The organism is Pseudomonas sp. 6D_7.1_Bac1, assembly GCF_025465945.1.
In the GTDB taxonomy this organism is placed as follows: Bacteria; Pseudomonadota; Gammaproteobacteria; order Pseudomonadales; family Pseudomonadaceae; genus Aquipseudomonas.
Map to the genome: position 1 here is coordinate 1 of NZ_JANLNW010000056.1, position 97,429 is coordinate 97,429.

At 59.1% G+C, this 97,429-nt stretch carries 92 protein-coding genes, 4 tRNA genes and 2 pseudogenes; 40 read left to right on the forward strand and 58 right to left on the reverse strand.

The window, feature by feature from the left end:
* Window positions 1–196: 196 nt before the first annotated feature.
* Both NTD87_RS15555 and NTD87_RS15560 read right to left on the reverse strand, forming a co-directional pair.
* The gene (locus tag NTD87_RS15555; RefSeq protein WP_262114890.1) at window positions 197–553 is read right to left on the reverse strand and encodes a BON domain-containing protein; all 357 of its coding nucleotides are present in this window, start codon (window positions 551–553) and stop codon (window positions 197–199) included.
* Between the two features lie 330 nt (window positions 554–883).
* Window positions 884–1,300, reverse strand: a complete 417-nt coding sequence (locus NTD87_RS15560) for a pilin (protein WP_262114891.1) — start codon at window positions 1,298–1,300, stop codon at window positions 884–886.
* A 226-nt stretch (window positions 1,301–1,526) separates the two neighbouring features.
* On the opposite strand from NTD87_RS15560, the gene pilB reads away from it, so the two are divergent.
* From pilB to yacG, 5 genes are read left to right on the forward strand one after another with little or no spacing between them, the layout of a single operon-like run.
* On the forward strand, window positions 1,527–3,227 hold the full coding sequence (gene pilB, locus NTD87_RS15565; protein ID WP_262114892.1) for a type IV-A pilus assembly ATPase PilB: 1,701 nt from the start codon (window positions 1,527–1,529) through the stop codon (window positions 3,225–3,227).
* 3 nt (window positions 3,228–3,230) lie between these two features.
* The gene (locus NTD87_RS15570) at window positions 3,231–4,448 is read left to right on the forward strand and encodes a type II secretion system F family protein (protein ID WP_262114893.1); all 1,218 of its coding nucleotides are present in this window, start codon (window positions 3,231–3,233) and stop codon (window positions 4,446–4,448) included.
* 2 nt (window positions 4,449–4,450) lie between these two features.
* A complete protein-coding gene (locus NTD87_RS15575) occupies window positions 4,451–5,323 on the forward strand; it encodes a prepilin peptidase (RefSeq protein WP_262114894.1) in 873 nt (290 codons plus the stop codon).
* A complete protein-coding gene (gene coaE / locus NTD87_RS15580; RefSeq protein ID WP_262114895.1) occupies window positions 5,320–5,943 on the forward strand; it encodes a dephospho-CoA kinase in 624 nt (207 codons plus the stop codon). The genes NTD87_RS15575 and coaE overlap by 4 nt, the downstream gene beginning before the upstream one ends.
* Window positions 5,940–6,140 (forward strand): DNA gyrase inhibitor YacG, encoded by a 201-nt coding sequence (yacG, locus tag NTD87_RS15585; protein ID WP_071553271.1) that lies wholly within the window; start codon window positions 5,940–5,942, stop codon window positions 6,138–6,140. The genes coaE and yacG overlap by 4 nt, the downstream gene beginning before the upstream one ends.
* A gap of 9 nt (window positions 6,141–6,149) precedes the next feature.
* On the opposite strand, the gene NTD87_RS15590 is transcribed toward yacG, so the two are convergent.
* Together NTD87_RS15590 and NTD87_RS15595 are read right to left on the reverse strand one after the other, a co-directional pair.
* Complete coding sequence (locus NTD87_RS15590; RefSeq protein WP_262114896.1) at window positions 6,150–6,365, reverse strand: hypothetical protein; 216 nt, start codon at window positions 6,363–6,365, stop codon at window positions 6,150–6,152.
* A 63-nt stretch (window positions 6,366–6,428) separates the two neighbouring features.
* Window positions 6,429–7,115 (reverse strand): energy-coupling factor ABC transporter permease, encoded by a 687-nt coding sequence (locus NTD87_RS15595; RefSeq protein ID WP_262114897.1) that lies wholly within the window; start codon window positions 7,113–7,115, stop codon window positions 6,429–6,431.
* A gap of 131 nt (window positions 7,116–7,246) precedes the next feature.
* Between NTD87_RS15595 and NTD87_RS15600 the strand changes: the two genes are divergently transcribed.
* The 3 genes from NTD87_RS15600 to NTD87_RS15610 all read left to right on the forward strand — a co-directional run bounded on the left by NTD87_RS15600 (window position 7,247) and on the right by NTD87_RS15610 (window position 9,775).
* A complete protein-coding gene (locus NTD87_RS15600; protein WP_071553268.1) occupies window positions 7,247–7,873 on the forward strand; it encodes a DUF1780 domain-containing protein in 627 nt (208 codons plus the stop codon).
* Window positions 7,874–7,975: 102 nt separating this feature from the next.
* On the forward strand, window positions 7,976–8,149 hold the full coding sequence (locus NTD87_RS15605; protein WP_262114899.1) for a DUF3094 domain-containing protein: 174 nt from the start codon (window positions 7,976–7,978) through the stop codon (window positions 8,147–8,149).
* A 327-nt stretch (window positions 8,150–8,476) separates the two neighbouring features.
* Entirely contained in the window at window positions 8,477–9,775 is a 1,299-nt protein-coding gene (locus NTD87_RS15610) for an NAD(P)/FAD-dependent oxidoreductase (RefSeq protein WP_262114900.1), read from the forward strand.
* A 58-nt stretch (window positions 9,776–9,833) separates the two neighbouring features.
* Here NTD87_RS15610 and NTD87_RS28085 read toward each other — a convergent pair whose 3' ends face one another.
* The 9 genes and pseudogenes from NTD87_RS28085 to rluD form a co-directional block, all read right to left on the reverse strand.
* Entirely contained in the window at window positions 9,834–10,697 is an 864-nt protein-coding gene (locus NTD87_RS28085; RefSeq protein WP_410017495.1) for a methyl-accepting chemotaxis protein, read from the reverse strand.
* Window positions 10,689–11,459 (reverse strand): annotated as a pseudogene (locus NTD87_RS28090) (MCP four helix bundle domain-containing protein); the annotation flags it as partial. The pseudogene NTD87_RS28090 and the gene NTD87_RS28085, both read right to left, overlap by 9 nt.
* A gap of 162 nt (window positions 11,460–11,621) precedes the next feature.
* Window positions 11,622–11,698, reverse strand: a tRNA-Pro gene (locus NTD87_RS15620).
* 95 nt (window positions 11,699–11,793) lie between these two features.
* A tRNA-Lys gene (locus NTD87_RS15625) sits at window positions 11,794–11,869 on the reverse strand.
* 5 nt (window positions 11,870–11,874) lie between these two features.
* Window positions 11,875–11,951 (reverse strand) — tRNA-Pro (locus tag NTD87_RS15630).
* 9 nt (window positions 11,952–11,960) lie between these two features.
* Window positions 11,961–12,036 (reverse strand) — tRNA-Asn (locus tag NTD87_RS15635).
* A 299-nt stretch (window positions 12,037–12,335) separates the two neighbouring features.
* Complete coding sequence (clpB, locus tag NTD87_RS15640; RefSeq protein WP_262114902.1) at window positions 12,336–14,900, reverse strand: ATP-dependent chaperone ClpB; 2,565 nt, start codon at window positions 14,898–14,900, stop codon at window positions 12,336–12,338.
* A gap of 129 nt (window positions 14,901–15,029) precedes the next feature.
* Window positions 15,030–15,755: a peptidoglycan editing factor PgeF gene (pgeF, locus tag NTD87_RS15645; RefSeq protein ID WP_262114903.1), complete on the reverse strand. Its 726-nt coding sequence runs from the start codon at window positions 15,753–15,755 to the stop codon at window positions 15,030–15,032.
* Window positions 15,752–16,714 (reverse strand): 23S rRNA pseudouridine(1911/1915/1917) synthase RluD, encoded by a 963-nt coding sequence (gene rluD / locus NTD87_RS15650; protein WP_123423611.1) that lies wholly within the window; start codon window positions 16,712–16,714, stop codon window positions 15,752–15,754. The genes pgeF and rluD overlap by 4 nt, the downstream gene beginning before the upstream one ends.
* Window positions 16,715–16,864: 150 nt before the next feature.
* On the opposite strand from rluD, the gene NTD87_RS15655 reads away from it, so the two are divergent.
* The 4 genes from NTD87_RS15655 to NTD87_RS15670 all read left to right on the forward strand — a co-directional run bounded on the left by NTD87_RS15655 (window position 16,865) and on the right by NTD87_RS15670 (window position 21,161).
* Window positions 16,865–17,881: an outer membrane protein assembly factor BamD gene (locus NTD87_RS15655; protein ID WP_262114904.1), complete on the forward strand. Its 1,017-nt coding sequence runs from the start codon at window positions 16,865–16,867 to the stop codon at window positions 17,879–17,881.
* 124 nt (window positions 17,882–18,005) lie between these two features.
* Window positions 18,006–18,239 (forward strand): envelope stress response protein PspG, encoded by a 234-nt coding sequence (locus tag NTD87_RS15660; RefSeq protein WP_262114906.1) that lies wholly within the window; start codon window positions 18,006–18,008, stop codon window positions 18,237–18,239.
* Window positions 18,229–19,818 carry a sensor histidine kinase gene (locus NTD87_RS15665; RefSeq protein ID WP_262114908.1) on the forward strand — a complete coding sequence of 530 codons (1,590 nt, stop codon included), beginning with the start codon at window positions 18,229–18,231 and terminating at the stop codon, window positions 19,816–19,818. The genes NTD87_RS15660 and NTD87_RS15665 overlap by 11 nt, the downstream gene beginning before the upstream one ends.
* A 2-nt stretch (window positions 19,819–19,820) precedes the next feature.
* Window positions 19,821–21,161: a sigma-54-dependent transcriptional regulator gene (locus tag NTD87_RS15670; RefSeq protein ID WP_410017496.1), complete on the forward strand. Its 1,341-nt coding sequence runs from the start codon at window positions 19,821–19,823 to the stop codon at window positions 21,159–21,161.
* Window positions 21,162–21,325: 164 nt separating this feature from the next.
* Here the strand turns inward: NTD87_RS15670 and thiO are convergent, their stop codons facing one another.
* Genes thiO through NTD87_RS15705 form a run of 7 tightly spaced genes read right to left on the reverse strand, consistent with a single transcriptional unit; the run spans window position 21,326 to window position 28,249 of the window.
* Complete coding sequence (gene thiO, locus NTD87_RS15675; RefSeq protein WP_262114910.1) at window positions 21,326–22,426, reverse strand: glycine oxidase ThiO; 1,101 nt, start codon at window positions 22,424–22,426, stop codon at window positions 21,326–21,328.
* 56 nt (window positions 22,427–22,482) lie between these two features.
* Window positions 22,483–22,884, reverse strand: a complete 402-nt coding sequence (locus NTD87_RS15680; protein WP_262114911.1) for a type IV pilin protein — start codon at window positions 22,882–22,884, stop codon at window positions 22,483–22,485.
* 15 nt (window positions 22,885–22,899) lie between these two features.
* Entirely contained in the window at window positions 22,900–26,154 is a 3,255-nt protein-coding gene (locus NTD87_RS15685; protein ID WP_262114912.1) for a pilus assembly protein, read from the reverse strand.
* Window positions 26,141–26,620, reverse strand: a complete 480-nt coding sequence (locus NTD87_RS15690) for a PilX N-terminal domain-containing pilus assembly protein (protein WP_262114914.1) — start codon at window positions 26,618–26,620, stop codon at window positions 26,141–26,143. Before NTD87_RS15690 ends, NTD87_RS15685 begins: the two co-directional genes overlap by 14 nt.
* Window positions 26,621–26,631: 11 nt before the next feature.
* Complete coding sequence (locus tag NTD87_RS15695) at window positions 26,632–27,336, reverse strand: PilW family protein (RefSeq protein ID WP_262114915.1); 705 nt, start codon at window positions 27,334–27,336, stop codon at window positions 26,632–26,634.
* A complete protein-coding gene (gene pilV / locus NTD87_RS15700; RefSeq protein WP_262114916.1) occupies window positions 27,333–27,779 on the reverse strand; it encodes a type IV pilus modification protein PilV in 447 nt (148 codons plus the stop codon). Before pilV ends, NTD87_RS15695 begins: the two co-directional genes overlap by 4 nt.
* Window positions 27,776–28,249 (reverse strand): GspH/FimT family pseudopilin, encoded by a 474-nt coding sequence (locus NTD87_RS15705; RefSeq protein WP_262114917.1) that lies wholly within the window; start codon window positions 28,247–28,249, stop codon window positions 27,776–27,778. The genes pilV and NTD87_RS15705 overlap by 4 nt, the downstream gene beginning before the upstream one ends.
* A gap of 123 nt (window positions 28,250–28,372) precedes the next feature.
* On the opposite strand from NTD87_RS15705, the gene NTD87_RS15710 reads away from it, so the two are divergent.
* The gene (locus NTD87_RS15710) at window positions 28,373–28,921 is read left to right on the forward strand and encodes a GspH/FimT family protein (RefSeq protein ID WP_262114918.1); all 549 of its coding nucleotides are present in this window, start codon (window positions 28,373–28,375) and stop codon (window positions 28,919–28,921) included.
* On the opposite strand, the gene ispH is transcribed toward NTD87_RS15710, so the two are convergent.
* The 6 genes from ispH to murJ all read right to left on the reverse strand — a co-directional run bounded on the left by ispH (window position 28,898) and on the right by murJ (window position 36,369).
* Window positions 28,898–29,845, reverse strand: a complete 948-nt coding sequence (gene ispH, locus NTD87_RS15715; protein ID WP_262114920.1) for a 4-hydroxy-3-methylbut-2-enyl diphosphate reductase — start codon at window positions 29,843–29,845, stop codon at window positions 28,898–28,900. The two genes, NTD87_RS15710 and ispH, sit on opposite strands and share 24 nt — an antisense overlap.
* Window positions 29,846–29,977: 132 nt before the next feature.
* Window positions 29,978–30,415 carry an FKBP-type peptidyl-prolyl cis-trans isomerase gene (fkpB, locus tag NTD87_RS15720; protein WP_262114990.1) on the reverse strand — a complete coding sequence of 146 codons (438 nt, stop codon included), beginning with the start codon at window positions 30,413–30,415 and terminating at the stop codon, window positions 29,978–29,980.
* Between the two features lie 7 nt (window positions 30,416–30,422).
* Entirely contained in the window at window positions 30,423–30,935 is a 513-nt protein-coding gene (gene lspA / locus NTD87_RS15725; protein WP_262114921.1) for a signal peptidase II, read from the reverse strand.
* A complete protein-coding gene (ileS, locus tag NTD87_RS15730; RefSeq protein ID WP_262114923.1) occupies window positions 30,928–33,759 on the reverse strand; it encodes an isoleucine--tRNA ligase in 2,832 nt (943 codons plus the stop codon). The genes lspA and ileS overlap by 8 nt, the downstream gene beginning before the upstream one ends.
* Window positions 33,760–33,772: 13 nt before the next feature.
* Window positions 33,773–34,711 carry a bifunctional riboflavin kinase/FAD synthetase gene (gene ribF, locus NTD87_RS15735; RefSeq protein WP_262114924.1) on the reverse strand — a complete coding sequence of 313 codons (939 nt, stop codon included), beginning with the start codon at window positions 34,709–34,711 and terminating at the stop codon, window positions 33,773–33,775.
* A gap of 119 nt (window positions 34,712–34,830) precedes the next feature.
* Window positions 34,831–36,369, reverse strand: coding sequence for a murein biosynthesis integral membrane protein MurJ (gene murJ / locus NTD87_RS15740; RefSeq protein ID WP_262114925.1), 1,539 nt, complete (start codon window positions 36,367–36,369; stop codon window positions 34,831–34,833).
* Window positions 36,370–36,619: 250 nt separating this feature from the next.
* On the opposite strand from murJ, the gene rpsT reads away from it, so the two are divergent.
* The gene (gene rpsT, locus NTD87_RS15745; RefSeq protein WP_003185593.1) at window positions 36,620–36,898 is read left to right on the forward strand and encodes a 30S ribosomal protein S20; all 279 of its coding nucleotides are present in this window, start codon (window positions 36,620–36,622) and stop codon (window positions 36,896–36,898) included.
* A gap of 183 nt (window positions 36,899–37,081) precedes the next feature.
* Here the strand turns inward: rpsT and NTD87_RS15750 are convergent, their stop codons facing one another.
* The 5 genes from NTD87_RS15750 to rplU form a co-directional block, all read right to left on the reverse strand.
* Complete coding sequence (locus NTD87_RS15750; protein ID WP_262114927.1) at window positions 37,082–37,546, reverse strand: CreA family protein; 465 nt, start codon at window positions 37,544–37,546, stop codon at window positions 37,082–37,084.
* Between the two features lie 11 nt (window positions 37,547–37,557).
* The gene (proB, locus tag NTD87_RS15755; protein WP_262114991.1) at window positions 37,558–38,676 is read right to left on the reverse strand and encodes a glutamate 5-kinase; all 1,119 of its coding nucleotides are present in this window, start codon (window positions 38,674–38,676) and stop codon (window positions 37,558–37,560) included.
* Window positions 38,677–38,799: 123 nt separating this feature from the next.
* Window positions 38,800–40,023 (reverse strand): Obg family GTPase CgtA, encoded by a 1,224-nt coding sequence (gene cgtA / locus NTD87_RS15760; protein ID WP_123423590.1) that lies wholly within the window; start codon window positions 40,021–40,023, stop codon window positions 38,800–38,802.
* 195 nt (window positions 40,024–40,218) lie between these two features.
* A complete protein-coding gene (gene rpmA / locus NTD87_RS15765; RefSeq protein WP_071553243.1) occupies window positions 40,219–40,494 on the reverse strand; it encodes a 50S ribosomal protein L27 in 276 nt (91 codons plus the stop codon).
* Between the two features lie 35 nt (window positions 40,495–40,529).
* A complete protein-coding gene (gene rplU, locus NTD87_RS15770) occupies window positions 40,530–40,844 on the reverse strand; it encodes a 50S ribosomal protein L21 (protein WP_003176051.1) in 315 nt (104 codons plus the stop codon).
* A 240-nt stretch (window positions 40,845–41,084) separates the two neighbouring features.
* Between rplU and NTD87_RS15775 the strand changes: the two genes are divergently transcribed.
* From NTD87_RS15775 to NTD87_RS15785, 3 genes are all read left to right on the forward strand, one after another.
* The gene (locus NTD87_RS15775) at window positions 41,085–42,053 is read left to right on the forward strand and encodes a polyprenyl synthetase family protein (RefSeq protein WP_262114928.1); all 969 of its coding nucleotides are present in this window, start codon (window positions 41,085–41,087) and stop codon (window positions 42,051–42,053) included.
* A 196-nt stretch (window positions 42,054–42,249) separates the two neighbouring features.
* A complete protein-coding gene (locus tag NTD87_RS15780; RefSeq protein ID WP_078050159.1) occupies window positions 42,250–42,591 on the forward strand; it encodes a zinc ribbon domain-containing protein YjdM in 342 nt (113 codons plus the stop codon).
* 207 nt (window positions 42,592–42,798) lie between these two features.
* Window positions 42,799–43,056: a hypothetical protein gene (locus NTD87_RS15785; RefSeq protein ID WP_262114931.1), complete on the forward strand. Its 258-nt coding sequence runs from the start codon at window positions 42,799–42,801 to the stop codon at window positions 43,054–43,056.
* 130 nt (window positions 43,057–43,186) lie between these two features.
* Here the strand turns inward: NTD87_RS15785 and NTD87_RS15790 are convergent, their stop codons facing one another.
* The 3 genes from NTD87_RS15790 to NTD87_RS15800 form a co-directional block, all read right to left on the reverse strand.
* Complete coding sequence (locus tag NTD87_RS15790; protein ID WP_262114932.1) at window positions 43,187–43,804, reverse strand: FKBP-type peptidyl-prolyl cis-trans isomerase; 618 nt, start codon at window positions 43,802–43,804, stop codon at window positions 43,187–43,189.
* Window positions 43,805–43,934: 130 nt separating this feature from the next.
* On the reverse strand, window positions 43,935–44,225 hold the full coding sequence (locus NTD87_RS15795; RefSeq protein ID WP_262114933.1) for a DUF6482 family protein: 291 nt from the start codon (window positions 44,223–44,225) through the stop codon (window positions 43,935–43,937).
* Between the two features lie 247 nt (window positions 44,226–44,472).
* Window positions 44,473–44,961: a TIGR00645 family protein gene (locus tag NTD87_RS15800; protein ID WP_019691610.1), complete on the reverse strand. Its 489-nt coding sequence runs from the start codon at window positions 44,959–44,961 to the stop codon at window positions 44,473–44,475.
* Between the two features lie 162 nt (window positions 44,962–45,123).
* Here NTD87_RS15800 and NTD87_RS15805 point away from each other — a divergent pair, with 162 nt between their 5' ends.
* Window positions 45,124–46,953 carry a hypothetical protein gene (locus tag NTD87_RS15805; protein ID WP_262114935.1) on the forward strand — a complete coding sequence of 610 codons (1,830 nt, stop codon included), beginning with the start codon at window positions 45,124–45,126 and terminating at the stop codon, window positions 46,951–46,953.
* Window positions 46,954–46,957: 4 nt separating this feature from the next.
* On the opposite strand, the gene NTD87_RS15810 is transcribed toward NTD87_RS15805, so the two are convergent.
* Window positions 46,958–47,290 (reverse strand): hypothetical protein, encoded by a 333-nt coding sequence (locus NTD87_RS15810; protein ID WP_262114936.1) that lies wholly within the window; start codon window positions 47,288–47,290, stop codon window positions 46,958–46,960.
* Between NTD87_RS15810 and NTD87_RS15815 the strand changes: the two genes are divergently transcribed.
* Window positions 47,289–47,450: a hypothetical protein gene (locus NTD87_RS15815; RefSeq protein WP_262114937.1), complete on the forward strand. Its 162-nt coding sequence runs from the start codon at window positions 47,289–47,291 to the stop codon at window positions 47,448–47,450. The two genes, NTD87_RS15810 and NTD87_RS15815, sit on opposite strands and share 2 nt — an antisense overlap.
* Window positions 47,451–47,652: 202 nt before the next feature.
* On the opposite strand, the gene NTD87_RS15820 is transcribed toward NTD87_RS15815, so the two are convergent.
* Complete coding sequence (locus NTD87_RS15820; RefSeq protein WP_262114939.1) at window positions 47,653–50,097, reverse strand: Lon protease family protein; 2,445 nt, start codon at window positions 50,095–50,097, stop codon at window positions 47,653–47,655.
* A gap of 278 nt (window positions 50,098–50,375) precedes the next feature.
* On the opposite strand from NTD87_RS15820, the gene NTD87_RS15825 reads away from it, so the two are divergent.
* The 3 genes from NTD87_RS15825 (at window position 50,376) to NTD87_RS15835 (ending at window position 53,420) form a co-directional block, all read left to right on the forward strand.
* Window positions 50,376–50,864 carry a DUF3015 domain-containing protein gene (locus NTD87_RS15825; protein WP_262114940.1) on the forward strand — a complete coding sequence of 163 codons (489 nt, stop codon included), beginning with the start codon at window positions 50,376–50,378 and terminating at the stop codon, window positions 50,862–50,864.
* A gap of 90 nt (window positions 50,865–50,954) precedes the next feature.
* Entirely contained in the window at window positions 50,955–52,808 is a 1,854-nt protein-coding gene (locus NTD87_RS15830) for a DUF4105 domain-containing protein (protein ID WP_262114941.1), read from the forward strand.
* A 108-nt stretch (window positions 52,809–52,916) separates the two neighbouring features.
* On the forward strand, window positions 52,917–53,420 hold the full coding sequence (locus NTD87_RS15835; RefSeq protein ID WP_262114942.1) for a GreA/GreB family elongation factor: 504 nt from the start codon (window positions 52,917–52,919) through the stop codon (window positions 53,418–53,420).
* A gap of 66 nt (window positions 53,421–53,486) precedes the next feature.
* Here NTD87_RS15835 and ettA read toward each other — a convergent pair whose 3' ends face one another.
* Window positions 53,487–55,151 carry an energy-dependent translational throttle protein EttA gene (ettA, locus tag NTD87_RS15840; RefSeq protein WP_262114943.1) on the reverse strand — a complete coding sequence of 555 codons (1,665 nt, stop codon included), beginning with the start codon at window positions 55,149–55,151 and terminating at the stop codon, window positions 53,487–53,489.
* 284 nt (window positions 55,152–55,435) lie between these two features.
* Between ettA and NTD87_RS15845 the strand changes: the two genes are divergently transcribed.
* The 5 genes from NTD87_RS15845 (at window position 55,436) to NTD87_RS15865 (ending at window position 63,841) form a co-directional block, all read left to right on the forward strand.
* The gene (locus NTD87_RS15845) at window positions 55,436–59,284 is read left to right on the forward strand and encodes a bifunctional diguanylate cyclase/phosphodiesterase (RefSeq protein ID WP_262114945.1); all 3,849 of its coding nucleotides are present in this window, start codon (window positions 55,436–55,438) and stop codon (window positions 59,282–59,284) included.
* Window positions 59,285–59,507: 223 nt separating this feature from the next.
* Window positions 59,508–60,761: a serine hydroxymethyltransferase gene (gene glyA / locus NTD87_RS15850; RefSeq protein WP_262114947.1), complete on the forward strand. Its 1,254-nt coding sequence runs from the start codon at window positions 59,508–59,510 to the stop codon at window positions 60,759–60,761.
* 256 nt (window positions 60,762–61,017) lie between these two features.
* Window positions 61,018–62,331 carry a C4-dicarboxylate transporter DctA gene (locus NTD87_RS15855; RefSeq protein WP_262114948.1) on the forward strand — a complete coding sequence of 438 codons (1,314 nt, stop codon included), beginning with the start codon at window positions 61,018–61,020 and terminating at the stop codon, window positions 62,329–62,331.
* A gap of 67 nt (window positions 62,332–62,398) precedes the next feature.
* Window positions 62,399–63,103, forward strand: a complete 705-nt coding sequence (locus NTD87_RS15860; RefSeq protein WP_262114949.1) for a FadR/GntR family transcriptional regulator — start codon at window positions 62,399–62,401, stop codon at window positions 63,101–63,103.
* A gap of 45 nt (window positions 63,104–63,148) precedes the next feature.
* Window positions 63,149–63,841, forward strand: coding sequence for a GntR family transcriptional regulator (locus tag NTD87_RS15865; protein WP_262114950.1), 693 nt, complete (start codon window positions 63,149–63,151; stop codon window positions 63,839–63,841).
* A 167-nt stretch (window positions 63,842–64,008) separates the two neighbouring features.
* Here NTD87_RS15865 and yjiA read toward each other — a convergent pair whose 3' ends face one another.
* The 3 genes from yjiA to NTD87_RS15880 form a co-directional block, all read right to left on the reverse strand.
* Window positions 64,009–64,980, reverse strand: a complete 972-nt coding sequence (yjiA, locus tag NTD87_RS15870) for a GTPase (protein WP_262114952.1) — start codon at window positions 64,978–64,980, stop codon at window positions 64,009–64,011.
* A 154-nt stretch (window positions 64,981–65,134) separates the two neighbouring features.
* Window positions 65,135–65,332: a YbdD/YjiX family protein gene (locus tag NTD87_RS15875; protein ID WP_010448516.1), complete on the reverse strand. Its 198-nt coding sequence runs from the start codon at window positions 65,330–65,332 to the stop codon at window positions 65,135–65,137.
* Between the two features lie 15 nt (window positions 65,333–65,347).
* On the reverse strand, window positions 65,348–67,414 hold the full coding sequence (locus tag NTD87_RS15880) for a carbon starvation CstA family protein (protein ID WP_262114954.1): 2,067 nt from the start codon (window positions 67,412–67,414) through the stop codon (window positions 65,348–65,350).
* Window positions 67,415–67,567: 153 nt separating this feature from the next.
* On the opposite strand from NTD87_RS15880, the gene NTD87_RS15885 reads away from it, so the two are divergent.
* Window positions 67,568–67,936: a PilZ domain-containing protein gene (locus tag NTD87_RS15885; protein ID WP_262114955.1), complete on the forward strand. Its 369-nt coding sequence runs from the start codon at window positions 67,568–67,570 to the stop codon at window positions 67,934–67,936.
* A 3-nt stretch (window positions 67,937–67,939) separates the two neighbouring features.
* Here the strand turns inward: NTD87_RS15885 and radA are convergent, their stop codons facing one another.
* A complete protein-coding gene (gene radA / locus NTD87_RS15890) occupies window positions 67,940–69,307 on the reverse strand; it encodes a DNA repair protein RadA (RefSeq protein ID WP_262114956.1) in 1,368 nt (455 codons plus the stop codon).
* Window positions 69,308–69,778: 471 nt separating this feature from the next.
* Here radA and mscL point away from each other — a divergent pair, with 471 nt between their 5' ends.
* Window positions 69,779–70,192, forward strand: a complete 414-nt coding sequence (gene mscL, locus NTD87_RS15895; protein ID WP_262114958.1) for a large-conductance mechanosensitive channel protein MscL — start codon at window positions 69,779–69,781, stop codon at window positions 70,190–70,192.
* Window positions 70,193–70,238: 46 nt separating this feature from the next.
* Here mscL and NTD87_RS15900 read toward each other — a convergent pair whose 3' ends face one another.
* Window positions 70,239–71,015, reverse strand: a complete 777-nt coding sequence (locus NTD87_RS15900) for a ferredoxin--NADP reductase (RefSeq protein WP_262114960.1) — start codon at window positions 71,013–71,015, stop codon at window positions 70,239–70,241.
* 341 nt (window positions 71,016–71,356) lie between these two features.
* On the opposite strand from NTD87_RS15900, the gene NTD87_RS15905 reads away from it, so the two are divergent.
* On the forward strand, window positions 71,357–72,073 hold the full coding sequence (locus NTD87_RS15905) for an autoinducer binding domain-containing protein (protein WP_262114961.1): 717 nt from the start codon (window positions 71,357–71,359) through the stop codon (window positions 72,071–72,073).
* Between the two features lie 203 nt (window positions 72,074–72,276).
* Window positions 72,277–73,401, forward strand: coding sequence for a methyltransferase (locus NTD87_RS15910; protein ID WP_262114962.1), 1,125 nt, complete (start codon window positions 72,277–72,279; stop codon window positions 73,399–73,401).
* Window positions 73,402–73,485: 84 nt separating this feature from the next.
* Here NTD87_RS15910 and NTD87_RS15915 read toward each other — a convergent pair whose 3' ends face one another.
* From NTD87_RS15915 to NTD87_RS15925, 3 genes are read right to left on the reverse strand one after another with little or no spacing between them, the layout of a single operon-like run.
* A complete protein-coding gene (locus NTD87_RS15915) occupies window positions 73,486–73,653 on the reverse strand; it encodes a DUF2474 domain-containing protein (protein WP_262114963.1) in 168 nt (55 codons plus the stop codon).
* Window positions 73,654–73,710: 57 nt separating this feature from the next.
* A complete protein-coding gene (gene cydB, locus NTD87_RS15920; RefSeq protein ID WP_123423562.1) occupies window positions 73,711–74,718 on the reverse strand; it encodes a cytochrome d ubiquinol oxidase subunit II in 1,008 nt (335 codons plus the stop codon).
* 3 nt (window positions 74,719–74,721) lie between these two features.
* Entirely contained in the window at window positions 74,722–76,161 is a 1,440-nt protein-coding gene (locus NTD87_RS15925) for a cytochrome ubiquinol oxidase subunit I (RefSeq protein WP_262114964.1), read from the reverse strand.
* 397 nt (window positions 76,162–76,558) lie between these two features.
* On the opposite strand from NTD87_RS15925, the gene NTD87_RS15930 reads away from it, so the two are divergent.
* Window positions 76,559–77,842: an MFS transporter gene (locus tag NTD87_RS15930; RefSeq protein WP_262114965.1), complete on the forward strand. Its 1,284-nt coding sequence runs from the start codon at window positions 76,559–76,561 to the stop codon at window positions 77,840–77,842.
* On the opposite strand, the gene NTD87_RS15935 is transcribed toward NTD87_RS15930, so the two are convergent.
* Window positions 77,808–78,359, reverse strand: a complete 552-nt coding sequence (locus NTD87_RS15935) for a DJ-1 family glyoxalase III (protein WP_262114966.1) — start codon at window positions 78,357–78,359, stop codon at window positions 77,808–77,810. The genes NTD87_RS15930 and NTD87_RS15935 overlap by 35 nt on opposite strands.
* A gap of 82 nt (window positions 78,360–78,441) precedes the next feature.
* The gene (locus NTD87_RS15940) at window positions 78,442–78,900 is read right to left on the reverse strand and encodes a YolA family protein (protein WP_262114967.1); all 459 of its coding nucleotides are present in this window, start codon (window positions 78,898–78,900) and stop codon (window positions 78,442–78,444) included.
* 216 nt (window positions 78,901–79,116) lie between these two features.
* Between NTD87_RS15940 and NTD87_RS15945 the strand changes: the two genes are divergently transcribed.
* Both NTD87_RS15945 and trmA read left to right on the forward strand, forming a co-directional pair.
* Window positions 79,117–80,412 (forward strand): NCS2 family permease, encoded by a 1,296-nt coding sequence (locus tag NTD87_RS15945; protein WP_262114968.1) that lies wholly within the window; start codon window positions 79,117–79,119, stop codon window positions 80,410–80,412.
* Entirely contained in the window at window positions 80,409–81,488 is a 1,080-nt protein-coding gene (trmA, locus tag NTD87_RS15950) for a tRNA (uridine(54)-C5)-methyltransferase TrmA (RefSeq protein ID WP_262114969.1), read from the forward strand. Before NTD87_RS15945 ends, trmA begins: the two co-directional genes overlap by 4 nt.
* 54 nt (window positions 81,489–81,542) lie before the next feature.
* Here the strand turns inward: trmA and NTD87_RS15955 are convergent, their stop codons facing one another.
* The 4 genes from NTD87_RS15955 to NTD87_RS15970 all read right to left on the reverse strand — a co-directional run bounded on the left by NTD87_RS15955 (window position 81,543) and on the right by NTD87_RS15970 (window position 83,054).
* Window positions 81,543–81,986, reverse strand: a complete 444-nt coding sequence (locus tag NTD87_RS15955; protein ID WP_262114970.1) for a DUF2442 domain-containing protein — start codon at window positions 81,984–81,986, stop codon at window positions 81,543–81,545.
* Entirely contained in the window at window positions 81,983–82,408 is a 426-nt protein-coding gene (locus NTD87_RS15960; protein ID WP_262114971.1) for a DUF4160 domain-containing protein, read from the reverse strand. The genes NTD87_RS15955 and NTD87_RS15960 overlap by 4 nt, the downstream gene beginning before the upstream one ends.
* 214 nt (window positions 82,409–82,622) lie before the next feature.
* On the reverse strand, window positions 82,623–82,826 hold the full coding sequence (locus NTD87_RS15965; protein WP_262114972.1) for a tautomerase family protein: 204 nt from the start codon (window positions 82,824–82,826) through the stop codon (window positions 82,623–82,625).
* Window positions 82,827–82,868: 42 nt separating this feature from the next.
* Entirely contained in the window at window positions 82,869–83,054 is a 186-nt protein-coding gene (locus tag NTD87_RS15970; protein ID WP_262114973.1) for an SDR family oxidoreductase, read from the reverse strand.
* A gap of 131 nt (window positions 83,055–83,185) precedes the next feature.
* Here NTD87_RS15970 and aroQ point away from each other — a divergent pair, with 131 nt between their 5' ends.
* Both aroQ and NTD87_RS15980 read left to right on the forward strand, forming a co-directional pair.
* Window positions 83,186–83,626, forward strand: a complete 441-nt coding sequence (gene aroQ, locus NTD87_RS15975) for a type II 3-dehydroquinate dehydratase (protein WP_262114974.1) — start codon at window positions 83,186–83,188, stop codon at window positions 83,624–83,626.
* 5 nt (window positions 83,627–83,631) lie between these two features.
* Complete coding sequence (locus tag NTD87_RS15980; protein ID WP_262114975.1) at window positions 83,632–84,486, forward strand: shikimate dehydrogenase; 855 nt, start codon at window positions 83,632–83,634, stop codon at window positions 84,484–84,486.
* A gap of 48 nt (window positions 84,487–84,534) precedes the next feature.
* Here NTD87_RS15980 and NTD87_RS15985 read toward each other — a convergent pair whose 3' ends face one another.
* Together NTD87_RS15985 and quiC are read right to left on the reverse strand one after the other, a co-directional pair.
* Complete coding sequence (locus NTD87_RS15985; protein WP_262114977.1) at window positions 84,535–85,212, reverse strand: TetR/AcrR family transcriptional regulator; 678 nt, start codon at window positions 85,210–85,212, stop codon at window positions 84,535–84,537.
* Window positions 85,213–85,313: 101 nt separating this feature from the next.
* Window positions 85,314–87,215: a 3-dehydroshikimate dehydratase QuiC gene (quiC, locus tag NTD87_RS15990; protein WP_262114978.1), complete on the reverse strand. Its 1,902-nt coding sequence runs from the start codon at window positions 87,213–87,215 to the stop codon at window positions 85,314–85,316.
* A 751-nt stretch (window positions 87,216–87,966) separates the two neighbouring features.
* Between quiC and NTD87_RS15995 the strand changes: the two genes are divergently transcribed.
* Window positions 87,967–89,280, forward strand: coding sequence for an MFS transporter (locus NTD87_RS15995; protein WP_262114980.1), 1,314 nt, complete (start codon window positions 87,967–87,969; stop codon window positions 89,278–89,280).
* A gap of 47 nt (window positions 89,281–89,327) precedes the next feature.
* On the opposite strand, the gene NTD87_RS16000 is transcribed toward NTD87_RS15995, so the two are convergent.
* Window positions 89,328–90,206 (reverse strand): DMT family transporter, encoded by an 879-nt coding sequence (locus NTD87_RS16000; protein WP_262114981.1) that lies wholly within the window; start codon window positions 90,204–90,206, stop codon window positions 89,328–89,330.
* 209 nt (window positions 90,207–90,415) lie between these two features.
* Window positions 90,416–91,192 (reverse strand): annotated as a pseudogene (locus tag NTD87_RS16005) (IclR family transcriptional regulator).
* A gap of 387 nt (window positions 91,193–91,579) precedes the next feature.
* On the opposite strand from NTD87_RS16005, the gene NTD87_RS16010 reads away from it, so the two are divergent.
* Entirely contained in the window at window positions 91,580–92,545 is a 966-nt protein-coding gene (locus NTD87_RS16010; protein WP_262114982.1) for an alpha/beta hydrolase, read from the forward strand.
* A gap of 146 nt (window positions 92,546–92,691) precedes the next feature.
* On the opposite strand, the gene NTD87_RS16015 is transcribed toward NTD87_RS16010, so the two are convergent.
* The 3 genes from NTD87_RS16015 to NTD87_RS16025 all read right to left on the reverse strand — a co-directional run bounded on the left by NTD87_RS16015 (window position 92,692) and on the right by NTD87_RS16025 (window position 94,826).
* A complete protein-coding gene (locus NTD87_RS16015; protein ID WP_262114983.1) occupies window positions 92,692–93,285 on the reverse strand; it encodes an HAD family hydrolase in 594 nt (197 codons plus the stop codon).
* Window positions 93,282–94,151: an acyl-CoA thioesterase II gene (tesB, locus tag NTD87_RS16020; protein WP_262114984.1), complete on the reverse strand. Its 870-nt coding sequence runs from the start codon at window positions 94,149–94,151 to the stop codon at window positions 93,282–93,284. The genes NTD87_RS16015 and tesB overlap by 4 nt, the downstream gene beginning before the upstream one ends.
* A 105-nt stretch (window positions 94,152–94,256) precedes the next feature.
* Window positions 94,257–94,826 (reverse strand): GNAT family N-acetyltransferase, encoded by a 570-nt coding sequence (locus tag NTD87_RS16025; protein ID WP_262114985.1) that lies wholly within the window; start codon window positions 94,824–94,826, stop codon window positions 94,257–94,259.
* Window positions 94,827–94,903: 77 nt separating this feature from the next.
* Here NTD87_RS16025 and NTD87_RS16030 point away from each other — a divergent pair, with 77 nt between their 5' ends.
* Window positions 94,904–95,824 carry a histone deacetylase gene (locus NTD87_RS16030; RefSeq protein ID WP_262114987.1) on the forward strand — a complete coding sequence of 307 codons (921 nt, stop codon included), beginning with the start codon at window positions 94,904–94,906 and terminating at the stop codon, window positions 95,822–95,824.
* 344 nt (window positions 95,825–96,168) lie between these two features.
* Window positions 96,169–97,419 carry a TIGR03862 family flavoprotein gene (locus NTD87_RS16035; protein WP_262114989.1) on the forward strand — a complete coding sequence of 417 codons (1,251 nt, stop codon included), beginning with the start codon at window positions 96,169–96,171 and terminating at the stop codon, window positions 97,417–97,419.
* The last annotated feature ends 10 nt before the right edge of the window (window positions 97,420–97,429 follow it).

A 97,429-nucleotide genomic window follows, 5' to 3' on the forward strand; every position in this document is an offset into this window, starting at 1 on the left:
TAAACTTTTTTTTTTATTGTTCGGCAGGACGGGGGCCCCGGCTCGCTCCCACAGTAGTTCTACTGTGTTCGTTAGATTCCCTTCCTGCAATGACCACATCCGTGCGGTCGGCCGCATGAACTCTAAAGTAGCGGCAGGCGTATGGCTCGGCCCGCCTGCCGCACCTTCTCCCGGTTCAGGCGAGAAGCCTTGAATCTTACTTGGTCATCAGGCCATCAGCCGAAACGGCTTTGACGCCTTTGATTTTCTGGGTGATGGTCACTGCAGTATCCTTTTGAGACTTGGTAAGGGCCACAGTCGACGACAACGAGACTACGCCTTTGTTGGTTTCGACTTTGATGTCGGTGCCAGGAATGCCTTTCTCGGTGACCAGATCGCTTTTCACTTTAGTGGTGATCCAGGTATCGGAAGTCGCTTCCTCGGCCTTGGTCATTTCACCGGCAGCGACCACCATTGGCGACTGAGTGGTTTGAGTGGTCTGCGCAAATGCAGCGTTGGCCATGGTCAGGGTCAGAGCGGTAGCAGTTGCGACAGCGATAGCGAACGTCTTCATGCGAGTCACTCCTGTTCTTCCAGAAAGCCTGCCGTATGCCTTCTCAGCAGGGTTACGAGGGATGTTGCAGAGGCTGTGCCAACTTCAATTATCAAAACAATCATTTATAAATCAACACGTTATAAAAAACACAAATCAGCGCAATCATGCAAAATGCATGACCACGCGATTCGCTACATGCAAGTTGCGGCTTTTTCAGAACCTCCAGGCTCCTGAATCAAGGACACTTCCTCGAGACACAAAATGCGATGCGCAGCCCTTTGCCTGATCGGCCTGCAAAAAAATGCCTCGTCTTGAGCAGACAAGGCATTTTCAAATCGCGCCAAAGGTTTATGTACCGGTCGCCGCGCAGCCTGTCGGTGAGTAAGCTGGTGCCACGGTGGTCCCGCAGGTCCAACCGGTGGTCATGGTGCGGGTCAAGGTAATGGTCTTGGCTACAACCTGTGCCGGGGCATTGATAATCGTGCAAACGATCGTCCCGGCGCCGCTGGCGGCTGTACCGGTCACCGCGAACGTGCAGTTGGTGGACGTCGCGCTGTTCACCACGTTAGCCACCGTTGGATCAGTCCCGGTATTCATCGCATCCTCATAGGCGGTCTTCATCGCCGAAATTTCGGCCACACCTGCCGTCACCTTGGCCCGCGCCTGATACTTGGAATACATCGGCAACGCGAACGTCGCCAGAATGCCGATGATCGCCACCACGATCAGCAGTTCGATAAGGGTAAAACCTTTTTGATTATTCATAGAACAGGCTCCATGCATGAGGCGAAATCTCATGTCCTGAACAAGCCAAAGCACAGCACATGCCAAGCCTTTTCGCCCCTGTTTGCAGGGCGTCAGATCGACGATAGCCCGGCATATACCCCGAGGAACCGCACTATCTGACACTTTTTGTCACCTCAAGAGCGCTGGTGGGGTTCCATCCGTTGACTAGGCTATAAGTCTTGAACTGTCTGTGTCTGGTATTCGAATGAATGACATCGCCCTCAGCGGTCTGGCCAAGCAATTGGTGCTGGCCGAACTGCTCACTGACAAAAGCGCGCAACAGGCGTATCAGCAAGCCCAACGCAACCGCATTTCTCTGGTCAGCTACCTGGTGCAGAACAAACTGGTGAACAGCCGCCAGATCGCGGAAATCGCCTCGGAGCATTTCGGCGTTGCCTTCCTCGACCTCAACTGCCTCGACAAAGACACCCAGCCCAAAGACCTGGTCAGCGAAAAACTGATTCGCCAGCACCACGCCCTGCCGCTCTGGCGGCGCGGCAACAAACTGTTCGTGGGCATTTCCGACCCGAGCAATCACCAGGCAATCAACGATATCCAGTTCAGTACCGGGCTCACCACCGAAGCGATCCTGGTCGAAGACGACAAGCTCAGCGATGCCATCGACACGTTCTTCGACACCCACAACCCGGGCCTGGAAGACATGGCCGACGTCGACCTCGAAGGTCTGGACATCGAAGCCATCGACGAGCAGCACCAGGACACCATCACCGGCCAGGACTCCGACGATGCCCCGGTGGTGCGCTTCGTCAACAAGATGCTGCTGGACGCGATCAAGGGCGGTTCCTCGGACCTGCATTTCGAGCCCTATGAAAAATCCTACCGGGTGCGAGTACGTACCGACGGTATCCTGCGAGAAGTCGCCAAGCCGCCGATTCAACTGGCCAACCGCATCGCCGCACGGCTCAAGGTGATGGCCAGCCTGGACATCTCGGAACGCCGCAAGCCCCAGGACGGGCGGCTCAAGATGCGCCTGTCAAAAAGCAGATCCATTGATTTTCGGGTCAACACCCTGCCAACGTTGTGGGGCGAAAAGGTCGTGATCCGGATTCTCGACCCGTCCAGCGCACAGATGGGCATCGACGCGCTGGGTTACGAGCCCGATCAGAAAGACCTGTACATGGCGGCGCTCAAGCAACCTCAAGGGCTGATTCTGGTCACCGGGCCGACCGGTTCGGGGAAAACCGTGTCGTTGTACACCGGGCTGAATATCCTCAACACCGTCGACATCAATATCTCCACCGCCGAAGACCCGGTGGAGATCAACATGGAAGGCATCAACCAGGTCAGCGTCAATCCCAAGCAGGGCCTGGACTTCGCTCAGGCGTTGCGTGCGTTCCTGCGCCAGGACCCGGACGTGATCATGGTCGGCGAGATCCGCGACCTGGAAACCGCCGAAATTGCGATCAAGGCTGCGCAAACCGGACACCTGGTGCTGTCCACCCTGCACACCAACAGCGCCGCGGAAACCCTGACCCGGCTGCACAACATGGGTATCCCCGGGTTCAACATCGCCACCGCCGTGCACCTGATCATTGCCCAGCGCCTGGCTCGCAAGCTGTGCAGCCACTGCAAGAAAGCCCTGTCGATACCCGACGAAACGCTGATCAAGGAAGGCTTCCCGCGGGAGCGCATCGGTTCCTTCATGACCTACCAACCCGTCGGCTGCGAACATTGCAACGACGGTTACAAAGGGCGGGTCGGCATTTATGAAGTGGTGAAGAACACCCCGCAGCTCCAACGGCTGATCATGGCTGAAGGCAATTCTCTGGAAATCGATGCCCGGATGCGCCAGGACGGCTTCAACGACCTGCGCACCTCAGGCCTGCTCAAAGCCATGCAAGGCGTCACCAGCCTAGAAGAAATCAACCGGGTCACCAAGGATTGAGCAATGGCAGTCAAAGCAATCAAGGTCAGCGTGTACGCCTGGGAAGGCACCGACAAAAAAGGCAGCAAAATAACCGGTGAGCTGAGCGGTCATAACCCGGCGCTGATCAAGGCCCAGCTGCGCAAACAAGGCATCAACCCGGGCAAGGTGCGGAAAAAGTCCGCGTCGCTGTTCAGTGCCGGCAAACGCATCAAGGCGCTGGATATTGCCCTCTTCACCCGGCAAATGGCGACCATGATGAAAGCCGGCGTGCCATTGCTGCAGTCGTTCGACATCATCGGCGAAGGCTTCGACAACCTGAACATGCGCAAGCTGGTGGATGAGGTGAAACAGGAAGTCGCCGCCGGCAACAGCTTCGCCACCGCACTGCGGAAAAAGCCGCAGTACTTTGATGAGCTCTATTGCAACCTGGTCGACGCGGGCGAACAGGCCGGCGCCCTCGACACGCTGTTGGAGCGGGTTGCGACCTACAAGGAAAAAAGCGAAAGCCTCAAGGCCAAGATCAAAAAAGCCATGGCCTATCCGCTGGCCGTGGTCTTTGTCGCCGTCATCGTCACCGGCATTCTGCTGGTCAAAGTGGTCCCGCAGTTTCAGTCGGTGTTTGCCGGATTTGGCGCAGAACTCCCGGCCTTCACTTTGATGGTGATCGGCCTGTCCGAGTTCATGCAGGCGTGGTGGTGGCTGTTGCTGTGCGGCCTGATTGTCGGGTTTCTGGGCTTTCGCCATGCGCTCAAACGCTCACAACGCATTCGCGACGGGCTGGACACTCAACTGCTGAAACTGCCGATCGTCGGGGCGCTGCTCTACAAATCGGCGGTGGCCCGTTTTGCCCGCACACTGTCGACCACCTTCGCCGCTGGCGTCCCCTTGGTCGAAGCCCTGGATTCGGTAGCGGGCGCCACCGGCAATATCGTGTTCAAACGGGCGGTCTTGCGCATCAAGCAAGATGTCTCCACCGGCATGCAGCTGAACTTCTCGATGCGCACCAGCGGGGTTTTTCCCAATATGGCGGTTCAAATGGCTGCCATTGGTGAGGAATCCGGTGCACTGGACGACATGCTCGACAAGGTCGCAACCTACTATGAAGCTGAAGTCGACAATATGGTCGACAACCTCACCAGCCTGATGGAACCCTTCATCATGGTGGTGCTTGGCGTCATTGTCGGCGGGCTGGTGGTTGCCATGTACCTGCCCATTTTCCAACTCGGCACAGCGATCTGATCATGCCCTTGAGTGAGCTTCTGGCCGGTTACCCACTGGCTTTCGTGTCAACCGCGCTGGTGCTTGGGCTGGTGATCGGCAGTTTTCTCAACGTGGTGGTCTGGCGCCTGCCGAAAATGCTTGAACGCGATTGGCGGCAACAAGCTCAGGACGTACTGGGTTTGCCAATCGAGACACCGGGCCCGGCCTTCAACCTGATGCTGCCGCATTCGCAGTGCCCGCACTGCGCTCATCGAATTCGCGCCTGGGAAAACATTCCGCTGCTCAGTTACCTGGCACTGCGTGGTCGCTGCTCAAACTGCAAAGCGCCGATCAGCGCCCGCTATCCCTTGACTGAACTGGCCTGCGGCGCGCTCTCGGCATTCGTCGCCTGGCACTTCGGCTTCGGCTGGCAGGCGGCGTGGGTGCTGGTCTTGAGTTGGGGGTTGCTGGCGATGTGTCTGATCGACGCCGACCACCAATTGCTGCCGGATGTGTTGGTGTTGCCGTTGTTGTGGCTGGGCTTGATCGTCAACAGCTTCGGGCTCTTCGCATCCTTGCATGAGGCAATGTGGGGAGCGGTGGCCGGCTATCTGCTGCTGTGGTCGGTGTATTGGCTGTTCAAACTAGTGACCGGCAAGGACGGCATCGGTCACGGCGACTTCAAGCTCCTGGCACTGCTCGGGGCCTGGGGCGGCTGGCAGATTCTGCCGCTGACGGTCCTGTTTTCATCACTGGTAGGCGCTGTGGGGGGAGTGATTTTGCTACGTGTGAAAGAAGTGAAAACCTCGACGCCGATCCCCTTCGGACCGTATCTGGCAATTGCCGGCTGGATTGCCTTGCTCTGGGGTGGTCAAATAACCGACTTCTATTGGCAGTTTGTCGGTTTCAAATGAATACCCCTGTGGAAAAACCCTGGATTCTCGGCCTGACCGGTGGCATCGGTAGCGGCAAAAGCGCGGCGGCCCAGCACTTCATCGATCTGGGTGTGCACGCGGTGGATGCCGATCATGCCGCGCGCTGGGTGGTTGAGCCCGGTCGCCCGGCGCTGGCGCAGATTGCCGAGCACTTCGGTGCCGGCGTGCTGCAAGCCGACGGTCAACTGGATCGCGCCGCACTGCGCAAACTGATCTTCGAAGTACCCGAAGAGCGTCGCTGGCTCGAAGCGTTGCTGCATCCGCTGATCGCCGAGGAAATCGCTGCGCACCTGGCACGCGCACAATCACCTTATGCGATTCTGGTTTCGCCGCTGTTGATCGAGTCCGGGCAGTACGCCATGACCCAACGAGTGCTGGTGATCGATGCGCCAGAACACTTACAGATCGAACGCACCTTGCAGCGCGACCAGACCAGCGAACAGCAGGTTCAGGCGATCCTCAAGGCTCAGGCCAGCCGTCAGGACCGCATCAGCCATGCCGACGATGTGGTGGTCAACGACCGCGACCTCGCGTGGCTGCACAGCGAAGTCGAACGCCTGCATCATTTTTACCTTACTTTGCGTGGAGGCCAGTCATGAGCCAACCCCCTGTCGTCGAATGCCCAACCTGCGGCGCCCCTGTTGAATGGAGCGCGACCAGCACCTTCCGGCCGTTTTGCTCGGACCGCTGCAAACTGATCGACCTGGGCGCCTGGGCCTCGGAAGAACACAAGATCCCGGTCAGCCCGGATGCCGAAGATGATCTGTTCTCGGAAGACTTCGACCCGCGTCACTGATCCCCACCATCAGGGTCGCATGAACCCGTAGTCCTGGCCGTCGTCGAGGTTCTCGGCCAGAAACTGCAACTCATCGGCCAGATCCTCGACACTGCGCACCGCCTTGCTCTGCTGCACCACCGCACTGAGCAAGGCACGCAGGCTCAACCCCGGCTCAAACCCTGCTTCCTGCGCCGACTCCAGACTGTTGCGCAACTCCTGCCTTGCCCATTCGTAAACGCTCATGCCGCTGCTCCTGAGGATTTTTCAGAGCATGGGATCACCGGCAGTTTGAGCATTTGATGTGGATCAAGGCTTGTCATCGTCCTTCCACGGCGCCGACAAATAACGCGTGCGGTTAAAGGTCTCCAGCCACTCGGGGCAGAACACCACCAGCGCACTGATCACCATGCCGTTGATAAACGCCTCGGGAAAAATGATCAGCCACAGGTAACCGACAAAATCCTCCAGCCATTCCGGCATCGCAAAACGCTCGTCGAACCACAGCAGACCGAGCCCCAGCAGCAAGCACAGCAACGCCGAGAGCCCGGCGGCCAAAAAGCCCGAGCAAAAAATATACACAAAGGGATTACGCGGCTGCGCCCGCTCCACCAGGATCGCACAGCCTTCGGTGACCAGCACCGGCAACAGAATCAGCAATGTGCCATTGACCCCCATCGCCGCCAGATCCTGACGCCCGAGCAGCACCAGCCCCACCTGCGCCACCAGTCCGCCGACAATCGCCAGCGGCCAGTCCAGCAACAAGGTCACCGCCGTCATGCCGATAAAGTGGTAAGACACGCCTGTATCGAAGTCCCGTCGCACCAGCCAGAGGATGAACAGCGCGAACACCGTGCCAAACAGCAAGTGCTGACGCCGACTGTCGGTGAACAATTCGACCCACGACACTCGCGCAACGGCCCAGATCAACACCGGTACGTAGATCAACCAGCCGACCGTCAGGGTTTCGGGTGAGAGCAATTGGGCAGTGATCATGAGGGTAAATCCTTTGACTCCACAGCTGACTCCTTGGCAACAGCCCCATACGCAGCAGTCTACACCGCCCCCAAGTCGAGCCACTCGATGCAAAGCTTCAGCTTGTCGCATTTGGACGCTAAGCTTGGCCTATGGATGACTCAGATTATTTGCGCCTGCTGACCATCGCGGCCGAGCAAGCCAACGCGTTCCTTTCCAATGCCCGCAAATGGGAGCGTGAGCGTTGGGTCTGCCAACGCCTGCTGCAAGGCTTGAACATTCCCTACCGCGTCGACGAGTTCAGCCCTGCAGGGGAGCCGCCGGACGTGCTGTTTCGCGAGGCGAATTTCGAGGTGTTCTTCGTACTCGATGAAGGTCGACGGCTGAACGACGAGTGGCGCGACGAACTGCAACGCCGACGCAGTGCGTTCTCCCTGAGCCAACTGGTGCGTCGCGAAGCCAAACCCAGGCGCATTCCAGCCAACGAGTTCCTGCTGAGACTGGCGCCGACCTTGCGTAAAAAAGCGCACAACTACAAAGAGCGTGGCATGGACCTGGGCGAACTGGACATCATCGCCTTCGCCAGCCTCAAGCGCGAAGTGCTCGACCTCAACAGCCATTTTCCGCCGCCCACCGAATACCTGCGCCAGGGCTGGCGCTCGCTGTCACTGGTGGGCCCGACCTTCGCCCGCGTGCTGTTCGCCCACCCCGAGGCGCCGGACTTTCTGCGCGGCAATCTGGGACGCAGCATCCTCTTCGACGTCGGGATCAGCCTGTGAGCGTCGAGCCCTTCCCTGCCAGCGGCTATGCTCCGTTCACACGGGGATAAATTCCCTGTAGCTTCTACACATTCAGCAACGTCTACCCCTGACGAGGCCTTTATGACCAGCCGCCTGAAACCCGACGACCAACAGCGTGTCGAAGAGTACCTGCAACTGTCCCAACACCGAGTCGAGCGCCGGCCTTTCCGGCCGTGGATGCTCCTCGTGATGGTACTGACAGTGACCATTGGCCTGGGCCTGCTGAGCCGACTAGTGAGATACCTGACGCTATGAGCTGCTCAGGGTCAGTTGACGTTTGGAGACGACCGCGACGGCTGCCCATTTGGTGCAGGGCAAGGCGCGAGGAACGTAGTTTGGTTGTTCCAAATAAGTTCCGAGCAACGCCGCCCTGCGCCAAATGGGCAGCCGTCCCTTCGGGTTGCGCGCCAACGTGCGCGAGGCTGCGTTGCGGGATTTGCCAAGGGAACAACCATTGGCGGCATCCCGCGCCTTGCCTCGCACACGTTGGCATCGCAACGCGGTTCGTCACCAAACGTCAACTGACCCTGACGCTCGCTCGGGTAATTGCACCGATTTCCTTTAGCCTTGCGAGATATCCCCATGACTCATCGTATTGTCATCGTTGGCGGCGGCGCCGGCGGTCTGGAGTTGGCTACCCGTCTGGGTAAGACTCTGGGCAAGCGTGGCACGGCCAGTGTGATGCTGGTCGACGCGAACCTGACGCACATCTGGAAACCGCTGTTGCATGAAGTGGCGGCAGGTTCCCTGAACTCTTCCGAAGACGAACTCAACTATGTCGCCCAGGCAAAATGGAACCACTTCGAGTTCCAGCTGGGGCGCATGAGCGGGCTCGATCGCGCGCAGAAGAAAATCCAGCTCGCCGCCACCTACGACGAAAACGGCCTGGAACTGGTGCCGGCTCGTGAGGTGGCTTACGACTCGCTGGTCATTTCGGTCGGCAGCACCACTAACGATTTCGGCACTCAGGGCGCGGCGCAGCACTGCCTGTTCCTCGACACCCGCAAACAGGCCGAACGCTTCCACCAGCAATTGCTCAACCACTACCTGCGCGCCCACGCCGGGCAATCCGATGCAGTACAACAGATCAGCGTGGCCATCGTCGGCGCTGGTGCCACCGGCGTCGAACTGGCGGCGGAACTGCACAACGCGGCTCACGAACTGGCGGCCTACGGCCTGGACCGGATTCTTCCGGAAAACATGCACATCACCCTGATCGAAGCCGGCCCACGGGTGCTGCCTGCCCTGCCGGAACGGATCGGCGGCCCGGTGCATAAAACCCTGGAAAAACTCGGGGTCACCGTGCTGACCAACGCGGCGGTCAGTGAAGTCACCGCCGATGCGCTGATCACGGCCAGCGGCCAGGAGATCAAGGCCAGCCTGAAAGTCTGGGCGGCCGGGATTCGTGCACCGGGTTTCCTCAAGGACATCGACGGTCTGGAAACCAACCGGATCAACCAGTTGCAAGTATTGCCGACCCTGCAAACCACCCGCGACGAAAACATCTTCGCCTTCGGTGACTGCGCGGCCTGCCCGCAACCCGGCACCGATCGCAACGTGCCGCCGCGCGCACAAGCGGCGCATCAACAAGCCTCGCTGCTGGCCAAATCCTTGAAACTGCGCATCGAAGGCAAGCCGTTGCCTGCGTACAAGTACACCGACTACGGCTCCCTGATCTCACTGTCGCGTTTTTCGGCTGTGGGTAACTTGATGGGCAACCTGACCGGCAGCGTGATGCTCGAAGGTTGGCTGGCGCGGATGTTTTACGTATCGCTGTACCGCATGCACCAGGTCGCACTGTACGGCCCGTTCCGCACGGCGATGCTGATGCTGGGCAGCAAGATTGGGCGTGGGACTGAGCCGCGTTTGAAGCTCCACTAACAAAACCAATAAGGTGGGAGCGAGCTTGCTCGCTCCCACCTTTTTTCATCGCTCAAATTTACACCTGAAAGCGCCGTACCATGCCCTGCAACGCATTGGCCAACTGCGACAGTTCATGGCTGGACGCGCTGGTCTGATCCGCACCCGCCGCAGAACGCACCGACAAATCACGGATGTTCACCAGATTGCGATCCACTTCCCGCGCCACTTGCGCCTGTTCTTCGGCGGCACTGGCGATCACCAGATTGCGCTCGTGAATTTCATGCACTGACGCGGTGATGGTTTGCAGGGCTTCACCTGCCCGCTCGGCCAGTACCCGCGTACTGGCGGCACGGGAGGCACTGGCCTGCATGGACTCGAGCGCCAGGCTCGACCCGTTGCGCATGCCCTGCACCATCTGCTCGATTTCCTGGGTCGACTGCTGCGTTCGATGCGCCAGCGCCCGCACTTCATCGGCCACCACCGCAAAACCCCGACCGCTTTCACCTGCCCGGGCAGCTTCAATCGCGGCATTGAGGGCCAGCAAATTGGTTTGCTCGGCGATGGCACGAATCACATCCAGTACCTTGCCAATGTCCTGTGATTGGTTGGCCAGCGACTGCACCAGTTCACCGGTGTGCTGCACATCACTGGCCAAGGCGCTGATGGCACTGGCGGTTTCGTTGACCCGCTCCTGGCCCAGATGCGCCGACTCACTGGACTGGCGGGTCGCATCGGAAGTCGACACCGCATTGCGCGCAACTTCTTCCACAGCGGTGGTCATTTCGTTGACGGCGGTCGCCGCCTGTTCGATCTCGTTATTCTGCTGTTGCAGGCCCTGAGTGCTGTCGAGGGTCACCGCGTTCAACTCATCCGCCGCCTTGGCCAATTGCGTGGCCGAACCGCTGATGCCTTGCAGGGTTTCGCGCAGGTTCTGCTGCATGGTCGCCAGCGCCTTGAGCAAACGGCTGACTTCGTCGTTGCCATGGGTTTCGATGGGGCGGGTCAGGTCGCCCCGCGCCACGTTTTCGGCTGCATTCAGGGCTTCGGTCAGAGGGCGCACAATGCTTCGGGTCAGTAACATGGCGAGTCCGACGGTGGCCAGAGCGGCCAGACCGATGAACAGGCTGACAATCAGGCGCGAGGCTTGGTAATGCGCTGTGGAGTTCTGGCTTTCAGTGGCGACCTGTTTGGCGAACAGTTCTGCCAGGTCATTGAGCTGCTTGCCGGAACCGTCGACCACGGTTTTCATGTCGACCAGCAGCAGCTTGGTCAGCTCGTCACGCCGACCTTGCTCGGCCAGGACGAAGGACTGGGCGATGCCCGCACGATAGGCCGCGAAGGTTTTTTTGAACTGGTCATACAACCCTTTGCCTTCGGCGGTGGTGACCAGCTTGTCGTAGGCGGCGATCTTGTCGCTCAGTTCCTTGTCGCGGGTGTCCATCTGGCTGCGGTACTGCGCAATGTTCTTAAGATCCGGATCCAGGGCCATGCGCAGGGAAATGGTACGGATGCGCAACATGATCTCGCGAATCTCGTCGCCGCCACGAATGCTTGGCAGCCATTGGTTCTCTACCGCGACCTCACTGTCGCGAATGCTCGACATCTGTCCCAGTGCGAACACGCCGAGCAAGGCGACCAGCACCGCAATAAGAGCAAATCCCAACGCTGCGCGAGGAGCGATATTCAACTGACGAAGCAACATAACGAGCGCCCTTTTTCTTGTCGTGACTTGAGTAAAGGGGCGTTACTGCGGCAGCCCCCCGTCAGCTCGTTATCGGCAAGTTGTACGATGACTTGAAGGCAGCGGGGATTTTTCAACAGACAAAAAAAATCCCCGTATCTTTCGATACGAGGATTTTTAATATGGTCGGGGTAAGGGGATTCGAACTCCTGACATCCTGCTCCCAAAGCAGGCGCGCTACCGGACTGCGCTATACCCCGGTAAAAAAAAGGCACCTTTGAAAGGCGCCTTCTTCGATCAGCGCTTTTGGCCTCTGATCTTAAGATTCGATTCCAGCGCTAACTGGTTTCAAAAATGGTGGGTCGTGTGGGATTCGAACCTACGACCAATTGGTTAAAAGCCAACTGCTCTACCAACTGAGCTAACGACCCAAAAATGGTCGGGGTAAGGGGATTCGAACTCCTGACATCCTGCTCCCAAAGCAGGCGCGCTACCGGACTGCGCTATACCCCGGTTTGAAATTGGCTCCGTGACCAGGACTCGAACCTGGGACCCAATGATTAACAGTCATTTGCTCTACCGACTGAGCTATCACGGAACTACATATTTCAATTACAACATTTGACGCTTTGCTTCACTCTCTTCGACTCGTTCGCATCGCTGCGTTCGTGTGTCTGAGGCGCGCTATTCTACAATCTTAAACACCTCTGTCAACCCCCTAAATTGCTTTCAAGACAATGATTTGCAACTTATTTCAGATTTCGACTTGGGGAGTAGAAACCCTTGGGGCGACTTACTGCGGGGCGCACTTTACAAGCCTTTTCCTTACAGTTCAACACCCTAAGAAAAAAAAGGCCCCGCGATGCGGGGCCTCCTCTATTACCGTGCAGCGAACGCTCAGTGGAAAACGATTTCGTCGTTCGCAACGGTGGCCGTCACGGTGGCGCCTGGCAGGAAGCCGCCGGACAGAATCAGCTGTGCCAGCGGGTTTTCGATCCAGCGCTGGATTGCTCGTTTGAGCGGCCGTGCGCCATAGACCGGGTCGTAACCCACCGCAATCAACTTATCCAGCGCTTCGCTGCTCAGCGTTAGTTTCAGCTCACGCTCGGCCAGACGGCTGCGCAGGCGACCCAACTGGATCTCGGTGATGCCGGCAATCTGATCCCGCGCCAATGGCTCGAAGATCACCACTTCGTCGATCCGGTTGATGAACTCCGGACGGAAGTGCGTCGACACCGCATCCATCACCGCCGCACGTTGTGCCTCACGATCACCGACCAGTTCCTGGATCTGCACCGACCCCAGATTGGAGGTCATGACGATCACCGTATTGCGGAAATCCACGGTGCGTCCGTGACTGTCGGTCAGGCGACCATCTTCCAGCACTTGCAGCAGCACGTTGAACACGTCCGGGTGGGCCTTCTCGACCTCGTCCAGGAGGATCACCGAATACGGCTTGCGACGCACCGCCTCGGTCAGGTAACCGCCCTCCTCGTAACCCACATAGCCTGGTGGTGCCCCGATCAACCGCGCCACGGAATGTTTCTCCATAAACTCGGACATATCGATGCGCACCATCGCCTCTTCAGTATCAAAGAGGAACTCGGCCAAGGCTTTGCACAACTCGGTTTTACCGACACCGGTCGGGCCGAGGAACATGAACGAACCGCTCGGACGATTCGGGTCGGACAACCCGGCACGGGAACGGCGCACTGCGTTGGCCACGGCCACCACAGCCTCGTCCTGACCGATCACGCGTTGATGCAGCAGGCTTTCCATCTTCAGCAGCTTGTCGCGCTCGCCTTCGAGCATTTTCGAGACCGGAATGCCGGTCCATTTCGACACGACTTCGGCAATCTCTTCTTCTGTCACTTTGCTGCGCAACAACTGGTTTTCGCTCTTGCCGTGCTGGTCGACCATTTGCAGGCTGCGTTCCAGGTCCGGGATCACCCCGTACTGCAACTCGGCCATACGGTTAAGGTCGCCTTTACGGCGAGCAGCTTCCAGTTCCTGACGGGACTGTTCGATTTTCTGCTGGATCTGCGCAGAGCCCTGCACTTCAGCTTTTTCAGAGTTCCAGATTTCTTCGAGGTCCGAGTACTCACGCTCGTGACGAACGATTTCTTCCTGCAGTTTTTCAAGACGCTTCTTCGCCGCTTCATCGTCTTCTTTCTTCAGCGCCTGGGATTCAACCTTCAGTTGAATCAAACGCCGCTCAAGACGATCCAGCACTTCCGGCTTGGAGTCGATTTCCATGCGAATGCGGCTGGCCGCTTCGTCGATCAGGTCAATGGCCTTGTCCGGCAACTGACGGTCAGTGATGTAGCGATGGCTCAATTTAGCCGCCGCAATGATCGCGCCGTCGGTGATCGCCACCTTGTGGTGAACTTCGTAGCGCTCTTTCAGGCCACGCAGGATGGCGATGGTGTCTTCTTCGCTCGGCTCGTCCACCAGCACTTTCTGGAAGCGCCGCTCAAGGGCCGCGTCCTTCTCTATATATTGTCGATACTCGTTGAGCGTGGTCGCGCCGACGCAATGCAACTCGCCACGAGCCAGTGCCGGTTTGAGCATGTTGCCGGCGTCCATCGAGCCTTCGCCTTTACCGGCGCCGACCATGGTGTGCAGTTCGTCGATAAACAGGATGATCTGACCTTCCTGCTTCGACAGTTCGTTGAGCAGGGATTTCAGGCGCTCTTCGAACTCGCCACGGTACTTGGCACCGGCAATCAGCGCGCCCATGTCCAGCGACAGCAGACGCTTGCCCTTCAAGCCATCCGGCACTTCACCGTTGATGATGCGCTGGGCCAGGCCTTCGGCGATCGCGGTTTTACCCACGCCAGGCTCACCGATCAGCACCGGGTTGTTTTTGGTACGGCGTTGCAGAACCTGAATGGTCCGGCGAATTTCGTCGTCACGACCGATCACCGGATCGAGCTTGCCGTCTTCGGCGCGCTTGGTCAGGTCGATGGTGTATTTGTCCAACGCCTGACGCGACTCTTCGTGATTGGCGTCATTCACCGCCTCACCACCGCGCAGGTTATTGATCGCGTTTTCCAGGGCTTTCTTGCTGACGCCCTGACCGAGCAACAACTTGCCGAGCTTGCTGTTCTCGTCCATGGCCGCGAGCAGCACCAGCTCGCTGGAGATGAACTGGTCACCCTTCTGCTGGGCCAGGCGATCGGCCTGGTTGAGCAGACGCGCCAGGTCCTGCGACATGTTCACGTCGCCGGTGGGATTCTGGATTTTCGGCAGATGGTCGAGCTCTTTGCTCAACTCTTTGCGCAGGCTGTTGATGTCAAACCCCACTTGCATCAGCAGCGGCTTGATCGAGCCGCCCTGCTGTTCAAGCAGCGCTTGCATCAGGTGCGCAGGTTCAATGCCCGGATGATCGAGGCCAACGGCCAGGGATTGGGCATCGGATAAGGCTAACTGTAACTTGCTGGTTAAACGGTCTATACGCATTAGTCACCTTCCTTTGAGCAGGCCGGAGCGATGGACACACCTAAATAGAGAAACCTGCCAGATACCCCACTAGATGCGGTCGATTCTGGAAGTTTCAAGCGTCTTACAGTTGATGCAGGTCAGCTAAGTCTAGCGTTCCAGCCAAATCAGGGAGGCAAACCGACCGGTGCGAGGACTGCGGCGATAAGAATAGAAGCGTGGATCGGTCACGGTGCAGAAGCCGCCACCGTACACGGCAGTGACGCCGCGTACCGCCAGCCGCAGGCGCGCCAGCAGATAGATGTCGGCCATGAACTTGCCAGCGTTGTGGCTCGGGACAAAGGCCCGATCCGTTTCTGGAAGTTGCTGGACAAAGATTTCGCGAACTTCCGGGCCGACTTCGAACGATTTCGGACCAATGGCCGGGCCGAGCCAGACGAGTACCTCGCCCGGGTCCACCGCCAGGCTGTCGAGGGTGGCCTCAAGCACACCCGCCGCCAAGCCACGCCAACCAGCATGGGCAGCGGCGACGCGAGTACCGGCACGGTCGCAAAACAGCACCGGCAGGCAGTCTGCGGTCATTGCCGCACAAGCGATGCCCGGTGTGGCAGTCCAGCTGGCATCAGCTGTCGCCACCATCGTCGGGTCGGCATGGGCCACGGCAATGCCGTGAACCTGTTGCAACCAGGCCGGTTGAATAGAGAAATGATCGGTGAGGCGACGGCGGTTCTCGGCAACCGCTTCAGGGTTGTCGTCGACATGATCGCCCAGGTTGAGGCTGTCGAACGGCGCCAGGCTGACGCCGCCCGCTCGGGTGGTGACGCAGGCTTTCACCCCGGCAGGCAGAGGCCAGTCAGGAATCAGCCAGTCGATCATCCGATGAACGCCTCACGGTCTTGCTTGAGCAGCGACAGCAACCAGACGAAATCGTCCGGCAGTGGCGATTCCCAGCTCATGCGCTTACCGGTGGTCGGATGATCCAGTTCCAGGAAACGCGCATGCAGCGCCTGACGCGGGAAATGTTTCAGGGATTCGACCATGGTCACACTGGCTGCCGGCGGGATACGGAAACGACCGCCGTAGGCAGGATCTCCGACCAACGGGAAGTTGATGTGGGCCATGTGCACGCGAATCTGGTGCGTACGACCGGTTTCCAGCTTGACCCGCACGTGAGTATGGGAGCGGAAACGCTCGAGCACGCGGTAATGACTGACCGCCTGCTTGCCACCTTCCATCACCGCCATGCGCTGACGCTGCTGGCCGTGACGACCGATGGGCGCGTTGATCTTGCCGCCGGCGGTGACCACACCAATCACGATGCATTCGTAGATCCGGCTGACGCTACGGCTCTGCAACTGTGTGACCAGCTGCGTCTGCGCCTGAATGGTCTTGGCCACCACCATCAGACCGGTGGTGTCCTTGTCCAGACGGTGCACGATACCGGCGCGCGGCACGTTGATGATGTCCGGCACGTGGTGCAACAAGGCGTTGAGCAAGGTGCCGTCGGCGTGACCGGCGGCAGGATGCACCACCAGGCCCGCAGGCTTGTTGATCACCAGGATGTCGTCATCTTCATAGACGATGTCCAGGGCGATGTCCTGAGCGATCCATTCTCCTTGAGCTTCCTGCTCGGCAGTCAGCTCAAGAATGGCGCCGCCGTGGACGATGTCTCGCGGGCGGATAACCGCTCCATCCACAGTCAGGCGGCCGTCTTTGATCCAGGCGGAAAGGCGCGAGCGCGAGTGCTCAGCGAATAATTGTGCGGCGACTTGATCGAGGCGTTGGCCGCCCAATTCGGACGGCACCTCTGCGCGAAGTTCAATTTTATCGGACATGCTCAGACTAGGCGTCGGCACAGCCTTTGGTTTCGGCTGCGCGCTTGTGGTTAAATACGGCGTCTTTTGCCCCGAGGCTTACAACGGGGTACTCATCATAACAGGACGGCCCCGCCCAAGACAGCGGCCGTCATAGGGACGCAAGCCGCCATGCAAGTGAAACACCTGCTGCTGATCGCCATCCTCGCATTGACCGCTGCTTGCTCATCGAAGGAAGTCGTCGACGAAAACCTCAGCGAGGTCGAGCTGTACCAGCAGGCTCAGACCGACCTGAACAACAACAGCTACACCAGCGCCACAGCCAAGCTGAAGGCTCTGGAGTCGCGTTATCCGTTCGGTCGCTACGCTGATCAGGCTCAACTCGAGCTGATTTATGCGAACTACAAGAACGCCGAGCCTGAGGCTGCCAAGTCTGCCGCCGAGCGTTTTATCCGCCTGCACCCGCAGCACCCGAACGTCGATTACGCGTACTACCTCAAGGGCCTGACCTCCTTTGACCAGGACGTCGGTCTGCTGGCGCGCTTCCTGCCGCTGGACATGACCAAGCGTGACCCGGGCGCTGCACGTGACTCCTACAACGAGTTCGCCCAGCTCACCAGTCGCTACCCGAACAGCCGCTACGCGCCAGACGCCAAGCAACGCATGATTTATCTGCGCAACCTGCTGGCGTCCTACGAAATCCACGTGGCCGACTACTACCTGACCCGTCAGGCCTATGTCGCAGCCGCCAACCGTGGTCGTTATGTGGTGGAAAACTTCCAGGAAACCCCTTCGGTCGGTGACGGCCTGGCGGTGATGGTCGAGTCCTACCAGCGCCTGCACCTGGACGAACTGGCCAACAGCAGCCTCGAAACCCTGAAGCTCAACTACCCGAACCACCCGACCCTGGTCGACGGTAAGTTCGTGCCGCGCGTTGCCGAAGCCGACAACCGTTCGTGGCTGAGCAAAGCCACCCTGGGCCTGATCGAGTCCCGTCCACCGCTGCCGCCGGGCGAAACCCGCGCCAACCAGGACGTGATGAAGCAGTTCCAGGATGCCAAGGACGCGATTCCTTCCGACCTCAAGCCTAAGGAAGGCGATGCGGTTCAGGAACAGCAGCACGAAGCGCAAGGCAACAACAGCGACCGCTCTTGGTTCAGCTACATGACCTTCGGTGTGTTCGACTGACACCCGCCAGGTACCCAAAAGGGAGACTTTCGAGTCTCCCTTTTTATTTCCGCGTTTTATTGAGCTGTGCGCGTCCGTAGTCCTTGGCTAAACTGCCGGATTATTCATCGCAAAGCGGCTCATCATGCTTCGATTACTGTTCTGGATTGTCCTGATTGCTGCAGCAGTATGGTTCTGGCGCAAGTTCAAGCGCCCAGCCGATACCTCCCATACGCCCAGCGAACTCGATGCGCCGCCCATGGTTCGCTGCGCCCATTGCGGTGTTCACCTGCCACGCGACCGCGCGCTGAGCCTTCAACAACAGTGGTATTGCAGCCAGGCTCACCTTGAGCAAGGCCCGAGCTCACGTGATCGCTGAGACCTCGAGTCCCGGCGGCAAACAGGCCCAGCGACTGCTGCGCCTCTATCATCTCTACCGTTTAAGCATCGGCATCCTTCTGGTGCTGTTGATCTCCAGCAACATGGACAACCAGTTGCTGGAGTTCGCCAACGACAACTTGCTGCGTACCGGCAGTTGGCTGTATCTGATTCTGAATATCCTGCTCGTGGTGTTTCTGGCCCCTCCCAGACAACCCGCACAAGTTTTCAGCCTCGCGCTGGCCGATATCCTGCTGTTGTCCGTGCTGTTCTATGCCGCAGGTGGCGCGCCCAGCGCCATCGGCAATCTGCTGATTGTGTCGGTGGCGATCAGCAATACTCTGCTGCGCGGACGCCTCGGCCTGTTGCTCGCGGCAGTCGCCGCCATCGGCATTATTTCCCTGAGTTTTTACCTGAGTGACAGCCACCCGACCGGCGTCAATCACTACCTGCAAGCTGGCACTCTCGGCGCTCTATGCTTTGCCGCTGCATTGCTGGTGCAAGGCTTGACCCGACGAGTGGAGGCCAGCGAGAGCCTGGCCGAGCAGCGCGCCAGCGAAGTGGTCAGCCTGGAAACGCTCAATGCGCTGATCCTGCAACGCATGCGTACCGGCATCCTGGTGCTCGACAGCGAGCGGCGGGTTCAACTGGCCAATCACAGCGCCTTAAGCCTTTTTGGTCAGGAACGCCTCGACGGCCAGCTCATCGACGATTACTCGACAGCCCTGGTCGAGCGCCTGCAACTCTGGCTCAACAACCCGACCCTGCGTCCACAAAGCCTGAAAGTCGCCGGTACAGGCCTGGAACTGCAACCGAGTTTCATTGCCCTGGGCCTGAACGAACAACGTCAGACCCTGGTGTTTCTCGAAGACCTCGCCCAGGTTGCGCAACAAGCCCAGCAGCTCAAGCTCGCAGCCCTGGGCCGGCTGACCGCCGGGATCGCCCATGAAATCCGCAATCCATTGGGCGCCATCAGCCATGCGGCGCAGTTGCTGAACGAGTCTGAGGAACTGATGGGGGCGGACCGGCGCTTGACGCAAATTATTCACGACCACTCTCAACGCATGAACCGGGTGATAGAAAACGTCCTGCAACTTTCCCGCCGCCAGCAAACCGTACCGCAACGGCTCGACCTGCAACCATGGCTGGAACAGTTCGTGCGCACCGTGCGCGAAGGTGCGACGGATCGCCAGCACCTTCGTCTGCACGTGGGCACAGGGCCGTTCACCACCGTGATGGACCCTGACCAATTGACTCAGGTGCTCGACAACCTGCTGCGCAATGCCTGGCGTCACAGCGCCCTTGCGCACGAGCAGGCCGAGGTCTGGCTCACGCTTTCTGTCGACCCTGACAGCCAACTGCCCACCCTTGATGTGCTGGACAACGGCCCCGGCGTTTCACCGGAACAGCAAGCGCATCTGTTCGAGCCTTTCTTCACCACCAGTAGCCGGGGCACTGGTCTGGGCCTCTATCTGTCCCGTGAGCTGTGCGAAAGCAACCAGGCCCGCCTAGACTTCAAACCACGCCAAGGCGGCGGCTGCTTTCGCATCACCTTTGCTCACGGACGGAAACAAAGTTGAAGATAAGCCCACAGCAAAAAGTCCTGATCGTCGATGACGAACCGGATATACGCGAACTCCTGGAAATCACCCTCGGCCGAATGAAGCTCGACACGCTGAGTGCACGCAATGTCGGCGATGCCCGGACGTTGCTGGCCAAGGAACGGTTCGACCTGTGCCTGACCGACATGCGCCTGCCCGATGGAACCGGTCTGGAGCTGGTACAGCACATACAACTGACCCACCCACACGTGCCGGTGGCAATGATTACCGCTTATGGCAGCCTCGATACCGCCATCAACGCGCTGAAAGCCGGGGCCTTCGACTTCCTGACCAAACCGGTGGACCTGACCCGGCTGCGGGAACTGGTGGTCAGCGCCCTGCGTTTGCCAGTCGCCGGCGGCGCCAGCAGCACCATCGAGCGCCGTCTGCTCGGCGACTCATTGCCCATGCGCAGCCTGCGCAAACAGATCGACAAACTGGCGCGCAGCCAGGCGCCGGTGTACATCAGCGGCGAGTCCGGCAGCGGCAAGGAACTGGTCGCCCGACTGATTCACGAACAAGGCCCGCGCAGTGGCCAGCCGTTCGTGCCAGTCAACTGTGGGGCGATACCGTCGGAATTGATGGAGAGCGAGTTTTTCGGTCATCGAAAAGGCAGTTTCAGTGGCGCCATCGAAGACAAACCCGGACTGTTCCAAGCGGCTAACGGCGGTACCCTGTTTCTCGATGAGGTGGCTGACCTGCCACTGGCAATGCAGGTCAAACTGCTGCGAGCGATACAGGAGAAGGCGGTACGCAGCATCGGCGGACAGCAGGAAGCCATCATCGATGTGCGAATACTCTGCGCCACCCACAAGGATCTGGACGCCGAAGTGTCCGCCGGGCACTTTCGGCAGGATTTGTACTATCGGCTGAACGTGATTGAACTGCGGGTCCCGCCATTGCGCGAGCGCCGTGACGACATCGAGTTACTGGCCGCTCATGTGCTCAAGCGTCTTGCGGCAGGCAGCGGCTTGCCGGCCGCCCATCTTCAGCCGCAAGCCCTCGATGCGCTGAAGCGTTACCGTTTTCCGGGCAACGTCCGCGAGCTGGAAAATATGCTCGAACGCGCACACACCCTCTGCGAAAACAAGCAGATCGAGGCCAGCGACCTGCGCCTGACAGACGGCAATTGCAGCACCGAAACCGGTTTGCCGGACCTGACGAAAATCGACGATCTTGAACAGTATCTGGAGAACGTCGAACGCAAACTGATTCTCCAGGCCCTGGAAGAAACCCGCTGGAACCGCACAGCGGCGGCTCAGCGGTTGAATCTGTCGTTTCGGTCGATGCGTTACAGGCTGAAAAAACTGGGATTGGACTGAAACCGCTGTGTATCAGCGCGCCTTTCTATTGTGGCGAGGGAGCTTGCTCCCGCTCGGCTGCGCAGCAGCCGCCAAGAATGCAAATCCACAATCTGATTTTTGGGCCGCTTCGCGCCCCAGCGGGAGCAAGCTCCCTCGCCACAGGTTGTGCTTTTGCCTGAAAACTAGATCCGCCCGGCCGGCGCATACGGCGCCGGGTCGATAACCGGCTCATGGCCGAGCATCACATCTGCAAATAGCTGACAGGAGGCCGGCGCCAACACCAGACCATTACGGTAATGCCCGCAATTGAGCCACAACCCGGCAACCCCTGGCACCGCGCCAATGTACGGAATCCCTTCCGGCGAACCCGGCCGCAGCCCCGCCCAATGCCCTACCACTTCGGCCTGCGCCAGTGCTGGAATCAGTTCGACCGCCGAGGCCTTGAGGCTTTCCAGCGCTGACTCGGTCGGCGTCTTGTCAAACCCTTCGTGTTCCAGCGTGCTGCCGATCAGGATGTGCCCGTCGCGGCGCGGAATGGCGTAACGGCCCTTGGCCAGAACCATGCTCGACAGGAAGTCCGAGGCGCACTTGTAGAGGATCATCTGACCTTTGACCGGCTCGACCGGTAAATCCAGGCCCAGGGTCCTCAGTAAATCACCGCTCCAGGCACCGGCCGTCAACACCACCTGATCGCCAAGGATCGGGCCTTTTGAACTCTCCACCCCCACCACCGCCTCGCCATCACGAATAAACGCGCTGACCTCGCACTGCTCGTGAATCATCACGTTGGGCAGCGCCAGCAATGCCGCCTTGAGGGATTTCACCAGTCGCGGGTTGCGCACATTAGCCACATCAGCCATGTAGATCGCCCGTGAAAACCCCGGCCCCAATACCGGCACGGCATCGTGAGCGGTCGAGATATCCACCGGGCTCAGCGGGCGGTTTTCCCGTTTGGCCCAGGCCAGCGCCTCGGCCTCGTCATCCAGATCCAGCCAGTACAGGCCCGTGGTGTGCACCTCGGGATCGATTCCGGTGGCCGCAAACAAACGTTCGGCCAGCTGTGGATAAAAATCCTGGGACCAGTGAGCCAATGCGGTGACCGCCGGGCTGTAGCGCCACGGGTACAGCGGCGAAACAATACCGCCGCCCGCCCAGGAAGATTCCTGGCCAACGTTCGAGCGATCCAGCAGGACCACGCTCTGCACATGCGACGCCAGATTAAACGCGGTCAGCAGGCCGATCACCCCGCCGCCGACAATCACCACTTGCTGTTGCTTGGCCATCATCTGATCCAACAATAAAAGAGACAGTGGGCGCAAACGCGCCCGAGGATAGGTACTCAGCGACCCCAACAATCTTTGGTGGTCAGCCCGGTCGTCGCATTGTTCATGCCTCTGACGCCGGTATTGGTGATTGTGAAATCGCCACACTTGTCACTGGCCATGGTTGACCCGGCCTTACGCACAGCGGTCAGCAGGAAGGTCTGATCGGTCAATGTCGGGGTGATGGTGTAGTAGTCGTTACCGGCGCTCAGGCCTGTAGCGTTGGTGTACACATTGTTCTTCGAATAGAACCGCTCAAGGTTTTGCGCCTGCTCGGACAGCAACCCGGCAATTTCGGTGCGATGGCTTTTCTTCACGTACTCGGTGAGGAGCGGAGCGGATAGGGTCACCACAATCCCGATGATCGCGATCACGATCATGATTTCGATCAGGGTAAAACCTTGGTTGGATCTGCGCATTGCCTCAACTCTCACTTACTGTATTTGTCGCCACATGATTCGACGGCTGCCGCCGCCGGATTTTTCAACCAGGGTGGTGATGCCGCCACTGGAGTCGTTCACTATTTTGCGGGCTGCACCGTTGACGATCGCGTTCAGCGTCGGGATACCGCCGGCAAAAATCACCCCGCTGGAGATGCTGTCAGTGCTATCGACCAGGCCATCGCCATTGGTGTCGAGCACCGCGTAGTTGAGCATCTTACCGCTGAACGCATCGAGTTCGACCAGTTTGCCGGTGCCAAAGCTCGAACAGGGGTCCGTGGTGTCGACGCTGGCCGTGGTAAATACGATCCGCCCGAGCACCAGAGCGGCCTGGTTGATCACCCGTTCGCCCGTCAGGACATTGTTGTACACCAGCGGTAAATACCAGCCATTCTGCGCAGGATAGGTCACAGGGTTCTGCGAGGTGGTGATGAACTGCCCCCCAGCGGTTCCCGTGAAGACTCCGGTCACGGCCTGCGCCTGCAAGCTCGACACGGCGATCTGCCCTGAGCCGCCATCGGCATCCCACACCCCATAGAACGCTTGCAAGTCCTTGCTGACCTTGTCGGCCGTCTCGTTGAATTTGCCCGTCCCGAAAAATACCTCTTTGCCATTGATGGGATGATCCGCCAGTAATGGCTGCGCAGTGATCGGCTGCGTCGCACCACCCGGCGTGGTGAACAACGGCTTGCCGGAAAAGGCCACGCCCCAGCTGCTGGTGCTTGAGCTGCTCAAGTCGAACTTCCACAACCGCCCCTTCAAATCGCCGCCATAGGCCGCCTGCACAATGCTTTGCGAGTCGACCTTGAGCTTGACCGATGACAGGCCATTGGTGGTTTCGGTGCTGTCGATAACGATTTTCCTGATCAGCGAACCGTCGCGAATATCCACCACGTACAACGCGGCAACACCCGAGTTACTGCCGTAGCCGTTGGATATGAACGCCGCCCACCGACCATCGGCCAAGCGTGCCACTTCCGGGCGCGCGTAGGCATAACCCAGATCATTTAAAGCGTTCGCGGTGTTGGCGGTAGCCGGCGCGCTGATTTCCCACAATGCGTTGGTCACGTTCCCCGCTGCCCCATCGAATAGCTGCACGGCGTAAAAGGTCTTGCCGCCCGCCCCTACTCCGCCCAGGGCCAGGGTTTTCCAGGCGCTGTTGAGCTGGGCATCGAACACGCCAACCTGACCATCGTTGAGGAACTTGTGGCTGGTGCCATTGATGTAGCCCGTGTCAGCGATGAGGTGCAGCGACGGCAGCACGCTGGAGGGCATGTAGGCGTAACGCCGCGCGCCGTTGCCGGCATTGATGACATTCACGAAGCCGTCATTGGCATTCACCACCAGGCCGGTGTTCATGTTCGCGGCCTTGCTGGTCAGGAACGTGCTGTAACTGGTGCTGCCAGCCAGGTCAGAAGCGGTTTTGTCGGTGGGCGACGCCAGCGCCAACGGCGAGTTGATGATGTCCCCGAGCAGCACGCTGCGGACTTTCAAGCCGGTTTTGTTGGTGCCCTTGCTCCACTCCACCAGATCGCTGCCGCTGATGCCGGTTGGCAGGTTCTGGCTGAGGCTGGTTTGCTGAGTACTGGAGAAGTTGCCGTAGGCCAGAGTGACCGCCGCATTGGTCGTGGTGTTCCAGGATTGATAGGTCGGCGCCGTTGCACCGGGGATGATAGCCGTGTCGGTGGTCCACAGCACCGAGGCGGTGTTCACCGTACCGCTGGAGGTGAAGCCAAAGGATTTGATGATCCCGCGCCAGTCCTTGGGGTCATAGCTGGTCTGGTAATAACTGGAGCCGCTGGCCACCGTGTTGCTGCTGGTGACGCCGCTGCCACCCGAGCCGGCCTTGGCGGTGATGTCGCTCAAGGCCGCAGACAGCGCGGTGTTGAGGCTCGCGCCGTCGGTTGCCTGATAGTACTTGCCCTGCCCGTAGCTTGCGGCATCTGACAACATCTGATTGGCGATCGTGAACCCCACCGTGTAGGTGTTCATGTTCTGCTTGGGGAAGTCTGCCGAACCCCAGCTTTTGCCCGCCAGATCGGTGCCGGTGGAGCGCATGTCGATGTCGAAAGCGAATTTGGCGATATCGTCCAGGTACAGGGTGTCACCCTCGTTATCGCCGTTCAGGTTGTTGCCGTCATTGTCGATCCCGTCCCAATTGGGCAGTCGGGTGCCACCCAGTGGATCGTTGGTCGGAAAAGTCCGGTCGTAGGTCGGCAGACCATCGGTGATGACCACGCCATAGTTCTTCTGGCAGCGGTACTGGATCGGGCTGGTGTAGATGGCTGGCGTCGAGTTGTAGTACGGCGTCATGCCGCGAAAATAACGGGTGATTTCGTAGTAGGTTTCCGCCAGAGGCGTGTTGGCTATAGCGCTCAGAGCGTTGATAGCAGCGATCAACCCGTTGTAGTTGGCGTCCGCCTGGGCCTGGGTCACGCTACCGCTGATCGGAGACAGATCACTGATAGCGCGGGCGATATAACCGCCACCACCAGCACTGCCATTGCCGTTGCCATTGCCATTGCCATTGCCGTTGCCATTGCCGTTGCCATTGCCGTTGCCATTGCCGTTGCCATTGCCGTTGCCGTTGCCATTGCCATTGCCATTGCCATTGCCATTGCCATTGCCGTTGCCGTTGCCGTTGTCATTACTGGTCGGCGGATTAAAAGTTGCCAGGCCGAAACGCAACCCGCGATTGCTGGTGACCAGTGCCGTGGCAACATTGCGCGCCACGTTGATTCGGTAGTCAGTGGGTATCGAGCCGTCGGTAAAGTCGCGGTTGCTGCCGTTGGCCAGGCTCACCAGATAGGAGATGTAGTTGTCGTAGTAGCGGGTATTGCCGTTGCCCACCGGGTCGGGAAGCTTGAGGCACTGCGGGAACAGGCTGTTGTTGTAGAACGCGTAGTAACCGCTGGAACAACCGGACTGCGGCAGGCTGGACAGCAGGATCGGGTCACCGATGATACTGGAGCCGCCCAAACACAGGCCCAAGAGCGCGTTGCATTGCTGGGCCGGGGTTCGCGACACCGTCGGATCAAAACCGGAGGCGTAGATGATGCTGTTCATGCTCCCTGAATTATCGAGCAGCAGCATCACGTTCGGCGCAACTGCCGCAGCGTTGAGCAGCGGTGCATCCGATGGCGTGAAGGCATAAACCGGAGCGGCCAGATACAGGCCCAGCAACCCACCGCAGACGAGTTGCGACAACCAGTGGCGCCACGTCTTACGACGAACATCAGTATTTGGCATAGATGCTCTCCACCACACTGCGCGAGGTGCCCGCCAACCCGACGGCGGTCACTCGGTAGAGCGTCGCCGAGGTGTTGCTCGGAACATTCACGGCGCTCAGCGTAGTGCCGATGTTCTGTACGCCATAAAAGCCGCTGCCGGCAGCGATCCAGGTGACCCCGGAGGTAGCGTTGAGCCCGGCAGCCGTGACCACTGAAGATTCGGCCGGCGGTGCACACTGGGTGGTGTTGGCGCACGCCGCCAGGGTGTATGTGCTCAGTTGCACGGCGCTTTCGCCGACCCGCAACGCCGCTTCTGCGCCCTGGAAGGATTGATTGCGCAGCATCACGCTGCCGGCCATTTTTTCCTGGAGCGTGGCGTTCTGCATCGAAGAAATGCCAATCAGCGTTAACAGCAGCAGAAACACCAGGCTCATCAGCAGCGCCATGCCGCGCTGGGAGTTGACCTTGAGGGATGAGACGGTCATCGGCATCGCCCCTACATCAACCGGTTGCGCAAAGCGGCAACCACGTTGAAGGTTTGATTGCGCACGCGGTTGTTGGGATCCGTCAGGGTGAGGGTCAGGCGCACACTGCGGATTCGCGTCGGGTCGGTCGGATTGCTGCTGTAACTCGACGCCGCAACATCGGTAGCACTGGCGGCCATGCCGAAGGTCACGCTGAAAGCGCTGACGTTGCTCACCAGCACCGCCGATGAGGTGCCGGTGGTCATCAGGATCTGGCCGTTACTGAGGCTGTAGGCCAGTCGTCGGATCGGGAACCCCATCTGCCCGGCCGTTGGGGCGTGCGCACCGGTGTAGGCCGTTGCGCTGGTTCGGCAATCAGACACTACGGTCCAGGAGGGCACGCCGCCGTTGCCGCCAACATCCGAGGTGACCAGGGTCAGTTTGAGCGCTGTGTTATCCCAACTGATGGGGGTGATCTGGCTGGCGTTGAAGTCGCCGGCCGAGCTCGCATCGGTAATCGTCCCCAGGCAGCCGAACATGCCAACCATGCGGATTTCCTGAATCATTTTGCTCAGGACAAAACGCGCGTCCTCCTGCATCCCGGCAGCCGTGTTCTGGCTGACGTAGGTGCTTTTTGCCGAAATGAAGATTTGCGCCACGCCCAGTACCACGATCAGGCTGATCGCCAGCGCGATCATCAGCTCGATCAGGCCAAATCCTCGGGATGAACGGCTCATGGCGTCGTCACCGGATCGACAGTGGCGCGACTGCTCAGGACAAAGCTGCGAGTCGAATTGGCGGCGGCGGCCCGCGAGTCATCCCAGGTGATGGTGATGGTGTACACCCGCTGGTTCAGGGTAATGCTACTTGTGGCGGTCGGGCCGCCGAAGCTTATGACATTGGTGGTGAAGTCATACAGGTCCTGATCCCGTGCGACATTCAAATTGCCCGAGGTTGGTGCCGTGACGGTGTAGTCGGCCCCTGAATTGGCCCGAATCCGGTCCATCATGTCGTAGGCAATGAAACTCGCCTGACTGGTCATCAGCGAGCTGTCGGTGTATTTCAGCGCATTGAGCTGAATCGCCGCCGCCCCCAGCAGCCCTACCGCCAGAATCAACAACGCAACCAACACTTCGATCAGTGTCATGCCGTCCTGTGCACGCGATCCCGATCCTGTCATCCGCAGCTTCCACCCAAGACAATCCGTCCGTTCAAACACACGCTGAGCGTCCTGCCCTGCGCCCCCAATACGTAATTGATCACCACCGCCGTGGCCGGCGCCGACAACCCGCCCAGGTTGTTGAAGTCGATGCTGGTCACTCCAGAGGGTAGCGTCAGAGTGGCGCCGCTGCTCATTGCCGGAACAACCCGTAATACATTCGCCGGGGTGCCAGTGCTGTCGTACACCGTCAACTCTCCGGTCCAGACGCTGCCGCCAGCCGTTGGCCGGATCCGCGTGGTGATACCACGGTCGATTGCCTCCAACCGGGCGTAATTGAGTCCTCGCTGCAGATCACTGATCTCGGTATCGGCCTTGGCGTTCTGCACTGAACTATTGAACGCCGGCACCGCCAGGGTGAGCAGAATCGCCATGACCGCAAGGGTCACCAGCAACTCGATCAACGTGAAACCTTTTGTACGATGATTCATCGCTGCCCTCCGCTGCCAACGACTACACCTAGCTGTTACACGCTAGAACATTCAACCGGTGGCCGCAGGGTTGTTTTGACAGCCATTGCGCCAACCAACGCCCTCTGCAGGGAAGGAGATGTCATGCATCAGAAGGGTTTCGGTCTGATCGAACTGCTTTTCGGACTGGCAATCGCGGCGGTCGCTCTGCAACTGGTCAGCCCGGTGTTCAGCGAGTACACAGAATCGGTGCGCCGTGAGAACGCGGCGCAAACGCTTGCCAATGGCATGCGCAGCGCCCGCACCGAGGCAATCCTGCGTCATCAGACCATTGTCATCCACGGTCTGAACGACGATTGGGGCCAAGGTTGGCGAATCATTCTGGACCTCAATGGCGAGGGTCATCAGGACAGCAGTAATCCGCTGCTGATCGAGCGCCAGGCAGGCGCACGGGTGCCGATCGTGGGCAATCGACCGGTGAAGAGTTATGTGAGATTCAGCAGCCTCGGCGAGCCGCTGCTGCCCAGCGGTGCGTTTCAGGCCGGGACGTTGCACATCTGCGCGGGCCGCGAGCCGGTCAGCCATCACCAGGTGGTGCTGTCCAGAAGCGGCCGCGTCAGCCTGCGCAGCGATAAGGCCGAGCAGGCCTTGTGCGCGGGAGGTGAGGAATCAGAGCAGGGAGCGAACGCGTAACTCTTTGGGCATGGAGAAGGTGACGTTCTCCTCGCGACCGGCCAGTTCATCGGCACCGGTGGCGCCCCAGGCCTGCAATTGCTCGATCACGCCACACACCAGCACTTCCGGTGCCGAGGCACCGGCGGTGATGCCGATACGCTCGACGCCCTCGAACCAGCTGCGTTGCATGTCTTCGGCGCCGTCGATCAGGTACGCCGGGGTGGACATGCGCTCAGCCAGTTCGCGCAAGCGGTTGGAGTTGGAGCTGTTCGGGCTGCCGACCACCAGCACCACGTCGCATTCGTCAGCCAGTTGCTTGACCGCATCCTGACGGTTTTGCGTGGCGTAGCAGATGTCGTCCTTGCGCGGGCCGCCAATGGCCGGAAAACGACTGCGCAAGGCATCGATCACACGGCTGGTGTCGTCCATCGACAAGGTGGTCTGAGTGACGAAGGCGAGTTTTTCAGGGTTGCGCACGTTCAGCGCGGCGACGTCTTTTTCGTCTTCGACGAGGTAGATCGCACCACCATTGCTGGCGTCGTACTGGCCCATGGTGCCTTCGACTTCCGGGTGACCGGCATGGCCGATCAGAATGCATTCACGACCGTCGCGGCTGTAGCGCGCCACCTCGATGTGCACTTTGGTCACCAACGGGCAGGTCGCATCGAATACCTTCAGGCCACGGCCTGCGGCTTCAGTACGAACCGCCTGGGAAACTCCGTGGGCACTGAAAATCACGATGACGTCGTCCGGCACCTGGTCCAGTTCTTCGACGAAGATCGCCCCGCGTGCGCGCAGGTCCTCAACGACGAATTTGTTGTGGACCACTTCGTGGCGCACATAGATCGGCGGCCCGAAGACTTCCAGGGCGCGGTTGACGATTTCGATCGCCCGGTCCACACCGGCGCAGAAGCCACGGGGGTTGGCGAGTTTGATTTGCATGCTGTGCCTCGTGTCTTGCGCGCAAGAAAATAGTAATGCCTGCCTGTCATTCGAACACCGGGCTCGAAAACAGTAAAAAACTTACTGTGGGAGCGAGCCTGCTCGCTCCCACAGTTGATCCCATTGGGTCAGTTATAGCGCTTTGACGTTGATGATTTCTACGTCAAAGGTCAAGGTCTTGCCGGACAGCGGGTGGTTGAAGTCGATGGTCACCTGAGCGTCATCGAACGCTTTGACCACACCGGGCAGCTCCGTATTCGCCGCATCGTTGAAGATCACCAACAGGCCTTCGGACAGTTCCATATCCTGGAACTGCGAACGCGGGATGATCTGCACGTTTTGCGGGTTGGGCTGGCCGAAAGCGTTTTCTGGCGCGATAGTCAGATTACGTTTGTCGCCGGCCTTGAAGCCGAACAGGGCCGCTTCGAAACCTGGCAGCAGGTTGCCGTCGCCGACCTTGAAGGTCGCCGGGGCTTTGTCGAAGGTGCTGTCGACGGTGTCGCCGTTCTCCAGGCGCAATGCAAAATGCAAGGTGACTTCCGTGTTCTGGCCAATGCGTTGCTCAGCCAATACCTGTTCAGTCATGAACGGCGTCTCCGGTCTTTTTACTTTTGAACATATCCAGCGCGAGCATTACGGCCCCGACGCTGATGGCGCTGTCGGCAAAGTTGAACGCCGGGAAATACCAGCGGTTCTGCCAATGCACCAGAATGAAATCGATCACATGGCCCAGGGCAATGCGGTCGTACAGGTTACCCAGCGCACCCCCCAGAACCAGTGCCAGCGCAATCGCCAGCCAGGTGTCGTTGCGCCCCAGACGCTTGAGCCAGACCACCAGCACTGCACTGACCACGACGGCGATCAGGGCGAACAACCAGCGCTGCCAGCCAGAGCTGTCAGCCAGGAAGCTGAACGCTGCGCCCGTGTTGTAGGCCAGGGTCCAGCTGAAGTAATCGGGGATCACCACGATTTGCTGGTACATGGTCAGCGAGCCTTCGAAGTAGAACTTGCTGGCCTGGTCAATGACCAGAACCAGCACGCTCAACCAGAGCCAGCTCAGCCGTCCGAAACGGCTAGCAGCATTAGGCATAGTGACGAACCTCACCGGCGCCGCTGATGTTGTCGACGCAACGACCGCAGATTTCCGGATGCTCCGGGTTCACGCCGACGTCTTCACGGCAGTGCCAGCAACGGGCGCACTTGGCGAAGCTCGACTTGACCACTTTGAGTTTCAGACCGCTGACTTCGGTTTCTACTGCGTCGGCCGGTGCCTGCACGAACGGTGCAATGCTCGCTGTCGACGTGATCAACACGAAGCGCAGTTCGTTGCTCAGCTTGGCCAGGTCAGCGCTCAGCGCCTCTTCGGCGAACAGCGTCACTTCGGCTTGCAGGTTACCGCCCACGGCCTTGGCCGCACGCTGGATTTCCATTTCCTTGTTCACAGCGACCTTGACCGCCATGATCCGCTCCCAGTAGGCGCGGTCCAGTTCGAAGCCTTCCGGCAACTCGCTGAGGCCTTCGTACCAGGTGTTGAGCATGACCGATTCATTGCGCTCGCCAGGCAGGTACTGCCACAACTCGTCGGCGGTGAAGGCGAGGATCGGCGCGATCCAGCGCACCAGCGCTTCAGAGATGTGGAACAGCGCGGTTTGCGCCGAACGCCGTGCCTTGCTGTTGGTGCCAGTGGTGTACTGACGGTCCTTGATGATGTCGAGGTAGAAACCGCCCAGCTCCTGCACGCAGAAGTTGTGCACCTTGGAGTAGACGTTCCAGAAACGGTATTCGCCGTAGTGCTCTTGCAGCTCGCGTTGCAGCAGCAAGGTACGGTCCACGGCCCAACGGTCCAGCGCGAGCATTTCTTCTGCCGGCAGGATGTCGGTGGCCGGGTTGAAACCGGTCAGGTTGGAAAGCAGGAAGCGCGCGGTGTTACGGATCCGCCGGTAGGCGTCCGCACTGCGTTGCAGGATCTGGTCGGAAACCGCCATTTCACCCGAGTAATCGGTCGAAGCCACCCACAGACGCATGATGTCGGCGCCCAGGGTGTCGTTGACTTTCTGCGGCGCGATCACGTTGCCCAGGGACTTGGACATTTTGCGGCCGGCTTCGTCAACGGTGAAACCGTGGGTCAGCAGCTCGCGGTACGGCGCGTGGTTGTCGATGGCGCAACCGGTCAACAGCGACGAGTGGAACCAGCCGCGGTGTTGGTCGGAACCTTCCAGGTACAGGTCGGCGCGCGGACCATTTTCGTGGCCCATCGGGTGTGAACCGCGCAGGACGTGCCAGTGCGTGGTGCCCGAGTCGAACCAGACGTCTAGGGTGTCGCTGATCTTGTCATACTGCGGCGCTTCGTCACCGAGCAGCTCGGCCGCGTCCATCTTGAACCAGGCTTCGATGCCTTCGGCTTCGACGCGCTGGGCGACCTCTTCCATCAGTTCAACAGTGCGTGGGTGCAGCTCACCGCTTTCCTTATGCAGGAAGAACGGGATCGGCACGCCCCAGTTGCGCTGACGGGAGATGCACCAGTCCGGACGGTTGGCGATCATCGAGTGCAGACGCGCCTGGCCCCAGGCCGGAACGAACTTGGTGTCTTCGATGGCTTTGATTGCGCGCTTGCGCAAGGTGTCGCCAGCCACTGGCTCTTTGTCCATGCCGATGAACCACTGCGCGGTAGCGCGGTAGATCAGCGGGGTCTTGTGACGCCAGCAGTGCATGTAGCTGTGCTCGATGACGGTGGTGTGCAGCAGCGCACCGACTTCCGAGAGTTTCTCGATGATCGCCGGGTTGGACTTGAAAATAAACTGGCCGCCGAAGAACTCCAGGGACGATGCGTACACACCGTTGCTCTGGACCGGATTGAGAATGTCGTCGTTGACCAGACCGTATTGCTTGCAAATCACGAAGTCTTCCACGCCATAGGCTGGCGAACAGTGAACCACGCCGGTACCGGCGCTCAGTTCAACGTATTCAGCCAGGTACACGGGCGACAGACGGTCGTAGAACGGATGACGGAAGTTGATCAGTTCCAGCGCCGCACCGGTGGTGGTGGCGATGACCGAGCCTTGGCGCTCGTAACGCGTCAGGCAGGACTCCACCAGTTCTTCGGCGAGGACCAGTAGTCTGTCGCCGACGTCGACCAGGGCGTAGTTGAACTCCGGGTGAACGTTCAGCGCCTGGTTGGCCGGGATGGTCCACGGGGTGGTGGTCCAGATCACGATCGAAGCCGGTTTGCCCAACGACGGCAGGCCGAAGGCGGCAGCCAGCTTGGCTTCGTCAGCGATCGGGAAGGCGACGTCGATGGTCGAGGATTTTTTGTTCTCGTATTCGACTTCGGCTTCAGCCAGGGCCGAACCGCAGTCGAAGCACCAGTTCACAGGCTTGAGGCCCTTGAACACGAAACCGCCCTTGACGATTTCTGCCAAGGCGCGGATTTCACCGGCCTCGTTCTTGAAATCCATGGTCTTGTACGGGTTGGCGAAGTCGCCCAGCACGCCCAGACGGATGAACTCGGACTTCTGGCCTTCGATCTGCTCGGTGGCGTAGGCACGGCACAGCTCACGGGTCTTATCCGCGGTGAGGTTCTTGCCGTGGGTCACTTCGACTTTGTGCTCGATCGGCAGACCATGGCAGTCCCAGCCCGGAACATAAGGCGCATCGAAACCCGAAAGGGTTTTCGAGCGGATGATCATGTCCTTGAGAATTTTGTTGAGCGCATGACCGATATGAATGGTGCCGTTGGCGTACGGAGGACCGTCGTGCAGAACGAACTTCGGACGATCCTTACCAATCTCACGCAACTTCTGGTACAGGCCAATGCTGTCCCAGCGCTGCAGAATCTGCGGTTCGCGCTGAGGCAGGCCGGCCTTCATTGGGAAGGCGGTGTCCGGAAGGTTTAGCGTGGCTTTATAGTCGGTCATTTAAGGCTCTTCATTAGCGATTGGCGCTAGGTGCGGCATAGGCACGGGCGGCGGCGACATCCGCATTGATCGCCGTCTTAAGCGCCTCCAGAGAGGCGAAACGCTGCTCTTCACGCAGCTTATGGTGGAAAACCACCGTCAAACGCCGGTCATACAAATCGCCGGCAAAATCTAGAATATGAACTTCAAGGTGGGCTTTGCCATCACCTTCGACCGTTGGCCGAACACCAATATTGGCGACGCCCGGCCAGGTCTTGCCGTCGACTTCGACGCTCACCAGGTAAACCCCGGTCAGCGGTACACGACGACGTTTGAGTTGCACGTTGGCCGTTGGCGTACCCAATTGGCGCGCCAGCTTCTGCCCGTGCAGGACTCGTCCGGCAATCCGGAACGGATGACCGAGCAATCGCTCGGCCAAGGCAAAATCAGCCGCGGCCAGGGCATTACGCACCTGGGTGCTGCTGACACGCAAACCGTCCAGTTCCACGGTCTGTGCCGCTTCGACGGTAAAACCCTGAACCGCTCCGGCCTGTTGCAGGAAATCGAAATCCCCTACCCGATCACAGCCAAAACGGAAGTCGTCACCGACTTCCAGATGCTGCACGCCCAGGCCATCGACCAGAATGGTGTCGACGAACTCGGCGGCGCTGAGCTTGCTCAAGCGCTGATTGAAGGCCAGGCACAGAACCCGGTCGACACCCGCGTCGGCCAGCAATTGCAGCTTGTCGCGCAAACGCGCCAGACGGGCCGGAGCCGTGTCCGGGGCGAAAAATTCACGCGGCTGTGGCTCGAAAATCACCACGCAGCTGGGTACACCCAACTCGAGCGCACGCTCACGCAGCCGGGCCAGGATAGCCTGGTGACCACGGTGAACACCGTCAAAGTTGCCAATAGTGGCGACACAGCCCCGATGCTGGGGGCGCAGATTGTGGAGGCCTCGAACCAGCTGCATAACGCGCTTCTTGCTCATAAAGTGGTCGATTATAACCACACCCGGCGGCCGACGACAGGCAACACCGTAACCCAAAGTGATCGAACCGACAAAACCGACGCCCGACCCGTGATTATTGATCAGTTCAGCGCCTTGCGATTGAAGTCCCGCAGACGGAAGCCCATCAACGCCAGCATACCGAAATAGGCCACTACACCGGCACCGACCAAAGCCCCCAGACGCAGGAAGCGCTCCGGCATGTGCCCCTCGCCCCAGGCCGGCATGAAATGCATCAACCCCAGCAGAACCGCGGACATCACCGTCACTGCGACCACCAGCTTGAGCCCGAACATGCCCCAGCCTGGCTGCGGCTGATACATCTTCTGCTTGCGCAACTGATAGAACAACAAACTGGCATTGAGGCACGCGCCCCCGCTGATGGCCAGGGCCAGACCGGCGTGTTTCAACGGGCCGATCAAGGCCAGGTTGAAGAGCTGAGTGACGACCAACGTGAAAATCGCGATTTTTACCGGCGTGCGAATGTTTTGTTGCGCATAGAAACCCGGCGCCAGCACTTTAATCACAATAATCCCAAGAAGACCGACCGAGTAAGCGACCAGAGCTCGCTGGGTCATCGAGGCATCAAACGCGCTGAACTGGCCGTACTGGAACAGCGAAACAGTCAGCGGCTCGGCCAGAATCCCCAGCGCCAGGGAACACGGCAGCACCAGCACGAAGCACAGGCGCAGGCCCCAATCGAGAATTCGTGAGTACTCCTGGCGATCCTTGCTGGCGTAGGTCTTGGCCAGGGTGGGCAGCAAAATCGTCCCCAGCGCCACACCGAGAACACCGGATGGCAGCTCCATCAGACGGTCGGCGTAATACATCCAGGACACGGAACCTGCCACCAGAAATGAGGCGAAAATGGTGTTGATGATCAGCGAAATCTGGCTGACCGAGACTCCGAGGATCGCCGGCAGCATCTGTTTCAGCACACGCCAGACGCCGGTATCGCGCAGATTCAGGCGCGGCAACACCAACATGCCGATTTTTTTCAGGTGCGGCAGTTGATAGAGCAGTTGCGCCAGGCCACCGGCCAGCACCGCCCAGCCCAGGGCCATGACCGGCGGATCGAAGTACGGCGTCAGGAACACCGCGAAGATGATCATGCTGACGTTGAGCAGGGTCGGCACGAAGGCCGGCACCGAAAAACGGTTCCAGGTATTGAGGATCGCCCCGGCCAGCGAGGACAGCGAGATCAGCAATATATAGGGAAAAGTCACCCGCAACAGGCTGGAGGTCAGCTGGAATTTTTCCGGTGTGTTGGTAAAACCCGGGGCCGTGACCCAGATCACCCAAGGCGCCGCGATCATCCCGAGAATCGTCACCAGCGCCAGCACCAGCGTGAGCAAGCCTGAAACATAAGCGATGAACGTTCGTGTCGCCTCTTCGCCTTGCTGGCTTTTGTATTCCGCCAGAATCGGCACAAAGGCCTGGGAAAACGCCCCTTCGGCAAAGATCCGCCGCAGCAGGTTGGGCAGTTTGAAGGCAATAAAGAAGGCGTCTGTGGCCATCCCGGCGCCAAAAATACGTGCGACGAGCGTGTCACGGACGAACCCCAGAACCCGGGAAAGCATCGTGATAGAGCTGACGGCGGCCAACGATTTAAGCAGGTTCATTGAAGAGTTTTTGCCTGTCGATAAACAGCAGGCGAACAAACCGCCCACTTATGCGATACTCCGCGCCGCAACAGCACAGAGCCAAAGCTCGCGAGTTTACAGGTCGCACGCCGGAAAGAAATATCCCGTCGCTCTCACCTACCACTTAGCGGAACGTCTCAACCGCCCTTGACAAGACTTCAACTCATCGGCATGATTCGCGGCCTATTTTGTTTGCTATTTCCTAAAAAGTCTTTCGAGGAGCTCGACGGTGGCCAACACACCTTCCGCCAAAAAACGTGCAAAACAGGCTGAGAAGCGTCGCAGCCACAACGCCAGCCTGCGTTCCATGGTTCGTACCTACATCAAGAATGTAGTTAAAGCCATCGACGCAAAAGACGCTGAAAAAGCGCAAGCTGCTTACGTTCTGGCCGTGCCAGTTATCGACCGCATGGCCGATAAAGGCATCATCCACAAGAACAAAGCTGCTCGCCATAAGAGCCGCCTGAATGGCCACGTCAAGGCTCTGAACGTTGCCGCTGCTGCCTAAGCGACACGCTCATTAAAAAACCGACCCCAGGGTCGGTTTTTTATTGCCTGCGATTTGGTGAATACAGCGCAAAAAAATGTGGGAGCGAGCCTGCTCGCGATGAGGTCGTAACATTCTACATCATTGTTGACTGCTATACCGCCATCGCGAGCAGGCTCGCTCCCACATTGGATCTCCACTAACTTACTGATTGTGCGTCCACGGCAAAATCGGAATCGCGGTCACGGCATTCTGCGGGCTGCCTTCGATCAGGCGGTCGCTGTAGACCAGGTACACCAGGGTATTGCGCTTCTTGTCGAGGAAACGCACCACCTGCATGGTCTTGAACACCAGGGACGTACGCTCCTTGAATACCTCTTCACCATCCTTAAGCTCACCCTTGAAGCTGATCGGCCCGACTTGACGGCAAGCGATAGACGCTTCCGCCCGATCCTCAGCCAACCCAAGACCACCCTTCACGCCACCCGTCTTGGCTCGCGACAGGTAGCAGGTCACCCCATCGACCTTCGGATCATCGAAAGCCTCGACGACGATACGATCATTCGGCCCAACGAATTTGAACACGGTCGATACCTGACCGATTTCTTCCGCCGAAGCCAGCAGCGGCATCGCCAGCAGCAACCCCAACAATCCTTTTGCCATGCGCATTCGCGTTTTCCTTAAACCAGAATCAGGTTATCGCGATGAACCAGTTCCGGTTCCGCCATGTAACCCAACAGACCGACAATCGCTTCAGACGATTGACCGATGATTTTTTGCGCTTCAAGCGCACTGTAGTTGGCCAGGCCACGAGCGATCTCACGACCGTCCGGCGCCACGCACACCACCATTTCGCCACGACGGAAGCTACCCTGAACCAGCTTTACACCCACCGGTAGCAAACTTTTATTGCCCTGAGACAACGCAGCCACCGCGCCCTCGTCCAGCACCAGCGTGCCGCGGGTCTGCAAGTGCCCGGCCAGCCACTGCTTGCGCGCCGCCAGCAGGCCGCGCTCAGGCGACAGCAAGGTGCCGATGCGCTCGCCTGCCTTCAAACGGTCCAGCACACGCTCCAGACGCCCACCCACGATAATCGTGTGAGCCCCGGAACGCGCCGCCAGGCGCGCCGCGCGCAACTTGGTCTGCATGCCGCCACGACCGAGCGCGCCGCCAGTGCCGCCCGCAACTGCGTCCAGTGCCGGATCATCGGCTCGCGCTTCGTAAATCAGCTTGGCATCGGGATTGTTACGCGGATCAGCGTCGAACATGCCGTCACGATCAGTGAGAATCACCAACAGATCAGCCTCGACCAGGTTGGCTACCAGCGCCGCCAGCGTGTCGTTGTCGCCGAAACGGATTTCGTCGGTGACCACCGTGTCGTTCTCGTTGATCACCGGAATGACCTTGAGCTCGACCAGCGCACGCAAGGTGCTGCGGGCGTTCAGGTAACGCTTGCGGTCGGACAAGTCATCGTGAGTCAGGAGAATCTGCGCCGTGTGCCGGCCATGCTCGGCAAAGCTCGACTCCCAGGCCTGCACCAACCCCATCTGACCGATCGCGGCAGCCGCCTGCAACTCATGCATCGCACTGGGTCGTACGGTCCAGCCAAGGCGACTCATGCCTGCCGCCACTGCCCCCGAGGACACCAGCACCAGCTCGACACCCGCCTCATGCAGCGCGACCATCTGCTCAACCCAGACACCCATTGCCGCGCGATCCAGACCCTTGCCGTCAGCCGTCAGCAAAGCGCTGCCGATCTTCACGACCCAACGCTGCGCACCTGTCACCTTGCTCCGCATCATCTTCCAACCTATGCCGGCGAGCGGCGCGACCCAGCGCCACCCATGCGATTATTCGTAGTTGTTTTTTACAGATACTAAAACGCCGCTCAGTGAGCGGCGCTTGTAGTTTACTGCAACGAATCAGTCGCGGACGTAAATGATTTCCGGACCGTCTTCATCATCCACATCTTCTTCGTCCCAGTCATCGTCACCGATGTCGTGGACCGACTTCACGCCGCTACGGCGCAGAGCACGCTGGTCATCCAGGGCCTGCAACTGAGCACGGGCTTCGTCCTCGATGCGCTGATCGAGATCAGCCAGCTCTTCCTTGTAGACAGGGTCGTTAGCCAGACGATCTGCACGATCTTCCAGGTAACGCATGATGTCGCGCGTCAGGCGCTCAGTGCCATCTTTGGCAATGGCCGAGATCACGTAGACCGGACCGGTCCACTCCAGACGATCAACGATTTCCTTGACCCGCTCCTCGTGCTCTTCTTCGAGGATCTGGTCGCACTTGTTCAGCACCAGCCAGCGATCACGCTCAGCCAGGGACGGGCTGAACTTGGTCAGCTCGCTGACGATCACTTCGGCAGCATCTGGAGCACTGGTGTCATCCAGCGGCGCCATGTCGACGAGGTGCAGCAACAGACGAGTACGCGACAAGTGCTTGAGGAAGCGAATCCCCAGGCCAGCACCGTCGGAAGCGCCTTCGATCAGACCCGGAATGTCGGCAATAACAAAGCTTTTCCAGCGATCGACGCTGACCACACCCAGGTTTGGCACCAGCGTGGTGAACGGATAATCGGCAACTTTCGGCTTGGCCGCCGACACCGAACGGATAAAGGTACTTTTACCGGCATTCGGCAAGCCCAGCAGACCGACATCGGCCAACACCTTCATTTCCAGCTTGAGATCACGCTGCTCGCCCGGCTTGCCCGGCGTAGTCTGGCGCGGAGCGCGGTTGGTACTGGATTTGAAACGGGTGTTACCCAGACCGTGCCAGCCGCCATGAGCTACCAGCAGACGCTGACCGGCCTTGGTCAGGTCGCCAATGACTTCTTGCGTGGCCGAGTCAATGACCGTGGTACCGACCGGAACCCGCAGCACCAGCTCTTCACCTTTTTTACCGGTGCAATCAGTGCTGCCACCGTTGGCGCCGCGCTCGGCATCGAAGTGCCGGGTGTAACGGTAGTCGACCAGGGTGTTGAGGTTTTCGTCGGCGATCATGTAGACCGAGCCGCCGTCACCACCGTCACCGCCGTTAGGACCGCCGTTTTCGATGAATTTTTCCCGACGGAAACTCATGCAACCATTGCCGCCGTCGCCAGCCTTTACTCGAATCGATACTTCATCAACAAACTTCATAACAAAACGCCTCTCGCCATACGGACGAGCCGAAAAACACTAAGACATAAGACTCTTGCAAAAATGAGCGCAGCGACCTCAATCAACGACCGCACAATCCAGCGCCGGCAGCCCATACAAACAGTTTTGCAAGAGACTCACCCCACAAACGAAAAAGCCCCGTCGCAAGACAGGGCTTTTCCAGCAACTACGTAATTATGCCGCGACGACTGCAGTCTTCGGGACAATGCTCACGTAACGACGACCGAAGGCGCCTTTTACTTCGAACTTGATCACGCCGTCGATTTTAGCGAACAGAGTGTGATCCTTGCCCATGCCAACGCCGTAGCCAGCGTGGAATTGGGTGCCGCGCTGACGCACGATGATGTTGCCCGGAATGATAACCTGGCCGCCATACATCTTCACGCCAAGGCGTTTGGCTTCTGAGTCGCGACCGTTACGGGTACTACCACCAGCTTTTTTGTGTGCCATGAGTTCAATTCTCCTAGTGAGGAATTAGGCTGAAATTAAGCCTGAATACCGGTGATTTTGATCTCGGTGTACCACTGGCGGTGGCCCATACGCTTCATGTGGTGCTTACGACGACGGAACTTGATGATGCGGACTTTATCGTGACGACCTTGGGAGATCACTTCAGCCACAACGGTAGCGCCAGCAACAACTGGAGCACCGATATTCACGTCATCGCCATTGGCGACCAACAGAACGCGATCAAAAGTTACGGATTCGCCGGTAGCGATTTCCAGTTTCTCGATCTTCAGGTATTCACCTGGGGCGACCTTGTATTGCTTGCCACCAGTAACGATTACTGCGTACGACATGGTATTTCTCCGATAATCCTGCTCACCCAGCTCTTTATAAGAAGAGGTATTGGCTGGCATGGCTGCATGGGATGGAACGACCCAAATGCAATTGCGTAAGGCAGGTGCTGCCCAGGAAGTTCAGGGTGCGCGATTGTACGCAAGGCACGAGCACGTTGCAAGTGGCCTTCCATCGCGCCTTGACACCTGCTGACGTGGGTCCTAGCATGCCGCGCAACCCTTCTGGAGCAACTGTCGCTGATGCAACCCCAAGCTTTCTACCGCGCGGTGGCGGACGACTTTAACGCCGTCGACGGCATCATCAAGAAGCAGCTGACTTCCCGAGTGCCGCTGGTATCGAAAATCGGCGACTACATTACCTCGGCTGGCGGTAAACGCCTGCGTCCTTTATTAGTGTTGCTGTGTGGCAAGGCCCTGGGTCGCGAAGGCGACGACATGCGCCTGCTGGCCGCCACCATCGAGTTCCTGCACACCGCCACGCTGCTGCACGACGATGTGGTCGACATGTCCGGCATGCGCCGTGGCCGTTCGACCGCCAACGCCATGTGGGGCAACGCCCCGAGCGTGCTGGTCGGTGACTTCCTGTACTCGCGCTCGTTCGAGATGATGGTCGAACTGGGCTCGATGCCCGTGATGAAGATTCTCTCGCAAGCCACGCGGATCATTGCTGAAGGCGAAGTCCTGCAACTGTCCAAAGTGCGCGACGCCAGCACCACCGAAGAAACCTACATGGAAGTTATCCGCGGCAAAACCGCGATGCTTTTCGAGGCTTCGACCCACAGTGCCGCAGCCCTGGCCGGCGCTACGCCGGAACAGAGCGAAGCCTTGCGCACTTTTGGTGACCATCTTGGCGTGGCCTTCCAACTGGTCGACGACCTGCTCGACTACCGTGGCGACGCGGAAACCCTGGGCAAGAACGTCGGCGACGACCTGGCCGAAGGCAAACCGACCCTACCGCTGATCTACACCATGCGCGAAGGCACACCGGAGCAAGCGGCACTGGTGCGCCAGGCGATTCAGAAAGGCGGCATCGAAGACCTGGAAAGCATCCGCGCTGCCGTGGAAGCCTCGGGCTCTCTGGACTACACCGCACAGCTGGCCCGCGATTACGTGGCCCGCGCGATCAAATGCCTCGAAATGCTGCCCGCCAGCGAATACCGGGATGCACTGGTCGAACTGAGCGAGTTTGCGGTCGCCCGCACGCACTGAGACTGCCCTTTGTGGGAGCAGCCGGGCGGCGCTCCGTTTGCTCGCGATAGCGGACTGACAGTCAACACTCATGTTGAATGTTAAATCGGCATCGCGAGCAGGCTCGCTCCCACAGGTTTATCGTCGCTGCGCCCCCTCTCGTACAAAACCCTATATAATGTGCGCTTTTTAGCCATCCTGAACTCAAGGAGCCTTAGTGAGCACGCTGCCACCCTGCCCGAAATGCAATTCCGAATACACCTACGAAGACGGCGCCCAGCTGATCTGCCCAGAGTGCGCCCACGAGTGGTCTGCCAATGGTGAAGCCGAAGCTGCGTCCGATGACACCGTGAAAAAGGATTCGGTCGGCAACGTCCTGCAAGATGGCGACACCATCACCGTGATCAAGGACCTCAAGGTCAAGGGCACTTCGCTGGTGGTCAAGGTCGGCACCAAGGTCAAGAACATCCGTTTGTGCGATGGCGACCATGACATCGACTGCAAGATCGACGGTATCGGCCCGATGAAGCTCAAATCCGAGTTCGTCAGAAAAGTCTGATCCTGCTGTATTCCATCCCGCGCCCCGCGTGGGATGGCACCTCACCCTCGCCTTACTCCCCCCAACAATCCCGCCCAGTAGCAAAACGCCAGCCGTTTTGATCTCCAGCAATTCCCACACAGAAAACAGCAGAACCCGGCAATAGGTACTTGCTATTAATTGAATAGGAATTATTCTCATCGAACCATTCAAAAGGAGATGAGCATCATGACTTACTTGATCGATGCATGGCTGGACCGTCCACACCCTTACCTCAGGATCCTGCATCGGGAGACCGGTGAAGTGTGTGCGGTATTGGAAGAAGAAGCCTTGAATGAGCTGCAAGACCAGGGCGACCTTGACTTCAATGGCCTGAACTCCAGCGAGCCGGTGGTGCTCAAGGAGTTGGTGCGCAACCTGTTTCTGTTCTGCTACGCGCGGGCATTGCGCCCGTCGCATGAACTGCACCACAAGATCGAACTATGAGACACCGCAAAAAGCTGTGGGAGCGAGCCTGCTCGCGATGGCATCACCTCGGTTTCACAGGAAAACCGAGTTGACCGCATCGCGAGCAGGCTCGCTCCCACATTAGCCCGACACAACATCGGGCCAGGTATTACAGAACGTCGAGCAGTTCGACGTCGAACACCAGAACGCTGTGCGGCGGAATGCTGCCAACACCTTGTGCGCCGTAAGCCAGTTCGCTCGGCACGTACAGACGCCATTTGCTACCGGCGTTCATCAGCTGCAGGGCTTCGGTCCAGCCAGCGATCACGCCGCCAACCGGGAATTCCGCAGGCTGACCGCGATCGTAGGAGCTGTCGAACACAGTGCCGTCGATCAGGGTGCCGTGGTAGTGAGTGCGCACTTGATCTTCACGGGTTGGCTTGGCGCCTTCACCGGCAGTCAGTACTTCGAATTGCAGACCGGAAGCCAGAGTGGTGATGCCGTCACGCTTGGCGTTTTCAGCCAGGAATGCCAGGCCTTCGCCAGCCGCCGCTTCAGCCTTGGCAGCTGCTTCGGCCTGCATGATTTCGCGGATAACCTTGAAGCTGGCAGACATCGCTTCCTGATCAACACGGCTTTCCTTACCGGCGAATGCGTCGGTCAGACCGGCCAGGATCGCGTCCAGGCTAACGCCCGGTGGCGGGTTGTCGCGCAGTTGGTCGCCCAGCTGACGGCCGATACCGTAGCTGACGCGGGTTTCGTCGGTGGACAGATTTACTTCGGACATGACACTGCTCCGCTGTGTGGACGACTCGGGACATTGCCGTGCATACACAGCGCATCCCGGAGCGCCCGGAACCAAAAGGGCCAGCAGACTAGCACAGATGCTATTGCGGTGATCAGGGGTGTCAGCGCTATCAGGAGATAGGCACCTTCAGACTTTCTTCCGCGCTGATGCCCAGACCGCACATCTCGTCGTGTACCGAGGTGTGAATCAGGTTGAATGTCAGCTTGGGAAAGGCATGAAGGACTTCACGGGCATGCTCCACCGAACGCAGACGCAATGTTTGCCCATGGGCGTCGTCGAGCGGATGCGCGGCACCATGTATCCGTGCCTCCAGCAGATAGATCCCGCCTTCCATCGAGATCAGGTTCAGCTCATCGACCTTCCCGGCGACGGCATAGGCGTTCAATTCGTGCAAATTCATGAGCACACCCCGCGCAATGGCGAGCCAGGACACCTACAGGGATATGCCTCGGCGCGCAAAAGCACAAGCCAGAAACGCCGCCGCCCGTCCGTTTCACAACGGCTGTGGCGAGCGAGCTTGCTCGCGCCGGCCGGTCCGCGCTCGGGCGCAGCAGTCGTAAAACTTGATGGGGCGGTACGGACGTCAGGGGCGCTTCGCACCCCAGCGCGAGCAAGCTCCCTCGCCACAGGGAGCATTCCCAAGCAGATCAGTGCTTGGTCAGCTTGTCCAGGTACCCCATGGCAAACGCCGAGATCACGAAGGTCATGTGAATGATCACGTACCACTTCAGGTGCTCGGGATCGACGTTCCTGGCGTCCATGAAGATGCGCAGCAGGTGGATCGAGGAAATGGCCACGATCGACGCCGCAACTTTCATCTTCAGGGAAGACGAGTCCATCGTGCCCAGCCAGTTGAGCTTTTCCTTGCCTTCATCGATGTCGAGTTCGGACACGAAGTTTTCGTAGCCGGAAATCATCACCATCACCAGCAGGCCGCCCACCAGCGCCATATCGATCAGCGACAGCAGCACCAGAATCAGGTCGGACTCGGCCATCGAAAACACGTTGGGAATAACGTGGAAGACTTCCTGAAAGAACTTCAGTGCCAGGGCCAGCAGGCCCAGGGACAGACCAAAGTAGATCGGCGCCAGCAGCCAGCGCGAGGCGTACATTGCATTTTCGACAAAACGTTCCATTAAATCTCACACAAGGGCTTTAAAACGGCGGCGAGTATATCAGCCGCTCAAAACCCCATAAACCGCAGACAAATCCACAACCTGCGAGTCTGCCAAAGCGTTTTTCTGCTAGTGTCCAAAGCATTCGCATTGTTCACTTGCGTCGTACAGGAAAACTGGAAAATGGATTTGCGATTGCCTTTAACGACTGTCGGCCTTTGCCTTGCTGTACTGATCGGCGGCTGCTCCCCCAGCGATGAGAAGCGCCCGCAGAGCCTCGAAGAGAAGACCGCACAGTTCGAGAAGTCGCTGGACGCGATTCAGGATCCCAAGCTCAAGGATGCCGTGACCAACCTCGGCGGCTCGCTGCTGCTGCTTGAACGTGCACAGCAAAAACTTGCCATCAAGCCGATCGCTACCGAGTACGGCGAAGACGCCATGGCCCTGCTCAAGCACTATCCAACCCCGCAGACCCTGGTCGACACCTACATCAATGGCCTGTTCGTACTGCGCAAGGACTCCAGCTCCGACTACCTGACCGACTTGCAGCCAGTGTTCCCTTTCAACTTCAACATGCCCTCCGAATTCCCCTTCCCTCATGGGCTGGAATGGCAGTCGGTCACGCTGAGCAACAAAAAAGTCATCCCTTTTCAACCCGAGTGGTCGGAAACCGATCCCGGTATTCAGTTGAGCCCTTCAAGCGCCAGCCTGACCAACCCGGACGACCTGACCGTGGCCTACCCTTTTGTCGAGGGCCTGGAAGTCGACAACAAGAACCAGCCGCAACCGGCGACCCTGAAAGGCAAAGTCGAAGTCATCGCACCGCGCAAGGTATTCACCTTCAACCTGACGAAAAAGGACGTGGGCCAAACCCGCACCGACGACAACATCAGCGTCACCGTGAGGGCCCTGGAAAAGAACTACGCCGAAGTTGAAGTCAACAACAGTGCAGCACTGGCGCCAGACGTCAGCGACACCCCGCTCAACCCGCTGATCGTCCAGGCCAGGGACACGACCGGGCAGTTTCTCTCACGCTCGGGCTCGATCAACGAAGACGCAGCACAAATCGCGTTCTATGAAAAACAACTGGCCGAGATGCAGAAGCAGACCGCCTGGAGCGATGAATTCGAAAAACAACTCGACGATGAACAGCAGGCGTTCGAGCACAAGCAGACTCATCATTACACCAAGGTGTACTTCAACGGCCCCATCGACAACCTCGAAGTCAACGTCCTCGATTTCTCGGCGGTTACCGTCACCCGCAAGGAACTGGAACTGCCGGTTCGCCGCTTCGACCGCAATACCACCGATAAAACCATTCAGAGCCTGAGCTTGCCGGTGGTGGTGTATGACGATCAGGCCGCAACCTGGCTCAAAGGCGCCACACTGGATGAGGAACAACTGAAAAAGAACATCCGCGTCAGCCAGTCCGTCGAGGACGCCAGTGCAGCACGCATCGAATTCAATCACCCGAAGAGCTTCAACGACGAACTGCTCGGCTCCTCCTTCAGCCCTGGTGACACCCCAGTGACCTTCTTCACCCAGGACAATAAGGGCAAACGTGGCGAGCCCATCGAATTACCAGCCGAAGCCTTCGAAATTGACCCGCTGCACGCCACTATCACGTACGACCTGACCTTGTTCCCCGAAACACCAGCGTACGCCGTCGGCTCGATGCCGCTGTTTCTGGCCAATATTGCAAAAAACAGCCTCGACACCCAGAAGCTGCCCAAAGGCCTGGAGCTCAAGGGCAATGCCTTGGTCATTGACCAGAAAGTATTCCCCGCCCAGGACTGGCGTTTCTTCGCCAAGGACGCAAGCGGTAACTACTTGAAGGAGATTCTGGCTGTCAGCCATGACGCCAGCGCAGAAGGCCCGGCGGTGTTTGAGGTGCATTATTTCTACGGCCAGCCGACCAGCCTGGAGACCTACCAGCGCACCGACCTCAACACCGTCGAATATGGATTCGAGGTCAAACTCGACAAGGCCGAAAACCAAAACCCTGTCAAATAGCTCACTAATGCTCGTCAAAACTACCCAGGTTGCGGCAGCGTCCACCGTTGATTTCCCGCAGTTGGGCTTGCAGGTGCAAACACCAGATTTGCGGGTCATCGGCCAGCTTGTAGCCGTGCAGGGTCAGGCTTTCAACGATGGTTTCAAGTATCGATTCGGCCACAAAAGGACCATGGAACGGGCCTTGGGCTTTGATGGCGGAAGGTTGCTCGCCAGCCATTCCGGCGGCAAACAACAAGGTCCACATACCGGTGTCCCCCGCGAGCGGGCGAATACTGCATTCGATACGGGTAACCAAGCCTAAGCATTGGCGGGTGAGACAGAGGTTGCGCTGCATGGCGGCGACCCTCGGTAAATCCGGTATTCAGCCTCTACGGGAAGGCTGTTTCGATCCAGTGATGACTGTCGATATCCTTGACCTGAGCATAGAAGAAAAGTCGAGTCAGCAAGTTGACGGCGGGCTAGAAGGCGCCGAATGGTCGTTGTTGGGTTTTTGACGCCACCGGGGCGGCAAATAGCGTTACCACGCGATGGGAGAACCAAAGGCAAAACAAACCTGTGGCGAGGGAGCTTGCTCCCGCTGGGTCGCGAAGCGGCCCTAAAATCGGTAACGCGGTTTCTCAGTCAGAACGCGTGCTCCGGTTTACGACTGCTTCGCAGCCGAGCGGGAGCAAGCTCCCTCGCCACAGTAGGGTGTAATCAGGCCGGCTTGGCTGCGGCCAACGCCAACACCTCGTGGGCCTGCTCCTTCTCGGCCTCTTTCAAGTCATCTTCGCTGATCATTTCCGCGATCACCCGCAAACGCTCCACCACACGCGCGTTGACGCTGCCCTCAGGGAACTGACCCTCTTCGTCCGGCTCGCCGGCAGGCTCACCCACCAACAGGCTCAATGCCTCATCGGCCTGTCGCACTGCATAGACGTGGAACTGCCCGGCACGCACGGCCGCCAGCACCCGCTCATCGAGCATCAGCGTGGCGACGTTGGCCTGAGGAATGATCGCGCCTTGCTCACCGGTCAAACCGCGAGCCTCGCAGAGACGGAAGAAACCTTCGATTTTCTCGTTGACCCCGCCCACTGCCTGCACTTCACCGAACTGGTTGATCGAACCGGTAATGGCGAAGCATTGCTTGAGCGGGGTTTTCGACAAGGCCGAAATCAAGGTGCAGGCCTCGCCCAGCGATGCACTGTCACCATCGACGTAACCGTAGGACTGCTCCAGCGCGATACTCGCCGAGATCGCCAACGGGAATTCCTGGGCGTAACGGCTGCCCAGATACCCGGTGAGGATCATCACTCCTTTGGAGTGGATCGGCTGCCCGAGGTTGACCTCTCGCTCAATGTCGACGATACCGCTGCCGCCTGGGTAGACCGTGGCGGAGATCCGCGCCGGTATACCGAAGGCCGAGTCACCGACTTCCAGCACTGTCAGTCCGTTGCACTTGCCGACCGCCGCGCCAGCGGTATCAATCAGGATAATCCCCGCCAGCATGTCATCGAGAATCCGCGCCGAAACGCGCCCGGTACGAGTGGCCTTGGCCTTGAGCGCACGCTCGATGTGTCCGGCATCGGTCATGTCGTCGCCAGCCAGATCGCGAATGAAATCCGCTTCGCTGACCAACTGGAACAGATCGCCAATGCGCGCCGACAAACGCCCCTGATGCTCGGCCAGTCGCGCACTGTAAGTCGCCAGACGCGCCACCGCATCAGCGGTCAGCGGCGCCATGCCTTCTTCCGAAGTACGGGTTTTGAGCAACTGGGCGAACTGCTCCAGGCTCTCATCGACCATCGGGATGTCTTCATCGAAGTCCACCAACACCCGGAACATCTCCTGAAAGTCCGGATCGAGGTCTTGCAGCGTGTAATACAACTGGCGTGCGCCGATGATGATGACTTTGACCTGCAACGGAATATGTTGCGGTGTCAGGGTCACCGTGGCCAGCCGGCCCAGTTCGCCCAGCGGCGATTCCATTTTCAGTTTGCGTGATTGCAAGGCCCGCTTCAGCGCATCCCAGACAAAGGGCTCGCTGAGCATCTTTTCGGCTTCCAGAATCAGAAAGCCGCCGTTGGCCCGGTGCAGCGCACCCGGACGCAACTGCCGATAAGTGGTGTAGAGCGCGCCCTGATCGGTGCTGTATTCGATACGGCCAAACAGGTTGTCGTAGGTCGGATGCGGCTCGAACACCACGGGCGCACCGCCGCTGAACGGATGACCGACCACCAGGCTCGGGCCGTATTGCTCTTCGAGCAACTTACGGGCGACCGCGTCGGTCTTGCTGTCATCGACCAGTTGCTCGACCACTGTCTTGAGCAGGTAGACCTGCATCGCTTGCAGGTAGCCGCACACCGCGGCGTTTTCTGCATACTTTTCCGACAGCGGCGAAAGCAATGGCTGCAGGGCCAGGGTGATGGTTTCTTCGTTGAGATGACGCAGTTGGTTGCTCGACTCGCGCTTCCACTGCGGCAGGCTGGCCAGCTCTTCGTTCAAGCGCTCTTCGAGCCATGAGATGTCGGTGTGAAAACGCTCACGATCGGCTTCCGGCAACTGGGCGAATTCAGCCTCGTCCAGCGCCTTGCCTTCACCCATCGGAGTAAAGGCGATATTGGTGCTGTCGCGGTAGAGCGCGACTTCTTTCTCCAGCGCCAGACGCTCGATCACGTCCAGGGCACGGTCGTAGCGCTGGTTGAAGGCGCGATCGATGGCACTTTTCTTTTGCTGGTAGGAGGGGTGTTCGAAGACCGCTGGAAAAGTCGCCAGCAGGTTGTCGATCAGACCATTGATGTCGGTGATGAACGCACCGGCCGTCCCCGACGGCAACTCCAGTGCGCGCGGTTCGCGCGGCTCATCGAAATTGTTGACGTAGACCCAGTCCGCCGGGGTCTGCAGGCGTTTGCCTTCGGCTTTCAGGTAGCGTTTGACGAACGAAAACCGGCCAGTGCCGGGTTCACCCATGACAAACACGTTATAACCGGGGCGCGGCATGGCCACACCGAACTGCAACGCTTCAACCGCACGCTCCTGGCCGAGCACACCGCGAAAAGGCTCCAGATCATTGGTGGTAGAGAAGCTGAACTGTTCAGCGGAAAACGGACGGGTCAGCGCTTCAGGCGCTAGACGCAAGCTGGCAGCAACAGGATCAGGCATCGGGCTTCCTTACATCAGGCGGGGCAGTTGAAAGCATTCTGGCGCTGCCATACCTGACTGGCAAGGCGTGCCTTGGGTTAAAGCATAGTCAAGTGCCTGGCCTTGGGCGGGACGGGGCTAAATCAATGGTTTCAGGGAATGTTTGGCAAAAAATCACGGAACCCCTGGATCGTGCCTAAACTCCAGACTGCGCGGCTGGACCAGTCGCCGGCCCACTGGCGTCAGAGTGGCGCCAGAACCCCCTGTCCAATGGTACGCATACAAAAGAGAACACAGCTATGAAACGGATTCTTCTTGGTACTCTCTTCACCGTTGCATCCCTCAACGCCATGGCCCAGGCGCCAGGCGGGCCGGATTGTGGCTGGGGCAACATGCTGTTCAAAGATCAGCGAGGCACCCCGGCGCACATCCTGGCATCCACCACCAATGGCACCTCTGGCAACGCCACCTTCGGCATGACGTCCGGCACCAACGGTTGCGCAACCAACTCCGCGCTGACCTATGGTGGCAAGTCCTGGTTCGCCATGAACGGCATGATGAACGAACTGTCCGAAGACATGGCCAAAGGTCAAGGCGAAGCGCTGACCACCTATGCCGTGGTACTGGGCGTCGCACCAGAAGACCGCGCGCATTTCGCCGCTGTCACCCACGAACACTTCCAGCAGATATTCACCAAGGCTGACGTGACCGCTGAAGACGTGCACACCAATACCCTCGCCGTGCTCAAAGGCGATGCTCGTCTGGCCAAATATGCCACCCCGGCTTAAGCTCGACCCCACCCGCTCTGTTACCGGAGCGGGTTTTGTCTTTTTGACCTAGCCCACTTTGGGTCTTTTTTTTGAATTAAGTAGCCCACCATGCTCAAACGCCTTGCCTGTCTGGCGCTGTTTGTCTGCGCCCCGCTGTCTGCCGCGCCTCGCATCGACAACCAACGTTTGCAGCAACTGGCCAATGACCCGTTCTGGATTTCCCTGGGCCACTACGAAAGCGCAAAACTCGGTGGCTGGCGCAGCTATGTGAGCGACAAGAAGTTCTTCCTGGCCCCCCATGGCGCCGAGCATCCCGACGCGGAGCTGGCGGCCACCGTGGAAGCGCTCTACGCACCGGCCAGCAAAGGCCAGCAGCACGCGCAATGCGTTTACCCGGCACGCACCCGCTGGTTGAAAGCGCAACTGAACCTGAGCGATTTGCCGACGGTCGACTGCAGCGAGTTCAAACAATGGTTCAAGGACGTGTCGCCCCACAGCGCCGTGATGGTCTTTCCGGCGGCTTACCTGAACAGCCCGTCGTCGATGTTCGGCCACACCTTGTTGCGCATCGATCAGGCAGACGTACAAACCGACCACACTGCCCTGCTCAGCTACGCGATCAATTTCGGCGCCTACATCGAAGGGTCGGACAACAGCATTCTGTATGCCTGGAAAGGCCTGATGGGCGGCTATCCGGGGTTGTTCGCGCTGGTGCCCTATCAGGAAAAACTCTCGGAATACCGCAGCCTGGAGAACCGCGATCTGTGGGAATACCGGCTGAACCTGACGCAGGTGGAGACCGAGCGCATGGTCGAGCACATCTGGGAACTCAAGCAGATTCAGTTCGATTACTTCTTCTTCGATGAAAACTGCTCCTACCGCTTGCTGGAGTTGCTGCAAGTGGCGCGGCCAAGCCTCAGGCTCACCGAGCAATTCCCGCTGACCGCGATTCCCACCGACACCGTCAAAGCGGTGAAAGATGCAGGGCTGGTGGAAAAGATCGATTACCGACCGTCCCGCGAGCGTGAGTTGCTGAGCCGCGCCGCACCGCTCAGTGACGATGAGCAGCAATGGGTGCTTCTGGTCAGCGCCGACCAGAAACAATTGCAGGAACCGGCCTTCAAGGCCCTGCCACGTGACCGTCAGGCGCTGATTATTGACGCGGCCTATCGTCTTGAACGCTACCGCGCCAACGGTCAGGAACGCGATCCACAACGCGCACAACGCAGTTTCGAACTGCTGCGGGCGATCAATCAGAACCCGGCACCGGAGCTAGAGATTCCTCAACCCGGCCTGCCGGAAGACGGCCACGAATCGCGCACCTGGCAGGCTGGCATCGGCACCCGCGGTGACAAGGCCTTTGGCGAATATGGCCTGCGCATGGCCTATCACGACCTCAACGACAACGCTGAAAGCTTCCCCCTCGGCGCACAAATCGAAATTCTCCAGATGAAACTGCGCCAGTACGAAGGCAACCACTGGCAACTGCAGCAACTAGACCTGGCGACCATCCGCTCACTGACCCCGCGCAATGAGCTGCTGCAACCTTGGTCATGGCAGGTGACCGGTGGCCTGGAACGGGTGCCGGGCAAGCATGACGACGAAACGTTGGTCAGCCACGTCAATGGTGGTGCCGGCGGCACCTGGCAATTGGGCGACGACGTGCTCGGCTTTGCCCTCGGCACCGTACGTATCGAACACAACAACGACTTCGCCGGCTTTATCGCCCCGGCTGTCGGTTTCAATAGCGGCGTGCTGTGGAAGAACCCACTGGGCAACCTGAGCCTGGAAACCAAAGGTGACTACTTCACCAACGGCGAAGTGCGGCGTAGCCTGAGCCTGAACCAGCAGTGGGAATTGTCGCGCAACCTCGGCCTACGCCTGAGTGCCCAGCGTGAGTTCAGCCATATCGCTTCACCCGAGAACGAAGTGGTGCTCGAGGTGAAGTGGTATCACTATTGAAGCTGCAAGGACACCATAGGCTTATCGCTCGCAACAGGTCGTTTTCGGACAACCGCCGAAACCAAAAGCCTGCGACGATGGCCTGAACCCCATTCAGGGAGAACCGCCATGAGCCGCGCTTTCGTCAATGAAGATAACGCCGCTGCGCAAGCCGACCAGCCGGTAGAACGCCAGGTCAGCACGCAGCCCAACTACGTCACGCCCGAAGGCCTCGCCTTGCTGCAGGCCAAAGTCGCCGAGTTGCAAACCCTGCACGGCGAACAAGCGGCCCGCGAAGAGGCTGATCCACAGTGGCTGGCCGATCTTGAGCGTGATCTGCGTTACTTCACTCAACGCCTGCAAAGCGCTCAAGTGGTGACACCGGCCACTTCAACCAAGAAGGTTCAGATTGGCAGTTGGGTGACCTACGCCGATGAACTGGGCACCGAACGACGTGTGCAACTGGTCGGCGAAGATCAGGCTGCCGCCGCCAAAGGCCTGATCAATTGGAGCTCGCCACTGGGGCGGGCACTGCTCGGCGCACAGCTGAACGACGAAGTGCTCTGGCAGCGACCGGCCGGTAATCAACTGATCGAAATCATCCGCATCGAACCGGGTCAAACCACACCCTGAGCCAGGGAACGATCACGCAAAAAAAAACGGAGCCCGAAGGCTCCGTTCTTTATGCAACCCGCCTGATCAGGCCAGTTTCTTGTGGCGTACCCGGTGTGGCTGGGAAGCCGCATCGCCAAGACGCTGTTTGCGATCGGCTTCGTACTCGGTGTAGTTGCCTTCGAAGAACACCGCTTGCGAGTCGTCTTCGTACGCCAGGATGTGAGTCGCGACGCGGTCAAGGAACCACCGATCGTGGGAGATCACAATGGCGGCGCCCGGGAAGTCCAGCAGGGCTTCTTCCAGGGAACGCAAGGTTTCAACGTCGAGGTCGTTGGACGGTTCGTCGAGCAGCAGGACGTTGCCGCCCTCTTTCAGGGTCAGCGCCAGGTGCAAGCGACCACGCTCACCACCGGACAGGTCCTTGACGAACTTCTGCTGATCGCCGCCCTTGAAGTTGAAACGGCCAACGTAGGTGCGCGACGGGATCTCGTAGTTGCCGATGCGGATCTGGTCGGAACCGTCGGAGATCTGCTGGAACACGGTCTTGCTGCCATCCAGGTCCTCACGGCTCTGGTCAACGCAGGCCAGTTGCACGGTTTCGCCGACTTCGATGCTGCCTGAATCCGGTTGTTCCTTGCCCATCAGCATGCGGAACAGTGTGGATTTACCCGCACCGTTACCGCCGATCACGCCGACGATGGCGCCTTTGGGCATGGAGAACGACAGGTTGTCGATCAGCACGCGATCGCCATAGCCCTTGCTGACGTTCTTGAACTCGATGACCTTGTCACCCAGGCGAGGACCGGCCGGAATGTAGATCTCGTTGGTTTCGCTGCGCTTCTGGAATTCCTGCGATTGCATTTCTTCGAAGCGTTGCAGACGAGCCTTGGATTTCGACTGGCGGGCCTTGGCGCCTTTGCGCACCCACTCCAGTTCTTCCTTCATGGCCTTTTCATGAGCCGACTGCTGCTTGGATTCAGCGGCCAGACGATCGGACTTGGCTTCCAGCCAGCCCGAATAGTTGCCTTCGTACGGAATACCGGCACCGCGGTCAAGTTCCAGAATCCAGCCAGCGACGTTGTCCAGGAAGTAACGGTCGTGCGTGATCGCAACCACGGTCCCCGGGAAGTCGTGGAGGAAATGCTCCAGCCAGGCCACGGAATCGGCGTCCAGGTGGTTGGTCGGTTCGTCGAGCAGCAGCATGTCCGGCGCGGACAGCAGCAGACGGCACAGGGCCACGCGACGTTTTTCACCACCGGACAGGTGTTCGATCCTGGCATCCCAGGCCGGCAGGCGCAGCGCATCGGCGGCGACTTCCAGTTGGCGATCCAGGTTGTGACCGTCGCCCGCTTGCAGAATGGCTTCGAGTTTGGCCTGTTCAGCGGCCAGTTTGTCGAAGTCGGCATCCGGGTCGGCGTATTCGGCGTAGACCTGATCCAGACGCGCCTGGGCGTCCTTGATCACGCTGACCGCTTCCTCGACCACGTCACGCACGGTCTTGGTCGGATCCAGCAGCGGCTCTTGCGGCAGGTAGCCGATGTTCAGGTCCGGCATCGGACGAGCTTCGCCGTCGAACTCGGTGTCGACGCCGGCCATGATTTTCAGCAGAGTGGACTTACCCGAGCCGTTGAGGCCGAGTACGCCGATCTTGGCGCCCGGGAAGAACGACAACGAAATGTTTTTCAGGATTTCCCGCTTCGGCGGAACAACTTTGCCCAGCCGATGCATGGTGAAGACGTATTGAGCCATGGAGAACCTAGGGTCAGTGACTGATGAATTAAGCGCGGGCGAAGCCGGGGCCAGGCCATACGCGCCGCCAGCGATTGATCGTTATCAATGCGCGCGCGCGGAAAAAGCCTGAGTCTAGGAGCTGGAACGCTCCCGCGTAACCGGCAAAGCTACCTTAATGATGAAAGGCAGTCCAGCCGAGAGGGGCTGGCACTTTGCCACAACTCAAGGCATGCTAGCCGCCCTCCGGGCGTCCGGCTTATAGTGCACGTCGCGCCAATCCAGCCAAACCGCAGGATCACAGTTTGTCCAATGTCACTCCGCCTTCGTCCGTGAGCGCACTGCACCCTGCGACCGGATCGCCCCTGCGCGGCACCTTGAAAGGCGCGTTGGCGACGCTTGCCCTGCTGTTGCTCGGATTGCTGTTCTGGCAGTTACTTGATCAACTGAGCGAAACCCAAAAAAACCAGCGCCAATACACCATCGACTACACCGCCGATCTGGCCGCGCAAGTCAGCCTGAACATGGCGCTCAACGCCCAGATCGCGCTGAATCTGCTACCGATCATCGAACAACCGCAAACCGCCGACCAGCAACAGGCGTTGTTGCGCAAATTGCAGCAATCCTTGCCTGACGCGCTCAGCCTGGCGCTGCTCAGCCCCTCGGGGAAAGTCCTCAGTGACAGCACCAGCGACAGCCAGGATGCCGACTACCTGAGCGATCTGGTCCGGCGCAGTCGCGCCCAGGCGCACTATTTCAGCAACGCCAACGACGGTTCGGTGGTGCATCTATTGCTGCACCAGGCCAGCGGCAGCACTCGCGGCTACTGGGTCTTGCGCCTGCGACCGACGTTTTTCTCTTCATTGACCAAACAGAGTGAGGCGGGAATCCGTCCGCAGTGGGTGGTGGAAAACCGCATCAATCAACAGATCATCAGCCGCGACGACGGGTTGCCATCCAGCAAGCCGGACACGGTAAACGCCGATGACCTGGCCAACAGCGTGCTGGTCGTTCCACTCAGTAACAGCGACTGGCAGTTACGCGGGCTGTTTGACCGGCAACGGGTGATCGAGCAACTGCTGCCGGCGTTTATCGGTAAATGCCTGCTGGGGCTGGCCCTGTCGCTGATACCGCTCATCGCATTGTTGAATATGCGCCGACGCCAGCGTCAATTGCATGAAGGCCGTCGACGCTATCAAGACATCTTCGACGGTACCGGTGTTGCGCTCTGCGTGCTTGATCTGTCCGGGCTCAAGGCCTGCTTCGACAAGGCACAACTGCAGACCAGCGAGCAATTGCGGCTGTGGCTGGAGAACGCCGAACAACGCCGGCAATTGCTGCAAGAGTTGCGCATCACTGAAGTCAACCAGGTTGCCTTGCACCTACTCAATGTTCAGTCCTGCGAGCACGCCTGGAAGCTGTTGATCGAAGGCGGGCCACTGGATGGCACTGCCATCGGCAACCAGCTACTCGACGCCGTGCTCAACCAGCAGAAACAGCTGGAACTGGAGATCAAGCTCAAGGACACCCAGGGCCGCGACCAGCATTTGTGGCTGGTGCTGCGTTTGCCGGAAGAACAGCACGACGCCAAAGCGGTGATCCTCAGCATCACTGACATCACCAGCCGCAAACTGGTCGAGCTGTCGCTGCTGGAACGTGAAGGTTTCTGGTCGGATGTCGTGCGCACCGTCCCGGATCACCTCTACGTGCAAGACGTGATAAGCCAGCGGATGATTTTCAGCAACCATCACCTGGGCCAGACGCTGGGATACAGCAAAACCGAACTGCATCAGATGGGCGAGTACTTCTGGGAAATTCTGCTGCACCCTGAAGACGCCGATCATTACCACCGCTTGCGTCAGGAACAACGCCAGGCCGGTTACACCCAACTGCTTCAGTGCCAGTTGCGTTTCCGCCACCGCGACGGTAAATGGCTGCGTTTCGAAATCCGCGAGCAGGCGCTGGCGCGGGACAAGCACGACCAGGTCACCCGCATCATTGGCGTGGCCAAAGACATTACCGATCAGATCGAAGCCAGCGAATCCTTGCGCGACAGTGAACAGCGCTACCGGATGCTCGCTGAAAGCATCAGCGACGTGATTTTCTCCACCGACAGCAAACTCTCGCTCAATTACGTCAGCCCGTCGGTGAACGCTGTACTGGGCTATGACGTTGACTGGATCTTCCAGAACGGCTGGCAATCAACCATTGCCAACCCGCAACAATTGACCGGCATCTACAGCCTGATGGACCGGGTCAGCAAGGCCCTGGATAAGCCCGAGCAACTGGCGCAACTGCGCAGTCAGGTGCAAACCCAGTTGTTTCTGTTCGACTGTTTGCGCGCCGACGGTCGCAAGATCCCGATCGAACTGCGCCTGGTATTGGTGTGGGATGAACATGGCGCGTTCGAAGGCGTGCTCGGGGTCGGCCGTGATATCAGCCAACAGCGCCGCGCCGAGAAAGACCTGCGTATGGCGGCCACGGTTTTCGAGCACTCGACATCAGCGATTCTGATCACCGACCCGGCCGGCTACATCGTGCAGGCCAACGAGGCCTTCAGCCGCGTCAGCGGTTATGAAGTGGCGCAGGTCCTCGACCAGTTGCCAAATATGCTGACCGTCGATGATCAGCAGGAAGCTCACCTGCGCTATGTGCTCAAGCAACTGCATCAGCACAGCACCTGGGAAGGCGAAGTCTGGCTCAAACGCCGCAACGGTGAACACTACCCGGCCTGGGTTGGCATCACCGCGGTACTCGATGACGAAGGCGACCTCGCCAGCTATGTGTGCTTCTTCAGCGACATCAGCGAGCGCAAGGCCAGCGAACAACGGATTCACCGCCTCGCCTACTACGACGCCCTGACCCACCTGCCCAACCGCACCTTGTTCCAGGACCGACTGCACACCGCACTGCAATCGGCGGAGCGGCAGAAGTCGTGGGTGGTGCTGATGTTCCTCGACCTCGACCGTTTCAAACCGATCAACGACTCCCTCGGCCACGCCGCCGGCGACCGCATGCTCAAGGAAATGGCCACTCGCCTGCTCGGCTGCGTCGATGAAGATGACACCGTGGCGCGCATGGGCGGCGACGAGTTCACCTTGCTCCTGCAATCGCGTGTCAACCGCGAGATCGCCCTGAACCGGGCGATTCATGTGGCCGAACAGATTCTTGCCAGCCTGGTGAAACCGTTTGTCCTCGAAGGTCGCGAGTTCTTTGTCACCGCCAGTATCGGCATCGCCTTGAGTCCGCAGGACGGCAACGAGCTGAGCCAGCTGATGAAGAACGCCGACACCGCGATGTACCACGCCAAGGAGCGCGGCAAGAACAACTTCCAGTTTTATCAGGCCGACATGAACGCCAGCGCCCTGGAGCGTCTGGAGCTGGAAAGCGACCTGCGCCACGCCCTTGAGCAAAACGAATTCGTTCTGTACTACCAGCCGCAATTCAGCGGCGACGGTAAACGCCTGACCGGTGCCGAAGCCCTGCTGCGCTGGCGTCATCCGCGTCGCGGGCTGGTGCCGCCGGGAGACTTCATTCCAGTGCTCGAAGAGCTCGGGCTGGTGGTGGATGTCGGCGACTGGGTCATCAGCGAGGCCTGCCGTCAGCTCAAGAGCTGGCACCAGAGCAAGGTCCGCGTACCGAAAGTCTCGGTGAACATCTCCGCACGGCAATTCTCCGACGGCCAACTCGGCACGCGCATCGCCACCATCCTCAAGGACACTGGCCTGCCACCGGCCTGTCTGGAACTGGAGCTGACCGAAAGTATCCTGATGCGTGAAGTCAGCGAAGCCATGCAGATTCTCGCCGGGCTGAAAAACCTTGGCCTGAGCATCGCGGTCGATGACTTCGGCACCGGCTATTCATCGCTGAACTACTTGAAGCAGTTCCCGATCGATGTGCTGAAAATCGACCGGACCTTCGTCGACGGCCTGCCGTCCGGTGAACAGGACGCGCAGATTGCCCGGGCGATCATCGCCATGGCCCACAGCCTGAACCTGGCGGTCATCGCCGAGGGCGTGGAAACCCACGAACAGCTCGACTTCCTGCGTGAACACGGCTGCGACGAGGTGCAGGGTTACCTGTTCGGCCGGCCGATGCCGGCGGGTCGCTTCGAAGCGCAGTTCAGCAATGATGCGTTGTTCATGTTCGACTGAGATTTTTAGCGCCACAGATGACGTCATCGCGAGCAGGCTCGCTCCCACATTTGAAATGCGCTCCCCCTGTGGGAGCGAGCCTGCTCGCGATTGGGCCGGCACGATCACCGCTGATCCCTGCATGAACACCACTTGTCTGCGACATGATGTCCTTTCATATGCCAGACAAAACCCATTGGGTTAGAATGCCTTCCTTTTCTGCCCCCGATCCTTGAGGACCGCCATGTTCAGCCGTGATTTGACTATTGCCAAGTACGACGCCGACCTTTTTGCCGCCATGGAGCAAGAAGCTCAGCGCCAGGAAGAACACATCGAGCTGATCGCTTCGGAAAACTACACCAGCCCAGCGGTGATGGAAGCTCAAGGCTCGGTTCTGACCAACAAGTACGCCGAAGGCTACCCAGGCAAGCGCTACTACGGCGGTTGCGAGTACGTCGACGTGGTTGAGCAGCTTGCAATTGATCGAGCCAAGCAGCTGTTCGGCGCCGATTACGCCAACGTTCAGCCGCACGCCGGTTCGCAAGCCAACAGCGCCGTTTACCTGGCCCTGCTGCAAGCTGGCGACACCCTCCTGGGCATGAGCCTGGCCCACGGCGGTCACCTGACCCACGGTGCCAGCGTTTCCTCCTCCGGCAAGCTGTACAACGCCGTGCAGTACGGTATCGATGCCAACGGCCTGATCGACTACGACGAAGTCGAGCGTCTGGCAGTTGAGCACAAGCCAAAAATGATCGTGGCCGGTTTCTCTGCCTACTCGCAGATCCTGGACTTCCCGCGCTTCCGTGAAATCGCTGACAAGGTCGGCGCCTACCTGTTTGTCGACATGGCTCACGTGGCCGGCCTGGTCGCTGCTGGCGTCTACCCGAACCCGGTTCCATTCGCTGACGTGGTCACCACCACGACCCACAAGACCCTGCGCGGTCCACGTGGCGGTCTGATCCTGGCTCGCGCCAACGCCGATATCGAGAAGAAGCTGAACTCCGCGGTATTCCCGGGCGCCCAGGGCGGCCCGCTGGAACACGTGATCGCCGCTAAAGCGATCTGCTTCAAGGAAGCACTGCAGCCAGAGTTCAAGACCTACCAGCAACAAGTGGTCAAGAACGCCCAGGCCATGGCCGGCGTGTTCATCGAGCGCGGCTTTGACGTGGTGTCCGGCGGTACTGAAAACCACCTGTTCCTGTTGTCGCTGATCAAGCAGGAAATCTCCGGTAAAGACGCCGACGCCGCTCTGGGCAAGGCTTTCATCACCGTGAACAAGAACTCGGTACCGAACGATCCACGCTCCCCGTTCGTCACCTCCGGCCTGCGTTTCGGTACTCCGGCTGTGACCACTCGTGGCTTCAAAGAGGCTGAGTGCAAAGAGCTGGCCGGCTGGATCTGCGACATCCTGGCAGATCTTTCCAACGACGCCGTCATCGACGCCGTTCGTGAGAAGGTCAAGGCTATCTGCAAGAAGCTGCCGGTATACGGCGCTTAATCAGCCCGCTTAACCGCAGCACAAAGAAACCGGCCAGTGATGGCCGGTTTTTTTTGCCTGCAAAACCGCTCAAGTCCGGGCCTTGCCATCCAACTGGTAAGACCGGTAAAGCCAATTCGTCATTTTCTGCTTGCGATCATCTGAAAACAGCGCCTAAACTGCGCCTGCACTGGACATACCGGTAAGACCACAATAATTAAGTCCTGAGTCTGATGCCGTGCGCACAGCAACCAGGACACTCACCAGGACTCCTCCCATGCTCAGATGGTGCTCGCGCTCAATCTTCCTTCAAGTTGTCCTTGGACTGGTGCTTGGCATCGTCTGCGGACTGACCCTTCCCGAATACTCCGCCCAGCTAAAACCTCTCGGCGACGGTTTCATAAAACTGATCAAAATGCTCATCGGCCTGATCGTGTTCTGCGTGGTCGTCAGTGGTATTTCCGGCGCTGGCGACCTGAAAAAGGTCGGACGCATCGGCCTCAAGTCAGTGATCTACTTCGAAGTGCTGACCACCATCGCCTTGGTGATCGGTCTGGTGTTCGCGTTCAGCACCGGCATCGGCAGCGGTGCGAACATTCATCTGGATCAGCTTTCCACCGCCGACATGGGCGACATCGCCCAGCGCGGCCAGCACATGCACACCACCACCCAGTTCCTGATGGACCTGATCCCGACCTCGGTGCTGGGCGCCTTTGCCGACAACAACATCCTGCAAGTGCTGCTGTTCTCGGTGTTGTTCGGCAGCGCGCTGAACCTGGTAGGTGAGGCGGCATCGGGAATCTCGCGGCTGATCAACGAACTCAGCCATGTGATCTTCCGCATCATGGGCATGATCGTGCGTCTGGCACCGATTGGCGTGTTTGGTGCGATTGCCTTCACCACCAGCAAATATGGCCTGGACTCCCTGCAACACCTGGGCAGTCTGATCGGTCTGTTCTACCTGACGTGTGCGGTGTTCGTGTCATTGATCCTGGGTCTGGTGATGCGTCTTTCCGGCCTGCGGCTGCTGCCATTTCTCAAGTACCTGCGCGAAGAGTTGCTGATCGTTCTGGGCACCGCCTCCTCCGATGCTGTGCTGCCGCAAATCATGCGCAAGCTGGAACACCTGGGTATTGGCAGCTCGACGGTTGGACTGGTGATTCCCACCGGATACTCGTTCAACCTCGACGGCTTTTCGATCTACCTGACCCTGGCCATCGTGTTCATCGCCAATGCCACCGGTACACCGCTGGCCATGACCGATTTGCTGACGATCCTGTTGGTCTCGCTGATCACCTCCAAAGGCGCCCACGGTATTCCCGGCTCGGCACTGGTGATTCTGGCAGCGACCTTGACCGCGATCCCGGCGATTCCGGTGGTGGGTCTGGTGCTGGTACTCGCGGTGGACTGGTTCATGGGCATCGGCCGCGCGCTGACCAACCTGATCGGCAACTGCGTCGCCACGGTGGCCATCGCCCGCTGGGAAAAAGACATCGATGTCCAGCGCGCCAACAAGGTACTGTCCGGCGAGCAGGGCTACACCTTCCAGCCACGTAAAACCACGCCGCCGGCCCATCAACAAGAATTTTGACCGAACCTTGTGCCTGTCACTGGCAGGCCCAACAATCAACGCTTTACCGTCTCTCATGGAGCGAACAGTGATCACCTCGTCGACAGTTGTAAATTCAGTGGTTGAAAAGCTTCGCACCGCATTGGCGCGGGGACAGTGGAGCTCTGGCGACATGTTGCCGGGGCAACGCGAACTGGCTGAACAACTGGGCATCAGCCGGCCGAGCCTGCGTGAAGCGGTGATCGTGCTGGAAACCCTTGGCCTGGTACGCTCCATGCCCGGCAAAGGTGTAGTGGTGCTGGAGGCCAGCCTCAATGACGCGCCCACCAATGACAGTGGTGTGGCCGGTGCCAGCCTCGAGGATGTGCTGCAACTGCGTTACACCCTCGAACCGTTCATTGTCGGGTTGGTTGCCCAATCCATCAGCAGCAAGGAAATCGGGCAACTGCGCCTGACGCTGATGGACATGCGCGAAGCCCTCGAAGCCAACGACAGCGAAGCCGGGATGAACGCTTATATCGCATTCCACGAAGAGCTGTTTACCCTGACCTCGAATCCGATCTTCCAGAGCGTCGTGCAGCAAACCAGCAATGCGCTCAAACAGAGCGCCGAGGGGCTACGCAACTCGCCGGAGCATTTGGCCGAACGTCTGGAAGAAAACGAAGCCGTGGTCCGTGCGATCCGCAGCAAGAACAGCGCTCTGGCCAGCGCCGAAATGCGTCGGCACATCCTTCAGGAAGGCCAACGCATGGGCATTGAACTGAACATCCCGGACGACAATCTGGGCCAATAGCTGCTGTAGAAAAAACCTTATCGGCAACCGGACTGGAGACAGGCCATGAGTTCCTACGCCCTGAAAAATCCCGTTTTCTCGATTTCTGCCGCCCTGCCCTTGCGCCGCCAGAGCGAAAGGAAGCGCTGCGTCGACGACATCTATCCGCAGATTTTCGACGCCATTCTCGAACAACGTATCGCCCCGGCCAGCCGCTTCACTGAAGAAAGCCTCGGCCAGGCATTCGGTGTCAGCCGCAGTATCATCCGGCAAGTACTGGCGCGATTGTCTCATCAGCAGGTGGTCATCCTGCGGCCCAATCATCGCCCGCAAGTCGCGGCGCCCGATGCCGAACAAACCCGCCAGATACTCCACGCCCGCAGGCTGACTGAAACCACTCTGGTGCGACTGGCCTGCCAACAGCCGACTTCCCGGCACCTGCCGCAGTTACGCGAATTGATCGAGCGCGAACGCCGCTGCATCGAGCAGAACCAACGGGGGCCGGCCATTCGCCTCTCAGGCGAATTCCACCTGCAACTGGCGCACGTCGCGGGCAACGCGCCGCTGGCGCAGTTCCTCGGCAGCCTGGTGCCGCTGACTTCGCTGGCTATCGCCCACTACGAAGAACAGTCGTGCAGTTATTGTGCGTGGCAAGAACATGCGGCGATTGTCGAGGCGGTGGAGCGCGGGGATGCCAAGGTTGCCGAGAGGTTGATGACCGAGCACCTGGATCATATTGAGAAGAAATTGCTGAACTAAGAACTGGCGTCCGGCCGAAATCGTGTTGCCGGTTAGATCGCCTTCGCGAGCAGGCTCGCTCCCACACTGGATTTCGATCGTTCACACAACTCATGTTCACCGAAGATCAAATGTGGGAGCGAGCCTGCTCGCGATGGCGGTCTCAAACACGCTGAAAATATCCGAGCTTACTCAGCCGCCACTCGCGCAAACCCCTCGCGGATTTTCTCTTCCGGCAAGTCATCGGCAATAAACACGATCACGCTTTCACGTACGTCGTCCTTGGCCCATTCGGTATCCCAGTCGAAACCGTACAGTTTCAACACGCCCTGAAACACCATGCGCCGTGGTTCGCCGAGGATGTTCAGAACGCCCTTGTAGCGCAGCAATTGCTTGCCATGTTCCTCCAGCAGTTCGTTCATGAACTCACTGAGCTTGTCGATATCCAGCGCTTTTTCAGTGCGCAGCACCAGGCTGGAGATGCGGTCGATGGACGGCGCCTTGCTCACTGGACGCAGGCTTACACCACCGCCGAGGTCGGCGTTGAGGTTGAAGCCACGCACGTCGAGCAACTCGGCCAGGTCGATCTTCCCATGTTCGACCACGCGAATCGGCGCGCGACGATTGATGCGGGTCAGACGTTCGCTCAGTGCAGAAAAGGTTGCCTCGTCCACCAGATCGCGCTTGCTCACCAGCAAGCGGTCGGCAAAACCAATTTGCGCCTGAGCGATGGTTTGGGTCAGGTGCTGCTCAGCGTGAGCTGCGTCGACCAAGGTGATGATGCCGTCGAGGATGTAGCGCTCGCGCAGCTCTTCATCGATGAAGAAGGTCTGCGCCACTGGTGCAGGATCCGCCAGGCCGGTGCATTCGATCACCAGGCGGTCGAAGGTGATTTCGCCGCTGTCCAGGCGTTCCAGCAGCAGGTACAGGGCCTTGGTCAGGTCGGTGTGAATGGAGCAGCAGACGCAGCCGTTGGACAGCGTCATGACTTGCACCGGCTCATCGCCCAATAGCTGGGTGTCGATGCCGGCGTCGCTGAATTCGTTTTCGATCACGGCGATTTTCAGGCCGTGCTCGGCTTTGAGCAGATGACGCAGCAGCGTGGTCTTGCCGGCGCCGAGAAAGCCGCTGAGGATCGTTACCGGGATGGGTGAGGACAAAGACGGTTCTCCTGATGACTGAAGGAACACAAAACAAATGTGGGAGCGAGCCTGCTCGCGATGGCGGACTGTCAGTCAACACGAATGTTGAATGCAAGACCGTCATCGCGAGCAGGCTCGCTCCCACAGGGATCGCGTTAACCCGGCAGCCGGGTCAACAGCACTTCGGCCCACCTTTTCCACCGTAGCGAGCCTCTTGGCGTTCCCGGAAGAACGCCTCGTAGCTCATCACCGGTTTGTCCGGGTGTTTGGTTTGCATATGCTCGACGTAGGTGTCGTAGTCGGGCATGCCGACCATCAGGCGCGCGGCCTGACCGAGGTATTTACCGAGGCGACTCAGGTCATTGAACATGGTTGCAACCCTCGATTACGCATCCGGAATGGCCTGGAATGGCGATTCTTTATCCGTGCGCTCTTTGCTGCCCCAGGCGGAAATACCGACCTTGAGCGCATAGAACAGGATGCTGAATACCACGAACAGGAACAGCGCCGTCAGCGTTGCGTTGGTGTAGGCGTTGTAGATCACGTGCTGCATCTGGTCGATGTCCTTGGCCGGGGCCAGAATCTGACCGTTGGCCAGCGCATCGCTGTATTTCTTGGCCAGCGACAGGAAGCCAATCGCCGGGTTGGCGTCGAACAGCTTGATGAAGCCTGCGGTGGTGGTGCAGATCAGCAGCCATGCCGCTGGCAGCAAGGTCACCCAGATGTAGCGCTGGCGTTTCATTTTGATCAGCACGACGGTGCCGAGCATCAGCGCGATACCGGCCAGCATCTGGTTGGAGATACCGAACAGCGGCCACAAGGTGTTGATCCCTCCCAACGGGTCAATCACGCCTTGGTACAGCAAGTAACCCCACATCGCCACGCAACCGGCGGTCGCGATCAGGTTGGCGGTCCAGGATTCCGTGCGTTTGAGCGCTGGGACGAAGGAGCCGAGCAAGTCCTGCAGCATGAAACGCCCGGCACGTGTACCGGCGTCGACTGCGGTCAGGATGAACAGCGCTTCAAACAGGATCGCGAAGTGGTACCAGAACGCCATGGTGTTCTCACCCGGCAGAATGTTGTGCAGGATCTGCGCGATACCGACCGCCAGGGTCGGCGCACCGCCGGCACGGGCCAGGACGGTGGTTTCACCGATGTCCCGGGCGACTGCGTGCAGAGCTTCCGGAGTAATCGCGAAGCCCCAACTGCTGACGGTTTGCGCGACTTGCATCACATCACCGCCGACGATAGCCGCCGGGCTGTTCATCGCAAAGTAGACACCTGGCTCGATCACCGAAGCAGCCACCATCGCCATAATGGCCACGAAGGACTCCATCAGCATGCCGCCGTAACCGATGTAACGGGCATGGCCTTCGCTGGCCAGCAGCTTGGGCGTAGTCCCCGAAGCGATCAGCGCGTGGAAACCCGATACCGCACCGCAGGCAATGGTGATGAACAGGAACGGGAACAGACCGCCCTTCCATACCGGGCCGGTGCCGTCGGTGAACTGGGTCAATGCCGGCATTTTCAGCTCGGGCATGGTGATCAGGATGCCAATCGCCAGGGCGATGATGGTACCGATCTTGAGGAAGGTCGACAGGTAGTCACGCGGCGCCAGGATCAGCCAGACCGGCAGTACTGCCGCGACGAAACCGTAGCCGATCAGCATCCAGGTGATCTGGATCCCGGTGAAGCTGAAGGCCTTGGCCCAGACCGGATCAGCAGCAATCTGCCCGCCGAGCCAGATCGAACCGAGCAACAGAAGCACGCCGACGAGGGAGATTTCACCGATGCGGCCCGGGCGGATGTAGCGCATGTAAACGCCCATGAACATCGCGATCGGGATGGTCGCCATCACCGTGAAAATACCCCAAGGGCTTTCGGCCAGGGCCTTGACCACGATCAGCGCCAGCACCGCAAGGATGATGATCATGATCAGGAAGCAGCCAAACAGCGCGATGGTCCCGGGGATGCGGCCCATTTCTTCACGGACCATATCACCCAGAGAGCGGCCGTTGCGGCGGGTGGACATGAACAGGACCATGAAGTCCTGAACGGCACCGGCCAGTACCACGCCGGCGATCAGCCAGAGCGTACCGGGCAGGTAGCCCATCTGCGCCGCCAGTACTGGGCCGACCAATGGCCCTGCGCCCGCAATGGCCGCGAAGTGGTGACCGAAAAGAATGTGTTTGTTGGTCGGCACATAGTCCAGACCGTCATTGTTGAGCACTGCGGGGGTGGCGCGCAGTGGATCGAGCTGCATCACATTGTTAGCGATGAACAGACTGTAGTAACGGTACGCAACCAGATAAATGGCGATTGCCGCGACCACAATCCACAAGGCGTTGATCGCCTCGCCTCGGCGCAAGGCCACTACGCCCAGGGCACACGCGCCTACGATTGCCAGCAGCAGCCAGGGTAAGTGGCGTAGCAGGCTATTATTATTTTTCATTTTTTAATTCCAGCCAGGGTGGACAAGAAAGAGAACCACTTCGAGTTTAACGCTACTGGCACTAAAGACCATACCCCGACATTCGTCGAGGCCTGGAGTGGCAGCCTGTGCGGATGCGGGTCTATAGTCAGCGAACTTTCCGAGGATTGCGCCATGAGCGACCACCCTGCCAATCGCCGCCGCTTCAAACGTATTGCATTCGATGCCAAGACCGAGCTCATTCAGGGCAAACATCAGTGGCCGGTGAAACTGCTCGACCTGTCACTCAAGGGCCTGTTGATCGAACGTCCCGAGCCATGGCTTGGGGACAAGGAGCAGATATTTTCGGTCAACATTCACTTGAGCAAGGAGGCCGAGATCCGCATGGACGTGCAGCTGACCCATGAAGAGCACGGTCAGCTCGGCTTCGTCTGTCGCTACATCAGCCTGGAATCCGTCAGCAGCCTGCGGCGCCTGATCGAGCTGAATCTGGGTGATCAGGCCGAACTTGAACGGGAGTTGGGAGCACTGATCAAGGATTGATCGTTACTCGAACAACGCGTCCAACGCCTGCTCCAATCGGGTCACCGCGATAATCCGCAACCCGGCAGGCGCTTCCTTAGGCGCATTGCCCTTGGGCACGATGGCGCGTTTGAAACCGTGCTTGGCGGCTTCCTTCAAGCGTTCCTGACCGCTCGGCACCGGCCGCACTTCACCAGACAAGCCAACCTCACCGAACACCAGCAGATCGTGGGGCAATGGTCGATTGCGCAGGCTGGACATCACGGCCGCCATCAACGCCAGGTCGGACGCGGTTTCCAGCACCTTGACCCCGCCGACCACGTTGAGAAACACGTCCTGGTCGTGGGTTGGAATACCGCCGTGGCGGTGCAGCACCGCCAACAGCATGGCCAGACGATTCTGATCCAGGCCGAGGGTCACACGACGCGGGTTGGCCAGGTGGCTGTCGTCCACCAGTGCCTGAACTTCCACCAGCATCGGACGCGTGCCTTCCCAGGTCGCCATCACCACGCTACCCGGTACTTCCTCTTGCGCGCGCGTGAGGAAAATCGCCGAAGGGTTGGAGACTTCCTTCAAGCCCTTGTCGGTCATCCCGAACACGCCCAGCTCATTCACGGCCCCAAAACGGTTTTTCACCGCCCGCAACAGACGCAAGCGTCCATCCGACTCGCCTTCGAAATACAGCACCGTGTCGACCATGTGCTCCAGCACTCGGGGACCTGCCAATGCGCCTTCTTTAGTCACGTGGCCAACCAGGAAAATCGCCGTTCCGCTTTGTTTCGCGTAACGCACCAGCAACGCCGCACTTTCGCGGACCTGGGACACTCCGCCCGGTGCCGATTGCAGCTGCTCGGTGAAAATCGTCTGAATCGAGTCGATCACCATGACCTTGGGCTTTTCGATGCGAGCCGTGGCAATGATGGTTTCGATGCAGGTTTCGGTCATCACCCGCAATTGGTCCTGCGGCAAGCCCAGACGTCGGGCACGCATGGCCACTTGCTGCTGGGATTCTTCACCGGTGACGTAGAGCGCCGGCATGCGAGTCGCGAGGTTGCACAGGGTTTGCAGAAGGATGGTCGACTTACCGATCCCTGGATCACCGCCGATCAGCACCACCGAGCCGTCGACCAGACCGCCACCGAGTACGCGGTCCAGCTCACCGGAGGCGGTGGAGAAACGTGGAATCTCTTCGACGCTGACTTCGGCCAGGGTCTTGATCTGCGCCTGCTGCCCGGCCCAGCCGGTACGACCACTGGGGGCTGCCGCACCACCACTTTCCACCATGGTTTCGGTCAAGGTGTTCCAGGCCCCGCATTCGCCGCATTGGCCGGCCCACTTGGGGAAGGTCGAACCGCACTCGGTGCAGCCATACATGCGTTTTGCCTTGGCCATCTGAACTCCTGGAAAAAACCGCGATGATAGCTCAGCTGGAGAGGTTCGGCGCGCTGTCCTGATGACTGTTGTTCAATATAACTTCTGGTGTATTGATCGATCATCGTTGGCGCCTCACACTAGTTCAACTTCACTTACAGTAAAACTCAGCGCCACAACAACTTATTCGACTATACGAATGAGCACTCTCCATGTTTACATTGAACAGCACTTGTCCAACTTTTCGCCCAGAAGCTTGAAGCCGAATACTGCAAACACCCACGCCCCCAACCCAACAAACCTGTACAACTATTAAAAATCCAACCCCCGCACGTACAAGATTCACCTCGAAAAAAATGATGGCACTTTGTAAACTATTCGCCGCGACACGAGTCGATAGCAGCGAGCGCTGTAAGTAGTTGTGTCGAGCAAAACCCGATTTGCTGACTTACACTGCGCTCACCAACCTCATCTGTAACAAGGAATAACGCTATGGGCGTGCTAAGTGAATTCAAGGCCTTCGCGGTCAAAGGTAATGTGGTCGACATGGCCGTCGGTATCATCATCGGCGCCGCGTTTGGCAAGATCGTTTCGTCGTTTGTCGGTGACGTCGTCATGCCGCCAATCGGCCTGTTGATCGGTGGGGTGGACTTCGCGGACCTGGCGGTCACGCTGAAAGCGGCGCAGGGCACTACCCCGGCCGTGGTGATGGCCTACGGTAAATTCATCCAGAGCATTATCGACTTCCTGATCGTCGCGTTCGCGATCTTCATGGGCGTGAAAGCCATCAACCGCCTGAAGCGTGAAGAAGCTGTGGCACCAAGCCTGCCGCCGGTTCCGACCAAGGAAGAAGAGCTGCTGAGCGAAATTCGCGACCTGCTCAAGGTGCAGAACAACAAGCCCTGAGGGCTGTACTGCGAAAACAACGGCGCCTGATTGGCGCCGTTTTTCATTACCAGTAGTTTTCGACGGCAATCTGGCCAGGTCGACGAGTCAGGCTCAGTTGCATGTCGCGCTCTTTAAGCAGCTTGCGCGTGTCATCGATCATCTGCGGGTTTCCGCAGAGCATTACCCGCGAATGCTCAGCCGTCATGGCAACATCAGCCACCCGCTCTAGCTCACCGCTTTTGATCAACTGGGTGATTCGCCCGTTCAACGCTTGCGGATGCTGCTCACGGGTCACAGTGGCGATAAATTGCAGTTTATGATGATGCTCCGCCAGATAGTCGCGCGCTGCCAACTCGGCAATCAGCGCCTGATACGCCAGCTCCCGCGCTTCGCGCACGCTATACACCAGAATGATTCGCTCGAATTTCTCCCAGACCTCGAAGTCCTGCAGGATCGACAGAAACGGCGCGATGCCGGTACCTGTGGACAACAACCAGAGATCACGCCCATCGACAAAGCGATCAAGGGTCAGAAAGCCGAACGCCTGACGGTCGACCATCAAGGTATCCCCCACCTTCAGACGACTCAGCTCGCTGGTGAATTCGCCTCCCGGCACAACGATGGAAAAGAACTCAAGAAACTCGTCATGGGGTGAAGAGACCATGGAATAGGCGCGCCATACCGTGCTGCCATCGAGCTTGGTAACCCCCAAACGGGCAAATTGCCCGGCCCGAAAACGAAAGCCAGGATCTCGCGTGGTACGCAACGTGAACAGGCCGGGCGTTAACGGCTGGACATCGAGTAAGGCTTGCCGGGTGAACTTCTCTGCGCTGACAGTCATGGGGCGCTCCATAGATATGGTTGCTCCAGTGTCCCGCAAAGCTGCGCGCAGAAACACCGCCGGTTTGTAGTGGCATTAATGAATAAATGAGAACGACTAGCTAATACTTGAAAGCTGGACATGCTCTTGGAAAATTACAATTTTTGCGATGTTCTTTAAATACCAGACAACATCTCATGTGCGTTACAGCAGACAGTGTTGCCCTAAGAACCGGTTATTCATTAAGCGAGCCGCTCAAGAACAAAAAATCACTTCACACGAGTAGGATTCATCCTACACTCGTGACGTGAAAATATTGGATCCAAAACCGAACAGAACGCGACGTACGGAGAGAGTTTTCTATGGACATCTGGAAGGAGACCCAACTCAAACAATTGATTTATGAGTCAAACATTGAAAACGCTTACAAAATTGCACTCAATTTCTTTAACAACCTTGGTTATGAATACTGCGCATTTTCGATGATTTCTCATGCGGCAAACCACTATTTTAATGACATAAACCTTAATAATTACTCACATGGCTGGAGCACGCGTTATGAAAAAAACCACTACGACACGATAGACCCAATAGTGGCGCATTGCTCTCAATCAACGTTCCCCATTCTCTGGGACAGAGAAACTTTCGCTAAAGTCCCTGAGCTGGGGCGCGCGCTCGCGGAACAAGGCTTGCAGTACGGTTGGTCACAGCCAGTGCATGACCTTAACCACCACAACAGCAGCATGCTCAGCGTCGCCCGAAGTCATTTGCGGATCAGCGCTTATGAACTCTATGAGAATCTCGGCTACGCGACGCTCATCAGCCACAAGCTGCACGCCCTCGCTATGCAAAAACTGAGCAGCAAGAGTCCGGGATACGTGAGTGTGACCCATTTATCGCCACGGGAAACGGAGGTGCTGAAGTGGTCTGCGCAAGGCAAGACTGCGCTGGACATCGGGACCATTCTCAGTCTCAGCCCGCGCACGGTGAATTTCCACATTGGCAGTGCGATCAGGAAACTGGGCGTCACCAACAAGATTTCCGCCGTGGTGCAGGCAGCGAAGACTCATCTGTTCTAAGCCTCAATCAACACCACAGCGTGTCAGCGCTGAGCACGACGGAAAAACCAACGAGTAATCCGACGGAAAAAAACGTACCCTTTACGTCCCCCTGAGTGATGGCGCGAGAAACATCGCGACGAAGTACGCTCAGGCGGTCCCGCCAGCATTCAATACGTGCAGAACCGCGGAACCCCCGTTGATTATCCAGAGTCCCCCGCCTCATGCCCTTGCTCGAAAGCCCCTTTGCCCAACTCGACCTGATTCGTCAACCTGAACAGCAAAACGAACCGCTGCAAGCCTTTGACGCGGCCGACGAATACCTGCTCAGTCATCTGGCCGAACAGCAACTCAACGAAGACACTCGAGTTCTGGTGCTCAATGACAGTTTTGGAGCACTGGCGGCAAGCCTCGCCGGCAAGGTTCAGGTCACGAGCAGCAGCGACTCCTTCCTCGCGATCCAGGCCTTGGAAAAGAACCTGGTGCGCAATGGCCAGACATTCGATGCGGTGCCAACAGTGCCCGCCAGTGCGCCGCTGGTCGGACCGTTCGATCGGGTACTGATCCGTGTTCCCAAGACCCTGGCGTTGCTGGAGGAGCAGTTGATCCGCCTGCAAGAACAACTGGCACCCGGTGCTCAGGTGATTGCCGCGGCCATGGTCAAACACTTGCCGCGGGCTGCGGGGGATCTGCTGGAGCGCTACATCGGCCCGGTGCAAGCCTCACTGGCAGTCAAGAAAGCCCGCCTGCTGATTGCCACACCCGACGCCAGACAACCTGCGCAGTCGCCCTACCCGACACGCTACACGCTCGACGAACCGGCTATCGAGCTGCTCAACCACGCCAACGTGTTCTGCCGCGAAGGCCTGGACATCGGCACCCGAGCGTTTCTGCCTCATCTGCCGAAAAACCTGGGCAACGCGCGTGTTGCCGACCTGGGTTGCGGCAACGGTGTGCTGGCAATCGCCAGCGCCCTGCAAAACCCGCAAGCGCATTACACGCTGGTAGACGAATCATTCATGGCCGTACAGTCCGCTGCCGAAAACTGGCGCGCAGCCCTCGGCGAACGCGACGTCATCGTGCGCGCAGGCGATGGTCTGGCCGGGCAGGAACCGCAGTCGCTGGACATAGTGCTGTGCAATCCGCCGTTCCACCAGCAACAGGTGGTCGGTGACTTCCTCGCCTGGCGGATGTTCCAGCAGGCTCGCGAAGCGTTGGTAGTGGGTGGCGCGCTGTACATCGTCGGTAACCGTCATCTGGGTTATCACAGCAAATTGGCGCGTCTGTTCCGGGGTGTCGAGCAGGTCGCGGCAACGCCTAAATTCGTGATCCTCAAGGCCCGTAAATAACGGCCTGCGGCCAGGCAAAAAAAACCCTCCAGCGGAGGGTTATAAATCCGTGCCGCAAGGCACGGGATGGGATGTTCGGGTCGTTCAGTGAGTGCTCAGGCCTGCGGCATTCATGAACATGCGCATCAGGCTGGCCACGACAAACAGCGCCAGTACGCTGCCAGTCCAGATCATTGCCAGCCAGCCGAGCCGTTGCCAGAGCGGCTTCTTTTCAGCCTGCTCGATTTCCTGCAAAGAGTGTTTACCAGCCATCTTCGAATGCTCCTGTAAGACGGCTCAGGCCCCCGGCCCGAGCCTTCGTCACGCAGACTAGTGGTAACCGTCTTCATGGGTCACCTTGCCGCGGAACACGTAGTAGCTCCAGAAGGTGTAACCCAGGATGAACGGGATGATGAACAAGGTGCCGACCAGCATGAAGCCCTGGCTTTGCGGCGGTGCGGCGGCGTCCCAGATCGAGATCGACGGCGGCACGATGTTTGGCCACAGGCTGATTCCCAGACCGCTGTAACCGAGGAAGATCAGCACCAGGGTCAACAGGAATGGGGTGTAGTGCGCATTACGCGCCACAGCGCGCAGTAAACCGTACATCGTCACCAGCACCAGAATTGGCACCGGCAGGAACCAGAACAGGTTTGGCAGGGTGAACCAGCGCGCAGCAATCTCGGCATGCGCCAGCGGGGTCCAGATGCTGACGATACCGGTCACCGCCAACACCACAAACGCCAGTGGTCGCGCCAGATTGTGCATCTGCTCCTGCAACTTGCCTTCGGTTTTCATGATCAGCCAAGTGCAGCCGAGCAACGCATAAGCGACGATTAGCGCCACGCCGCAGAACAGCGAGAACGGTGTCAGCCAGTCCAGCGTACCGCCAGCAAACTGCCGATTGACCACCGGTATGCCGTCAATGAACGCGCCCAGTGCCACGCCCTGAAAGAACGTCGCCGTCAGCGAACCACCGATAAAGCACTTGTCCCAGATGTGCCGCTTGTCGTCCTTGGCCTTGAAGCGGAACTCGAACGCCACGCCGCGAAAGATCAACCCGATCAGCATCAGGATCAGCGGCAAGTACAACGCCGACAGCACCACCGAATACGCCAGCGGAAACGCGCCGAACAAAGCTGCACCGCCCAGCACCAGCCAGGTTTCGTTACCGTCCCAGACCGGCGCGACGGTGTTCATCATCACATCGCGGTCACGGTCGCCCTTGATGAAGGGAAAGAGAATGCCGATTCCCAGGTCAAAACCATCCATGACCACATACATCATGATGCCGAAGATGATGATCACGGCCCAGATCAGCGGAAGATCAATACCCATGACTCAATTCCCCTTGTTCAGGCTGTCGCTGAGATCACCTTCAGTGCCATCGTCGGCAGCGGAAAGCGGACGGGCCGGCGTACGTTGCTGACCAGGACCGCCGTGGCTCGTCTCGGCACCTTCGTTGATTTTCGGACCTTTGCGCACCAGGCGCATCATGTAGCCCAGACCGACACCAAACAGCGAGAAATACACCACGACAAACAGCGCCAGCGTAATGCTCATCTGCAGGAAACTGTGCATAGATGAAGCGTCGGCGGTACGCATCAACCCGTACACCACCCACGGCTGACGACCGATTTCAGTGGTGAACCAACCCGCAAGAATCGCGATCAGGCCCGACGGTCCCATCCACAACGCCAGATAGAGGAACGCACGGTTCGAATACAGCGTGTCGCGCTTACGCAGCCACAGGCTCCACAGACCGGTGAAAATCATCAGGAAACCCAGCCCGACCATGATCCGGAACGACCAGAATACGATGGTCGAATTCGGCCGGTCTTCAGGCGGGAACTCCTTGAGTGCCGGTACCTGCTTGTCCAGCGTGTGGGTCAGGATCAGGCTGCCCAGGTACGGAATTTCGACTGCAAATTTGGTCTTCTCGGCTTTCATGTCTGGCCAGCCGAACAGGATCAACGGGGTCGGCTCGTTGCCGACGTTTTCCCAGTGACCTTCAATCGCGGCGATTTTCGCCGGCTGATGCTTGAGCGTGTTGAGGCCGTGGAAGTCACCGATCACCGCCTGAATGGGCGCGACGATCAAGGCCATCCACATGGCCATCGACAGCATGGTACGGATCGCCGGGTTATCGCGCCCCCGAAGCAAGTGCCAGGCGGCTGACGAGCCAACGAAGAATGCCGTGGCCACAAAGGCCGCCGTGGCCATGTGCATCAGGCGGTACGGGAACGACGGGTTGAAAATCACCGCCAGCCAATCCACCGGGATCACCTGGCCATTAACGATTTCGTAGCCTTGCGGCGTTTGCATCCAGCTGTTGGAGGCGAGAATCCAGAATGTCGAGATCAACGTGCCGATGGCCACCATGACGGTGGCGAAGAAGTGCAGCTTGCGCCCGACCTTGTTCCAGCCAAACAGCATGACCCCGAGGAAACCCGCCTCGAGGAAGAACGCCGTGAGCACTTCATAGGTCAGCAATGGCCCGGTGACGGAACCGGCAAAGTCCGAGAAGCGGCTCCAGTTGGTGCCGAACTGATAGGCCATGACCAATCCGGACACCACGCCCATGCCGAAGTTGACGGCAAAGATCTTCGACCAGAAGTGGTACAGATCACGGTAAGTGTCGTTATGGGTCTTGAGCCACAAGCCTTCGAGCACCGCCAGGTAACTCGCCAGGCCGATGGTGATTGCCGGGAACAGGATGTGAAACGAGATGGTGAACGCGAACTGAATTCGGGCGAGATCAAGTGCCTCCAAACCGAACATAAGTCTTCCTCTGTCAGGTAATACGGCTGCGGGCTGGAAGCCTGCACCCACCGCCCCCACGGGTATGGAGTGTGGCGAATTCAAATTCGTTCTTTTTTTACAATCATCACAACGCAGGGAGTCTGGCCATTTGGCCGTCAGAGCAAAACCACCAAGAGCTTTGATCTGGATCAAGCAACGATGAAAGAGTAGTCCCATTTTCGGCGGCGGGCCGTGTGGTCTTTTGCCGCGTGACAGGTTGCCTCACCGTGGTGTTCAGGGCGGCGGTATGTCCTGTAGCGAGGGTACGACGGGGGCTCCAGGATAAGGAGCTGGCTGACTGAATTCGCCGCGCGCGCAACTTCAGGTTACAACTTGGTGATAATCTCGATTTTTCCCCGTCCAGACCTGCCTGCCGATGCCGACCCAAGCCCCGCTGTTGTTGCGCCATCACCGCCCGTTCATTGCGTTCTGGCTGGCGCGGGTGTTCACCGCCAGCGGTTTTCAGATGCTCACCGTGGCGATCGGCTGGAACCTCTATCAACTCACCGGCAATGTGCTGGACCTGGGACTGGTCGGGCTGGTGGAGTTCGCGCCACGGGTGTTGTTCATGCTCCACACCGGGCATGTGGCGGACCGCTATGACCGGCGCAAGGTCGCGGCCATCTGCCAGTCCTTGCAGGCGATGATCGCCCTCGCCCTGGCCATCGGCAGCGCTACCGACCACGTCACCCGCGAGATGATCTTCATCCTGGCGTTCCTGCTCGGTGCCGCCCGTTCATTTGAAATGCCGACCACCCAGGCGCTGCTGCCGACCATCGTCCCCAGTGCACTGTTTCCGCGTGCAGTGGCAGCGTCCCAATCGGCTCAGCAATCGGCGACCATTGTCGCGCCAGCGCTGGGCGGTTTGCTGTATGCCTTCGGCAGTGTCTGGGTGTATGGCCCGACGGTGATTCTGTACCTCATCGCCTGCACCCTGATGCTGAACCTGCCCGCACGGCAAACCACGCTGAACAAGGGCAAGGCGACGCTGGATTCGTTGCTCGCCGGGATCCGCTTCATTCGCAGCCGCCCGGACATCCTTGGCGCGATTTCATTGGATTTGTTCGCGGTACTGCTCGGTGGCGCCACGGCATTGCTGCCGGTATTCGCCAAAGACATCCTGCTGACTGGCCCTTGGGGGCTGGGCCTGCTGCGCTCGGCGCCAGCGGTCGGGGCCTTGCTGATGTCGCTATGGCTGGCGCGGTTTGCCGTGGAGCGAAAAGTCGGGCGTGTGATGTTTACGGCTGTTGGAGTGTTCGGTGTCGCGACCATTGCCTTCGGCCTGTCGACTTCGTTCTGGTTCTCGCTGGCGGTGCTGGTGGTGCTCGGCGCGGCAGACATGATCAGCATGGTGATCCGCGCGTCCTTCGTGCAACTGGAAACCCCGGACGAAATGCGCGGTCGGGTCAGCGCCGTGAATGGCTTGTTCATCGGTGCCTCGAACCAGCTGGGCGAGTTCGAGTCCGGCCTCACCGCCCATTGGTTCGGCACCGTACCGGCAGTGGTCATGGGCGGAATCGGTACACTGCTGGTCACCGGGGCGTGGATCAAACTGTTCCCGACCCTGGCCCAGCGCGACCGCATGCATGTGCCGGTGGATGAGGAGAAAGCCTCAGCGGTGCCCGCTAAACCAGCAACCCCCCCGCCACAGCCGCACTGACGGCCTTGCCACACAACTGCTCAACCAGCATCAACGCAAATGCGAGGGCAGCGCTCGAACCTTGAGCGGTGATGCAGTTGCCGTCGACGACCACGGGTTGGTCGACGAACGTGCAGCCGGACAACTGATGGCTGGTCGCGGGCAAGCAGGTCATGCGCCGTTGACGCAACACGCCAAAGGCTTGAAGCGCCAGGGCCGGCGACTCGGCGATAGCCGCGAACAAGCGCCCGGCCGCTGCCTGTTGTTTGATCAGTTGTAACAAGGGTTGATGACCCGCCAGGTGCTGAGCGCCCACCGCGCCGCCGGGTAAAACGATCAGATCGAACGGTTGCGCCAGCACATCGACCAGCATCGCGTCGGCAGTCAGGCGAGTACCGCGGGCACAGGTGAGCATGCGCCGCGATTCGACGCTCGCCACCACCACTTCGACTTTCGCACGGCGCAACACGTCGATCAATGTCACGCTTTGCAGGTCGTCGATACCTTCGGCAAGGGTAATCAGGGCTCTAAAGGTCATGGTCTGCGTCCACAGGGTGATCTTTAAAGCGTAGTCAGCTTTGCTGACAGATGTTCGAGCGGTGCTGTTACCCAATGAAACGCTACTTGATGTACAGCTGCGTCGACATCGTATTGCCGGGGGCATTGATCGAGGTATTGCTGAAGGTGAACGTCCCTTCTTGCTTACCCGCCAGATCAAAGGTGTAGACATTACCGACGATCTTGCTGGCCATGCCGGAGCATTCCGTCAGATTGCCGTTTGCGTACGCGCAGACAGGGGTCCGCACGCCATTGACTTGAAAGCCGTCCAGCGTTGCATTCGGCAGGCGACCGTAACCGATCTCCAGCACATAGATCTTGATGTTGGGGCCTGCGTGATCGCACTGCGTCTTCTCTTGCCCTGGCGCAATATTTTCAATGCCGCAGGAGGTCGACTGGACCTTGAGGACCTTGACTTCACTCAACGGCGGTGCGGACGCCGCCATTACGGTTTGTGTACCGACCAACAAGGTGCCAAACAGGCCAAATGCCAGAATCATCCTGCTCTTTATAGAAGACATATCCACTCCTGAAACCAGCGCGCAGTATGCCCCCACTCCCCCGGACGGTAAAACATCGCCGACGATCAACGCCATTAGGCAGCCACAGCCGTACGCTGCTGGTATGATGCGCGGCTTTTTCCGACCGACAGAAAATATTCAGGCGCCAGCAGCGGCCTGTGCTTTGCTGTTGAAGTCGATACATTCACGGCGCCGGGCGCGCCACGGGGAGCAGACATGCTGGAAAGGCTGTTTCAACTCAAGGCACACAACACCAATGTGCGTACCGAGATTCTTGCCGGTATCACAACCTTTTTGGCCATGGCCTACATTCTGTTCGTCAACCCGAGCATTCTCGGCGAGACCGGCATGGACAAGGGCGCAGTGTTTGTCGCGACTTGCCTGGCAGCGGCCATTGGCTCGACGGTGATGGGCCTGATCGCCAACTACCCGATCGCGCTGGCGCCGGGCATGGGCCTGAACGCCTTCTTCACCTACACCGTGGTTCTGCACATGGGCCATACCTGGCAAGTGGCGCTGGGGGCAGTGTTCATCTCGGCGGTCATGTTTTTCCTGCTGTCGATCTTTCGCATCCGCGAATGGATCATCAACAGCATCCCGCTGGCGTTGCGCTCGGCGATTGCCGCCGGTATCGGCCTGTTCCTGGCGCTGATCGCCCTGCACAACGCCGGCATCGTGGTCAGCAATCCGGCGACCATGGTTGGCCTCGGCGACCTGAAACAACCGGCACCGATCCTCGCGACCCTGGGTTTTGCGCTGATTGTCGCCCTTGAAGCCCTGAAAGTACGCGGTGCAGTGCTGATCGGCATCCTGGCCGTGACCATCGTTTCCATCGCCCTGGGCTTCTCACCGTTCGGCGGTGTGATGGCGATGCCACCTTCGCTGGCGCCGACCTTCCTGCAACTGGACATCAAGGGCGCGCTGGACATCGGTCTGGTCAGCGTGATTTTCGCGTTTCTGTTCGTCGACCTGTTCGACAACTCCGGCACCCTGATCGGTGTCGCCAAGCGCGCCGGCCTGATGGGCAAGGACGGCCACATGCCGAAAATGGGCCGCGCCCTGATCGCCGACAGTACCGCAGCCATGGCCGGTTCCCTGCTGGGCACCTCGACCACCACCAGTTACATCGAATCGGCAGCAGGCGTCAGCGCCGGCGGCCGTACCGGTCTGACGGCGGTAGTCGTGGCGATCCTGTTCCTGCTGGCACTGTTCTTCGCACCGCTGGCCAGCAGCGTACCGGCGTTCGCCACCGCACCAGCCCTGCTGTTCGTCGCCGTATTGATGACCTCGGGCCTGGCGGAAATAGACTGGGACGACATCACCGTCGCCGCGCCTGTGGTGGTTACCGCCCTGGCCATGCCGTTCACTTACTCCATCGCCAATGGTATCGCGTTCGGTTTCATCTCCTGGACCGCGATCAAGTTGCTGTCCGGTCGCGGCCGTGAACTGAACTCGGCGCTGGTGATTCTGTCGATTCTGTTCGTGATCAAGTTGGGTTGGTTCAACGCATGACTTTCGATTCCCAGGCTTACGCTGTTCAGCTCGAAGAAAAGGCCACGCGTTTGCGTGACCTGCTGGCGCCGTTCGATGCACCAGAACCTGCAGTGTTCGACTCGCCGCTTGCGAACTTTCGCCTGCGCGCCGAATTCCGCCTGTGGCGCGAAGCCGGTGAGCGTCACTATGCGATGTTCTCCCAGGACGACAAACGCACGCCGATCCTGATCGAAGAATTCCCTATCGCCAGCCTGCGCATCAACCAGTTGATGCCGCAGCTCAAAGCCGCCTGGCAAGCCAGCGCTGCCCTGAGTCACAAGCTGTTTCAGGTGGAGTTTCTGACCACCCTGGCCGGCGATGCGATGATCACTTTGTGTTATCACCGCCCGCTCGACGAGCACTGGCACACGGCAGCGTCGAAACTGGCCACAGACCTGAATGTCAGCGTGATCGGTCGCTCCAAGGGTAAACGCGAAGTGATCGGCCGTGATTACGTGGTCGAGAAACTGGACGTCGGTGGTCGCACCTTCAGCTATCGCCAACCGGAAGGCGCGTTCACTCAGCCTAACGGCACGGTGAATCAGAAGATGCTCAACTGGGCCTATGAAGCCTTGGGCGAACGTAAGGATGATCTGCTGGAACTGTATTGCGGCAACGGCAACTTCACCCTGCCGCTGGCGACCCGCGTACGCAAAGTGCTGGCCACCGAAATCAGCAAGAGCTCGGTGAATGCGGCGCTGAGCAACCTCAGCGAAAACGCTGTGGATAACGTCACTCTGGTGCGTTTGTCTGCCGAAGAGCTGACCGAAGCGCTGAATGAAGTTCGACCGTTCCGCCGCTTGCACGGCATCGATCTGAAGAGCTACGAGTTCGGTAGCGTATTCGTCGACCCTCCGCGCGCAGGCATGGACCCGGACACGTGCGAGCTGACCCGGCGCTTCGAGAACATCCTGTACATTTCGTGCAACCCGCAAACGCTGGTGGACAACATCGCCCAACTGCACGACACCCACCGCATCACCCGCTGCGCGATGTTCGATCAGTTCCCGTGGACGCACCATATGGAATCCGGGGTCTTGCTGACCCGGCGTTGATTGCACACGTTCACGACAAAACAGCCGTCTTGATGACGGCTTTTTTGTGGGTGATCAAAGCGCAATATCAACCTTGCGCGGACGCCCACCCTTCTTGCCATTGGCACGGGCCGCCAGTGCCTTGGCAACACTGCTCTGCCGGCCATTGCGGCTGGCGATCACCGAAGCGGCCATGTCCATCAACGGTTTGCTCGCCTGAATCATCCCGGCGATGGAAACCTGCAAATCCTTGCCGTCATGACAGAGCGCCGTCCCGGCGAAACCCACCTTCAATTGGTTGAAGTCCGCCGCCTCGAAACCGTCGAATTCCGGGTAGTTCTTCACCGGTAACAACACAGCACTGCCATCCTCGAAATCGATCAATAAGCAGTGTTGCTGAACACTCACGCTGATCGCATTCAAGCCACTGCGGCGTGCCCTACCTCGTTCAATGGCGTCATCCAGTGCAGCCTCTGTCAGCGGCCGATCCAGTTGTTCCTTTACCTGTACGGTTTTCATAGTGCTATCTCCACCTCCTCAGGCGCGTCGATCTGCGCCATCAGGGTTTTGTTGTCCTTGACTTCATAATGGGCTGAAGCAATTCGATAGGTCGCACTGGCGAACCCCTTCACCACCACTTCTTTGGCCTGCCAATCCCATAACTGATTGCACAGGCAGGTGGTCTGTAGCTTCACCCACCAGATACTGCGAGTACGACGCAAATGGGCGGGCTGTTTCAGCGCCTGGCGCAATCCCTCCAAAACCGCCAGTGGAGGTCGACACGAGTGCGGGAGAACATCCCAAAGCTCGACGCCGTTGTGCCAGAAACTGAAGATGAAACGCGCACTCCATGTGCCTGCGTCCACATGCACGTGCGGTGGGCAGTGCTCATCGCGCAGCATGACCACCAGTGCAAACCCTTTGTAGCTGCATACTTTCATGCCAACCCATCCGTTAGGTTATTGAAGTCCGAAGACCTGACATTCCATTGGAATTCCGACAGCCGGTGGTATTCGCACCATCACTCACTGCAACCTGAGACTAGCGTTCGAGATCACCTCAGGTCCTTGAATCATCGAGAAAAATGGTAAGCAATCCTTTCATTGCGCTCACAAAAAAGCCGTCACGAGGACGGCTATAGTGGGTGGCGCCAACTCATCCCTGCTGCTGTCGATACTCGGTGGTGGTCATGCCGGCATAGCCCCAGTTATCGGTGTCGATTTCTTCGATCACGATGTGGGTCAGGTCTGGTCGTTTACCGAGGACCCGATGCAAGGTATCGGTAATTTCGGCGATGACCTGGGCTTTCTGTTCCTTGGTGACGCCGTCGCGGGTAATACGCACGCTTACGAAAGGCATGATGTTTCTCCAGTCATGTGATCAAAAAGAGCTCAACGTTTACTACTTGCCAGTGCTCATTCCACCATCAACAGCCAGTACCTGACCGATGGTGAATTCGGCGCTGATCAAGTAAAGCACCGCGTCGACGATTTCACTGACATTCGCCACCCGCCCCAACGGTTGAAGTGTCTTGGCGGCTGTTCGCCCGTACAACGCGCAGGTTGACGACAGTGACCGTCCGATCATCGAACACTTATTGCAGTCCTTTGAGACTTGCCGCTCAGCTTCAATTGACCAAATTAACCGGCTAGTACAATTTATCCCCACCGGTGGGTCTTCCTCGACCCACGCCCACAATAACAATGGAGATACCCCTGATGCCCCCTATCGTTCTGGTGCTCAACGGCCCGAACCTGAACCTGCTAGGCACCCGTGAACCGGCGACTTATGGCCACGAAACCCTGGCCGACATTTCGGCCTTGTGCGGGCGCGCCGCCGAAGAGTTCGGTCTGGCGGTGGAGTTTCGCCAGACCAACCACGAGGGCGAATTGCTCGACTGGATTCACTCGGCACGCGGTCGTTGTGCCGGGATCGTGATCAACCCGGCGGCCTGGACGCACACCTCGGTAGCGATCCGTGACGCGCTGATCGCCAGCGAGTTACCGGTCATCGAAGTGCACCTGTCCAACGTGCATGCTCGCGAGCCGTTCCGTCATCACTCGTTCGTTTCGGCCATTGCCACCGCAGTGTTGTGCGGTTTTGGCAGCCACGGCTATCGCCTGGCGCTGGAGCATTTCAGCCAACGATTGAAGGGCTGAGCCAGATGTCGCAGAACAATGGTGTACTTGCCGGACTCATCGGCGCCGGCATCCAGGCCTCCCGAACCCCTGCGCTGCATGAACACGAGGGCGATGCCCAAGGCCTGCGCTACCTCTATCGGTTGATCGACCTCGACCAGTTGAAACTCGACAGCGGTGCTCTTCCCGATCTGTTGATGGCGGCCGAACGAATGGCCTTTACCGGCCTGAACGTCACCTTTCCGTGCAAGCAGGCGATCATCCCGCTGCTCGACGAACTCTCGCCTGAAGCCCGAGGCATTGGCGCCGTGAACACTGTGGTGCTCAAGGACGGAAAACGCATCGGTCACAACACCGATTGCCTGGGCTTTGCTGAAGGCTTTCGTCGTGGCCTGAGCGGTACTGCCCGCGAGTGCGTCGTCCAAATGGGCGCCGGTGGTGCGGGGGCAGCGGTCGCCCACGCGTTATTGAGCGAAGGCGTGCAACAGCTGAGTATTTTCGACGTGGACATCAGCCGTGCACAAAGCCTTGCGCACAACCTCAACCAGCACTTTGGCAGCGGCCGGGCTTGCGCCGGCAGCGATCTGCCGAGTGCGCTGTGGCAGGCCGATGGCCTGGTGAACACCACGCCGATGGGCATGGCCAAACTGCCCGGCATGCCGGTGCCCGTGGAGTTGCTGAGGGGCGAGTTATGGGTCGCGGAGATTGTGTACTTTCCATTGGAAACCGAGCTGCTGCGCAATGCCCGAACCTTGGGCTGCCGTACCCTGGATGGCGGCAACATGGCGGTGTTCCAGGCGGTGAAGGCCTTTGAATTGTTCAGCGGCGTGGTGCCGGATGCACAGCGGATGCTTGCGCACTTTCAAAGCATGAATGGCTGACAAGCATCGCGGGCAATTGTGGCGAGGGAGCTGCTCCCTCGCCACAGATCAGGCCTGCAAATAGCGCAACACGGACTCGCAGATCATCTGGCGATGACGCTGCTTGATCGTTTCATCCGGTAAGTCGATCTGAAAAATCTCGCCAAAGGTATGACGGTTCGACACCCGGTAAAAACAGAACGAACTGATCAGTAAATGCACATCCAGCGGATCCAGCCCGCTGCGGAACACTCCCTCCTCGGCACCGCGACGCAGAATCACGCCGAGTGAATCGAGGATGGTGTTATTCATCGCCTTGATCGCTTCGGACTGCTTCACGTATTCGGCGTTGTGGATGTTCTCGATGCTGACGATGCGCACGAAATCGACGTTGCGGTCATGGTGATCGAAGGTGAACTCCACCAGCCGCCGAATCGCCTCACGCGGTTCCAGTTCAGTCAGGTGCAAGCGACTTTCAGTGTTGCGGATCTCACCGTATAGCTTCTCCAACACCTCGACGTAGAGCTGTTCCTTGCTACCGAAGTAGTAATAGATCATCCGCTTCGAGGTGTGGATGCGCTCGGCGATAGCATCGACGCGAGCACCGGAAAGGCCCTGCTGGACGAACTCGACAATGGCTTCTTGAAGAATGTTCTCGCGGGTCTTTTCCGGGTTGTTCTTGCGACTCTTGCGCGGCTCGATCAAGGGTTCGTCGGGCGCGACGGTGAGTTCTGTGGTCATTCTCATTCCGGGCTCAAGGCCATCACTGCACAGCTGGCGATTATGGGCCGCACGATGCAGTGAAGGAAGCTTCGCCACGGCCGTTTGCCCCTGCGTTTACCAATTTCCTACAACTTGGCGTGACGCGCTCCACCGCTGCGTGACTTTGCCATTGCCGCCAGACGCACCGCGACGTTGGCCGCGCCATACCCGATGTAGCCGTTCTTGCGCTGGATGATTTCGAAGAAGAAGCGCCCTTCAAAGGGTTCGGTGTACACATGAAACAGCTCGCCACCCTGAGCGTCACGGTCATACAGCACGTTGTAGTAGGCGAGTTCGCTGAGGAACTCATCGTCGAAATCAAAGCGTGCGGCGAGGTCGTCGTAATAGTTGAGCGGGATGTCCAGCAGCGGTACGCCAGCCTCTTTGGCGCGACTGACTTCAGCGAAAATATCGTCGCAGTCAAAGGCAATGTGGTGCACACCGGAGCCGCGATAACTGGACAAGGCGTGAGAGATCGCCGTGTTGCGGTTCTCGGAAATGTTCAGCGGCAAACGGATCGAGCTGCAACGGCTGCGTAGTGCACGACTTTTCACCAGGCCATAAGGGTCAGGCAACACCACTTCATCGTCGGCCTCGAAATCCAGCAGGCTTTTGTAGAACAGCACCCAACTGTCGAGGCTGTCCGCCGGCAGCGCCATCGCCATATGGTCAATCCGTTTGAGGCCGCCACCGGTGGCTGCCGTCGCTTGCAACCGGAAGTCGGTGCCGTAGACATCGGCGTGTTCATCCACCAGATAAATCAGGCTGCCATCCGGCGCACGGACCGCCGCCAGCTCCAGCTCATTGGGCCCGACCAGCCCGCGATAAGGTTGCCCCTTGTAGGCCACCGCCCGGGCCAGCGCGCTGGCGCTTTCCTTGACCCGTACCGCGGTCGCGCACAATGACGGTCCGTGCGCTTCAAAAAAACTGTGGGCAAACGAATAGGGTTCAGAGTTGAGGATCAGATTGATATCGCCCTGACGCAGCAACGTAACGCTCTTGGAGCGATGTTCACCGGCCTTGACGAAACCCAGTCGCTCCAGCCAATGGGACAGTTTGGCGCCGAGGCTTTCGTCCACCGCGAACTCAAGAAACTCGATACCGTCGTACTCACTGGCTGGCGGTGTGGCGAACAAAATGTCGAGGTTCGGTGCCGGCATAACCTCCTGCTGCAAGCGTGCTCGGGTCTTCTCTTCCAGATACAGCAGTGAACGCAGGCCATCTGCGGCATTGGCCCGGGGCGGGGCGGCGCGAAAGCCGTCGTTGAAGATTTCCAGCGACAGCGGTCCGGTGTAACCGCTCTGGATAATCGGTGCGAGAAACCCCGGCAAGTCGAACTCGCCCTGCCCGGGGAAGCAACGAAAATGTCGGCTCCACTCCAGCACATCCATGGCCAGGATCGGCGCATCGGCCATTTGCACAAAGAAAATCTTCTCGCCGGGAATGTCCGCGATAGCCCGTGGATCGCCCTTGAGCGACAAGGTATGAAAGCTGTCCAGCAACACGCCCAGATTCGGATGGTCCGCCTGACGGACGATGTTCCAGACCTGTTGATAAGTATTCACATGCCGACCCCAGGCCAGCGCTTCATAACCGATCCGCAAGCCACGGGCCCCGGCGCACTCGGCCAGCAGTCGCAGATCGTCGACCAGAATCTGCTCATCGCCAACGCTGTCGGCCGAGGCATTGCTGCACACCAGCACCAGATCGGTGCCCAGCTCCTGCATCAGGTCGAACTTGCGTTCGGCGCGCTCAAGGTTGCGCGGCAGACGGTCGCGACGACAGCCTTCGAAATCACGAAAGGGTTGAAACAGGGTGATGGCAATGCCCAGGTCGGCGCACATCTGTTTAATTTCACGTGGGCTGCCGTCGTAGTACAGAAGGTCGTTCTCAAAAATTTCCACCCCATCAAAACCTGCGGCGGCGATGGCTTCGAGTTTTTCCGGCAGGGTACCGCTCAAGGAAACGGTGGCAATGGAACGCTGCATGTTTCGACTCCCGGTGGTGGGCGGTTTTTGTTAGAGATATCGCAGGCTTTCTGTAGCAACTGGCGAAGGCGGCGTTCGGCTCGGTCCGCGCTCGGGCGCAGCAGTCGTGAAATCAGACGATGCGGTGAGTCAGGAGGACCGTGCACTCAGGATTTACGACTGCTGCGCAGCCGAACGCAGGCTTCGCCAGCGGCTACAAGGGATCGCGTTTAACTTGAGAGAAGTATCGAGCTGGCCCGTTCATTGATCAATTCAAAGTGTACCAACCGGTTAGTTTACCGTGCGATTATCGAACACAATGGCTGTTGTCGAATTGACGATTTTTCACTCACTGCGCACCATCGACAGCACATTGAGTCCCCTCATGAACCACCGGTCTCAGTGACCAAAGACCCAGAACACACCATAAAAATTTCAAAAATCGGGTACACGCTCATGCTTGCATTCACCCCCTTGCTCCGCTGCTCTCTCCTTCACCCCCCGTGCCTGGCGCCCGACCGCCAACCGCCTTCGACCCTTTCTGGCGCCTGCAACCGAACCCGGCCCGTACGCTGATCAGGCTTTGGTTGCCTCAACCAACACAGCGCCTGCGAAAACACTCAGCCGATCAATCATTGATGTCGCTCCGCGCATTTGCGCACTCTGACGATTGATCACGCGCCCATGAAGTCCCGACGAGCCTTGCTTGTCAGTCATTGAACGGATGGCACACATGTTTCCTTCTCAGAGTTCTCACACGGAAAGCGCCCGCATGGCCCCTGACCTGGGCGTCACGAGCGGCGGCATCGGCGACAAAATCCGCGGCGCCATGGCGGTCGGCAAAACCCGTTGGGGCATGCTGGCGCTGGTGTTTTTCGCCACCACCCTGAATTACATCGACCGCGCCGCACTGGGCGTGATGCAGCCGTTCCTGGCCAAGGAATTGAGCTGGACGGCGATGGACTACGCCAACATCAACTTCTGGTTTCAGGTCGGTTACGCCATCGGCTTCGTGCTGCAAGGCCGACTGATTGACCGGGTCGGTGTGAAGCGCGTGTTCTTCTGCGCCGTCTTGCTCTGGAGTCTGGCGACCGGCGCCCATGGTCTGGCGACCTCGGCCGTGGGTTTCATGGTCTGTCGGTTTATCCTCGGGATGACCGAAGCTGCCAACTACCCGGCCTGCGTGAAAACCACCCGGCTGTGGTTCCCCGCCGGTGAGCGCGCCGTGGCCACCGGCATCTTCAACGCCGGGACCAACGTCGGCGCGATGTTCACGCCGATGCTGTTGCCGCTGATCCTGCACGTATGGGGCTGGCAAGCTGCGTTCCTGTGCATGTCGGCGCTGGGCGGGATCTGGCTGCTGTTCTGGGGCCTGAAGTACTTCAACCCGGAAGATCACCCATCGGTGAAGCAATCGGAACTGGACTACATCCAGAAGGAAATCGAACCGGAACAAACCCGCGTGCCGTTCTCACGGATCCTGCGGATGCGTGGCACCTGGGCCTTCGCCATCGCCTACTCGATGACCGCGCCGGTGTTCTGGTTTTACCTGTACTGGCTGCCACCGTTCCTCAACCAGCAATACAACCTGGGGATCAACGTCACGCAGATGGGGATCCCGCTGATCATCATCTACCTGACCGCCGACTTCGGCAGCGTCGGCGGCGGCATCCTGTCTTCGTTCCTGATCGGTCGCGGGATCAACCCGATCAAGGCGCGGCTGATGTCGATGCTGCTGTTCGCCTGCTGCATCATCGGCGTGATCATGGCCGCCGGCTCCAGTCAGCTATGGGTTGCAGTGTTTGCCATCTCCCTGGCCATCGGTGCGCACCAGGCCTGGACTGCAAACATCTGGAGCCTGGTGATGGACTACACGCCCAAGCACATGATGAGCACGGTGTTCGGTTTCGGCGGTATGTGCGCGGCCGTCGGCGGGATGTTCATGACCCAGTTGGTCGGCCATATCCTGACCGTCACCAATAACAACTACACCGTGCTGTTCACCATGATTCCAGCGATGTACTTCATCGCACTGATCTGGCTGTACTTCATGGCTCCGCGCAAAATCCCGAACCTCGAAGACTGATCCAGCCTTCTCGCAGGCCTGATTCCAGGCCTGCTTCTCTCCCCTTCTCAACCTCGCCGCTGTTGCCAGACCGCCGCCAGACCGCTGAGGCAAATGACCGCGATGCCAATCACCGTGGTCGGGCTCGGCGTGTGGGAAAACAGCAGCCAGCCGAGCAGTCCGGCAAACACAATCTGACAGTAACCAAAGGGCGCCAGCAGTGCTGGTGCGGCATGACGAAACGCCTGAGTCAGCAGCAGATGCGCGGTCATACCGCAGGTGCCCAGCGCCAGCATCAGCAGGCCGTGGGTAAAGCTCGGCACTTGCCAGAACATCGGCACCAATGCGCTCATGACCAGGGTGTTGCACAAACCGGCAAAGAAATTACTGGTGGTCGGGCTGTCGACCTCGCTGAGTTTGCGCGTCAGCAGTTGGTAAAAGCAGAAGAACAACGCCGAGCAAAACGGCAGCAACACCGCCGGGGTGAACAAATCGCCGCCCGGGTGGACGATGATCAGCACGCCGATAAACCCGCACATCACCGCCAGCCATTGCCCACCCGTCACCCGCTCACCGAGCAATGGCACCGACAACGCGGTCACCAACACCGGCGCAAGAAAGTTGACTGCCGTGGCTTCCGCCAGCGGGATGAACAACAAGCCAGTCGTGAATAACAGACTGGTACCGAGCAAGCACAATGCCCGCAGCAACTGCAGCAACGGGTGCTTGGTGCGCAGGACGCGCAGCCCGGATTGCGGCAGAAATATCCCGGCCATCAGCAGCGTGTGAACCAGATAACGCGCCCACACCACCATGATCACCGGATAGAAGCCCGACAGATATTTCGACAAGGCGTCGTGGCTGGAAAACAGAAAGGTCGCGACGACGATCAGCACAATCCCTTTGAAGGGCTGATTGATACCGGAGAGCGGCGTGCTGGCGGTCATAAGAGAGTCTCTGGAGCAACGATCGACAATGTGGCGAGGGAGCTTGCTCCCGCTGGGCCGGTCCGCGTTCGGGCGCGGCAGTCCCGACATCCACTATTGTCTGGACATCGAATTCCAATAATCTAGAACTCGATTCCAGTTTCTCACACAAGGAAAAGCCGATAGTGTTCGAACAGCGCACAGCTTCTGTAGGAGCGAGGGGATGACGATCAGTTGAACAGCTCCGACGCCTGACTCGCCGCTGACAGCTCCTGGGCAAACTGCAACAGCAACGGCGCCAGTTCATGCAACCGTGATTCGGGCAGCCGCGCACTGGGTCCGGCGACGCTGAGCACGCCGACCACCCGCCCATTCACCGGATGGCGCACCACGGCAGCGATTGCCGAGGTGCCGACCGACGAGCTCTCCTGAACCCAGGCATAGCCATGTTCGCGGGCCAGGCGCAGGCGTTCGAGCAGTTCGATGTTAGAACGTGGCGCATTCGGCCCCAGCTCCACCGGCACGTCCACGGCTTGGCGCTCCACCAGCGATAAGGCCTCGGCGTCACTGAGGCAGGCGAGCCACGCATGCCCGGATGCGGTGTAAAACAACGGCGCATCGCGGCCCATGTCCGGGTCATAGCGCAAACCTGAACGTGCACCCTGGGACTTGGCAATCCAGGTCTGACGCTCACCTTCAATCACGCCCAGTCGCACCAGCTCGCCGGTTTCCTGGGCCAATCGATCAAGCACCGGCTGGACGATATCCGCACCACTGCTCGACAGGTAACGAAAGCCCATGGCAACCAGTTTGGTCGACAGGTGATAACGCAGGTTGTCCGGGTTCTGCCGCACCTAACCCAGTCGGATCAGCTCGGCGAGCAAGCGGTGCATTGCACTTTTCGGGATCTCCAGCTGCTCGGCCAGCACCTGCATCGGCAGGCCTCGAGGCTCGCGGGTAAGACTTTCCAGAACACTGAAGACGCGCTCGATTTGACTGCCGGCCATGGTGAGATTCCAGACGAAATTTTGTCGATTCTAGAAGACAACCGGGTGAATGCAAAATGTGGAACTGCAGTGTTCAAGGACTATCGACGGGGGAACCAAACAGCCCGCGTGATGCCTGAGACCTTCGCCGAAGCGCGTCTGTCATCATCGGTTTCGCTGGTTGAAACCATACTGCCTTTCGTCCGCCGTAGTCTGACGACCGGACTGGCAACTATCCCGCTCACCAGCAACACTCATCACCACGCTCAAACAGAGGATTCCCACATGCTATGGAAAAAAGGTCGCCGCGGTGACCACGTAGTAGATGCACACGGTGAGGATATTGGCGGCGACTTCGCCCAGGGTCAGGTCAGTCAATGCGACACCTTCGCGACGAAGAGTCTGTAAATGCATAAGCGCTGGCTGGTGGTATTCGGTCTGTTACTCGGCAGCGCCAACCTCCTGGCCGCCGAACATGGGGTCAACGTCATCAGCCCCGGTCGCCTGAACCTGGGCGACTCCGAGCTGGCGGTTGGGGTGAGCCAATCCTCCCCACAAATTCAGCGTGTACTGATCGTGATTCATGGGCGCTTGCGCAACGCTGAAACCTACCGCCAGAGCGCGGAAAAAGCCGCCGAGCTGGCCGGACAAAGCGCTACCACCCTGGTGATCGCGCCACAATTTCTTAATGAAGCCGACATCGCTCGCCATCAACTGCCCGACAGCCTGCTGCGCTGGCATGGCAATGACTGGATGGACGGCAACCTGTCCACCGGACCTGGTCCGCTGAGCTCCTTTGCGGTGCTCGACAAGATTCTGGAGCGCCTGAGTGATCGTCAGCAGTTTCCAGCCTTGAAAGACATCGTCATCGCCGGCCACTCCGGTGGCGCGCAAGTGGTGCAGCGGTATGCACTGCTTGGCCACGACCAGCCGGCACTGCAAGCGGCGGGAGTCAGCGTGCGCTACGTGATCGCCAATCCGTCTTCATATGCGTATTTCGATGAGCAGCGGCCGGTGCCGTTCGATGCAGCAAGTTGCCCTGGTTTCAATGACTGGAAATACGGACTGCTCAAACTGCCGGACTACGCCAATGGGCAAACGGCGCAGCAACTGGAGCAAGGCTACGTACAGCGCAACATCACCTACTTGCTGGGCAAGCGAGACACTAATCCGCATCATCCGGCACTGGATAGAAGTTGTGCCGCCGAAACGCAGGGCGCGTATCGGCTGATTCGTGGGCACAATTACTTCGACTACTTACAGCAGCGCCATCCGCAAGGGTTGAATCAGCAACTGATCGAAGTGCCGCACGTGGGGCATAACGCAGACAAAATGTTCACCTCGCCGGAGGGGCAGAAGGCGTTGTTCCAGTAGTTAGAAATATGTCGCCTGACAGGGCCCTATCGCGAGCAGGCTCGCTCCCACACTGAATCTGGATCGCGCACAAAATGTGTGTCTGAACTCGATCTACTGTGGGAGCGAGCCTGCTCGCGATAGCGGTTAACCAGACAACACATCTCTCAAGCGGACAGCATCTGCCGCAATTCCACACAATCTTGCGCATGCCAATCGGTCAGTTCCGGCCACGGATTATCCGGCAGATTCACCAGCACCGTTCGTGCGCCGGCTGCGCGACCGCAATCCAGGTCGAAGCGATAATCACCGACCATCACCAGCTCACTCGGCGCCACGTCCCAGGCCTCGGCCAGTTTCAACAAGCCACCTGGATGAGGTTTGGGCGGCGCTTCATCACGGCCCAGCACATCCTCTACCGCAAAGCAGTCAGCCAGACCAATCGCCTCAAGCGTGACGTGGGCCAGTTCGCGAGCATTGCGCGTGAGAATGCCGAGGCGATAGCCGCGCCCCGCCAGTTCACGCACCAGTTCTACCGCACCGGGCGCGGGTTTTGAACCGAGTGCCAGATCGCGTTCGTGCTCCAGCAGCCAGGCATGCTTGGCCGCCGCTTCATCGGCCGGCAGTGCCGCGAGGTGAGTGAGGATGTCGTGTTCAGCGGGAATCGCCAGCGCCTCGCGAATCGCCACGAAATCGTGCACGGCGATGGTCAACGTGCCGTCCATGTCGAACACCCAATGCCGCACCTCGGAGAGACTCATGCCCAATCCTTGCGATGACGAATCAGGCCTTCCTGAGTCACCGACGCCACCAGTTTCCCGGCGCGGTTGTATACGCTGCCACGGGAGAAACCACGGGAGTTGCCGGCCCAGGGACTGTCCATCGCATAAAGCAGCCAGTCATCGGCGCGCAGATCGGCGTGGAACCACAGTGCGTGGTCGAGGCTGGCGACTTGCATGTCTTTCTGCCAGACCGACTTGCCGTGCGGCAGCATCGATGTAGTCAGCAAACCGAAGTCCGATGCGTAGGCCAGCAGGTATTTGTGCAGCGCTGGCGAGTCGGCCAACGTACCGTCGGCGCGGAACCAGACGTACTTGATCGGGTCGGCCGGCTGCGGGTTGTACGGGTCTTTCTCAGTCACCGGGCGGACTTCGATCGGCTTGGGGCACAGCAGCTTTTCGCGCATATGCTCTGGAATCAAATGCGCGCGTTGCTGGAAGAGTTCCAGCTCCGACGGCAGATTCTCCGGGCCCACCACTTGCGGCATCGCCGTCTGGTGCTCGAAGCCTTCTTCGTCATACTGGAACGAAGCGCTGCAGGTGAAGATCGGGTTGCCCTTCTGGATCGCCGTCACGCGGCGGGTGCTGAAGCTGCCGCCATCGCGAACCCTATCCACCTGGTAGACCACCGGCAAACCGGCGTCGCCCGGACGCAGGAAATAACCGTGCATCGAATGCACATGGCGTGCTTCTTCAACCGTCTGGCTGGCCGCGGAAAGGGACTGGCCCAACACCTGGCCGCCGAACAGCTGACGGAAACCCAGGTCCTGGCTGCGACCGCGAAACAGGTTTTCTTCGATCGGTTCCAGGGTCAGCAAGTCGACCAGATCATCCAACACATGGCTCATTCAGACTCTCCTCACACAGAGCAATGCCGCGCAGTCTTGGCTGCGGCGGTCGATTCAGATATTGGCCCGGGCCAACCATGAGCCCATTGTAAACATCAACAGACCCTAGCCATGCAAGGTTTCCAACCATTGTTCGCGGGTAATGCGGTACAGCACGTGGTGACGCAACGGATCATCGTGCCCGACCCTTGGGTGTTCGAAATCCGCCGAGGGGTCGTAATGCATGCCGATGGCCTGCATGACTTTCTGCGAAGGCATGTTGGCCTCGGTGGTAAACGCCACGACTTCGTCCAGCGCCAAACGGTCAAAGCCGCAACGCAGAGCGGTCCAGGCTGCTTCACTGGCGTAACCCAGCCCCCAATGCTCGCGAGCCAGGCGCCAGCCGATTTCGGTGGCCGGCGTGAAAGAAGCCTCGAACCCGACCACCGCCAATCCGGTAAAACCGATAAACGCGCCGGTGTCCTTGCGCTCCAACGCCCAGAGACCGAAACCATGCTCAGCGAAATGACCACGGATTCGCCCGATCAATGCAGCGCTTTCCAGACGACTCAAGGCTGCCGGGAAATAGCGCATGACCTGCGGGTCGGCGCACATCGCCGCAAACGCCGGCAAATCCTCATCGCGCCATTGGCGCATCAGTAGCCGCGCACTCTCAAGTTCCAGTATCGGCTCCATCGTTCCCCCTCCGTTTCCATGCAAACAAGTTTACATCGCTGGTAGGATCCTTCTCTCATTCACTCCATGAAATCGCCATGTCGCTGCCGCTGATTTACCACGAAGACTACAGCCCCGAATTCCCGGCGGAACATCGCTTTCCCATGGACAAGTTCCGGCTGTTGCGTGATCACCTGGTGGACAGCGGTCTGACCGCTGATCACCAATTGCTGCGCCCGGAAATCTGCCCGAACGACATTCTCGCCCTCGCCCATGACCCTGCGTACATCGAACGTTATATGGGCGGCGAGTTGTCCCGCGAAGACCAGCGGCGCCTCGGTCTACCCTGGAACGAAGCGCTGGCCCGACGTACCGTGCGCGCGGTTGGCGGTTCGTTGCTGGCCGCAGAGCTCGCGCTGGAGCACGGCATGGCCTGTCATCTGGCCGGCGGCACCCATCACGCTCATTACGATCACCCAGCGGGTTTCTGCATCTTCAATGACCTGGCGGTGATCAGCCATTACCTGCTGGAAAGCGGGCGGGTCGGGCGGGTACTGATCTTCGATTGCGATGTACACCAGGGCGATGGGACGGCACGCATACTGGAACATACCCCGGACGCGGTGACGGTTTCCCTGCACTGCGAAAAGAACTTTCCCGCACGCAAGGCCAAAAGCGATTGGGACATTCCGCTGCCCATGGGCATGGGCGACGAGGATTACCTGAAGGTGGTCGATGACGCGCTGAATTACCTGCTGCCGCTCTATCAGCCGGACCTGGTGTTGTATGACGCCGGTGTCGATGTGCATAAAGACGACGCACTGGGTTACCTGAAACTGACCGATAAAGGCGTCGCCGCCCGCGATGAAAGCGTATTGCGCCATTGCCTGGGGCGGGATATTCCGGTGGTCGGGGTGATCGGCGGCGGCTACAGCAAGGACCGCCAGGCCCTGGCGCGACGCCATGGCATTCTCCATCACAGCGCACAGCGGGTCTGGCAGTCATCAGGGTGTCACTGAGATGTGGATGCTTTACCCACAATGCCTGTGGAACGGCCTGTGGATAACCTGAGTGAAAGGACCTACAGGCCTTTGCGCGTATAGCCTGCAAGCCACTGAGCATTTTTTGACCAGTACAACACCGCCCCTGTAGCAGCTGCCGAAGGCTGCGTTCGGCTGCGAAGCAGTCGTTGAATCAGACAACGTGTTCTTTCAGGCAAACCGTGTACCCAGTATTTGCGAGGACTTCGTCCTCGAACGCAGCCTCGCAGGCTCGGCAGCTGCTACCGGCGCAGTCCTGCACCGTATTTCAAAGTTGTGCTGATAGAATGCCCGCCCTATTCCGCCGAACCGCAGCTCACGCCATGACCCAGCCCTCCGCCAACCGCCCTCACCACGTCGCCATCATCGGCGGCGGCCCCGCCGGCCTGATGGCCGCCGAGGTGCTGAGCCAGGCCGGGGTCAAGGTCGATCTGTACGACGGCATGCCCTCGGTGGGGCGTAAATTCCTGCTGGCCGGTGTCGGTGGAATGAACATTACCCATTCCGAAGCTTACCCGGCGTTTCTGGCACGTTACGCCGAGCGCGCCCCACACATCGCCCCATTGCTGCGCGAATTCGGCGCAGAAGCCTTGTGCCAGTGGATTCACGGTTTGGGCATCGAAACCTTCGTCGGCAGCTCTGGCCGCGTGTTTCCGACCGACATGAAGGCCGCCCCGCTACTGCGCGCCTGGCTCAAACGCCTGCGCGATGCCGGGGTAGTTATCCACACCCGCCACCGTTGGCTGGGCTGGAACGCTGATGGCAGCCTGCAGATTGATAGCCCTGACGGTGAAATGGCGATCAGCGCCGATGCACTGTTGCTGGCGCTGGGTGGCGGCAGTTGGTCGCGTTTGGGCTCGGATGGCGCCTGGATGCAGCCGCTTGCGCAGCTCGGAGTTGCCCTGGCGCCGCTGCAACCGAGCAATTGTGGTTTCGAGGTGACGGCCTGGAGCGAGCTGATGGTCAGCAAATTCGCCGGGGCTCCGCTGAAAAACATCGCCATTGGCCTCAATGACGATGTGCCGCGACTCGGCGAATGCGTGATCACCGCCACCGGTATCGAAGGCAGTTTGATCTATGCGTTGTCGGCGCCGATCCGCGAAACCATCAATCAAACCGGCTCAGCAACCATCCACCTCGACCTGCTGCCCGGCAGGCCTGTGGATAAAATCCAGACGGCGCTAGGCAAACCTCGTGGTTCACGCTCCTTGGCCAAACACTTGCACAGCCAACTCGGCCTCGACGGCGTCAAAGCGGCATTGCTGCGCGAACTGACACCGCCCGAATGCTTCGCTGACCCGCTCTCTCTGGCCAACGCCATCAAGGCTTTGCCCCTGACACTGGTCAACACTCGCCCATTGGACGAAGCCATCAGCAGCGCCGGCGGCGTGACGTTCGAGGCGATGAATGAAAACCTGATGCTCAAGCAACTGCCCGGCGTGTTCTGCGCAGGGGAAATGCTCGACTGGGAAGCGCCGACAGGCGGCTATCTGCTGACCGCATGTTTCGCCAGTGGGCGAGCGGCGGGGTTGGGGATGGTGGAGTGGCTCAACAGAAGCAGGAGCACGACTTAATCCCGTGGGA

What these genes read in the sequence shown, in the direction of transcription:
- NTD87_RS16010 (WP_262114982.1), top strand. Translation starts at nt 91,580, where the DNA reads ATGCATAAGCGCTGGCTGGTGGTATTCGGTCTGTTACTCGGCAGCGCC.
- NTD87_RS15785 (WP_262114931.1), top strand. Translation starts at nt 42,799, where the DNA reads ATGACTTACTTGATCGATGCATGGCTGGACCGTCCACACCCTTACCTC.
- NTD87_RS15590 (WP_262114896.1), bottom strand. Translation starts at nt 6,365, where the DNA reads ATGAGCGTTTACGAATGGGCAAGGCAGGAGTTGCGCAACAGTCTGGAG.
- proB (WP_262114991.1), bottom strand. Translation starts at nt 38,676, where the DNA reads ATGCGGAGCAAGGTGACAGGTGCGCAGCGTTGGGTCGTGAAGATCGGC.
- NTD87_RS16035 (WP_262114989.1), top strand. Translation starts at nt 96,169, where the DNA reads ATGACCCAGCCCTCCGCCAACCGCCCTCACCACGTCGCCATCATCGGC.
- NTD87_RS15685 (WP_262114912.1), bottom strand. Translation starts at nt 26,154, where the DNA reads ATGCCAAATACTGATGTTCGTCGTAAGACGTGGCGCCACTGGTTGTCG.
- NTD87_RS15945 (WP_262114968.1), top strand. Translation starts at nt 79,117, where the DNA reads ATGCTGGAAAGGCTGTTTCAACTCAAGGCACACAACACCAATGTGCGT.
- NTD87_RS15880 (WP_262114954.1), bottom strand. Translation starts at nt 67,414, where the DNA reads ATGAAAAATAATAATAGCCTGCTACGCCACTTACCCTGGCTGCTGCTG.
- NTD87_RS15985 (WP_262114977.1), bottom strand. Translation starts at nt 85,212, where the DNA reads ATGAGAATGACCACAGAACTCACCGTCGCGCCCGACGAACCCTTGATC.
- NTD87_RS15965 (WP_262114972.1), bottom strand. Translation starts at nt 82,826, where the DNA reads ATGCCTTTCGTAAGCGTGCGTATTACCCGCGACGGCGTCACCAAGGAA.
- NTD87_RS15805 (WP_262114935.1), top strand. Translation starts at nt 45,124, where the DNA reads ATGGATTTGCGATTGCCTTTAACGACTGTCGGCCTTTGCCTTGCTGTA.
- ribF (WP_262114924.1), bottom strand. Translation starts at nt 34,711, where the DNA reads ATGCAGCTGGTTCGAGGCCTCCACAATCTGCGCCCCCAGCATCGGGGC.
- aroQ (WP_262114974.1), top strand. Translation starts at nt 83,186, where the DNA reads ATGCCCCCTATCGTTCTGGTGCTCAACGGCCCGAACCTGAACCTGCTA.
- NTD87_RS15555 (WP_262114890.1), bottom strand. Translation starts at nt 553, where the DNA reads ATGAAGACGTTCGCTATCGCTGTCGCAACTGCTACCGCTCTGACCCTG.
- NTD87_RS15980 (WP_262114975.1), top strand. Translation starts at nt 83,632, where the DNA reads ATGTCGCAGAACAATGGTGTACTTGCCGGACTCATCGGCGCCGGCATC.
- NTD87_RS15575 (WP_262114894.1), top strand. Translation starts at nt 4,451, where the DNA reads ATGCCCTTGAGTGAGCTTCTGGCCGGTTACCCACTGGCTTTCGTGTCA.
- pgeF (WP_262114903.1), bottom strand. Translation starts at nt 15,755, where the DNA reads ATGATCGACTGGCTGATTCCTGACTGGCCTCTGCCTGCCGGGGTGAAA.
- NTD87_RS15710 (WP_262114918.1), top strand. Translation starts at nt 28,373, where the DNA reads ATGCATCAGAAGGGTTTCGGTCTGATCGAACTGCTTTTCGGACTGGCA.
- NTD87_RS16000 (WP_262114981.1), bottom strand. Translation starts at nt 90,206, where the DNA reads ATGACCGCCAGCACGCCGCTCTCCGGTATCAATCAGCCCTTCAAAGGG.
- rluD (WP_123423611.1), bottom strand. Translation starts at nt 16,714, where the DNA reads ATGTCCGATAAAATTGAACTTCGCGCAGAGGTGCCGTCCGAATTGGGC.
- NTD87_RS15595 (WP_262114897.1), bottom strand. Translation starts at nt 7,115, where the DNA reads ATGATCACTGCCCAATTGCTCTCACCCGAAACCCTGACGGTCGGCTGG.
- NTD87_RS15695 (WP_262114915.1), bottom strand. Translation starts at nt 27,336, where the DNA reads ATGAGCCGTTCATCCCGAGGATTTGGCCTGATCGAGCTGATGATCGCG.
- NTD87_RS15855 (WP_262114948.1), top strand. Translation starts at nt 61,018, where the DNA reads ATGCTCAGATGGTGCTCGCGCTCAATCTTCCTTCAAGTTGTCCTTGGA.
- NTD87_RS15875 (WP_010448516.1), bottom strand. Translation starts at nt 65,332, where the DNA reads ATGTTCAATGACCTGAGTCGCCTCGGTAAATACCTCGGTCAGGCCGCG.
- cydB (WP_123423562.1), bottom strand. Translation starts at nt 74,718, where the DNA reads ATGGGTATTGATCTTCCGCTGATCTGGGCCGTGATCATCATCTTCGGC.
- ettA (WP_262114943.1), bottom strand. Translation starts at nt 55,151, where the DNA reads ATGGCTCAATACGTCTTCACCATGCATCGGCTGGGCAAAGTTGTTCCG.
- NTD87_RS15940 (WP_262114967.1), bottom strand. Translation starts at nt 78,900, where the DNA reads ATGTCTTCTATAAAGAGCAGGATGATTCTGGCATTTGGCCTGTTTGGC.
- NTD87_RS15705 (WP_262114917.1), bottom strand. Translation starts at nt 28,249, where the DNA reads ATGAATCATCGTACAAAAGGTTTCACGTTGATCGAGTTGCTGGTGACC.
- NTD87_RS15900 (WP_262114960.1), bottom strand. Translation starts at nt 71,015, where the DNA reads ATGACTGTCAGCGCAGAGAAGTTCACCCGGCAAGCCTTACTCGATGTC.
- ileS (WP_262114923.1), bottom strand. Translation starts at nt 33,759, where the DNA reads ATGACCGACTATAAAGCCACGCTAAACCTTCCGGACACCGCCTTCCCA.
- NTD87_RS15930 (WP_262114965.1), top strand. Translation starts at nt 76,559, where the DNA reads ATGCCGACCCAAGCCCCGCTGTTGTTGCGCCATCACCGCCCGTTCATT.
- NTD87_RS15680 (WP_262114911.1), bottom strand. Translation starts at nt 22,884, where the DNA reads ATGCGCAGATCCAACCAAGGTTTTACCCTGATCGAAATCATGATCGTG.
- yacG (WP_071553271.1), top strand. Translation starts at nt 5,940, where the DNA reads ATGAGCCAACCCCCTGTCGTCGAATGCCCAACCTGCGGCGCCCCTGTT.
- NTD87_RS28085 (WP_410017495.1), bottom strand. Translation starts at nt 10,697, where the DNA reads ATGCAGCAGAACCTGCGCGAAACCCTGCAAGGCATCAGCGGTTCGGCC.
- rplU (WP_003176051.1), bottom strand. Translation starts at nt 40,844, where the DNA reads ATGTCGTACGCAGTAATCGTTACTGGTGGCAAGCAATACAAGGTCGCC.
- NTD87_RS15815 (WP_262114937.1), top strand. Translation starts at nt 47,289, where the DNA reads ATGGCGGCGACCCTCGGTAAATCCGGTATTCAGCCTCTACGGGAAGGC.
- NTD87_RS15995 (WP_262114980.1), top strand. Translation starts at nt 87,967, where the DNA reads ATGGCCCCTGACCTGGGCGTCACGAGCGGCGGCATCGGCGACAAAATC.
- NTD87_RS15660 (WP_262114906.1), top strand. Translation starts at nt 18,006, where the DNA reads ATGCTTCGATTACTGTTCTGGATTGTCCTGATTGCTGCAGCAGTATGG.
- tesB (WP_262114984.1), bottom strand. Translation starts at nt 94,151, where the DNA reads ATGAGCCATGTGTTGGATGATCTGGTCGACTTGCTGACCCTGGAACCG.
- NTD87_RS15915 (WP_262114963.1), bottom strand. Translation starts at nt 73,653, where the DNA reads ATGGCTGGTAAACACTCTTTGCAGGAAATCGAGCAGGCTGAAAAGAAG.
- coaE (WP_262114895.1), top strand. Translation starts at nt 5,320, where the DNA reads ATGAATACCCCTGTGGAAAAACCCTGGATTCTCGGCCTGACCGGTGGC.
- radA (WP_262114956.1), bottom strand. Translation starts at nt 69,307, where the DNA reads ATGGCCAAGGCAAAACGCATGTATGGCTGCACCGAGTGCGGTTCGACC.
- NTD87_RS15810 (WP_262114936.1), bottom strand. Translation starts at nt 47,290, where the DNA reads ATGCAGCGCAACCTCTGTCTCACCCGCCAATGCTTAGGCTTGGTTACC.
- NTD87_RS15795 (WP_262114933.1), bottom strand. Translation starts at nt 44,225, where the DNA reads ATGAATTTGCACGAATTGAACGCCTATGCCGTCGCCGGGAAGGTCGAT.
- lspA (WP_262114921.1), bottom strand. Translation starts at nt 30,935, where the DNA reads ATGCCTAATGCTGCTAGCCGTTTCGGACGGCTGAGCTGGCTCTGGTTG.
- thiO (WP_262114910.1), bottom strand. Translation starts at nt 22,426, where the DNA reads ATGGCCAAGCAACAGCAAGTGGTGATTGTCGGCGGCGGGGTGATCGGC.
- NTD87_RS15775 (WP_262114928.1), top strand. Translation starts at nt 41,085, where the DNA reads ATGCAACCCCAAGCTTTCTACCGCGCGGTGGCGGACGACTTTAACGCC.
- NTD87_RS15570 (WP_262114893.1), top strand. Translation starts at nt 3,231, where the DNA reads ATGGCAGTCAAAGCAATCAAGGTCAGCGTGTACGCCTGGGAAGGCACC.
- NTD87_RS16030 (WP_262114987.1), top strand. Translation starts at nt 94,904, where the DNA reads ATGTCGCTGCCGCTGATTTACCACGAAGACTACAGCCCCGAATTCCCG.
- NTD87_RS16025 (WP_262114985.1), bottom strand. Translation starts at nt 94,826, where the DNA reads ATGGAGCCGATACTGGAACTTGAGAGTGCGCGGCTACTGATGCGCCAA.
- NTD87_RS15820 (WP_262114939.1), bottom strand. Translation starts at nt 50,097, where the DNA reads ATGCCTGATCCTGTTGCTGCCAGCTTGCGTCTAGCGCCTGAAGCGCTG.
- ispH (WP_262114920.1), bottom strand. Translation starts at nt 29,845, where the DNA reads ATGCAAATCAAACTCGCCAACCCCCGTGGCTTCTGCGCCGGTGTGGAC.
- pilB (WP_262114892.1), top strand. Translation starts at nt 1,527, where the DNA reads ATGAATGACATCGCCCTCAGCGGTCTGGCCAAGCAATTGGTGCTGGCC.
- NTD87_RS15790 (WP_262114932.1), bottom strand. Translation starts at nt 43,804, where the DNA reads ATGTCCGAAGTAAATCTGTCCACCGACGAAACCCGCGTCAGCTACGGT.
- NTD87_RS15690 (WP_262114914.1), bottom strand. Translation starts at nt 26,620, where the DNA reads ATGACCGTCTCATCCCTCAAGGTCAACTCCCAGCGCGGCATGGCGCTG.
- NTD87_RS16015 (WP_262114983.1), bottom strand. Translation starts at nt 93,285, where the DNA reads ATGAGTCTCTCCGAGGTGCGGCATTGGGTGTTCGACATGGACGGCACG.
- NTD87_RS15905 (WP_262114961.1), top strand. Translation starts at nt 71,357, where the DNA reads ATGGACATCTGGAAGGAGACCCAACTCAAACAATTGATTTATGAGTCA.
- NTD87_RS15655 (WP_262114904.1), top strand. Translation starts at nt 16,865, where the DNA reads ATGCAAGTGAAACACCTGCTGCTGATCGCCATCCTCGCATTGACCGCT.
- NTD87_RS15835 (WP_262114942.1), top strand. Translation starts at nt 52,917, where the DNA reads ATGAGCCGCGCTTTCGTCAATGAAGATAACGCCGCTGCGCAAGCCGAC.
- quiC (WP_262114978.1), bottom strand. Translation starts at nt 87,215, where the DNA reads ATGCAGCGTTCCATTGCCACCGTTTCCTTGAGCGGTACCCTGCCGGAA.
- NTD87_RS15955 (WP_262114970.1), bottom strand. Translation starts at nt 81,986, where the DNA reads ATGAAAACCGTACAGGTAAAGGAACAACTGGATCGGCCGCTGACAGAG.
- NTD87_RS15600 (WP_071553268.1), top strand. Translation starts at nt 7,247, where the DNA reads ATGGATGACTCAGATTATTTGCGCCTGCTGACCATCGCGGCCGAGCAA.
- clpB (WP_262114902.1), bottom strand. Translation starts at nt 14,900, where the DNA reads ATGCGTATAGACCGTTTAACCAGCAAGTTACAGTTAGCCTTATCCGAT.
- mscL (WP_262114958.1), top strand. Translation starts at nt 69,779, where the DNA reads ATGGGCGTGCTAAGTGAATTCAAGGCCTTCGCGGTCAAAGGTAATGTG.
- NTD87_RS15935 (WP_262114966.1), bottom strand. Translation starts at nt 78,359, where the DNA reads ATGACCTTTAGAGCCCTGATTACCCTTGCCGAAGGTATCGACGACCTG.
- NTD87_RS15830 (WP_262114941.1), top strand. Translation starts at nt 50,955, where the DNA reads ATGCTCAAACGCCTTGCCTGTCTGGCGCTGTTTGTCTGCGCCCCGCTG.
- pilV (WP_262114916.1), bottom strand. Translation starts at nt 27,779, where the DNA reads ATGACAGGATCGGGATCGCGTGCACAGGACGGCATGACACTGATCGAA.
- NTD87_RS15910 (WP_262114962.1), top strand. Translation starts at nt 72,277, where the DNA reads ATGCCCTTGCTCGAAAGCCCCTTTGCCCAACTCGACCTGATTCGTCAA.
- rpmA (WP_071553243.1), bottom strand. Translation starts at nt 40,494, where the DNA reads ATGGCACACAAAAAAGCTGGTGGTAGTACCCGTAACGGTCGCGACTCA.
- glyA (WP_262114947.1), top strand. Translation starts at nt 59,508, where the DNA reads ATGTTCAGCCGTGATTTGACTATTGCCAAGTACGACGCCGACCTTTTT.
- NTD87_RS15825 (WP_262114940.1), top strand. Translation starts at nt 50,376, where the DNA reads ATGAAACGGATTCTTCTTGGTACTCTCTTCACCGTTGCATCCCTCAAC.
- NTD87_RS15885 (WP_262114955.1), top strand. Translation starts at nt 67,568, where the DNA reads ATGAGCGACCACCCTGCCAATCGCCGCCGCTTCAAACGTATTGCATTC.
- NTD87_RS15560 (WP_262114891.1), bottom strand. Translation starts at nt 1,300, where the DNA reads ATGAATAATCAAAAAGGTTTTACCCTTATCGAACTGCTGATCGTGGTG.
- NTD87_RS15970 (WP_262114973.1), bottom strand. Translation starts at nt 83,054, where the DNA reads ATGATCGGACGGTCACTGTCGTCAACCTGCGCGTTGTACGGGCGAACA.
- NTD87_RS15800 (WP_019691610.1), bottom strand. Translation starts at nt 44,961, where the DNA reads ATGGAACGTTTTGTCGAAAATGCAATGTACGCCTCGCGCTGGCTGCTG.
- NTD87_RS15750 (WP_262114927.1), bottom strand. Translation starts at nt 37,546, where the DNA reads ATGCGCATGGCAAAAGGATTGTTGGGGTTGCTGCTGGCGATGCCGCTG.
- trmA (WP_262114969.1), top strand. Translation starts at nt 80,409, where the DNA reads ATGACTTTCGATTCCCAGGCTTACGCTGTTCAGCTCGAAGAAAAGGCC.
- murJ (WP_262114925.1), bottom strand. Translation starts at nt 36,369, where the DNA reads ATGAACCTGCTTAAATCGTTGGCCGCCGTCAGCTCTATCACGATGCTT.
- NTD87_RS15610 (WP_262114900.1), top strand. Translation starts at nt 8,477, where the DNA reads ATGACTCATCGTATTGTCATCGTTGGCGGCGGCGCCGGCGGTCTGGAG.
- NTD87_RS15960 (WP_262114971.1), bottom strand. Translation starts at nt 82,408, where the DNA reads ATGAAAGTATGCAGCTACAAAGGGTTTGCACTGGTGGTCATGCTGCGC.
- NTD87_RS15865 (WP_262114950.1), top strand. Translation starts at nt 63,149, where the DNA reads ATGAGTTCCTACGCCCTGAAAAATCCCGTTTTCTCGATTTCTGCCGCC.
- NTD87_RS15925 (WP_262114964.1), bottom strand. Translation starts at nt 76,161, where the DNA reads ATGTTCGGTTTGGAGGCACTTGATCTCGCCCGAATTCAGTTCGCGTTC.
- NTD87_RS15605 (WP_262114899.1), top strand. Translation starts at nt 7,976, where the DNA reads ATGACCAGCCGCCTGAAACCCGACGACCAACAGCGTGTCGAAGAGTAC.
- cgtA (WP_123423590.1), bottom strand. Translation starts at nt 40,023, where the DNA reads ATGAAGTTTGTTGATGAAGTATCGATTCGAGTAAAGGCTGGCGACGGC.